Source organism: Bradyrhizobium sp. HKCCYLR20261 (genome assembly GCF_051168435.1).
In the GTDB taxonomy this organism is placed as follows: domain Bacteria; phylum Pseudomonadota; class Alphaproteobacteria; order Rhizobiales; family Xanthobacteraceae; genus Bradyrhizobium.
The window spans coordinates 1-114,602 of record NZ_JBNPUZ010000013.1; the positions used below are offsets into that span (position 1 = coordinate 1).

Consider the following 114,602-nt stretch of genomic DNA (forward strand, 5'->3'; position numbering starts at 1 on the left):
ACGCCCTCGATCTCGATCAGCATCTTCGGATCCGGCAGCGCCACCACCACGCACGTCGTCCGCGCCGGATACGGCGCCGGCCCGAACGCCGCGGCATAGAGCCGGTTCATGACAGCTACATCGGCCGCGCGCGTCAGCAGCACGTTGACCTTGACGACATCGCGAAGAGAGGCGCCGCCCTCGGTCAGCACGCGCGTGAAGTTGGTCACGACGTTGGCGAATTGCGCCTCGAACTCATCGGGCAGGTTGCCGTCGGCGTCGAAGCCGGGAGTGCCGGAGATGAAGAGGAGGTCGCCGACGCGGGTGCCGAAGGAGAGCGGCGGGGCTTTGATGTGCGGTGGGGCGGGGATGTGGTGGATGGGCATTGAACCTCCATCGAGAGGGGGAGCTGAGATGATGAAGACCAGTCGTTTTGATATGTCTTTGGAGCGTAGGCTCTCGGGTCGATCATACAAAAAAACCGGGCTTTCGCCCGGCTTTGATGGATGGCCGGGTCAAGCCCGGCCATGACAATGGTGAGAGCGGAGCGGGCGTCAGGACAACGCCTTGTTGCTCTCCTTCACCTTCGCCGCGTCGAGATACACGCTGCCGCCCATTTCCTTGAACTTGGCGCTCATCTGGGCCATGCCGTCCTCGATGGTGCCGCTGATGGTCATGCCGACCGTGGCCGGATCGTTCAAGGTCGCGGCGTAGTCGCGGACGTCCTGGGTGATCTTCATCGAGCAGAATTTCGGGCCGCACATCGAGCAGAAATGCGCGACCTTGTGGGCTTCCTTCGGCAGCGTCTCGTCGTGGAAGCTCTTGGCGGTGTCCGGGTCGAGGCCGAGGTTGAACTGGTCGGTCCAGCGGAACTCGAAGCGGGCGCGGGAGAGGGCGTCGTCGCGCAGTTGGGCTGCGGGGTGGCCCTTGGCAAGATCGGCGGCGTGGGCGGCGATCTTGTAGGTGATGACGCCGGTCTTGACGTCGTTGCGGTCGGGCAGGCCGAGATGCTCCTTCGGTGTCACGTAGCACAGCATCGCGCAGCCGAACCAGCCGATCATGGCCGCGCCGATCCCCGAGGTGATGTGGTCGTAGCCCGGCGCGATGTCGGTGGTCAGCGGCCCCAAGGTGTAGAACGGCGCCTCGCCGCACTCCTTGAGCTGCTTGTCCATGTTGATCTTGATCTTGTGCATCGGCACGTGGCCGGGGCCCTCGATCATGACCTGGCAGCCCTTGTCCCAGGCGATCTTCGTGAGCTCGCCCAACGTCTCCAGCTCGGCGAACTGGGCGCGGTCGTTGGCATCGGCAATCGAGCCGGGGCGCAGGCCGTCGCCGAGCGAGAACGAGACGTCATACTTGCGCATGATGTCGCAGATCTCGTCGAAATGGGTGTAGAGGAAGCTCTCCTTGTGATGCGCGAGGCACCACTTGGCCATGATCGAGCCGCCGCGGCTGACGATGCCGGTGACGCGCGACGCGGTGAGGTGGATGTATTGCAGCCGCACGCCGGCGTGGATGGTGAAGTAGTCGACGCCCTGCTCGCACTGCTCGATCAGCGTGTCCTTGTAGAGCTCCCAGGTCAGCGCGACCGGATCGCCGTTGCACTTTTCCAGCGCCTGGTAGATCGGCACGGTGCCGATCGGCACTGGCGAGTTGCGCAGGATCCATTCCCGGGTGGTGTGGATGTTGCGGCCGGTGGAGAGGTCCATCACGGTGTCGGCGCCCCAGCGGATCGCCCACACCATCTTGTCCACTTCCTCTTCCACCGAGGAGGTCACCGCCGAGTTGCCGATATTGGCGTTGATCTTGGTGAGGAAGTTGCGGCCGATGATCATCGGCTCCAGCTCGGCATGGTTGATGTTGCAGGGAATGATGGCGCGGCCGCGCGCGATCTCGTCGCGGACGAACTCCGGCGTGATGAAGGCAGGGACGGCGGCGCCGAAGCTCTCGCCGTCGGCGAGCGCGGCTTCGGCGCGCTCGAGCTGCTGCTTGCGGCCGAGATTCTCGCGCTCGGCGACGTAGATCATCTCCTTGGTGACGATCCCGGCGCGGGCGAATTCGAGCTGGGTGATCTTGTGGCCGTCGAGGCCGCGGAGCGGCTTGTGATGCGCGGTGAACGCCTTCGCCGCCTTGTCGGCGCCGACATTGCCATTGTCCTCCGGCTTGATGTCGCGGCCGACATATTCCTCGACGCCGCCGCGCTCCTTGACCCAGGCGGTGCGGTTGCGCGGCAGGCCGGCGTTGACGTCGATCGTCACAGTGGGATCGGTGTAGGGGCCGGAGGTGTCGTAGACCGGCAGGTTCGGCTCGGAGGCGGCTTCCGACAGGATGATCTCGCGCAGGGGTACGCGGAGGTCGGGCGCGGAGGCAGGCGTCGCGTAGATCTTGCGCGAGGACGGCAGCGGGCCGGTGGTGACGGCGGGCAGGGTGGTGTCGGGATTGGAGCGGATGTTCATGGGATCCTCCTGGTCAATTGTTGTCGGCCGGGCCGAACGCTGGCGCGGAGTTCAGAGGGGATGCGTGGGAGTAGGGCGTGTTGGAGCGATATGTCGCGGCATGCGCAGTGCGCTCCCCTCCCCCTTGCGGGGAGGGGTCGGGGGTGGGGGTGCACGGAGTTCGGTGCTGATAAGTGAGCGCGTGGTTGAAACCGCGGAGTGGATGTGACCTCACGCTGAGAGCAGAGCGCGTGGACCCCCACCCCCAACCCCTCCCCGCAAGGGGGAGGGGGGCGCACCGCGTTCCTGGCTGTGCGCTCGTGCGACAACAGGCAGGTGTGATCGCAAAGTCGGCAAGCATGTCTGTTCGAGGCTCATTTCGAAAGAGAGCTCGAGGCCGTGAGGGACGCACCCTGTTCAGGCTCCCTCCCCCCTTGTGGGGGAGGGTTGGGGAGGGGGGTAAGCCACACCCACCGACCCCGGAGCCACCCCCCTCCCTGGCCCTCCCCCACAAGGGGGGAGGGAACGACCTCTCTCGGGGAGGAAGCGGGGCCCACTCGCTGTCAGACGCATTCGCAAATGCTGGGCGCATCACGCCGGCTCCTTCGCCGCATCGAGCCACGCGCGCACTCTTGCGTCCGGATCGGCATTCTGCGTGACGTCGCTGACGACCGCGATCGAGTCTGCGCCGGCAGCAAAAATCTCCGCCGCCTGCTCCAGCTTAATGCCGCCGATCGCGACCAGTGGAATATCGCCGACGCGCTGCTTCCACATGCTGATCTTCGGGATGCCTTGCGGTGCGAAGCGCATCGCCTTGAGCGTGGTCGGGAAGATCGGGCCGAGCGCGACGTAGTCGGGCTTGGCGGCGAGCGCGGTCTCCAGCTCGGCATCGTCATGGGTCGACAGGCCGAGCGTCAGGCCGGCCTCCTTGATCGCCTTCACATCCGCTTCCGCCAGATCCTCCTGGCCGAGATGGACGTGCGCGGCTCCCGCGACGATGGCGGCGCGCCAGTAGTCGTTGACGATCAGCTTGGTCGCGGTGCCCCTGGTGATGGCGAGCGCGTCGGTGACGATCTGCAGCGCCTGGCCGTCGTCGAGATTCTTCGCGCGCAATTGCACGGTGCCGACGCCCAGCTTTGTCAGGCGCTCGACCCAGGCGAGGCTGTCGACGACGGGATAGAAGCGATCAGGATACGGCATGCCAGAACGGGGTCCCAACGACAGGGGTGGAGGGCGAGGCGAAATCGCGGGCGTCCATCAGCCCGGCCTCGTAGGCGGTGCGGCCGGACTCGACGCCGAGCTTGAAGGCACGCGCCATCGCCACCGGGTCGGCGGCCTTGGCGATCGCGGTGTTGAGCAACACGGCGTCATAGCCGAGCTCCAGCGCCTCCGCCGCATGCGAGGGCGCGCCGAGGCCGGCGTCGACGACGAGCGTGATGTCGGGCAGGCGGTCACGCAGCAGCTTGAGCGCGTCGCGATTTATGATTCCTTTGGCGCTGCCGATCGGCGCGGCCCAGGGCATCACCACCTTGCAGCCGGCATCGACCAGGCGCGTCGCGACGGTCAGATCCTCGGTGCAATAGGGGAAGACATCAAAGCCGTCCTTGATCAGGGTGGTGGCGGCCTCGACCAGGCCGACCACGTCGGGCTGCAAGGTGTCGTTGTCGCCGATGACCTCGAGCTTGATCCAGGACGTGCCGAACAATTCGCGCGCGAGCTTGGCCGTGGTGACCGCCTCGCGCACGCTGCGGCAGCCGGCGGTGTTCGGCAGCACCGTGACGTTCAGCTCATTGATCAGCTTCCAGAACGCATCGCCCGTCTTGCCGCCGGCGGCTTCACGCCGCAGCGACACGGTGACGATCTCCGCGCCGGAGGCGCGGATCGCATCCTGCATGATCGCGGGCGAGGGATACAGCGCGGTGCCGATCAGCAGGCGGGAGGTGACAGTCTTGTCGTAGAATTTCAGCATGGGAATGGTCTCTCCCCGAATGACACTGTCATCCCCGCGAAAGCGGGGATCCAGTATTCCAGAGGCGGTCGTGATGAGCCGAGGGGCCGCGGCGTACTGGATCGCCCGGTCAAGCCGGGCGACGACGGCTGTGGGTGGTGCGCATACGGTCTCCCCACGTCGTCCCGGCGAACGCCGGGACCCATACCGCGTGATGTCGCATGGGGGCACGCTTGAAGAGATCGAGTACCACCACGGCCGACGGTGGCTATGGGTCCCGCCGTCCGCCGGGACGACGGCGGAGTGTGAGGCGCGAGCGATTGCTCCATCAGCATCATCACCCTCCCTGCCGGGGCGTGATGATCTCGATCTCGTCGCCGGCCTTCAGCGCCGTCTCCGACCAGCGGCTCCTCGGCACGACATCGTAGTTCAGCGCGATCGCGAAATGCGTGCCCTCGTAGTCGAGCTCCGACAGCAGCGCCGCGACGTCGGTGGAATTGATGTCGCGGGCCTCGCCATTGACCATCACGCGCATCGCATCACCTCGTTGTCGATCTGGCCGCGCTCCACATAATTCAACGTCGCTTGCGCCAGGCTCGGTGCGATCAGGAAGCCGTGGCGATAGAGCCCGTTGACGCGGATCTCGCGCTCGCTCTTGACCGTGATGCGCGGCAGATTGTCGGGATAGGCCGGCCGCAGGCCCGAGCCAAATTCGAGGATGCGCGCCTCGCCGAACGCCGGATGCACGGAGTAGGCGGCACCCAGCAATTCCAGCGCCGAGCGCAAGCTGACGCCGGTATCCTCGGCCTCGAGCGAGGTTGCCCCCAGCATGAACAGATTGTCCTCGCGTGGAATGAGATACAGCGGGAAGCGCGGATGCATCAGCCGCACCGGGCGCGCGAGCTGCACCTCGGCGGTCTCGATCAGGATCATCTCGCCCTTGACGCCGCGCAGCTCCGGCTCGGCGTCGCGCGCCTCCAGCCCGCGGCAGTCGATCACGAGGCCATCGAGGTCATCGGCGCTGACATTGCTGTTGAACAGCACGCGGCCGCCGGCCTCGACGATCCGCTGGTGCAGCTTCGGCAGCACGCGGCGCGGCTCGACATGGCCCTCGGTCGGATAGAACAGACCCTCGCGAAAGCGACCCTCCAGCGACGGCTCCAGCTCCGCGAGCGCGGCCGCATCGAGCCGCTGATAGCCCGAGGTGCGGCGGGCGAAGCGGTCGTAATCGGCGCGGTCGCGGGCATGCGCGATCACCAGCGAGCCGTTGAACGGCGTCTCCGGCATCTCGCGCCGCCAGATGTCGAGCGAGGCGAGGCCGAGGCGGCTGATGATGGGCTCCGAGACTTCGCTCTCGCAATAGGGCGCCAGCATGCCGCCGGCCCAATGGCTGGTGGAGAGCATCAGCGCGGCGTCGCTGCGCTCGTGCAAGGTGACGGCGTGGCCGGCGCGTGCGAACAGCAGTGCCTGCCAGGCACCCGCAATACCGGCGCCGATGATGGATACGGGACGATCCCCGCGGGTCGTTGTCTGCTGCATCCCTGTCCCTTCGCCGGCATGACCCGGATCAGGTTCAAAGGGTCACCGCATCACGTGCGGTATCTCAGCTCCCCCTCGGAGCTCCCCTCGGAACGCGTTTAAAATAGACCGATACGCCCCGGTGTCAACGGAGTGTCACGGAAAGACTGTGGTGGGTGGATAGGAACGAAACGCCGTCAGTGCGCGCGGGCGTGCCGGCGGCTCTCGATCTTCGGCGTGATGTCGAGCGGTGCGCTGACGCGCTCCGGCCGGCCGGCGGGGCGGGCATCGGCGAGGCGCTGCCGCTTGGCCTCCTCGTAGTAGCCCTTGGCGAAAAACGCCACGGCGCGGTCGTGGTCGCCGCGGGCGGCGCGGTAGGCGCCGGCGAGGTAGCGCACGCCATAGGTGAGGTTGGTGTTGGGATCGTGCAGGCCCGCGGCATCGCCGGTATAGCCGAGCCCGCGCGCGGTCCCGAGCTTGATCTGCATCAGGCCAATGCAGCCGCAGCGGCCGACCAGATTCGGCTGATATTTGCTCTCGCGCACGATCACGCGGTGGATCAGCGTTTCCGGAATGTTGTTGGCGGCGGCGTGCACGGCAACCAGCGCGTCGATATGCGGATGGCCGGTATTCATGTGCTTCGGCTTGGCCTCGGCCGCCTTGCGGTCGGCCTCGCGCTCGGGGGCGGGCGCGTCCGGCGCGGCCTCGACCTCGGCCGGCTGTGCCGAAGCGTTGGCATCGACCGGATTCGTCGTGTCGGCGCCGCTGACGGCCTCGATCGCCTCGACCTCGCGCGCGGTCCGGGTGACCGCGCCGCGCGCGGCCAGATCCTTGATGCTGTCGGCGCGGACATGGGCCAGCTTGATCTTGCCCGCTTTTGCCTTGCTGGCGCTGTCCGTCTCCTCGGCGGCCGTTGCAAGCGGCGCGTGACCGAGCATCGCGAAGCCTGCGAGGCAGGCCGTCAGCACAAGACGTTTCATGACTCAGGATCCCCCGGGAACCGTGCGCGTGCCGAAGCAGCCCCCTCGGCACACGTTTAACCCTTTGCACACCGTAATTGGCGCAAACGCCGGGCAATATTGTGGCGAAAATCGGGCGCTGCGCCCGGGTGCGCCGGAAGCATGGCGGCTCCGGTTTACCCCGAATTATGCCGGGGCATGGTTGGGTGGAGCCGTCTCCAGCCAGGACCCACCGCGATGACGCTGTCCGTCACCCATACAGATGCGAGCGCCGGACGCGCGCAGGCGCAGCTTGCGCTGTGGGTCGGCGCCGCCGTCTATGCGCTGCTGCTGATCTCCGGCAACCGGCTGCTCAACGATCCCGACACGCTGTGGCAGATCACGGTGGGGCAGTGGATCATCGATCAGCGCGCGGTGCCCGAGGTCGACGTCTATTCCTTCACCATGCGCGGCGCGCCCTGGATGTCGACGCAATGGCTGGCGCAGGTCGCCTTTGCCGCGGCCTGTCGGATCGCCGGCTGGACCGGGCCGGTGGTGCTGGCGGCGGCGGCCATCGCGCTGGCGTTCGCGCTGTTCGCGCGCATGCTGAGCCGCCATCTGCGCGACAGCACGACGCTCGTCTTCGTCGTCGCGGCGTTCCTGCTCTGCCTGCCGCATCTGCTGGCGCGGCCGCATGTGCTGGCGTTTCCGATTCTGGTGGCCTGGATCGGCGGACTGATCGACGCGGCCGACCGCAAGCAGGCGCCGCCATTCGCGCTGGTGCTGCTGATTGCGCTGTGGGCCAATCTCCACGGCGGCTTCGTGTTCGGCCTGTTCTTCATTGCGCCCGCCGCGCTCGATGCGCTCGTCAACGCGGACGCCTCGGCCAGACGCCGCCTCGCCTTGCGCTGGGCGCTGTTCGCGGCGCTGGCGCTGGTCGCGAGCTGGTGCACGCCCTACGGCTGGAACGCGCTGCTGGCCTCGCAAAAGATCCTGTCGCTGGGGCAGGCGCTGCCCTTGATCGTCGAATGGAAGGCGGCGGATTTCCAGGGCCTCGGCCCGTTCGAGATCTGCCTGCTGATCGCGATCGGCTTCGCGCTGCTCCACGGCTTCACGCTGCCGCCGGTGCGCATCCTGATGCTGCTCGGCCTGTTGCACATGGCGCTGGCACAGGCGCGGGCGGCGGAAATCCTCGCCCTCGTCGGTCCGCTGGTGATCGCGGCGCCGCTGGCGCGCTTTTCGGGGACAGCGCCCGTTCCGCCCGTGGCGGGAAGTCCGCGCGCGCTCGCCGCCGCCGTCGTGCTGGCGCTGGGCGCCGGCACCATTGCGTCGATGTCGATGCTCAGCTACGCGCCGAACATGCGCGGCACGCCGGTTGCGGCGGTGACCGAACTGAAGAAGCTCAATCTGACCAGGGTTCTCAACGACTACGATTTCGGCGGCTATCTGATTTCAACCGGGGTGGCGCCGTTCATCGACGGCCGCACCGAGCTCTATGGCGAAAAGTTCTTCGTCGATCACAATGCGGCGTCGGGCCTGATGGAGCCGGACAATCTGTTCCGCCTGCTCAAGGACTACGACATCGAGGCGACCCTGCTGCGGACGCAGAGCGCGGCGACCAAGCTGCTGGATCACGTCGACGGCTGGCAGAAGGTCTATGCCGACGACATCGCCACCATCCACCTGCGCAAGCCGGGCGCCAGGCACGTCGTGGAACCGGCGGTCCAGAGTCGCGGGAATTGAAGCAGACAATTTGATCGAATTTGCGTGAGGTCGGATGTCGCGCGGCATCCGGGCACGTGCAAATCAACAGCCGTGCGGCTATTCTCTCTCGGTCAGTTCGACAGCAAGCCTGACTCATTCAAAACAGAACAGAGAGGGAGCGCGTCATGGCCGTGAAGGCAGCCGACATCCAATTCCGTGACATTGTTGACAGCCGGTCGCCGATGCGCGTGCTCGACCTGCCGCGCAACAATCCCTGCGCCCAATGCGCCGAGCCGATCGCGCTTCCGACCTGGGTCGAGAAGGATGGCCGGCGGACTGCGTTTCTGTGGCACTGCCGGTTGTGTGATTATCGCTACGAGACGATCGCGTTCTATGCCGAGGCGGTCGACGAGGACGGCGCGCTGGCGGCGTAGTTAGCTGGATGCGCCGCGATCTGGCTGAATGCTTGAATCCTCTCTGAGATGCGCAAGCTGCCACAGCAACGGCGGTGCGCTCCCTCTCCCCGTCCTTCACGGGGAGAGGGGCGGGGTGAGGGGCAGCGGCACGGGCAGACTGAGTGAGTGGAGCAGAGTCTGCGCGATGAGATCGCATCTCAAGATGCGATCTTCCCAGCTTCATCGCCAGCAGTCTTTGCTCGGAGATTGCACCACCCGTGCCGCTGCCCCTCACCCCGACCCTCTCCCCGTGAAGGACGGGGAGAGGGAGCCCACCGTCCGTGCAGTGAGCGGCGGTTTCCATGATTGCGCTTCGTAGTTTCTTTCCCTCAGCCTCATCCTCCCCATCTCAGAACCGTCACTCCGTAACACTCCCCCGCCCGCGATGGGACCGCTTGTCGCGATCGTGACGAAATCGCGGTTCCCTGGGAACGCGGACTGTCCGTTGCCGTTCTCTCGTCACCATTCACACTGAGAGGAGACACCACATGGTGATGAAGACTGTTGCGGCCGGCCTCGCCGGTTCCCTGCTGCTCGCGACCGCGGCGTTTGCTGCCGAGAGCACCACGACCACCACCAGCACCACGATCAAGAGCGACACCACCGCTGCCTCCTATGCGGGTGACTGGCGCGGCTCGAAGCTGATCGGCGTGAAGGTCTACAACAACAACAACGAGAACGTCGGCTCGATCGACGACATGCTCGTCGACAAGAGCGGCGCGGTGAAGGGCGTCGTGATCGGCGTCGGCGGCTTCCTCGGCATGGGCGAGCACCTCGTCGCCGTCTCGTTCGATCAGATCAAGTTCTCGGATCAGCCGGTGCAGGCGAGCACGGCTTCCAACGCTCCGGCTACGGGCACGACGGCGACCACGCCGCCGGCCTCGACCACCACGACCGGCGCCGCCACCGGCACCTCGTCGTCGTCCTCGATGAGCTCGTCGAAGAGCCGCTGGTATCCCGACCACGCGATGATCAACGCCACCAAGGACCAGCTGAAGTCGATGCCCGAGTTCAAGTACTCGGAGTAATCTCGGCGTTCGGGTCTATCAGTTGATGTGCAGCGCGCCCGGTTCGTCCGGGCGCGTTCGCATATGATCAGGCGGCGCGAAGCGTCGTCTCGCCTTGCGGCAGCTTGATGCGCGCGATCAGGCCGCACGGTTTGCGATCATGCAGCGACAGCTCGCCGCCATGCGCCTGAACGATCGCCTTGGCGATCGACAATCCCAATCCGAAGCCGGTGGCCTCGTCCATGTTGCGGGCATGATCGCCGCGCACGAAAGGCTCGAGCATGTCCGCCTTCAGCGCGTCCGCGATTCCCGGTCCGTCATCCTCGACATCGATGGTGAGATGCTTGCCCGAGACCGTGAGCCGCACGACCGTCTGCTGGCCATACCTCACGGCATTCTCCACCAGGTTGGTGATCGAGCGCATCAGGTCGTCGGGACGCACCGTCGCCATGGCATGCGGGGGTCCGGCATAGCTGACGTTCTGCCCGACATCGGCGAATTGATCGGCGACCAGCTGCAGGATGCTGGCGACATCCACCAGGGTCATCGGCTCAAGCTTGCGCCCGTTGCGCAGGAACGACAGCACGGAGCCCAGCATCGAATGCATCTGATCGAGATCGGCGAGCATGCGGCTGCGCTGCAGCTCGTCCTCGACGAACTCGCAGCGCAGCCGCATGCGCGTGAGCGGCGTGCGCAGATCGTGGCTGATCGCAGCCAGCATCTTGGTGCGGTCGTTCATCAGCGCGGTGATGCGCTGGCGCATCCGGTTGAGCGCGCGGGCAAGCGAGCGGATCTCCTCCGGTCCGCGCTCGGGCAGGGCCGGTGCATCGCCGTCGAGGCTGAACGTCTCGGCCGCCCTGGCGAACACGGACAGCGGCGATGTCAGCGCGCGTGCGGCCCACACTCCGAGCAGCGTGATGCTGATGAAGGCGAACAGGATCGTCGTCAGCCACGGCGCCCCCCAGAACGGCGGCCGGCGCGGCCGCTCAGGCATCTTCGCCGAGATCATGCCGCCATCGGGCAGGGCGAACACCACCTGTCGCCCGGGCGATCCCGGCGGTGGCATGTAGATGCGATAGCCCGGGCCTAACCCACGAAAGCCGCCGAATCCCGGTCCGCCCTCGCGCCCTCCGCGTGCCTCGGGCCCGCGCTCGTCAGGGCGCGGTCCGAAGTCCGGCGGCGGGCCGGCATAAGGCTTGAGATCGAACTCAGGGTAGGCCCGGGTGATGTCGCTGATCAGATGCGCGCGGTCGGACGCTTCGGCGCGCCCGAGCACATGAACCACGGTCGCAAGCTGAAACGGTCCGGCCTCGTTCTCGTTCTCCGGCTGGTCGGCGCGATAGATCAGGAACGAGGCGGTGATGATCGCATGCAGCGTGACGATCGAGATCGCCACCAGCGCCGTGATCTGGCCGCGGATGCCCTTCAGGTTGAGAAAGCCGAACGACATCATCACGACAGCTACCCGATACGTACCATCAATGGCTTTGCGGGCCGGTCACCACCTCGACCACGGGCGTGAACATGTAGCCGCCGGAGCGCACGGTCTTAATCATCGTGGCCTCCTGGGGATCCGGCTCGATCTTGCGGCGAATGCGGCTGACCAGCACGTCGATCGAGCGCTCGAAAGAGCCGGCATTGCGGCCCTGCGTCAGGTCGAGCAGGCTGTCGCGCGACAGCACGCGGCCGGGCCGTTCGCAGAAGGTGCGCAGCAGGTCGAACTCGGCGCTGGTCATCGCGACGCGCGCGCCCTCGGGATTGCGCAGCTCGCGCAGCCGGAAGTCGATGCGCCAGCCGAGAAAGCTCAGGGCGGTGGCGCCTTCGGTCGCGCTCGCGGTCATCGCCGCGGCCTGCCGGCGCAGCACCGCATTGATGCGGGCGAGCAGCTCGCGCGGGTTGAACGGTTTCGGCAGATAGTCGTCTGCGCCCATTTCGAGACCGAGAATGCGGTCGACGTCCTCGCCGCGCGCGGTCAGCATGATGATCGGCACCTGCGATTCCGCGCGCAGCTTGCGGCACAGCGTGAGGCCGTCCTCGCCGGGCAGCATCACGTCGAGGATCAGCAGGTCGACGCGATGGTCGCCCATGATGCGGGTCATCTCGCGGCCGTCGGTCGCGGTGGTGACGTTGCAGGCATTGTTGCGCAGATATTTCGCGATCAGCGTCCGCGTCTCGCGGTCGTCCTCGACGACCAGGATGTGGGGTTGTGTCTGGGCCATGCCGATCAAGTGACCTAGAATCGCGGCGATTTGCGATTTTTTTTGTTACGTAATGTTTCCTGGCAACGCGCCGTCGAGCAGGGCGCGACTACCGTTGGGCACGCTGTCGCGCTTTGATGCCGAGGCGTCAAGCCCCTGAGCAGACGGAGAGGTGCCACGGTGGGGCTGACGACACCGGACTACCGGCTCGTGGTGTAAAGCTGAACCGCCGCTCCGAGCCACGCTGCGCTCCCTCTCCCCGTTCTTCACGGGGAGAGGGCTGGGGTGAGGGGCAGCGGCACGGGAAGTGGATCAGTATACGGGAATCGTCACGAACGAGCTTTGAGTAGCTATGGCGTCGAACACTCGCGTTGACGACCATGGAGAAGTGCTACCAACTTCACTCTGCCCGTGTGGCTGCCCCTCACCCCGACCCTCTCCCCGTGAAGGACGGGGAGAGGGAGCAGACCGCCGTTGCCGCGTCGTATCAGTTCGACTTCACCAGCGGGCAGCCGCCCTTGTCGAGCGGACGGAAGGCCTCGTCGCCCGGGACGGTGGCGATCAGCTTGTAGAGGTCCCAGTCGCCCTTCGATTCCTCCGGCTTCTTGACCTCGAACAGATACATGTCGTGCACCATGCGGCCGTCGATGCGGATCTTGCCGTTCTTGGCGAAGAAGTCGTTCACCGGCATCGCGCGCATCTGCGCCATCACCTTGGGCGCCTCGTCGGTCCCGATCGCCTCGATGGCCTTTAGATAATGCGTCGTGGCCGAATACAGCCCCGCCTGGATCATCGTCGGCATGTGGCCGACCTTCTCGTTGAAGCGCTTGGAGAAGGCGCGGGTCTCGTCGTTCATGTCCCAGTAGAACGCGTCGGTGACGATCAGGCCCGATGTCGACTTGATGCCGAGCGAATGCACGTCGGTGATCTCCATCAGCAGCGCGATCATCTTCTGGCCGCTCTGCGCCAGGCCGAACTCGGCGGCCTGCTTCAGCGCGTTCTGCGTGTCGCCGCCGGCGTTCGCGAGGCCCACCACCTTGGCCTTGGACGCCTGGGCCTGCAGCACGAAGGAGGAGAAGTCGGACGAGTTCAGGGGATGGCGCACGTCGCCGAGCACCTTGCCGCCGGCCTCCTTCACGACATTGGCCGCGTCGCGCTCCAGGGCCTGGCCGAAGGCGTAGTCGGCGGTGATGAAGAACCAGGTGTCCTCGCCGCGCTTGACCATCGCCTTGCCGGCGACGTTGGACAGGGCATAAGTGTCGTAGGTCCAGTGCACCGTGTTGGGCGAGCACTGCGCGCCGGTGATGTCGGAGGAGCCGCCACCGGAGTTGATGTGGATCTTGTTCTTCTCGCGCGTCAGCGCCGAGACCGGCAGCGCCACCGAGGAGGTCGGCACGTCAAAGATGGCATCCACCTTCTCATTGTCGTACCAGTTGCGGGCAATGTTGACGCCGACGTCGGGCTTGTTCTGGTGATCGGCCGAGACCACCTCGACCTTCTTGCCCTTGACCTTGCCGCCGTAGTCCTCGACCGCCATCTGCACCGCGACCAGCGAGCCCTTGCCGGTGGCGTCCGCATAGAGGCTCGACATGTCCGTGAGCACGCCGATCTTGACGACGTCGTCCGAGATCGTCTGGGCAGATGCGGTTCCGCAGAGGGCTGCGAGCGCGATGGCTGCAGCGGCGGCTTGCGCCGAAGGTCTCATGTCTCTCTCCCGAGATTATTGTTTGTTGGTGCGGGAGTTCTATCCGCCCTGATATGGCCGCGCAAAGCGGGGCTGCGCATGGGACGGTTGCGCGGAGGGCGCGAGCTCGCATCGGGGTGCGCCAATCGGGAACCCGGCGCGGCCACTCGTGATTCGCTGGGAATCTGCGGGCTACGCCATATGACGGAATGTTCAGCCGTGTGAACGGCTACAGACCCGGCAATGAATTGACGCGCACCGCCAGCGTGCCCTCGGCGGTGGCGATCACGCGCAGCACGTTGCTGTCGAAGGCGATGTCGGTGAGGGCGAGATTGTTGATGTCGGTGTCGACGCGGATGCCGTTCTCGTTCTTCTGCAGCTCGGCAATGGCGGCGGCGATCTTCTCCCGGACATTGTCGGAGAACGGCTTGAGATCGACCACCGATCGTTCCAGCAAAGCGCGCTGCAGATGCGGCACGGCGGCGCGCGCGGCGGCGCCGAGCAGGCCGAAGGCCGCGTCGGATTCGACGGCAAGCTGCAGATCGGCGAGGCGCAGGATCTGCTGCGCCTGATCGACCATCGGGCGGCCCCAGATGTGCACCGTCGCGTCGGCGCCGAAGCCGAAGAAGCTTTCCTTTTCCGTGCCCTTCACCTGCAGCGAGATCAGCAGCCGGTTGCCGGAGGGAATCACAGTCGCATGCTTGACGGTGACCGCGACCGGGCCGGAGCCGTCCTCTGGGAAGGTTCGCCCGGTAAGCTGCGAATCCACGAGCTTGCTGAGCTCGGTAAAGGGCACGTCGATCGGGACCGCGACGTTGATGCCGCCGGTGGTCGGCGGAATGATCGTGATCTTCTCGGGGAAGGGGCATTCCGGCTTCGTTTCGGCCGGCGTGACCCGCGTCTCCGCCTCGATCCCCATCGTCACCGTGACGGCATTGACGTCGATCGTCGGCTGCGCGGCCAGCGCGCGTGTCGGCTTGACCTCGAGCCACACCGGCGGCAGTCCCGGCGCGGAGCCCTGCAAGGGCACCGAGCGGCAGGCGCGCGCCCATTGCGCCTGCGCGACCCGGCGCATCGTCGGATCCTTGCGCAGCCGCTCGCTCAGCGCGGCGAGCTGCTCGTTCACGGTCTTGTCGATGATCGGCTTCATCTGGGCGGGCACGTTCACCCGGGCGCCGGCGACCGTCAGCGCGGTATCGCCGAGATTGACCTGCGCGGTGAAGTTCGGCTCGACGGCCCAGGCCGCCGCGAGCCGCGGCCGCATCCCGATCAAGACGTTGCCCTTGATGTCGGCGGTGGCGTTCAGGTTCTTGATGTTGATGCCGCCGATCTGCTTGGCCGCGTCCGATCCGAGCAGGCCGCCGAGCGCGTCACCAAGTGCGCCGGTGGCCTTCGCCGAGAGCGAGCCGGTGACGTTGAGCCGGCCCGACAGCGGCGCGGCCAGCGACAGCGTGTCCTGCGTCCCGGTGGCCGCGATCGTCCCGCGCGAGACGGTCCAGCCGATATCGGCATTCTGCAGCAGCTGCGACACGGGGTTCTCGGACTTGCCGGCGTAATTGCGCGGCGTGGCCTTCTCGGCCGCGTCGCGGATGGCGCCGAGCGAGATCGACACCGGGGTCATGATGATGGAATTGCGCGTCGCGGCCGGCAGCGGTGGCAACGCGGCGACGGGCGGAGCCGGCGTCTTGCCGGAGTACAGGAACACTTCCACCACGATGATGCCGATCAGGACGAGCGCGGCGAGCCCGGCGGCCGCGATCAGCACCATGCGCAGCCGCGGCGGCGACCACCGTGGCGGCCGCTGCAACGGCCGCTGCGGTGTCTGCAACGGTCTCTGCAGCGGTCTTGGGGCGAGCGGATGAGGCTTGCCCTGCCAATCGGTGCGCGGGGGCGGAAGGTTCATGTCGAGTCCAGGGGGCTCCGGCGGCTGCACGGCCGGGCACGGTCCGGTCGTGGCGGGATCGCGGTTAATACAGAATTATCGAGTTTACAGGGCTGGACGGAGGCGCGCCAGAGCACCCGTTGAAGTCCGGCATCATCAATCGGCCGTGAAGGTGAATGGCCGGATCAGCGCGAAGACGTGACGCGCGCAAAGAAATGACCGCCGTGGCTGTCGGCCGCGGCGGTCCAGTCAGGGAGGATCGTGGGGAGGAAAAGGGGAGGCAGGTTGCGATCAGCGGAACGCGCGGCCGAGATCGGCGCGGCGTTCCATCGGCAGCACGATCACCTTGGCGCCGACATTGACCCGGGAATACAGGTCGATCACGTCCTGGTTGGTCAGGCGGATGCAGCCCGACGACACATGCGTGCCGATCGTCTCCGGCGCATTGGTGCCGTGGATGCGGTAGACGGTGCCGCCGAGATACATCGCGCGGGCGCCGAGCGGATTGCCGGGACCGCCGGCCATGTGGCGCGGCAGATAGGGCTGGCGCGCGATCATTTCCGGCGGCGGCGTCCAGTCCGGCCACTCGGCCTTCTTGGTCACCGACTGCACGCCCGACCAGGTGAAGCCGTCGCGGCCGACGCCGATGCCGTAGCGCATCGCCTGGCCGTTGCCGAGCACATAGTACAAATACTTGTTAGGCGTATCGATCACGATCGTGCCGGCCGCCTCGCGGGTGGCGTAGCTCACGACCTGACGGCGCAGCCGTGCCGGCAACTCTGAGGGCGTCGCCTCGTCATCGCCGGGTGTCGTCATTTGCGGCGCAGAGGCGGGCGGCTCATAGGCGGACACCGGCGGCGGCAGCAGGAAGGGGAACGGCAGCGGGGCCGGGGAGGCGGCCTGTGTCGGCGCGGCGGCGACGATGCTGCCCGCGATCAGCGCGCCGAACAGAATACGAGATGGAGAAAGGAATTTTCCTGACGTGAACATCGACGTCCCCTTGTTTGAACGCTTGCCATGCGCCGCCGTCATGTTCGGCCGGCGTCGTTGAAATCAGCTGCCTGTCATCATTTCTTGTGGCGCATTGATCCGCGCCTGATGCTGCAACTGATAGGGGAGAAAAGTTTCGGTGCGTTTGCGCGCTCTCAGTAAAACGGTTTCGTCGGCTTAACCGTTTGTTTCATGACGGTTTCACGACAGGCTGGCGTTGAGATCGCGGCGGAGATGGTGGACGGCGGCAAAAAGAGCCTTCGACAGTTCGATGACGTCACACGCCTGAAATAACAATGTCGGAATTTGCGGCCGTTCAGAATCGCTGCAACTTTCCGGATCGCCTTATGCGGATCTTAATCGCAACCGACGCCTGGCACCCCCAGGTCAATGGCGTGGTACGCACGCTGACGTCCTTGTCGCGCGCCGCGGCGGGGCTGGGTGCCGACATCACCTTCCTCACGCCGGAAGGCTTTCCATCGTTCGGCGTGCCGACCTATCCGGGCCTGCGGCTTGCGATCACCAGAGCGAGCGAGATCGCCCGCCGCATCGAGGCGGCCGCGCCGGACGCGATCCACATCGCGACCGAAGGTACGATCGGCTGGGCGGTGCGGCGCTACTGCCTGCGCCACGGCCTGCCGTTCACGACGTCCTACACGACGCGCTTCCCGGAATATGTTTCTGTGCGCACCGGCATTCCCGATGCTGTCGGCTACTGGGTGATGCGCCGCTTCCATGACGCGGCCGCGATGACCATGGTCGCCACCAACTCGCTGCGGCAGGAGCTCGCGGGACGCGGCTTCAAGAAGCTCGGCTTCTGGACGCGCGGCGTCGATACCAAGCTGTTCAATCCCGATGAGCCGGCAACGCTCGATCTGCCACGGCCGATCTTCCTGTCCGTGGGCCGTGTCGCGGTCGAGAAGAACCTCGAGGCATTCCTGTCGCTGGATCTGCCGGGCTCGAAGGTCGTCGTCGGCGACGGTCCGGCGAAGGCCGAACTGGAGCGCCGCTTCCCGAATGCGCACTTCCTCGGCGAGAAGAAGGGCAAGGACCTGACGGCGCACATGGCGGCCGCCGATGTCTTCGTGTTCCCCAGCCTGACCGACACCTTCGGCGTGGTGCAGCTGGAATCGCTCGCCTGCGGCACGCCGGTCGCGGCGTTTCCGGTCACCGGCCCGCTCGACGTCATCGCCGATCATCCGATCGGCGCGATCGACTGGGATTTGCGCGCCGCCAGCCTGAAGGCGCTGACGATGTCGCGCGAGGATTGCCGCTCGTTTGCTCTCGACCGTTCCTGGGAGAACAGCGCGCGTCAGTTCATCGGTAATCTGGCCGTGCTGCAGCCCTCGCGCGTCGTTCGTCCGGCGCCGGTGCTGGCCGGTCAGAGCGCCGTGCGCGGCTGACGGCTGATCTTGCGTCACTCCATTCATTCCAAACCGTAGTGAGATGTTACGATGGCAGAAACCATGAAGCTCGACGGCGCGCGGGAGCTCGATTTCGACCGCGAGCAGGTCGAGCAGGCCTATGACCGCTGGGCGCCGATCTACGACCTCGTGTTCGGCGGCGTGTTCGAGAAGGGCCGCAAGGCGGCGATCTCGGCCACCAACAAGATGGGCGGCCGCGTGCTCGAGGTCGGCGTCGGCACCGGCATTTCGCTGCCGCTCTATGCCCCGCATGTCCGCGTGTTCGGCACCGACATCTCCGAGGCGATGCTCGGCAAGGCGATGCGCCGCGTCGCCGACCAGCGGCTGAAGAATGTCGAGGGGCTGGCGGTGATGGATGCCGAGAACCTGGACTTCCCCGACGATTCCTTCGACGTCGTGATGGCGCAATATGTCGTGACCGCCGTGCCGAACCCCGAGGTCGCGCTCGACGAGTTCGCCCGCGTGCTGCGTCCCGGCGGCGAGCTGATCATCCTGACCCGCGTCAGCGCCGATGACGGCCTGCGCCGCGTCATCGAACAGGCGCTGCAGCCGGTGGTGCGCCGGCTCGGCTTCCGCACCGCCGAGTTCGGCTGGTCGCGCTACATGCGCTGGCTCGCCGGCGCACAGCGCATGGAGCTGGTCGAGCGCCGCCTGATTCCGCCGCTCGGACACTTCTCGCTGGTCCGCTTCCGCAAGATGGACCTCGCTGCCGCCGCCTGAGGGCGCGGCAGCTTCCCATCCGTGAGTCTCCCGTAGTCTGCGGGGCCCACTGCGTCCGATGCTGTGACATCTTGATGATGTCACAGGATCTACATCGAATCCCTGTACACGACCTGCAACTCATTCTTCGGAGCAACCATGATCAAGCACTTCCTGGAGCAGCTGCGGATCCAGCGTTGGGACGACCATCGCTACTATCACCACAGCCGCATCAATCAGAGCCTGCACTTCGTCAGCGCGCTCAGCTTCCTGATCGCCTATGTCATGATGGTGTTCGATCCCCTGATCTCGGCGCTGATCGGCTGGCTGGTCTCGATGACCTCGCGCCAGGCTGGGCACTTCTTCTTCGAGCCCAGGGGCTACGACCACGTCAACCAGGCGACCCACGAGCACAAGGAAGAGATCAAGGTCGGCTACAATCTGCAGCGCAAGGTCGTGCTGATGTCGATCTGGGCCGCCGCTCCGGTGGTGCTCTATCTGCAGCCGACGTTCTTCGGCCTGCTGTCGCCCTGGACCACGGCGATGGAATTCGCCCGCGAGACCGCCAAGCTGTGGCTGGTGATCGGCGTCGGCGGGTTGATGTTCCGCACCATCCAGCTGTTCTTCATCCGCGACGTCGAGACCGGCCTCGTCTGGATGACCAAGATCCTCACCGACCCCTTCAACGACTTCATGCAGTACCGCTCCGCTCCGCTGGCGCTGCTGCGCGGCGAGCTGATCGATCCGGGCCTTCACCTGATGAACGAAGGCCTCGAAGAGCAGCACGCCTGAGCTGATCTCGAAGTCCGAACGATCGCGATGCCCGGGCCAGTCCCGGGCATCGGTGTTTGTGGGGAAAAGTTGATGTTGAACGGAGACGGATGCGGCGCGGGCAGTGCGCTCCCTCTCCCGCTCGCGGGGGAGGGCTGGGGAGGGGGCGAGCTTGTTCCGCTCCCAAGGGCAGCGCGTCGTGAGGCGGCCCCCACCCGTCGGGCTCTGCGAGCCCGCCGACCTCCCCCGCAAGCGGGGAAGGCGCAGCCCTCAGCGCCCGATGACCGCCCCGATCATCTCTTTCAGGATCTGGCGCTTGATCGCCTTGTTGGTGAGGCTACCGTCATTCCACCACCAGCCGTCCTGCTTCATCTTCTCCGCCGCCGCGACGACGCGCTTCGTCACCTCCGCGAAATCGGCGTCGGTGTAGTTCAGGCTGAAGATGAAGCGGCCGGTGCCGACCCAGCTCAGCGCCAGGCCCTCGGCGCGCAGATAGTATTGCAGCATCCAATTGTAGCGCGACGGCACGGTGTACTCGACCAGCCAGATCGACTGTATGTTGGAGACGCGCACCGGCAGGTCCTTGGCGGCGAGCTCCGCATTGAGCTTGGAGGCGCGGCCATTCCAGGTGTCGTCGAGCCCGTCATAGATGGCGCGGAAGTTAGGGCTGTCGAGCCGGCTCAGGAACTCGTCCATCGCCGTCATGACGTAAGGATGCGAGTTGAAGGTGCCGCGGGCGAAGCAGATGTCGGCCGGACGGTCGTCGCGGAAGCGGCGCATATACTCCTTCTTGCCGCAGACCACGCCGATCGGCAGGCCGCCGCCGAGGCTCTTGCCGTAGGTTACCATGTCCGCGGAGACGCCAAAGTACTCCTGGGCGCCGCCGGGCGCGAGGCGGAAGCCGAGGAACACCTCGTCGAACAGCAGCACAATGCCGCGCTCGGTGCAGACGTCGCGCAGCTGCTTCAGCCAGGCCGTGTAGGCCGCGCGGTCGTAGCGGCCCTTGCGCGAGGAATCCACCAGCGCGGAATCGCCGGGCGCGTTGCCGTTCGGATGCAGCGCCTGCAGCGGGTTGACCAGCACGCAGGCAATGTCGCGCCGCGTGCGCAGCACGTGGAGTGTCCGCTCGGACATCTCGGCGAGCGTGTAGGTCTCGTGCGGTGCGATCGGATTGCCGACGCCGGGCTGCACGTCGCCCCACCAGCCGTGATAGGCGCCGGCGAAGCGCACCAGATGGCTGCGGCCGGTATGGTAGCGGGCGAGCCGCACGGCCTGCATGACTGCCTCGGTGCCGGACATGTGGAACGACACCTCGTCCATGCCGGACAGCTCGGTCAGCCGCTTCACATTGTCGGCGACGACCGGATGATACAGGCCGAGCACGGGGCCGAGCGCCTGCGCGCGCCGCTCGGCGGCGGCGATGCACTCCTTGTAGAAGTCGTAGCCGAAGATGTTGACGCCGTAGGAGCCGGTGAGATCGTAGAACGCGTTGCCGTCGAGATCGGTGATGGTGACGCCGGACGACGACTGCATGAACGAGCCGGCGCCGAGCTGCTCCTTGACCAGTCGGCTGTACTGGAACGGCACCCGGTAGGCCTGGGTGAACTGCAGATCGGAGATGCGGCTCGCGGCCTCTGCCGTCAGCGCGCGGCTCTTGGCGAACTTCTCCTGGAACAGCGCGCCGAGCCGGAAGAAGCCGTCCTGGCGCTGCGTGGCGATTGCCTGCGGCGCGCCGTCGGAGCGGAAGAAATCGTCGATGTCGAACTCATAGCGCGGGATCAGCTTGGAGATCCGGCGGGACATCTTGGAATGGCCGGCCAGCGAGCGGTGCTTGGCGCGCGACAGTTCGATGCGGGCCTTGACCTTCGGGGCGACGGCCGCCGTCACGGCAGCGCCAACGGCGAGCGATACATAAGGAATCGAGGTTTCCATCATGTCCAAAAGCGCTAACCCCACCTGCTGACAGATTCATGACAGTCAAAAGCCTGATCGCCTCCTTCACCCAACAGGAAGACCTCAACTTCCTGCTCACCAACCGCGTGCCGCGCGCCGCGCTGACCCGCTTCATGGGCTGGTTCTCCAAGATCGAGAACCCGCTGGTGAAGGATACGTCCATCGCGCTGTGGAAGCTGTTCTCTGACCTCGACCTCTCCGAGGCCAAAGAGAGCGAGTTCAAGAGCCTGCACGCCTGCTTCACCCGCGAGCTGAAGCCCGGCCTGCGTCCGTTCGATCCCGATCCGGCCACCGTGACCACGCCCTCGGACGGTATCATCGGCGCGCACGGCCAGATCCGTGACGGCGAGATGTATCAGATCAAGGGCGCGCCCTATTCGTTGAAGGAGCTCGTCGCTGATCCCGCCGTCGTCGAGACCCACCGCAACGGCAGCTTCGTCACCATCCGTTTGACGTCGAGCATGTATCACCGCTTCCACGCGCCGGCGGACATGACGCTCGAGCATGTCAGCCTGATCCATGGCGACGTCTGGAACGTCAATCCGATTGCGCTGAAGCGTGTCGAGCGGCTGTTCTGCAAGAACGAGCGCGCCGTGATCCGCGCGCATCTTGCGACAGGCGAGCCGTTCACCATCGTGCCGGTCGCCGCGATCCTGGTCGCGAGCATCCGCCTGCATGCGCTGGGTCGCGTGTTGAATGCGCAGACCGAACGGCCGCTCTCTTATGTCTGTAACAACGAGGTGAAGAAGGGCGACGAGCTCGGCTGGTTCGAGCACGGCTCGACCATCATCCTGCTCGCGCCCGGCGACTTCACCTTCGCTGCAGGCATCACCGAGGGCGCGCGTGTCAGAGCAGGGCAGCCACTGTGGCGCAGGCGCGTCGCCGCCGGCTGAATGTGACATGTGCACGACGGCAATCTCGATTTCGCCGTTGCACGTCGCCATATCCTGGCGTTGAACTGGCGAATCGGCGGGTTGCAACCCGCAAGGCGTGGGAGAGGCGATGGCGAGAGCGCCGATCATGGCGGCAGGCGGCATTGTGCTGCGGCGGGAGCAACCGCCGCGGATCGCGGTCGTGCGCCTGCGCAAGCGCGACGAATGGGTGCTGCCGAAAGGCAAGCTCGACGACGGCGAGACGCCGCGCGAGGCTGCCAAGCGCGAGGTGCTGGAGGAGACCGGTCACAAGGTGACCGTGCATGAATTCCTCGGCACGCTCGTGCATGACACCGGCACGCGCTCCAAGGTCGTGCACTATTGGCGGATGGAAGCGACGGGCACGCAGACGCAGCCGCTGATGGATGACGTCCGCGCCGTCGACTGGCTGCCGCTCGACGCCGCGGTGGAGCGCCTGTCGCGCGATCACGAGAAGACGTTCCTGGAAACGGTCGGCCCCTATGCGCTAGCCGGCCTGATCCGCAAGGTGAAGGCGAAGCCGGCGGCGGAGCCCAAAGCCGCTGTTGAAAAGGCTGCGGTTGAAAAGTCGGCTGAGGAGAAGCCGGCCACGGCCAAGAAGCGCCGCAGCCGCGCGACACCGCAGCCGGAGCCGTCCGAACTGCCTGCCGCCTTGCCAGTCGCGGTCGAGCCGGTCCCGCAGGCTGTTGAGATGGTGGAGGCAATTCCGGAGATCGCAAGCGAACCGGCGCTCGATGCAAGCCGCGAGTTGGATCGTCCCGAGCCGGTTGTGGCCGGAGTGCCGCCGCAAACGGAGGCGGTGGCCGCGCCTGAGGCTGCGATGCCCGAGCGAGTGCCTGAGGATCTCGAACGCGTCGAGGCCGTCGCGGCGGCGATCAAATCGCTCGTGCCGGCGCCCGCCGAGAACAGCCGACCGACTGCGGATGCGCCAATGTCCGACGCGGAGTCTGAGTCGCAGGACAGTGCCCGCGGCGAAGCCGATGCTCCGGACGGCCGCGGCAGGCGCAGCCTGGCGCAGAAGATGCGGGCCTGGCTCGGCCGGGCGGCCTGAGCCTCGGCGCGCGGCGCGCAGCTGTTCCTGCTGTCCGCCACGCGAAAATTGCCGAGAACCATTCGCGCCATTGCGGGTTGATGCGGGTCCGTCAACGGAGACCCCGCATGAGCCCGTCGCGCGAGAGTGCCGCATCTCTCACCAAGCCTGCCCCGCTGTCCGTCACCTTGCGGATCAATGGCGAAAGCCGCACGCTGTCGGTGGCGCCCTGGACCACGCTGCTCGATCTCCTGCGCAATCATCTCGATCTCACCGGGACCAAGAAGGGCTGCGATCACGGCCAGTGCGGCGCCTGCACCGTGCTGATCGACGGCCGCCGTTCGCTGTCCTGCCTGACGCTCGCGGTGATGAAGGACGGCGCCGAGATCACCACGATCGAAGGGCTCGCCAAGGGCGACGAGCTGCATCCGCTGCAGCAGGCCTTCATCGATCACGACGCCTTCCAATGCGGCTATTGCACGCCGGGCCAGATCTGCTCGGCTGCCGGCCTGATCGCCGAGGGCAAAGCGAAGACCAAGGATGAGATCCGCGAGCTGATGAGCGGCAACATCTGCCGCTGCGGCGCCTATCCGAACATCGTCGGCGCAATCGAGCAGGCCATGACCAAGCAGGCCACGGGAGGTCGCCGATGAACAATTTCGACTACGCGCGCGCCAGCGACGTCGCGGAAGCCGTCAGGCTGAAGGCCGATACGCCCGATGCAAAATTCATCGCCGGCGGCACCAATCTGATCGACCTGATGAAGTACCACGTCGAGCAGCCGCGCCGGCTGATCGACATCAGCCGCCTGCCGCTGAATGCGGTGGAGGAGACCGCCGCCGGCGGCGTCAAGATCGGCGCGCTGGTGCCAAACAGCACGCTGGCCTATCACCCGGTCATAGAGAGCCGCTATCCGCTGCTGGCGAGCGCGATCCTCGCCGGCGCCTCGGCACAATTGCGCAACATGGCCTCGACCGGCGGCAATCTGCTGCAACGGACCCGCTGCGCCTATTTCTACGACGTCGCTACGCCCTGCAACAAGCGCACACCCGGTGATGGCTGCTCGGCGGTCGAGGGTCTCAACCGCAACCATGCGATCCTCGGCGCCAGCGCCTCCTGCATCGCGACGCATCCGTCCGACATGTGCGTGGCGCTGGCCGCGCTCGAAGCGACGGTTCACGTCGCTGGTGCCCAAGGCGAGCGCAGAATCGCGTTTGCCGATTTCCACCGGCTGCCCGGCGACCGGCCCGATTTCGACAACAATCTGCGCGCCGACGAGATCATCACCGCGATCGAACTGCCGGCGCAGGGCTTTGCCGCGAACCACAGCTATCTCAAGATCCGCGACCGGCTCTCCTACGCCTTCGCGCTGGTCTCCGTCGCCGCAGCGCTCGACATCGACAATGGCCGCATCCGCGAGGCGCGGTTTGCGCTCGGCGGCGTAGCCCACAAGCCATGGCGCAACGACGCAGCCGAGGCCGCGCTGCGCGGCCAGGCGCCTGACCGCGCGGCGTTCGAGCGCGCGGCGGACATGCTGCTCCAGGGCGCCAAGCCGCATCGGTACAACGCCTTCAAGCTCCCGCTCGCCCGCCGCGCCATCGTCAGAACCCTGACGCAGGCCGCGAGCGGCACGCCGCAGATCCAATCCATCAAGACCATCCGGTGATCTCATGACCGCTCACATCGGCACCGCCACCTCACGCGTCGACGGCCGCGCCAAGGTCACGGGTTCAGCCAAATACGCTGCCGAGTTTTCCGCGCCCGACCTTGCCTTCGGCGTCGTGGTCAGCTCCACGATTCCCAAAGGGCGCATCGTCAGCATCGACACCAGCCGTGCCCGTGCGGTCGACGGCGTGATCGATGTCCTGACCCATACCAACCGCGTCAAGATGGCTGACAAGGACGACGGCTACCGCGACGAGGTCGCGCCCGAGGACGGCTCGCCGTATCGCCCGCTTTACGACGATCGCGTGCATTTCAACTTCCAGCCGGTCGCGCTGGTCGTCGCCGAGGACGAGGATACCGCACGCTTCGCGGCGACGCTGGTCGACGTTCGCTACCACACGGAAGACTTTGCCACCGATCTGCATGCCAAGCGTGAGCAGGCGTTCAAGGTCGACAAGCCGGTGAAGCCGCGCGGCGACGCGACCAAGGCGCTTGCGGGAGCGCCCGTGCGCCACGATGCGGAGTATGGCGTGCCGATCGAGTATCACAATCCGATGGAGCTGTTCGGCTCGACGGTGTTGTGGAAGGACGGCGGCAAGCTCGTGGTCTACGACAAGACCCAGGGCGTGCAGAACGTGCAGCGCTATGTCTGCAGCGTGTTCGACCTCAAGGAGCACGACGTCCAGGTGATGTCGCCGTTCGTCGGTGGCGCGTTCGGCTCCGGCCTGCGGCCGCAATATCAGGTGGCGCTCGCGGCGATGGCCGCGCTGAAGCTGAGGCGCGCCGTGCGCGTGGTCCTGAGCCGCGCCCAGATGTACGCTCTGTGCTACCGCCCCGCGACGATCGAGCGGCTGGCGCTCGGCGCCAGTCAGGACGGTGCGCTCACGGCACTGACCCATGAGGCGATCGCGATGACCTCGCAGCACGAGTCGTTCTCGCGCAACGACATCGGCTGGGGCGAGGTGCTCTACACGTCCGAGACGTCGCGCGCCACGCACCGGCTCGCCAAGCTCGACGTGCCGACACCCGGCGACATGCGCGGGCCCGGCGCGGCCAGCGGCGTCTATGGCCTGGAATGCGCGATGGACGAGCTCGCCGTCGCGCTGAAGATGGATCCGCTGGAGCTGCGGCTGCGTTGCTACTCCGATCGCGACCAGGACAAGGACCTGCCGTTCTCCAGCAAGCGGCTGAAGGAGTGCTATCAGCAGGGCGCCGAGGCCTTCGGCTGGGCGAAGCGCAGCGCCGAGCCGCGCTCGATGCGCGACGGTCGCGAGCTGGTCGGCTGGGGCATGGCGAGCGCCGCCTGGGAGGCGATGCAGATGCCCTTCGCCTCGCGCATCGTGATGACCGCCAACGGCCATGTCGAGGTCGCCAGCGCCACCTCGGATATCGGCACGGGCACCTACACGATCATGGCGCAGGTCGCCGCCGACATGCTCGGCGTGCCGCTCGACAGCATCACGGTGAAGCTCGGCGATTCCACCCTGCCGAAGGCGCCGGTCGAAGGCGGCTCATGGACCGCCGCCTCGATCTCGCACGCCATCGTCAATGCCGCCGACGACATCCGTGCCGAGCTGCTGACCATGGCGCAGGCCATGCCGAACTCGCCGCTGCAGCGGCTGACGGCCGACGAGGTGACCTTGGCCGACGGCGCCATCGTCGCGATCGCGGATCGCAGCCGCTCGGTGGCGATGTCGGACGTCATGCGCCACGGCGGCAAGGACCGCATCGAGAAGGAGCGCGGCGGGGATTTCGAAGAGGACGACAAGCACGCCCACAACACCCATTCGGCTGTCTTTGCCGAGGTGAAGATCGACGAGGAATTGGGTGTCATCCGCGTGACGCGCATCGTCAACGCGGTCGCCGCCGGCCGCATCCTCAACACCAAGACCGCGGCGAGCCAGATCATGGGCGGCGTGGTCATGGGCATCGGCATGGCGCTGCACGAGGAGGCCATGATCGATCATCGCTTCGGCCGCATCATGAACGCCAACGTCGCCGAGTATCACATGCCGGTGAACGCGGATGTCCACGACATCAAGGTGATCTTCGTCGAGGAGGAGGACCGCATCATCAACAAGATGGGCATCAAGGGCGTCGGCGAGATCGGCATCGTCGGCGTTCCCGCCGCGATCGCCAACGCGGTCTATCATGCGACAGGCAAGCGCGTGCGCGACCTGCCGATCACCTTGGACAAGCTGCTGGTGGAATGAGGACGGCGGGCGCCGTCGACTGTTCTGGTCGAAAAGCGCCCGCTGTGCCGAAGCGATCTCCGCGCAAGCCGAATGAGCCCGGCGACCGCGGTGCTCTGCCTGTGGGTTTGTTCGTCGTGGTCGTCCCGCATCGCTCCATGCGATGCCGCCCCGGTCGCGAAGAGCCTTCATCGCCGTGCTGCCGCCTGGCTGCGCGGAAATGACGCCTTGTCTCTCGACGTGGTGGAGCGCAAGGTTCGCACGGCGATCCGCCGACATGGCTGGCCGCTTTCGTTAATGCCGCCGCCGTTCTTCGACGTCCCCATCGAATTCGAGCCTGCCGCAATGGCGCCAGAGCGTAAGCATGCCTGCCGCACTGTTTCCCTGGTTGGCGCCGTTCACCGATCATTTCTCCACGCTTCCGCCCTCAGCTCTCCGAATTCCCGGACCACAAGCAGGCGTCGCCAGCGGCGGGCGATGGTGAGCGAGCGCAGGACGGTCCCGGCATGGTCGATGGCAAGGTCAGGACTTTCGTCGGATCGTCTCGTCCCATGATTGGCCTCCGTCTCGGCGTGCTGTGCGCGTCCCTTGGCCTCGCCGGCTGCGCGACGGCGCCGATCACCCAGAGCGGGTCGCTGGCTTCCTATCAGGCGATGGCGGAATCCAACGGCATCCTCGCCAAGTCGCAACTCAACGTCGACAAGGACAAGGTGCTGGCGGCCTCGACCGTGCGCATCATGCCGACGTCGTTCTCGGGAGAGGCGGGCGCGGTCCTGAGCGAGGAGCAGCGGCGGCTGGTCGCCAATGCCGTCGATCGCGCGCTCTGCCTTAACTTGAGCGAACGCTTCACCGTCGTGCCGGCGAACGAGCGGGCGGATTTGACGACCCGCACCTTCATCACCCAGGCCACGGCGACCGATCCGGTGGCGGCCGGCGCATCCAAGGTCGTCTCCGCTGTTCCCGGCGCACTCGGCGTGCCCGTGCCGGTGCCGCGACTGCCGATCGGCCTCGGCAGTCTGACGATCGAAGCGGAAGCGCTCGACCGCAAGGGACGGCAGCAGGCCGCGATGGTGTGGGCGCGCGGCGCCAACTCCTTCACCAATTCGCCGGTGCTGTCGCAGGCCGGCGACGCCTATGATCTCGCGGGATCGTTCAGCGCCGATTTCGGCCAGATGCTGCTGACCGGCGAGACGCCGTTCGGCAAACCGCCGAAGCTGCCGTCGATCGAGCGGATCGGCGCGGCACTCGGCGCCAAACCCAAGAATGCTGCGTGCGAAGCGTTCGGCAGGGACCCCGGACTCATCGGCATGGTCGCCAATCGCCTCGGCGCCCCGCCCGAATGGGTCGACAAGGGCGCAGTGCCGCAAGACGGCCAACCGGGCACGCAGGTCGCCAGGCGATAGAGGCCGAGCGGCCCGACCGGTGCGCCCCCCTCCCCCTTGCGGGGAGGGGTCGGGGGTGGGGGTCCACGAATCCTGCTCTATCGTTGGGCGCTTACGATCTGGCTCTCACGACGATCTCTGTGGCAAGCGAGTTGGCCGCCACACATTTCATCGCCCGGGGACCCCCACCCCCGACCCCTCCCCGCAAGGGGGAGGGGAGCGCGCTGCCGTCGTGGCGGGCAGCTCGGCCTCGTCGTCGAGGATGAGTGCAACGGAGTTGGTACAGCGCCGATCCGGAACTCATAACGACTGACTGCGGTGAGGCGCGCAACGATCAGCTTCGTTCCTCGATGGCGTCCGCGGTATGCGTCCCGTGCGCAATTGCGCACCAGGCCGGGACGACAGTTTTGGATGCTGTGGGCAATCGGGCATAGGCACGCAGAGCGGTCCGGAGCTTGAGTGTGACCCGCCGCACGGAAGCGGGCGTGGGCGCCGTCTATCCTTCAACCATCGAACGGCAATGACGCCGGATCGAACGCTCAAAAGGATACGACCATGCTCCGCTCCATTCTCATCGCTTCCGCTGCCGTCCTGACGCTCGCTTCCTCGGGCGCCTATGCCGGCAACTCGTCCTCGATCGTGCAGAACGGCAACGGCAACGGCGCCGAGACCTTCCAGAAGGGCCGCAACAACGACAGCCAGATCATCCAGTACGGCAACGGCAACGGCGCCGGCGTGCATCAGATCGGCCGCAACAACAACGCCGGCATCGGCCAGAACGGCGACGGCAACTACGCCGGCGTGTGGCAGCGCCGCCGCTGATCGAGAAAGCGGAGCGGGAGGAAGCGAGCGGATCTCGCTTCCTGTCCGCTGAGCCAGACCTCGAACGCCCAGCCCACGACCTCAGTCCCGAACGACAGCCCCGACAAACCCAGCCCCCAAGGATGCGCCCCATGAGCAAGCTTCTGTTGATCGCAAGCGCCGCACTGGCGCTGATCTCCGCCCCGGCCTACGCCGGCGGCATCACTGCCTGCGTGCACGCCAAGACCCAGATCGGCAACGGCCTGAGCGACCACGTCACGCAGAACTGCCAGTACAACATGAACGGACAGGTGCAGGCCGGCAACGGCAACACCGCGAGTGCGCGCCAGACCGGCATGAACAACAGCTCGAATTCGACGCAGCTCGGCAACAACAACGCGACGCGCCTCGACCAGCGCGGCCGTGACAACAGCGCCGGCGCCATGCAGGTTGGCAACGCCAATCGCGTCCGGGTCAATCAGTGGTAACGGGCTTTTGCCCGCAGGCTCGAAACCGGACGGCGTTGGACGAGCTCTCGTCCAACGCTCGAATCCGTCAGGAGGGACAGATGAAGCTGAACCAGCGAAAAGCGTTGCTCGTGGCCGGTGCTCTGCTCGCCGGTCTCGTCGCCTTGTCGGTGCAGGCCGAGACGACGTCGATCAGGAACGGCAGCAATTCGGCGAGCGTGACCCAAAGCGGCGGCGCGGCGACGACCGACAAGAAGGTCGAGACACGCTCCGGCTATACAAGGATCGAACAGCACAGCGGCGGCAACTCGGCCACGATCGTGCAGCGATCGGGACCGGTCACACCGCCGACGACAGAGGCCGACCCCGGACAGAACTCCGCGGTGCCATCCACGCCGGTCGATCCCGATGCGATGGACGACGATGATGATCGCAAGTCCGCGTCGACGGAGCCGAACGTCTATCGCGAGGTCCGCAAGGGCGCCTCGCCGCAATCGCAGAAGACGCTCGACAAGCTGATGACGTCGATGGGCCTGCAGAAGAAGATGTGAGGCCGCGGCGGGGCCGGGCCGATCCGCCAGGCTCCATCGCGCTTGTTCGACATCGCTCCTCCGGCAGCGACAGCCGTCACCGGCTGTCGCTGCGTTGTGGTGTCTACAGGCTATCGCATACTGAGGTCCGCAGCTGTGCCGGCGAACGATCCTGCCAATGAGTGTCACCGTCATGCCCGGGCTTGTCCCGGGCATCCACGTGGTTCTCAGCATGCCGAACGACGTGGATGGCCGGGACAAGCCCGGCCATGACGTTGTGGAGACAGATGAGCGCAAATCTCCGATCGTCATGTGCAATTGCCCCGTACTCCCAGCGAGGTGTTTGAGGCGCGCTGGCAATTGGCTTTTTGCCTCACACGACCGCCGCGGATTATGGGTCCCGGATCGGCGCCTCGCCGCGCTGGCGCGCGTCGTGGCTTGTCCGGGACGACGGTGGTGGGCGAGGCGCGCATCTGTATCAACACCCTCGCCGTCGTCCCGGACGAGCTGCGCTAGCGCGCCAGCGTTGGTGCAGCGCCGATCCGGGACCCATACCCCCAGGGAGCGGTTTGAGGCGCGCTGGCAATTGGCTTTTTGCCCGACACGACCGCCGCGGCGTATGGGTCCCGGATCGGCGCCTCGCCGCGCTGGCGCGCGTCGTGGCTGGTCCGGAACGACAGTGGTGGGCGAGGCGGGTGGTCACGCGAAAGGGTCATGGAGAGCGCGAGTAGCAGAGTGTGACCTGCGGCACGGAAGCAGGCGTGGGCGCCGCGTAGTCTCCAACCATCGAACGGCAATGACGCGGTTCGAAACCGATCACAGGGAAAACGCCATGCTCCGCTCCATCCTTCTCGTCTCCGCCGCCGTCCTGACGCTCGCCTCCTCGGGCGCCTATGCCGGCAACTCGTCCTCGATCGTGCAGAACGGCAACGGCAACGGTGCCGAGACCTTCCAGAAGGGCCGCAACAACGACAGCCAGATCATCCAGTACGGCAACGGCAACGGCGCCGGCGTGCATCAGATCGGCCGCAACAACAACGCCGGCATCGGCCAGAACGGCGACGGCAACTACGCCGGTGTGTGGCAGCGCCGCCGTTGATCGGTGAGCGCGCGGCGGAAGGAAGCAGAACCGGTCCCCCGCTTCCTTCACGCCGACGCCGCAATCGAACGAGCAGGTGCCGTCATCGTTGACGGCATCTGCCGGGTCGCGAGGGCGGGAGCCGGGAGCTCACACCCGCTGCGATGTGACGAAAACCTACTCTCGCGCCAATGCCGTCGCCGGATCGAGCCGGGAGGCGCTGCGCGCCGGCATGTAGCCGAAGCCGATGCCGATCGCCATCGAGATGACGGCAGCGCCGGCCATCGTCAGTGGCGAATAGATCAGCTGGAAGCCGACATCGAGCGCGTTGAAGACGGTGCCGAAGCCGATGGCCACGGTCAGGCCGAGCGCCCCGCCGAGCAGGCAGACCAGCACCGCTTCGATCAGGAACTGCATCAGGATGTCGCTGCGCCGCGCGCCGACCGCCATGCGCACGCCGATCTCGCCGACGCGTTCCGACACTGACACCAGCATGATGTTCATCACGCCGATGCCGCCGACCAGCAGCGAGATCACCGCAATCGCGGCGACCAGCAAGGTCAGCACCTGCGTGGTGCTCTCGACCGTCTTGCGGATGTCGTCGGTGTTGAGCACGAAGAAGTCCTTGGCGTTGTGCCGCGCCGTCAACAGCGCGGTGGCGGCGCGCTCGGCCTCCGCCATCGGCGTCGCTTCGTCGACGCGCAGGCTGATGCTGCGCAGGACCTGGTTGCCGAGGAAGCGGGCTTGTACCGTGGTGTATGGCAAATAGACGATCGGCGTGGAGCTCGAGCCGAAGCCCGCCTGCTGCTGCTTGGTGATGCCGACCACGCGGCAGGGCACCTTGCCGATCAGGATCACCCTGCCGAGCGGGCTGACATCGGCATCGGGAAACAGCGCCTTGCGTGCATTGTCGTCGATCACGGCATCCTGGGCATAGGACCGCACGGTGTCGGCATCGAGATAGCCGCCTTCGGCGAGCTCGGTGTTCTTGACGCGGAAATACTGCTCGCCGACGCCGGAGATCTGCGCGCTGACCTCGATCGCGCCGAACCGCAAGGTGCTGGTGGTCGAGACCGTCGGCGAGATCGCATCGACATAGGGCTGCTGCGCCATCACCTTGGCGTCGGCGACCACCAGCGTCCGGATCTTGCCCGAGCGCGTGTCGCCGAAATCCTTGCCCGGAAAGAATTCGAGCGTGTTGGTGCCGAGGCGGTTGATGTTCTCCAGCACGCGTGCCTGCGAGCCGCGGCCGAGCGCGAGCACCAGCACGACGGAGGCGACGCCGATGATGATGCCGAGCATGGTCAGGAAGGCGCGCAACCGGTGTGCGTTCATTGCGAGCAGCGCCATGCGGGCGGCCTCGCGCAGCCGATCGAGATGGCTGCGCCACCATGACCATGGCGGCAACGCGTGATCGTCCGGCACGACAGCAGAGGCCGGAGCGGAGGAGCGCGGATTGAGCCGGTCGGAGATGACGCAGCCGTCCTGGATCTCGATGATGCGCCGCGCGCGCTGGGCGACGGTCGTATCATGGGTGACGATGATGACCGTCCGGCCGGACGCGCTGATCTCGTCGAGGATGCGCAGTACCTCCTCGCCGCTGGCGCGGTCGAGCGCGCCGGTCGGCTCGTCCGCGAGGATCACGTCGGGATCGTTGACCAGGGCACGCGCGATCGACACTCTTTGCTGCTGGCCGCCGGACAACTGCCCCGGCTTGTGTCCGACGCGGCTGCCCATGCCGAGCCGTTGTAGCAGCGCCTCGGCCTTGCGGCGCCGGGTCGCGGACGACAGTCCCGAATACACCGCGGGCACCTCGGCATTCTCCGCGGCGGTCAGCTCGCCCAGCAGGTGATAACGCTGGAAGATGAAGCCGAAATGCTCGCGGCGCAGCGCCGCGAGTTCGTCCGGGTCGAGCGAGTTCATCTCGCGTCCGGCGATCCGGTAGCTGCCGGAGGTCGGGCGATCGAGGCAGCCGAGAATGTTCATCAGCGTCGATTTTCCGGAGCCGGACTGGCCGACGATGGCGACCATCTCGCCGCGCGCGATTCTGATGTCGACGCCCCGCAGCGCGTGCACGGTGCTGTCGCCCGACGCGTAGCGCCGGCCGACATCGTGCAGATCGATCAGCGGCGCCGCCATCACATGCCTCCGCCCGGCGGTGGCGGCATCATTGTCTGTTTCGGCGCTTCATCCGGGGTGGAGATCACGACGCGTTCGCCCTCGCGCAGGCCGGACGTCACCTCGGCCCTGATCTTGTTGTTGAGCCCGATGCGTACCGCGCGCTTCTGCAGGCTCCCGGCCTCGTCGAGGACGCGCACGGCGTAGCTGCCGTCGGCGTTGGCGCTCCCGAGCGCGGAGGACGGGATCGTCGGCACCTTGCGGGCTTCGCCGAGCAGGATGTGGACCTCGGCGGTCATATAGGTCATCAGCCGCCCGTCGGGATTGGCGATATCGAACACGCCGTTGTAGTAGATCGCTGACGACGTGGAGGACGAGGACGAACTGCTGCTGCTCGATGTCGTGGTCGTGCTGGACGAGAAGCTCGAATCGCTCTTGATGGACTCCGGCGCCGGCTCGATGCTCCGCAACGTCGCCTCGTAGCGCCGGTCGGGATCGCCGAGGATCGTGAAATAGACGTTCTGTCCGGGCTGCACCCGGACGACGTCGGCCTCGGAGATTTCGACGCGCACCGTCATCGTCTCGACCTGGCCGAGGACGACGATGGTCGGCGCCGACTGCACCGCATTGACGGTCTGGCCCTGCTGGGTGACGATCGAGAGCACGGTGCCGTCGATCGGCGCGGTGATCCTGGTGTAGCCGAGATTGACGCGCGCGGTCTCGATCGCGACCTCGGCCTCGACGATCTGCGCGTCGAGCTGCGCGATCTGCGCCTGGGTCTGCTTCACCGTCGCTTCGGCGTTGTCGTAGTCCGCACGCGACGACGCCTTCTGCGCCAGTGTCGCCTGCTGGCGCGCGAGGTTCGCCTCGGCGAGCGTCAGCGTCGCCAGTTTCTCGTCGCGCTGGGCGCGCACATTGCGCAACGCAGCCTCGTTGGTGCGCAGCGTGTATTGCTGGGTCAGCGAGTCGATCTCGGCGATGAGATCGCCGGCCTTGACCCGCTCGCCGAGCTTGACATTGAGCGCGACCAGCCGCCCCGAGGCCTGGGCGCCGACCGCCACCAGCTTGACCGGCTTCAGCGTGCCAGTGGCCAGCACGGTCTGCTCGATGTCGCCGATCGTCACCGGCGCGGTCACCAGCTTGGTGTTGGAATTGGCCGTGTAGCGGGAGGCGAGCAGGGCGGCTGATGCGGCGGCAGCGATCAGGCTGAGGATCAGCCATTTCCGCCCGCGTGCGCGTTTCGGCGGCGACGTGGGCGAGCCGCTGTCGTCGATCGCGACGGTGCGGGGCATCTGGGGCAAGGGTGCGTTCATCGGCTTACTTCGCAGTCACTGGGACATCACGGCGCAACTCAGCGGGGTTCGACGGCTTGAACGAGATGCGGACCTGTGCCGGCGTCGACGATTTCAGGCTTGGAGCTGTCGAGCACGCCACCCCAGCCGCCGCCCAGCGCCTTGGCGAGCGCGACGTAGTCCTTCGCCAGGGTGGCCCGGCTGGCGAGCAGACTGTCCTCGGCCGTGAACTGCGAGCGCTCGGCGTCGAGCACGTCGAGGAACGTGCTGGAGCCGGTCTGGTAGAGCGCGCGCGACAGCCGCGCGGCCTCGCCATAGCGTCGCGCCGATTCCCCGAGGCTGCGGATGCGAAGCCGTTCCTGGGCCAGGTTGACGATGGCGTTCTCGACGTCCTCCAGCGCGCTGAGCACGGCGCTGCGCCAGGCGACATGGTATTCGTCGCGCTGCGCCTCGGCGATCTCGACCGCCGCCTGCAGCTTGCCGCCGTTGAAGATCGGGACCGAGACGCTCGGTCCGATCGACCAGCCGATCGTCGAGTTCTTGCCGAGATCGCCGAGCTTCAGCGCGGTCGTCGACACGGTGCCGCTGAGGCTGACGTCCGGATACAGCGCGGCGGTCGCCTGGCCGATCTTCGCGGTGGACTGCGCGAGCTGCCGCTCCGCCTTGCGGACATCCGGACGCATCACCAGCACGTCGGCCGGGATGCCTTTCGGCAGCGGCAGGCGCGGCGCGGGGATCGGCGTGGAGCGGGACAGAAGCTGGCTGAGCGCGGTCGGATCGCGTCCGAGCAGCACGCCGAGCCGGTGCACGGCCTGCTGATAGCTGGCCTCATAGGTCGGGATCGTCGCCTCCGTGCTCGCGGCGAGCGCGCTCGCCTTGGCGGTGTCGACGGCCGAGGCCGAGCCGGCCGCCTGCTTGCGCTCCGTCAGCGCCGCGGTCTCGCGCTGCGAGGCCGCCGTGCGCCGCGCCAAGGCCGCGCGCGCCTGATAGGCGCGGGCATCGATGTAGTTGGAGCCGACGTCGCCGATCAAGGTCAGCAGGGTCGCGCGCAGATCGTCCTCGGCCGCATCAACGCCGTAACTGGCCGCCTCGAGCGCGCGACGGTTGGCGCCGAACAGGTCGAGCTCCCAGCTCGCATCGAAGCCCGCCTGGTATTGGCTGTACGTCGCCGGTGCGATGGCGATGCCGCTCGTCGACGACCCGCTGCTGCGGGTCTCAGTCGCCGCGCCGCTGCCGCTCACGCTCGGAAACAGCGCGCCGACGGCCTGGCGCTGCGTCGCCCGGGCCTCGCGGATGCGCGCCTTGGCGGCGGCGACGTCGAGATTGCCGGCGACGGCCTCGCCGATCAGTTGATCGAGCAGCGGATCGCCGAGATTGCGCCACCATTGCGCGAGCTTCAACGCCTGCGCCGGCCGATTGGTCTCGCTGCTCCAGCGCGCTGGCGTGCCGAAATCCGGTGTGATGTAGTCGGGGCCGACGGCGCAGCCGGCGAGCAGCGGATGCAGGAGGCAGAGTGCGAGCAGGGCGGGCTTCACGGGGCTTTGGCATCGCGGTTCGGAAGAGACCCCGCCGGCCGCGTCAGCCTTGTCGCAGGACTTTCCTGGTGATGTTTGTCTGGTGCCGAAAGGTCTTAGGCGGGCCGCCGGTTGCGCAGGGTTAAGTCGCGTGAAGAAATGTTTCCGCCTTAACAATACAGCTTGATTTCGCCACGATCGGGAGGCGCTTCGGGCTGTTCTTTCCGGCCAAAATCGACCATGTTCTGCGCATGATGTCGTCACACAATACCGCCGTGGCCGCCGACGCCAACCTCGCGGCGCCGGCGCGCATCCTCTGCGTCGAGGACGATCGCGAGATCGCAGCGCTGCTGACCGAGCTGTTGCAGGAGCACGGCTTCGCGCCGCGCTTCGTCGCCTCCGCAGCCGCCATGCACGACGTCCTGCAGCGCGAGCAGGTCGATCTCATCATGCTCGACGTGATGCTGCCCGACGAGGACGGCCTGAGCATCTGCCGCAAGCTGCGCCAGATCTCGACCGTGCCGATCATCATGGTCACCGCGAAAGGCGAGGACATTGACCGCATCCTCGGCCTCGAGCTCGGCGCCGACGACTACGTCGTCAAGCCGTTCAATCCGCGCGAGCTGGTCGCGCGTATCCGCGCGCTGCTGCGCCGCTCGCAATTGCATCCCGCAGTCATCGCCGCGCGCCAGGCGCCGATGATCTTCGACGGCTGGCGCATTGAGCCTGCGACCCGCACGCTGTTCGATCCCGATCGGGTCAAGATCACGCTCACCAGCGCCGAGTTCGACATCCTGCTGGCGTTCTGCCGCAACGCCGGGCGCGTGCTGTCGCGCGAGCAACTGATCGAGCAGGCGCATGGCGGCCAGGCCGGTCCGGTCGAGCGCAGCATCGACGTTCACATCAGCCGCATCCGCCAGAAGATCGAGCCCGGCGCCAGGAGCTGGTCGCTGATCAAGACCGTCCGGCTCGGCGGCTACGTGTTCACGCCAAAGGTCGAGACGCTCGATGAAGCCTGATCACAAGACCTGCAGCAACACGTTCCCGCGGCTCGGCCTCACCACGCAGATCGTGACCCTGGCGTCGTTGTCGGTGCTGTTCGGCATGGTGCTGATGATCGCCGCGGCGCTGTTGTTCCTCGATCCCCCCGACGAGCAGGAATCGCCGGCCTATGGCGTCGCGCGCGTCGCCGAGGCCGTGCATTTCGTCCGCGCCGCCAACGATCCCGTCGCGATCGAGAGCAGCCTCTCGAGTCTGCGCAACTCCGGCATCCCCGTCGAACTGGTGCCGCTGACCTCGCTCACGCTGCTGGCGAAGCCGGCGCGCCATGTGCCGTTGACCACGAAGCTCGCCCGCCGCCAGCTCGGCGTGCTGCGCGACGTCACCTTGCTGCACGGTGTCGGCTATGGCGCGGCGCCGCCGACCCAGATCATCGTCCAGGTCGACGGCGAGCGCGCGCTGGTGTTCGACGACGTGCCGCGGCTCGACTTCTGGCCGATGGTGGTCAAGCCGACCATGGTGTTCCTGTTCCTCATCCTGATCCTCGGCGTGCTGCTGTCGATCTACGCGGCGCGGGCGATCATCCGGCCGCTGTCGGAGATGGCGCGCGCGGCGACTGCGTTCGGCCGCTCGCCGGGCGCCCAGGAGCCGCTCGGCCGGCGCGGGCCGAAGGAGATCGTACAGGTCGCCGACGCCTTGAACGAGATGCAGGCGCGGATCCGCGCGCTGCTCGACGACCGCACGCGGATGCTGGCGGCGATCAGCCACGATCTGCGCACGCCGCTGACGCGGCTGCGGCTGCGCTCGGATCGGATCGGGCAGGTCGAGATGCGCGCGGCGATGCAGCGCGACATCGACCAGGTCAGCCGCATGCTCGACGAGACGCTCGATTACTTGCGCGACGACACCAAGGCCGAGCAGCCGGCGCGCATCGAGCTCGCGAGCCTGTTGGAGACGATCTGCTGCGACTTCGCCGATGTCGGCCATGCCGTCAGCTTCGAGGGACCGCCGCGGCTGGTGTGCGAAGGGCGACCGCGGGCGCTGTCGCGCGCGGTGACAAACGTCGTCGAGAACGCGGTCAAGCACGGCACGCAGGTCGTGGTCAGCCTGGATACGACGATCGAGGGCGTGATCGCGATCGAGGTCGCCGATGACGGCCCGGGCATTCCGCAGGCGCTGCAGGCGCGTGCGCTGGAGCCGTTCGTCAAGCTCGACCAGGCGCGATCGGCCGGCGGCTTCGGCCTCGGCCTGTCGATCGCGCAGGAGATCATGAAGAAGCACGAGGGCGGCATCGCCCTGATGCCGAACACGCCGCGCGGCCTGCGCGTGCGGCTGTCACTGCCGTCGCAAAGCGCGGTGCCGGCTGTGATGCCCGCCAAGGTCGCCTGAGCGCAACAAACAAAAAGGCCTCGCCGGCGACCGGCGAGGCCTTGCGCGTGGGCTGAACGAGGGACCGGCGTCAGCTCACGCGTTTCCAGGTCTGGCCGCCGCAGAACAGGCCGCCGAAGGCGCAGCCCTGGACGCGCAGGGTGGTCGGGTTCTTGAGCACGATGGTCGAGTCGTAGTTGCCGCCGCCGTCGGGATCGTGGATGCGGCCGACCCATTTGCTGTCCTTCGGCTTCATGTTGATCAGGATCTTCTCCCGCGTCTTCTCGGCGAAGCCGCAGATGTTGGGTCCGCACGGCTCGATCACGACATTGCCCTTGCCGGCCTCGGTGGCCCACACGCCGAGCGGTGAGTTCGGGTCCGCGGCCGGCGCCGGCGCGGGCTGAACAGCCGCGGGTGCGGCAGCCACGGTGGTCGGTACGGGAGCAGGGGCGGCGGGCTGCGGCTGGACCACGGGAGCAGCCGCGGTCGCAGTGACCGGGGCGGGTGCCACTGGCATCTGTACGGTCGGTGCCGGAGCGGGAGCGGCCGCAACGGGCGCAGGCGGCGTCACGACCGGCGCGGCGGCGGCAGGCGCAGCAACCGGCGCAGGGGCGGTGACCGCGGGTGCTGTCGCGACGGGGGCCGGCGTTGGCGCCGCCGGAGCGGTTGCGGCCGGCGCCGTGCTCGTGGCGGGCGTGTCATCATCGTCGAGCTTGGATTTCAGCCCGCTGAGATCGATGCCGGAGACCTGCAGGCACGACAGCGACTGGCAGTTGCGCGGGACGGTGACGCGGATCTTGCGGCCGTCGAAATCGAACGCGATCGAGCTGCCGGCCTGCGCGGCGCTGCTCGCGATCAGAACGGCGGCTGCGGCCAGAACGATGGTCTTCATGATGAGCTCCCTCGGGGCGGCGTCGTGAACCTGAGGGAACTTTTAAGGGGCTGAGACCCGCCGATCTGTGACGCAGGTCACCGTCGCGTCCGCCGAGCGGGCGACGCCGGCCGGACGCGCGCGCGTCACGCGCTGCGGCTCCTAGACCAGCCCGATCACGATTGCGCCAACGAAGGCAAACGCAGCATACGCGACCATCGTGCTCCACCGACCGGCAGGGGTCATGACACGGCTCCCGTTCTCAGCGTTTTCGGACTGCGGCGGAGATTAACCTGTCTGCAGCGGCAGAAAAGACAGCGGCGCTGCCGCTTGCGCAGGTTTCGATCAGCTCGCGCGCCACGATGGTTTCCGCGCCGTGAACAGACGACGTTGACAGCTCCTTAAGCAAATTGCCGCAAACCTCTGCACATGACGCGCGGAGTTCGTTTGTATCTCGTCGGCTCCATCGTCCTTGTTTCGCTTGCGGGTTGCGGCCGTGGATTCTTCCAGGAGCGCGAGCCGTGGCGGGCCGAGGCCGAGATCGCCTGCCTGAAATCAGGAGCGGTGAAGGAGAGCGCGGACATCGTCCGCATCGATCCGATCTCCGGCCCCGGCATGTGCGGCGCCGACTATCCGTTGAAGGTGGCGGCGCTCGGCGAAGCGACCGCGAGCTATGGCTTCGCCGACGAGAGCCTGCGTCCGCCGGGATCGATCGGCGGCCAGCCGCGCTGGCCGATCAACAAGCAGCCGCAAAACTATCCGTCGTCGACCTATCAGCCGCCGCCGGTCTATCCGCCGTCGAATGCTGGCTATCCCGCGGCACCGGCCCAGCCGGGCTATGGCGCAGCGCCCGGCGCGCCGCTGCAGCTCGAGCCGCCCGCCGGCGAGGATGACGTCAACCTGCCGGCCGACAGGTCGTATCCCGCCGCGCCGTATCGAGGCCAGCCGGCGCCGCGCACCGCGTATCCGCAGCAGGAGCCCCCGCCGCGGCTCGGGCCCTCGCGCGATCCGGTCGGCACCACCGGCCCGGTGGCGGTGAAGCCGACCGCGACGCTGGCCTGTCCGATCGTCTCGGCGCTCGATCGCTGGCTCGCGGAATCGGTGCAGCCGGCGGCGCAGCGCTGGTTCGGCCAGCGCGTGGTCGAGATCAAGCAGATCTCGGCCTATTCCTGCCGCGGCATGAACGGCAATCCGAGCGCGCACATCTCCGAGCACGCCTTCGGCAACGCGCTCGACATCTCGGCCTTCATCCTCTCTGACGGCCGCCGCATCACCGTCAAGGACGGCTGGATCGGTCTGCCGGAAGAGCAGGGCTTTCTGCGCGACATCCAGGGCGGGGCCTGCCAGCAGTTCACCACCGTGCTCGCGCCGGGCTCGAACGTCTATCACTACGACCACATCCATGTGGACCTGATGCGCCGCGCCAGCCGCCGGCTGATCTGCCAGCCTGCCGCGCAATCCGGCGAGACGGTCGCCGCCCGCGCCCAGCAGCGCCGCTACGGCTACGGCCAGCGCGATCCCGACGTGACCAGCTCGATCGCCTCGCGCAAGCAGCCCAAGTCGATCGGGCAGTTGATCAACGAGGAAGACGAGTACCGGGATTACTGAGAGGCGAGTGGCGAATAGGGATCTCCCGTCTTCGCTCCTTGCCCTATTCGCTACTCGCCATTCCCCTTCCTGTGCGCCGCTGTGGATTTCTCGCGCCTCGGTCAGGCGCAAAGCCGTGCATGTCCCGCTCCGGCACGTCATCGTCACCAGCGCGAGATCAGGGTTAACGGTCCGTTCACCATCCCATTCGTCCGCCATTGGCCGACACTAGACCTGCCACACTCGCCAGGAACAAGGCGCGCGGGGTTCTGGTTTGCTGCCGGAGTGGGAGTGGTGGAGATGGCATCGTATCGCATCAGGGCGATTGGCGCGGGCTTCGAGGTCAGCACCGAGGAGCATCCCGTGCTGGTGTGCCGCTCGCTCAAGACCGCCCGCCGCGCCGTGGCCGATGCCGAGCGACTGGCGCTGCTGCCGCCGAAGCCGATCCCGTGGCGGGTGCAGCCGGAGAGGGAGGCCTGCGACGACTTCAGCGGGGACGATCTCGAGTTCGAGATCGCTATCGTCGCGGACGGCCCGCCGTTGTGCGGGTGACGAGCTGCGGGCTTGTATGGTCTCGCCTGGTTAGCTGCCCTCTAGCAGCGAGCGCGATGCGCTCCCTCTCCCCGTTCTTTACGGGGAGAGGGCTGGGGTGAGGGGCAGCCACACGGACGGAGCAAGTAATGAGTTCAATTCCCCGCCATCCTAAGTCTTCGGTGATGCAGTTGTCTTGCTTCGGCTTGGCAAGGACTGTTGGAGACCGCCATTCACACCACCCGTGCCGCTGCCCCTCACCCCGACCCTCTCCCCGTGAAGAACGGGGAGAGGGAGCGCACCGTCGCTGCCACGTGGACATCGATCTTCATCAGCATCGCTTCGAGCTGCCTAAGTCGACTCCTTATCAGTCAGAGCTCTTCTCCTCACGAAGCCGAGCTCTTCGCCAAGGCGACGGTGAGCTCCCCTCCCCCTTGCGGGGAGGGGTTGGGGGTGGGGGTCTCCGGGCGCCGAACTTAGTGAGTGGCACCCTTGTGATGCTGTCACCTGTAAGCGCGGCGATAGCGCGACGTGCATGTGAATAGGGCCGGGGCTCATCATCGGCAGCGGAGTTCGTGGACCCCCACCCCCGACCCCTCCCCGCAAGGGGGAGGGGAGCGCACCGTTCGTGCGGCGAGCGTGTGCCTCGATCGAAGATCGGAGCAACGACATGCGGCCGAGGGAACGATCCGCGGCTATGACGAACGCGTTCTAGAACGTCCCAGCCACCGTCACCCTGAACGTCAGCGGCTCGATCGGGTGGAGGATGCGGTCCATGATTCCGGTCTGGCAGATTTGCGCCGGCACGCCCGTGGGCGTGCTGCCGTAGCATGCCTGGTAGAGCTGGTCGGTCCGCAGCAGCGAGCCGTAGCCGTAGGAGATCTGGTTGGCCTTGGTGTTGAGCAGGTTCAGAACGTCGAGCTGGATGCGCCAGCCATTGGCGTCGCGGAAGCCGATGCGGCCGTTGAAAACGCTGGTGGCGGTCGAGCGGAAGAAGTTGTCCTCGGTGAGCGGCGTGGATCCGAGATAACGCCAGCGCAAGCCGCCGAACCAGCCGGTCTGTTCCCCCAGCGTGATTCCGGCGGAGGCGATCATCGCGGGCGCGTTGGGGATGTAGTTGCCGGGCGCATTGCCGCGCAGCACCTCGGCCGGCGCGCCGGCGGCGACGAGCTGCGCGTAGGCGTCGGCCTGGTCGGTGTTGTCGCCGACGAAGCGCGCATGCGTCATCGCAAGATCGGCGTCGATGTCGATCCAGGAGGCCGGCCGATAGCGGTTGGTCAGTTCGAAGCCGTAGCGGCGGCTCGGCCGGCTCGCCTCGGTGTTGCCGGCATCGCCAGAAAACAGGATTTCCGAGTCCTGGTTGAGCATGAATACGCTGAGCGACGAGTCGAGCCCCGGAATGATCCGCGTGCGCACGCCGACCTCGGCGCCTTTGGTGCGCACCAGCAGCGGCGACGATTCGATCCGGCTGCCCGGCGCCGTCGGATCGTCCGTGGTGGTGGCGCCGCGGGCGTCGTTGCTGTGCATGCCATAGCCGGCGCCGAGGAAGAACTCGGTCTTCTCGAACGGCCCGATCACCATGCGAAACTTCGGGCTGCCGAGGTTCGCCGCCGCATCGCCGGTGTTGTTGCCGTTATACAGCGAGAAAACGTGGGTCTGGTAGGTGTCGCCGCGATAGCCGACGGTGGTGCGCAGCCAGTCGGTCCAGCGCACGGTGTTCTCGGCATAGAGCCCGATGCTGCCTTCGCCGACCTTGTCGCTGCGCACGGGGCTCAGATAGTTGCGTTGCGCCGTGTAGCTGAGCGCCAGCGCGATGTCGTCATAGCGCGTCTGGACACCGAAGGTGGTCTCCATCGGCCGCCCGGCGAAACTGCCGTTGAACGTCCGGGACGCATTGGCGCCGATCATCAGCCGATCGTCATGCTGGTGGAACTGATCGCCATTGACGGGATCGCGCAGCGCGTAGGTGAAGTTGTTGTAGAGATCGAGCTGGCTCTTCACGACATAGGCGTTGGCCTTCCACGAGCCGGATTCATCGGTCCCCGCGATCCGGCCGGATAGCGCGAAGCGGTTGGTCTTGCCGCCGTCGCTGGGATCGATCGCATCGTAGCGGCCGAGCAGGCCGGAGGTGAGAGCGCGCTCCGGCACCTGGTCGGTCGACGTCCAGCGGTTCGCATAGGCCATGCCGGTGATCGAGATGCCGTCGGTCGCTGTGCCCTGCGAGTAGCGCATCAGGCCGTTGAGCTTCTTGGCGTCGTCGGGCGTCGTCCACGGCCCGTCATAGCGGCCGGCTTCGCCCGCGATCAGCAAATGGCCGTCGCCGACATGCACGGAGTCCATGCCGAAGAAGCGGCGATAGCCGAAGCTGCCCGCGGTCATCTGCGCAATCGCCTTCGGCACGGTGTCGACCAGCCCGATATGCACGCTGCCCACCGAGGCGAAGTCGCCTTCGTCGGCGAAGTAGGGCCCCTTGCGGACGTCGACGCGGCCGATCGTCTCCGGCATCAGCCAGTTGAGGTCGGCATAGCCCTGGCCATGCGCATGGGTGCGCATGTTGACCGGCACGTCGTCCACGAACAGCGCCAGATCGGTGCCGTGGTCGAGATTGTAGCCGCGCAGAAAATACTGGTTGGCTTTGCCTTCGCCGGAATGCTGCGTGACGATCAGGCCGGGCACGGCTTCCAGCACCTCGCCGGGCCGCGTCGCCGGCCGGGCGTTGATGTCGCCGCCGGTGATGACGGTCTCGCTCGCCATGCTCTGCGGGCGCCCCGGGCCGGAGCCGACATTGGGCGCGCCCGAGGGCGGAGCCGCCGCCGCGGCAGGGACGAGGCCTGCGGCGGGACGGACGGTGCCGGGCTTCGGCCGCTGCGCTTCGCGCCTCGCCTGCGGTTTCGGCTTGGCGGGGTGCTTCGGCGCATCGACGGCGACGGTGGGCAACTCGGCCGGAGCGCGCTCGGGATGTGCCTCCGCCTGCTGCAGCAAGGCCGCCATCAGCACCCAAACACTCGCTCCACGCCACCGCATCGTCGCCACGCGCCTCGATCTCATCATCGGGGCACGCGACGTCGTTCGCCGCCAGCCCTCATTGGCCGCCGGCACGCTCGCTTGGATCGCCCCACTGTCGAGTGTTAAAGAACGCTACGGTGACACCAGTATGATGTCAACGAGCAAACATCATACTCAACATCAAGCTCATGAAACAGTGTTGCCGCCGGGAGACGATGCATGCAGCGCCTGACGATCACCATCGACGACGATCTGCTCGCGGAGGTCGATGCCTTCATGGAACGGCGCGGCTACGACAACCGCTCCGAGGCGTTTCGCGACCTCCTGCGCAGCGGCCTGGAGAGCGCCGACACCGGCGCCAGCGACACCCGCCCCTGCATCGCGACACTGAGCTACGTTTACGACCACGCCGCGCGCGAACTGCCGAAGCGCCTGACGCAGGAGGCGCACGACCATTCCGGGCTGGCGCAGGCGACGCTCCACGTCCACATCGACCAGGAGAGCTGCCTCGAGGTCACCGTGCTCAAGGGCGAGCGCCGTGAGGTCAAGGCCTTCGCCGACCACGTCATCGCCGAACGCGGCGTCCGCCACGGTCACGTCGCGCTGATGCCGATCGAGCCGGCGGCGGGGCATGGGCACAGCCATTCGCACAGCCATAGCAGCAGCCACAGCCACTCGCATTCCCACACGACGAAGAGCGGGAAGAAGTAGGAGGGTGGGCAAAGGCGCGCCCCGATGCTGCTGATAGAATTTGGTCCCTCGCGCGCCGTGCCCACCGCGGTGTCTCGGTTGCTTACGGTGCACTCCGCCGTCATGCCCGCGCTGCCAACTCAGTCCTCCCCTGTCGTCCCGGACAAGCGCGCGGTCACGCGCGCGCCGATCCGGGATCCATAACCACAGGGCGTGGGTTGAGGCACGCTGGCCGCTACATGGTGCCCAGCCACGACCGGCACGGGCGTATGGATCCCGGGTCGGCGACCACCAACGCTGTCGCGTTGGCGGCCTTGCCCGGGATGACACTGGATTTGGGGCGTGCGGCTCGCCCCACACTCCGCCGTCACACCAGCGAAAGCGGGTATCCAGTACGCCGCGGCTTCTCGGCGCTATCACAGCCGTCTCGGAGTACTGGATCGCCCGGTCAAGTGTTTAGCCCGGGGAGATAGCCGACACCTGTTCGGGGACATCACCGACACTTTTGCCATTCGTCAAGTTGATCGTCGCGACTTGATGGGCAGCGAAGAAGACTCCGTATTGGCCATCGACGGAGAGGGGCCTGATGGCCAGACGTTCGCCTCCAAAGGCTTGTGGGACCTTCCACAGACGGCCTTTGAAGTGGACATAGGACTTTGTGGTGGACACGGAACGAACAGTCTCGGTGCTGTCGTATTCTGGCGAAGGCAGGCGATCCGGCATCATTCGCGGGCTCGGCCGGTAGCGGCTCGCCGGTACCTGCTGATTGAGTGCCTCATGGGGGCGCTCGAAGTTGTAGACCTCCCGCCAGGCATCGAAGGCGTCTTGTGCTGCTGTCAGATTGCGGAAGCAGCGCAAGGCAAACACTTCTGCATTGAGCGTGCGATGGAAGCGTTCGTCCTTGCCCCGGCTCTGTGGATGGTAGGGACGGCTGCGGATCACCGAGACACCGAGCTTGAGCAGCCAGACAGAGAATCTCGTCCAATGTTCGCCGGACGAATCCGACCACGGCGAGCCGTTGTCGACGAAGACGGCGTCCGGCAAGCCATAATGACGGAACGTCGTCCGCAGCCTGTCGCGCACGGTCTCATCGCGTTGATCGGCGCAGGCCTGCAGGCACAGATCGAAGCGCGAGTAGTCGTCCAGCACGGTCAAGGGATGGCATTGCACGTTGTTGCCGACCCGAACCCAACCTTTGAAATCCATCTGCCACAGCAGGTTTGGAGCCGACATCTCGAAGCGCTCCGTGGCCGGCGGGCCACCTGGCGCGGGCACGATCCGACCGGTCCGGCGCAGGATTTCGTGAATGGTCGACAGCGCTGGCGAACTGTGACCGGCCCGTTCCAGACAGCTCGCGATCTTGCGTGCCCCCCACGCAGGATGAGCATCCCTGACGGCAAGGATGCGCTCCTCGAGCTCGGCAGCAGTGCGCGCCGGGCTCGTACGCGGCCGGCGCGATCGTTCGATCAGCTCCTGACTGGCCTGCTTACGCTGGATCCACTTGTAACCCGTGGAGGGATGAATGCCGAAGCGCCGGCACAGATCGCGCCGGTTGGCCCCTTCCTGCAGTGCAAGCCGCACGAACTCCCGCCTCTGTTCCATTACCGACACCTCGCGCCAGGGCATGGACTTGGCCTCCCAAACCGCCAAATCCTTGCATTATGACGTGTCGGCTATGTCTCCGAACACCTGTCGGTGATGTATCCGGGCTGAACATCAAGCCGGGCGATGACGGTTGAGGGGGGAGGGCGCAGCATGCCCCAATCGTCATTGCGAGGAGCGCAAGCGACGACTTGTCCGCCAGAGCCCGCAGGGCGACGGCGGAAGCAATCCAGAGTCGCGGGTGACGCCCCTGGATTGCTTCGCTTCGCGTAACTACCCAGGTCGCCGCTCTGTCAAGCAAGGCGGATTGTATGGATGAGCTGTGTTGGGCATAGGGTCAATGTTTCGAGCATGTTCCATCCGCGCTTTCGTGCGGTGCCGATCAGGGTTCGGAGCGTTGCGAAATTGTCGGCACCTTGTGAGGTGCGAAAGCCGCCGGAGATCTTCTGCCGCAACTTCATCATGCGAGCATCGCGCTCGGCCTCGTTGTTGGTAAATGGTACGGCTGGGTTGCGCAGGAACAGCAGCACGGCGGCTTTATGCAGCTCGAGGCGCAACAGGAGATTATGGCCGGTGCGCCGTCTGATCCGCCCGCGTTTGACGTTGCGAGACAACTCGGGAAGCGCCTTGTGCCAAGCGATGCCGTCGCGGATGATGCGGTCATACTGCCGTTCGGCGGCACGGATTTTGTCGGGAGGCAGCGCACCTGTCTGGCCGGCTGGACGCTCGAGCGCCAGATTGACCTCGTGGCACAGCTTGCGAAGCAGGGTGCGCATGCGCCGGGCCCAGGCCTCGCCATCGATGTCGACCAGCGCCGTCAACTCGCGCAGATGATGCGCATTGCACAGCGCATGGGTGACGCCCGGCATCTGGAAGTAGGATGTCCAGTGATCGTGCATCACGATATGCGCCGCTTGCGTCAGCACCTCACCTCGCCTGCGGGAGACGCGATAGTGCACCAGCCCATTGCTCCCGGCGGTGCCTGCGACATGCAGCCATTGCGGCGTGGCACCCACCCAAAACCCGGTCTCATCCAGGTGCTTGACCGGTGCCCGGCGGATCTCTTCGCAGACCGCCGCGGCGAAGGCCTGCGTCCGGCTGGCGGCACGGGCGATCATCTGCCCAATCGTGCCGGCCGAAACGGTCACGCCAAACAGATCGGTAAGGACTTGCCCCAAACGATCTTCCGGCAGGAACTGTCCGGCCGACAGATACGTCACGACGGCGGACAATCGTGCGCCATATTGCACCGGCGCCCTGACCTCCGGAGGAAACGATCCCGTCGTGACCGCGCCACAGCCGCTGCATCTGCAGCGATAACGCTGATGCTCCGTGACGAGCAGCGGTCTCGGCGCCGGCAGATCGAACACCTGACGGCGGTCGACAAGGTCCAGCGGCTCCTCGCCCAGCGCGGCTTGGCAGTGTCCGCACGTGGCAGGCCGGTGGATGATCGTATGATCGACCTGTTCCGACCGCTTCAGGTGTTTGCCGGGATGACCAGGCTGGCCGCCGGGCTTCCTCACCCCTCGCTCACGAAGGCTGCGCGTCCGGCGAGGACCCTGGCCCGGCCCATCGCTCGAAGGCGGCTTGCTGCTGTTGGAGCTATCCAGGCCAAGTCGGCGCTCCAGATCGGCCACACGGGTCAACAGCAACGCGTTCTGCTGTTCCAGCAGCGCGTTGCGCGCCTGCAGCTCCCCGATCAGGACCAGCAGCGAATCAACGGACAAAGCGTACGGCAGCTTCATCCATACCTTGACTCACAAACACATGTGGCCAGTCAAGCGATACAGACGGACACCTGGGCAGTTACCGCTTCGCTCGCAATGACGGCGGAGGGACATTTGCGAGCCACCGAAAAGGCGTGCGCGCAGAAACTCATTTCCGCAGTCCCATCAAGCTGATTTGCCCTGTCCAGTCCCCCGCGTAAAAATAATCACCTTCCATTTTTCCGAATTCCATGTTTTTCTCTCCCCATCCCGCCTCGATCGAAGAGGGACGTTTCGCGGTCGTCACGAGCGTTGGAGGTGGGGAGCGGTGGCCTGTCGGCGCGCAGCGCGCTGGAATCGCGAGCGGACGAACGCGACCGGCAGGACGGTGAAGTCGTAGGGTCCTGGCGCCCCGATGCTGGCGTCAAGTTCGTAGGCGACGTTGAAAGCGTCGCGCGGATGACGGTGGCTAACAAGCCCGGACACCGGGGAGACTGCGTATAATCCGTCAACCCATCGCGCAGGGAAGGCCGGGTGTTCTCGGCCAGACCTGTGGTACCTGCCGCCTGCATTTTTTTCCGCAGGCGGGCCACGGGCGCGGCCAGCGCCCGGCCTTCCCTGCGCCCTCCGATCACAACGAGGGTCATTGGTGAGGGGGATCTGATGGCAAAGCTCGGGCGTCACCTGCCGCGAGAAGGAGAATGCATGTCTTTGACAGACGTGATGGTGACCGACACAGCTGCGTGCTTCAGCGCCGCCGGCAATGGCTCAGTTCTTGATGCCGTAAGTGGCGATGAACATCCGCACGGCGCTCGAGACCACGCGGTGGACATCCTCCGGCGCCGGCGCCGGCGCGCCCTGGAAGATGAAGGGCAGGAACAGGGTGGCCTGGCACATCAACTGGAATTGCGAGGCGGCGAGATGGCAGTCGTCGATGGCGAGCTCCTTCGCCTCGACGCGGGCCTGCAGATAGGCCGCCAGCCGGTTGATAGTGCCCTCGAGCACGCAATCATAATAGCGCCGCCCGACCTCCGGCATCCGCTCGGCGATCGCCATCACGGTCCGAATGGCCGAACCGCCGCCCGGCCGGCACACCACCGCGATCCAGGCCGAGCCGAACTCGTACAGCACGGTGGCGGCATCCCGCGCCGGGTCGAAGCTGAAGTTCGAGGCGCCGCGATGAACCGTCTCCTCCTCGACGATCGCCTCGAACAGTCGGAATTTGTCGGCGAAATAGACGTAGAGCGTGCCCTTGGAGACGCCGGCCGCGCGCGCGATCTCGCCCATGCTGGCGCCGTCGAAGCCGAGGTCCATGAAGACCTTGCGGGCGCCGTCGAGGATCTGGCGCCGCTTCGAGGAATCCTCGTCCTGCGTCACCGGGGGTGTGGTGTGGTCGCCCTCAATCATTGGTTCAGGCTGTTCCCGAAAAAGCCCGTCGAGGCAACGTCGCGACAGGACGTGAGCGAGTATGTTGCGGTCGCGAAGATATAGATTGACCGAACGGTTCGGTCAATGATAGAGATCAAATTGACCGAACGGTTCGGTCGGTTTCTTTGGGGCGAAGCGGCCCCGTTGCCTTGGGTGGGAGTCTGTGATGGCTGCAGCGAGGGAACAGGCTGTGCGGACACGCCGGCCCGAGGCGGAGAGTACGCCAAGCCAGGCCAAGCCTGAGGCGGCCCGTCCGCAGTCCAGCGAAGCGGCGTCGCGCAAACTCGACACGTCAGCCGAGGTCACCATCGAAGCGCCGGCCGAACGGCCCGCGGCGCCGGCGGGTGCTCCCGGGGGACAGAAGCCCGAGGCCTCGACAGTCGCGCCGCCGAAATCCGGTAAGCGCAAGCGCGTCCTCGCCGGCATCGGCCTGCTGCTGGCGCTCGCCGCAGCCGGCTACGCCACGCATTATTTCCTGGTCGGCCGCTTCATGGTCTCGACCGACGATTCCTATGTCCGCGCCAACAACACCATGCTCGGCGCGCGCGTCTCCGGCCACATCCATGAGATCGTGCCGCGCGACAATTCGGTGGTGCGCAAGGGCGACGTGATCTTCCGCATCGACGACGGTGACTACAAGATCGCGGTCGATGCCGCGCGCGCCAAGATCGCGACCCAGGAAGCGACCATCGCCCGGATCGGCCGCCAGGTCGCCGCGCAGCAGAGCGCGGTGGAGCAGGCGCAGGCCAATCTGACCTCGTCGGAAGCCGCGATGAAGCGCGCCGGGCTCGACTATGAGCGCCAGCAGGCGCTGAGCACCAAGGGTTTTGCCTCGCATGCGACCTTCGAGCAGTCGGAGGCCGCGCGCGACCAGGGCCTGGCCGCCGTGCGCGCCGCCCGCGCCGCGTTCGATGCCGCGCGCGACAATGTCGAGGTCACCAAGGCGCAGCAGACGGAGGCAGAGGCGCAGCTCGCCGAGCTGAAGACTTCGCTCGCCAAGGCCGAGCGCGATCTCGAATTCGCAACCGTGCGCGCGCCGGTCGACGGCACTTTCGCCAACCGCCTCGTCAACACCGGCGATTTCGTCGCGGTCGGCCAGCGGCTCGGCAACGTCGTGCCGCTGGATGATGTCTTCATCGACGCGAACTTCAAGGAAACCCAGCTCAAGCGCATCCGTGCCGGCCAGCCGGTGACGATCAAGGTCGATGCCTATGGCGCGCGCGGCTTCAAGGGCGCGGTCGACAGCATCTCGCCGGCCGCGGGCTCGGTGTTCACCTTGCTGCCGCCGGACAACGCGACGGGCAACTTCACCAAGATCGTGCAGCGCCTGCCGGTCCGCATCCGCGTGCCGAAGGACGTCGCGCGCCAGAACCTGCTGCGTGCCGGCATGTCGGTCTACGTCACGGTGGATACGACCGACGGCGCCAAGGATGCGGACAATGATGGCGACCTCGACGCACCGGCGACGGTGCAGGGGAAGTAGTTAGTACGGCGAATGACTGAGGGCTGCAGATAGATCGATTCTGCAGTTGATGTTGAACGAAGCTGCTTCGGCATCGGCAGTGAGCTCCCTCCCCCCTTGCGGGGGAGGGTCGGGGTGGGGGGCTCCGGGCGACACCGCCGTTGGGGACCCCCACCCCCTACCCCTCCCCGCAAGGGGGAGGGGAGCGCACCATTTGCCCGGCGCGGTCATCGACTCCAGCGGACTGATTAGACCATGGCCACCGCCACCACAGCCAACCCCACCATGAGCGCGCCCGCGGCGCCGTCGGACCGCATCGCGCCGCGCAGGCTGATCGCGTTCCTGATCATGGTGTTCGGCATGTTCATGTCGATCCTGGACATCCAGATCGTGTCGGCGTCGCTGACCGAGATTCAGGCCGGCCTGTCGGCGAGCTCCAGCGAAGTGTCGTGGGTGCAGACCGCCTATCTGATCGCCGAAGTGATCGCGATTCCGCTGTCCGGTTTTCTGTCGCGCGCGCTCGGCACGCGGCTGTTGTTCGCGATCTCGGCCGCCGGCTTCACCATCTCCAGCTTCCTGTGCGGCTTCGCCTCGTCGATCGAGCAGATGATCCTGTGGCGCGCGCTGCAGGGTTTCCTCGGCGCCGGCATGATCCCGACCGTGTTCGCCTCGGCCTACACGGTGTTTCCGCGCTCCAAGTTCCACATCGTCGGCCCGATCATCGGCCTGGTCGCGACCTTGGCGCCGACCGTCGGCCCGACCGTCGGCGGCTACATCACCGACGCGATGTCGTGGCACTGGCTGTTCTTCGTCAACATCCCGCCGGGCATCCTGATCACCATCGGCGTGCTGGCGCTGGTCGATTTCGACGAGCCGCATTTCGAGCTGCTGGAGCGCTTCGACTGGTGGGGCCTCCTGTTCATGGCCGGCTTCCTCGGCTCGCTCGAATATGTGCTGGAGGAGGGGCCGCAATATGAGTGGCTGCAGGACACGTCGGTGGCGATCTTCGCCGCAGTGTGCGCGGTGTCCGCGATCGGCTTCTTCTGGCGGGTGCTGACGGCGGAGGAGCCGATCGTCGACCTCTACGCCTTCGGCAACCGTAATTTCGCCGTCGGCTGCCTCCTGCAATTCTGCATCGGCATCGGCCTCTACGGCCTGACCTACATCTATCCGCGCTACCTTGCCGAGGTCCGCGGCTATAGTGCGCTGATGATCGGCGAGACGATGTTCGTCTCCGGCGTGGTGATGTTCCTGATGGCGCCGGTGGTCGGCCGACTGATGGTGAAGATCGACATGCGGCTGATCATCGCCTTCGGCCTCGTCATCTTCGCGATCGGCTCCTACCAGATGACCGGCATCACCCGCGACTACGACTTCTGGGAGCTGTTCGTGCCGCAGGTGATGCGTGGCGTCGGCATGATGTGCGCGATGGTGCCGACCAACAACATCGCACTCGGCACCTTGGCGCCGGACCGCGTCAAGAACGCCTCCGGCCTATTCAATTTGATGCGCAATCTTGGCGGCGCCGTCGGGCTTGCGATCATCAACCAGGTGCTGAACGACCGCACCGACCTGCACATCTCGCGCCTGCACGAGCGCGTGAACTGGGGCAACGCCACCGCGGTCGAGACGCTCAACATGCTGCAGCAGAAGCTGCAGGGCATGGGCGATTCCGCTGTCATGGCGATGAAGCAACTCTCGCAGATCGTGCATCGCCAAGCCGTGGTGATGGGTTATGGCGACGCGTTCTTCATGCTGACCTGCTTCTACATCGCGCTCAGCTTCATGGTGCTGCTGCTCAACAAGCCGAGCTCGCCGATGGCCGGCGGCGGCGACGCACATTGACGTGAGCGGCCCGCGCGACGACCGCGGGTTGCCAAATCGTACCATCGATGGTATGGACCACGAATTGTCGCTCGAACCGGGGAGATCTGCATGACTACATCGCATCTGCAGACCGTTTGCACCCGGTCGATGCTCGCGCTTTCGACCCTCGTGCTCTCTACGCCCGCACGGTCGATGCCGGTCCTGGTGTTCCGCCGCTCGCATTGAGCGCCGCCGTACTTCCCACAATCTGATTCATCATTCGCAGACCGCGCGTCGCCTCGCGTCTGCTTCATTTGGAGCCGGCCTGGCGCCCGCGCGCGCGGCCGGATGATGCCATGACCCTCAACGTCTCCGGCCTGAAGGCCGACAAGCGTCCCGCCGCCATCCGCGTCGTGATCCCGTTCGTGACCCGCCACTGGCTGAAGCAGCCGCGCATGACCCTCGGCATCGCCGTGTGCCTGCTCGGCGCCACCGCCGCCGACCTGTTCATGCCGCTATTCTCCGGCAAACTCGTCGACGCGCTGACGCTCGGCCCATCGAATGCCGATGCGCGGCACGCGGCGGTGGTGGCGTTCGCGGCCATCGTCGCGCTCGGCTTCGCCTCGATCGTGCTGCGATTGTCCGGCCTGCAACTGATCGTGCCGTTCACGCTCCGCATCATGTCCGATGTGGCGCGGGAGGCGTTCGTGCGCGTGCAGCGCTTCTCCACCGACTGGCACGCCAACAGCTTCGCAGGCTCGACGGTGCGCAAGATCACCCGCGGCATGTGGGCGCTCGACCTCTACAACGACACCATCCTGCTGGCGCTGCTGCCCTCGCTCTCGGTGCTGCTCGGCTCGATGGTGCTGCTCGGCCTGCACTGGGGCGCGCTCGGCGCGGTGATCGCCGTCGGCGCGGTGCTGTACGTGGCGATGACGGTCGTGTTCTCGACCCGCTACATCGCCCCCGCCGCGCGGATCTCCAATGCCTGGGACACCAAGGTCGGCGGGACGCTCGCGGATGCGCTCAGCTGCAACGCGGTGGTGAAGTCGTTCGGGGCGGAGGCCCGCGAGGACGGCCGGCTGATGCGCGTCGTCAACCGCTGGTCCCGGCGCGTCAGCCGCACCTGGCTGCGCTACAACACGACCGCAGCCGTGCAGCTCGGCGTGCTGCTGTGCCTGCGCTCGTCGGTAATCGGCGGCGCCGTGCTGCTGTGGATGGCAGGCCGGGCTTCGCCGGGCGACGTCACCTATGTGCTGACCAGCTACTACGTGATCCATGCCTACCTGCGTGACGTCGGCATGCACATCAACAACCTGCAGCGCGCGGTCAACGACATGGACGAGCTGGTGGCGATCCATGGCGAGCCGATCGGCATCGTCGATGCCGCGGGAGCCAAGGCGATGACGGTGACCGGCGGGCACATCGTGTTCGATGCGGTGACGTTCCACTATGGCGGCCACCGCGTCCCGCTGTACGACCGGCTGTCCGTGGACATCCGGCCGGGCGAGCGGATCGGGCTGGTCGGGCGCTCCGGCTCCGGCAAGACGACCTTCGTCAAGCTGGTGCAGCGGCTGTACGACGTCAGCGGCGGCCGGATCCTGATCGACGGGCAGGACATTGCGCACGCGAAACAGGATTCGCTGCGCAGCCAGATCGCCATCGTGCAGCAGGAGCCGATCCTGTTCCACCGCTCGCTCGCCGAGAACATCGCCTATGGCCGCCCCGGCGCCAGCCAGGCCGAGATCGAGCAGGCGGCGCGACTTGCGAACGCGCACGAGTTCATCATGCGCCTGCCCAAGGGCTACGGCACCCTGGTCGGTGAGCGCGGCGTCAAGCTGTCGGGCGGCGAGCGGCAGCGGGTGGCGCTGGCGCGGGCGTTCCTGGCGGATGCGCGCGTGCTGATCCTGGACGAGGCGACGTCGAGCCTCGACTCGGAGTCGGAGGCGCTGATCCAGGAGGCGATGGAGCGGCTGATGAAGGGCCGGACGGCGATCGTGATCGCGCATCGGCTGGCGACCGTGCGCAGCCTCGACCGCATCCTGGTGTTCGACCGCGGCCGCATCGTCGAGCAGGGCAATCACGCCACGCTGGTCGGCCGGCCCGGTGGTCTCTACCGCAGCCTGTTCGAGCGCCAGGCCACCGAGTTCGGCCAGCTCTCCGCCGCGGGCTAGAAATGGCGAGGGGCCCGGCGCTTGTGCGCCGAGCCCCTCATGAACATATCAGCCGGCCTGTAAGCCGGGTTCTGTAGGGCACCGCCAGGCTTGCGCATGACGATACGTGACGGCCATTCCTCTGGGATCGCGCTTGCGCGAGACCTCGGGCAACCTACCCGGACGGCGAGCCTGACATCGCTCCCGCGGACGTCATCGTCGAAACGATTGTCTCCGCGTGGCCGTCCCTATTCGGTTTTGCTCCCGGTGGGGTTTACCATGCCGGTTCCGTTGCCGGCCCCGCGGTGCGCTCTTACCGCACCTTTTCACCCTTACTGCCTCCCTTGCGGGAAGAAGCGGTTCGTTCTCTGTGGCACTGTCCCTGGGGTCGCCCCCGCCGGACGTTATCCGGCACCGCATGTCGATGGAGCCCGGACTTTCCTCCCCGGCGGCCTTTCGGCACCTGCCGGAGCGGCCGTCCGGCCGACTGACGCGGCTTGAATGGGACTTCTCGACGGGTACGTCAAGCCGTCGCCATGCCGGCGGAAAATATTATGCTCGGCGTGTCGTTTCGCGTCGCTGCCGTTCGACTGGATGTCGGCGATCCAGCCGAAGAGAGGAGCAAGTCCGATGCAGTACCTGTTGATGATCTATCTGAACGAGGTCGAATACGCCAAGATGGAGAAGGAGGCCGAAGGCAAGATGCTCGCCGAATATCAGAGCTTCACCCAATCGATCATATCGAGCGGAAACTACAAGGGCGGTGACCGGCTGCAGCCGACCTCGACGTCGACGACGGTGCGCGTGCGCGACGGCAAGATCCTGACCACCGACGGTCCGTTCGCCGAGACCCGCGAGCAGCTCGGCGGCTACTACATGATCGAGGCCAAGAACATCGACGAGGCGATCGGCATCGCCGCGCGGATTCCCGGCGCCCGCCTCGGCTCGATCGAGGTCAGGCCGGTCTGGCAGTACAATCATTGAAGCCACCGCTGCGGCCGACGAGATGACGCCCGGTGCCATCGAAAAAGTGTTCCGCGACGAGTCCGGCCGGGCGCTCGCGACCCTGATCAGGCTCGTCGGCGATTTCGATCTGGCCGAAGATGCGCTGCAGGAGGCGTTCGCGACGGCGCTTCTCGCTTGGCGGGGACCCGAAGTCCCCGCCAATCCGCGGGCGTGGCTGGTCAACGTTGCGCGCAACAAGGCGATCGATCGCATCCGGCGGCAGCGCAACTTCCGCGACAAGGAAGCCGAGATCGTGCATGCGATCGAGCGCGACGCCGTCGGCGAGGACGACGGCGGCCCCGTCGATCTCGACGACGACATGCTGCGGCTGATCTTCACCTGCTGCCATCCGTCCTTCGCGCCGGAGGTGCAGGTGGCGCTGACCTTGCGCACGGTCTGTGGCCTGACAACAGCCGAGGTTGCTCGTGCCTTTCTCGCCAGCGAGGACGCCATGGCGCAGCGCCTGGTGCGGGCCAAGCAGAAGATCCGCCTCGCCGGCATTCCCTACGAGGTACCCGGACGCGATGCGCTGGACGAGCGCCTTCGCGGCGTGCTGACCGTGATCTATCTCGTGTTCACCGAAGGCTATCTGGCGACCTCCGGTCCCGAATTGATCCGCCATGATCTCGCGCATGAGGCGATCCGGCTGGGACGGCTGGTGCTTGCCCTGATGCCGGACGCGCGCGACGTCAAGGGTCTGCTCGCCTTGATGCTGCTGCATGATGCGCGCCGCGCCGGTCGCACCGACTCGTCCGGCGACATCGTGCTGCTGGAAGAGCAGGATCGCGCGCTCTGGAATCGTGCCCAGATCGCCGAAGGACTCGCGCTCGTCGAAGAGGCACTCATCGCCGGAGGGCGGCCGCAGCCCTACACGGTCCAGGCGGCGATCGCCGCGCTCCATGCGCAGGCGCCAAGCTACGAGCACACCGACTGGCGCCAGATCGTCGGCCTCTACGAGGTGCTGCTGCGGATTGCGCCGTCGCCCGTCATCGAGCTCAATCATGCGGCCGCCGTCTCGATGGTCGACGGCCCGGCGCGCGCGCTCTCGCTGGTTGATTCGCTCGCCGCGCGCGGCGGCCTGAAACAATACGATTTGCTGCCGGCCGTGCGCGCGGACCTGTTGCGGCGTCTCGATCGCCGCGACGAGGCGCGCGATGCCTATCTCGAGGCGAGCGCAGCGACGCAATTGGCGCCGCTCAAGCGCCTCTACGCGCGCCGGCTCGGTGAGCTCGACGCGGGGGCTGCATGACGAATCAGGCGCGCGGCGCGGCCTCTTCCGGCAGGCTGGTCAGCAGCGCGTGCAGCGTCCACAGCGTCGAACGGTCGGCGATGCCGTCGATCTTTTCAGGACGAAAGTGCCGCTGGAACGCCGTGACCACATCCATCGTGATGCCGTCGAACTTGCCGGTGATCGGCACGCCGTAGCCATATTTGGCCAGCGCCTTCTGCAGGCCTTTCACGTCATCGCCGATGCTGCCGAGCTTCAAGGTCTCGCCCTTGCTGATCGCCGCCGGCTGCACCCAATGGCCGACTCCGGAATTGGCAAGGGAGTGCCACGGAAATTTCTCGCCGGGATCCTTCTTGCGCGACGGCGCAACGTCGGAATGGCCGAGCACGCGATGCGCCGGAACGTTGCGGCGGAGCATGATGCCGCGGCACAGGGCGATGACGGCCGCGATCTGGCGCGGCGGGAAGTCCGGATAGCCCCAATCGTGACCGCGATTGACGATCTCGACGCCGATGGAACACGAATTGATGTCCTCGTCCCCGCCCCAGGACGAAAGGCCGGCGTGCCAGGCCCGCATCGCTTCCGGCACGCATTGGACGATGCGTCCGTCCTCGAGCACGACGTAATGCGCCGACACCTCGCTGCCGGCGGTGCACAGCTTGGTGATCGCGCCCTCCACGTCGGGCATGCCCGTGTAATGCAGGATGATCATGTCCGGCTGGCGGCCGCCCTTGCGCTCACCGAAATTCGCCGACGGGATCACGTCCGACGCGATCGAGGAGTCTGGCGTGAAAACAGGCAGGTCCGAGACGCCCTTAGGGATCGGCAGCGCACGAGGGCGCTTCGATTCGGGCTTGTCTGTTGAGTTCGGCATGAAGCACTCGAAGCAGGCGGCGAGGCAAATAGCTCAAATCGAATATGGGCAGGCACTACTCTTTTGCATGTCCCAGTCGCAATCGAAATCGCATGCGAGCCCCTCATATTGATCAGAGCGCCGCGCGCGCGGCTCGAGGCCCCAAACAGAGGCGTGAACCGCTGCCTAACATCCGCCACAGACCGTCAACGGTTTGTTAACGCTAAAGGCCGTTACTAAGTGGTGAAGAGCCAAGCCGGCTTTCGGGACGGCAAGCCGCCATATGCAAGGTCCTGCACGGGATATCACGGGTTCGAGCGCTGTCGGGGGCATCCGGCAGCGTGCGAGCGTTGATGAACCGAGGATCGCCCCGGCCCGCAATCCGTGGGCCGGGGTGCAGGCTTTTGCAGGGCTGGCCGTCGACCGTGCGGGGCGACGGCTTGGCACAGTGACGGGGTGCGAGGATCGAAGGCGCGATGGGCTCGCAGCCGACCACAGCCAATCTGGAACCGCGGCAGCCGTGCGGAGCTGTCGCGTGAGTTCGGCCGACCTGCGGCATGTTCCCGTGCTCGGCCCCGAGGCGGTCGAGCTGCTCGCGGCCCGCGAGGGCGGGACCTATGTCGACGCGACCTTCGGCGCGGGCGGCTACACAAGGCTGATCCTGGCTGTGCCGGGAACGCGGGTGATCGGAATCGATCGCGACAGGACGGCCGTCGAAGCGGGCGCCGATCTGGTCGCGGAAGCGGGCGGCCGCCTGACCCTGATCGAGAATCGCTTTTCCCAGATCGCCGAGATCTGCGCAGAGCAGGGCCTCACCCACGTGGACGGCATCGTGATGGATGTCGGCGTCTCGTCGATGCAGCTCGATACTGCGGCCCGCGGCTTTTCGTTCCGGTTCGATGGGCCGCTCGACATGCGGATGGCCGGTGCGGGACCAACCGCCGCCGATGTCATCGCGCATGCCTCCGAGCGCGCTCTGGCCGATGTCATCTATATCTTTGGCGAGGAACGGCACTCGCGTGCGGTCGCGCGGGCGATCGTCGCCGCCCGCAAGGAGCAGCAGATCGCCACGACCCGGCAACTGGCCGACATCGTCGCGCGCGTGGTGAGATCGAAGCCGGGCGACATCCATCCGGCGACCCGGACGTTCCAGGCGTTGCGTATCCTCGTCAACGAGGAACTCGACGAGCTCGAACAGGCGCTGTCGGCAGCCGAGCGCCTGTTGCCGCCAGGCGGCCGGCTGGCCGTTGTCTCGTTCCATTCGCTGGAAGATCGTATCGTCAAATTGTTCCTTGCGGAGCGCAGCAAGACTGGCGGCGGCTCGCGCCATTTGCCCGAGGTCATGCAGGAGAAGCCGAGCTTCCAGCTGCTTCACCGCAAGCCGATCGTGGCCACGGATGCGGAGATCGAAGCCAATCCCCGCGCGCGATCCGCCAAGCTGCGCGGAGCGCAGCGGACGGCAGCGCCGCCGCATGTCGCCTCGACGTCGTCGCCTTGGCCTCGCCTGGCTGACGTCCTGCGGGGAGGCTGACCGATGCGCCTCCTGCACCTCGTCGTCATCTGCTCGCTCATCTTCGCGGCCGCCTATGTCTATCGGATCAAGATGGAGTCCACGGCGCGGGTCGAGCGCGTGCTGCAATTGCGCGCGGAGATCCGCGAGCAGCGCGAAGCGATCGCGATCCTGCGCGCGGAATGGGCCAAGCTCGATGCGCCGCTTCGGCTCCAGGGGCTGGTGGAGCGGCATCTGCCGCTGAAGCCGCTCAACGCCACGCAATACGACAGCTTGAAGAACCTGCCGGAGCGGCCGCCGCGCTTCACGCGGCCGGACAATCCGGATCCGATCGGATCGATGATCGATGCGATCGACGCGATCAATGAAGAGCCCCCCGTGACCGGATCGGTGCGTCGCCCGGAGGATCAACAATGACCGATCAGCTTCGGCCCGGAGTGAAGCCGCAGGAGCCCTGGCGGCAACGGCTGGTGCGCACGCTGCTCTATGGGCGCGATGTCGACCGCACGGCCAAGGCGAGGGCGCGTATCGGCCTTGCGATCATCGCCTTTGCCGCGGTCTATGCCGTCATCGGCGGCCGGCTTGTGATGTTCGCCGTCGGCTCCGACGGTCCGAGCTCCCGCCGTGCCGCGCAGCAGGACGCCATCGCGACCGCGCGACCGGACATCGTCGATCGCAACGGCACCGTGCTCGCCACCGACGTCAAGACGCCCAGCCTGTTCGCCGAGCCGCGCCGGCTGATCGACAAGGACGAAGCGATCGAGCTGCTGACCGGGACCTTGCCCGACCTCGATACGAGCGAGGTGCGCGAGCGCCTGATGTCGCGCAAGGGCTTCGTCTGGCTCAAGCGCGAGATGACGCCCAAGCAGCAGCAGGACATCCATCGGCTGGGTCTGCCGGGCATCGGCTTCCTGCGCGAGAACAAGCGCGTCTACCCGACCGGCAACGAGGTGGCGCATCTGATCGGCCTGGTGAACATCGACAACCAGGGCATCGCGGGCATGGAGAAGTGGCTCGACAATCAGGGCCTCGCCGACCTGCATCGCGCCGGCTTCGCCACCGACCGCCTGCAGAAGCCCATCGAACTCTCGGTCGACCTGCGCGTCGAGCATGCGCTGCGCGACGAACTGCTCAAGGCCAAGGAGAAGTTCAAGACCAAGGCCGCCTCCGGTCTCGTCGTCAACGTCAGGACCGGCGAGATCATCGCGATGGTGTCGTTGCCGGACTTCGATCCGAACAACCCGAAGGAGGCGCATGATCCGGATCGGATCAACCGCCTGACGACGGGCGTGTACGAGATGGGCTCGACCTTCAAGGCGTTCACGCTGGCGATGGCGCTCGACACCGGCAAATATGATCTCAACTCGCTGTGGGATGCGCGCGGGCCGCTGCATTACGGCAAGTTCGCGATCCATGACGACGAGCCGAAGGGCCGCTTCCTCAACATGAAGGAGGTGTTCTACTTCTCGTCCAACGTCGGCGCGGCCAGGATCGCGCTGACGCAGGGCGTGGAAGGCCACAAGGCGTTCCTGCGCAAGATGGGCCAGTTCGACCGGCTGCGCACCGAGCTGCCGGAGAGCGCCTCGCCGATCCTGCCCAAGCGCTGGGCCGAGCTGAACACGGTCACGATCGCGTTCGGTCACGGCATGGCCGTGGCGCCGCTGCAGGGCGTGATGGGCGTGAGCGCGCTGGTCAATGGCGGCTATCTGATCCCGCCGACCTTCATGAAGCGGACCGAGGCCGAGGCGATGGCGATCGCCAAGCGCGTGATCAAGCCGGAAACCTCGGAGAAGATGCGCTATCTCATGCGTCTCAACGCCGAGGTCGGCACCGCGCGCAAGGCCGACGTGAAGGGCTATTACATCGGCGGCAAGACCGGCACCGCCGAGAAGGTGATCAACGGCCGCTATGCCAAGAAGAAGGTGCTGACCCTCTTCACCGCAGTGATCCCGGCCGACAAGCCGAAATACCAGCTCCTGATCATGCTGGACGAGCCGCAGCCGCTGAAGGAAACCTACGGCTTCATCACCTCCGGCTGGAACGCGGTGCCGACGGCCGGCAATGTGATCTCCCGGATCGGGCCGCTGCTGGGGATCGAGCCCCGTTTCGACCTGCCGCCGTCCGACCGCCAAATTCTTGCGGCATCGCGGCTGACGCAGTAAGCCGTCGCCGAATCGCACGGCTCAGAAGGCGCCGCCACCCGGGCGGGGCCAGCACCGGTACGGGACCAGGATGAAAATTCACGACCTCCTGGGGGATCAGGCGACCCTCGACGCCCGCATCGGCGCAGTCGAGGTCTCCGGCCTTGCCGTCGACAGCCGCGCGGTGCGCCCCGGCGACCTGTTCTTCGCGCTGTCGGGAACCAAGACCGACGGGGCCCGGTTTATCGCAGCCGCCATCGCCGCTGGAGCCGTCGCCGTCGCCGGTGCCTCGGCACCGCAGGGCGATCTTTCGGTTCCGTTCGTGGTGCTGCCGAATCCGCGGCGGGCCCTGGCGCTCGCCGCCTCCCGCTTCTTCCCGCGTCAGCCTGCGACCATCGCAGCCGTCACCGGCACGAGCGGCAAGACCTCCGTCGCAGCCTTCACGCGGCAGATCTGGCAGCAGCTCGGCCACAGCTCGGCCAGCATCGGCACGGTCGGCCTGGTGTCGGACAAGCGCACGGTCTACGGCTCGCTGACCACGCCCGATCCGATCGCGCTGCATCGGCAGATCGACGAGATCACCGGGGAGGGCGTCACGCATCTGGCGTTCGAGGCGTCGTCGCACGGGCTCGATCAGTTCAGGCTGGATGGCGTCCGGGTTTCGGCTGGCGGGTTCACGAACCTGTCGCGCGACCACATGGATTATCATCCCGATCTCGCCCACTATCTCAACGCCAAGCTGCGGCTGTTCCGCGATCTGGTCCCGCCGGGCGGTGCTGCGGTGGTCTCGGCAGATCATGAGAGTTCTGCCGAGGTCATTGCTGCGGCGGAGGCGCGCGGGCTGCGGCTGATGACGGTGGGCACGAACGGCGACGGCGCGGGGCCGGGCATCCGGCTTGTGGCTGCCGCGGTCGATGGCTTCACGCAGCAGCTTGAGATCCAGCATTGCGGCCGGATGTATTCGATCCGGCTGCCGCTGGTGGGCCGCTTCCAGATCGAGAATGCGCTGGTCGCGGCGGGGCTTGCGATCGGCACCGGCAGTGATCCGCAGGCGGTGTTCGAAGCGCTCGCGACGCTCGAGGGCGCCAAGGGCCGGCTCGAACTGGTCGGCGAGCATAATGGCGCGCCCATCTTCATCGACTACGCGCACAAGCCGGACGCGCTGGCCAAGGCGCTGCAGGCGCTGCGGCCTTACGCGGCGCGCAAGCTCGTGGTCGTGTTCGGCTGCGGCGGCGACCGTGACACCGGCAAGCGGCCGCTGATGGGCGCGATCGCCACCGCCGAGGCGGATGGCGTCATCATCACCGACGACAATCCGCGCAGCGAGGATCCGGCCGCGATCCGCGCGGCAATCCTTGCGTCCGCGCCAGGAGCGCGGGAGATCGGCGACCGCGCCGCAGCGATCCGGGTTGCGATCAGCGAGCTGCAGCCCGGCGATGCGCTGGTGATCGCGGGCAAGGGCCACGAGACCGGACAGATCATCGGCAGCACGGTGCTGCATTTCAGCGATCATGAAGCGGTCGCGGACGCATTGGCAGCGAGGGCATCATGACAAAGGCGCTGTGGACGGTGGCTGAGGCGGCGCGCGCGCTCGGCCTCGCCGGCGAGTATCCGGAGACGCCGATCGACTTCGTCACGCAGGACAGCCGCGCCGTGAAGCCGGGCAGCCTGTTTGTCGCGCTGAGCGGCACGCCGAGCGGCGGCTTCGTGTCGAGCTTTGCGTCCAGCCGCGACGGCTGGGAGTTTGCCGCCAATGCCGAGGCGGCCGGTGCCGTGGCGATGATTGTGCCGCATCGGATCGAGGGCATCACGGTGCCGCAGCTCGTAGTGGCGGACACGCTGATCGATGGTCTCTGGGCGCTCGCGCGCGCCGCTCGGGCGCGCTTTCATGGGCCGGTGATCGGGCTCACCGGCAGCGCGGGCAAGACCTCGACCAAGGAGTTCATCGCCGCCTACCCGGGCGCATCCGCCAGCCCTTCCAGCTTCAACAATTTCTGGGGCGTGCCGCTGACGCTGTGCAATGCCGATCCCTCCGCCTCGGTCTGGGTGGTCGAGATGGGCATGAACCAGAAGGGCGAGATCGCGCGGCTGACGGAGCTGTCGCAGCCGACGGTGGCGCTGGTCGTGAACGTGCAGCCGGTGCATCTGGAGAAGCTCGGCAGTCTCGAAGCGATCCGGCAGGAGAAGGTCTCGATCGCCCGCGGCCTGCCGGCCGACGGCGTCCTCGTGCTTCCCGCCGATCTTTCGGCGCCGGAATGGACCGGCAAGACAATCCGCTTCGGCGGTGACGCCGAAGTCCGCGAGCTGTCGCATAGCTCGTGCGGCGAAAGCTGGGATGTGACGGCCGACATCGCCGGCCGCCGCGTCGCCTTCGCGCTGACCCCCGGCGCGCCGCACCGCCTGCACAACGCGCTGGCGGCGTTGGCCTCGGTCGCCGCGGCCGGGCTCGACCCGTTGCTGCTGGCGCCAGCGCTCGGCCAAGTCGGCATCATGACAGGTCGTGGCGTCGAGCAGATGATCGGCGACATCGTGCTGATCGACGACAGCTTCAATGGCAATCCGGCCAGCATGGCTGCGGCGCTCGACAGCCTGCAGGCGCGTCCCGTCCGCGGGCGGCGGATCGCCGTCATCGGCGACATGCTGGAGCTCGGCGACGAGGCGCCGGTCTATCACGCCGAGATGGTCGGCCATCTCGCCGGTATCGACGGTGTCTATTGTGTCGGACCGCTGATGCGGCATCTGTTCGACAAGGTGCCCGACGCGAAGCGGCTCGGCTGGCACGAGGATCCGGTGACGCTGGATCCCGGGACAATCGCGGCGCTGCTGGCGCCCGGCGACGTCGTCGTCATCAAGGGCAGCAAGAAGATCTTCTGGGTCAACAAGTTCGTCTCGAAGCTCGCCGCCGCTTTGCAGGGGGCCGCCTGACAATCGGGCGATATCGCGGCGCGAGAGAAGGATGTTCTTCCACTGGCGGTCGACGCGGTCGTGCCGGACGGATCATTCCGCCGCGCTACGATTCGCACCCGGCCCCGATCATGGTTAAAAGAGGCTGGACTGGATTCGTGCACGGGACGCCCGTGCCGCGCGCTCGGTCCCGGTGAGACGGCATAGGCGGGTTGGATGTTCTACTGGTTGATCGAGCTGACGAATACGTTTCCGAGCCTGTCGATGTTTCGCGGCCTGCTGAACGTGTTCCGGTACATCACGTTCCGCACCGGCGGCGCCGTGGTCACGGGCGCGCTGTTCGTGTTCCTGTTCGGCCCATGGATCATCGATCATCTGCGGCTGCGCCAGGGCAAGGGCCAGCCGATCCGCACCGACGGCCCGCAGTCGCATATCATCAGCAAGAAGGGCACGCCGACGATGGGCGGCCTGATGATTCTGTCCGGCCTCGTCGTCTCCACGGTGCTGTGGGCCAATCCGCTCAACCCCTATGTCTGGATCGTGCTCGCGGTGACGCTCGGCTTCGGCTTCGTCGGCTTCTATGACGACTACCTGAAGGTCACCAAGCAGTCGCACTCCGGCTTTGCCGGCCGCCTGCGCCTTTTGATCGAGGCGGCGATCGCTCTGGTGGCCTGCTACGCGCTGGTCCGGCTGGGACGCGATGCGTCCTCGACGGGGCTGGCGATTCCGTTCTTCAAGGACCTCATCTTCAAGTTCGGCTGGATGTATGTGATCTTCGGCGCCTTCGTCATCGTCGGTGCCGGCAATGCCGTGAACCTGACCGATGGACTCGATGGCCTCGCCATCGTGCCTGTCATGATCGCATCCGCAAGCTTCGGCTTGATCGCCTATCTCGCCGGCAATGCCGTGTTCGCGGATTATCTGCAGATCCATTATGTGGCGGGCACCGGCGAGCTCGCGGTGCTCTGCGGGGCCGTGCTCGGCGCCGGCCTCGGCTTTCTCTGGTTCAACGCGCCGCCGGCCTCGATCTTCATGGGCGACACCGGTTCGCTGGCGCTCGGCGGCATGCTCGGCTCGATCGCCGTGGCGGTGAAGCACGAGATCGTGCTGGCCGTCATCGGCGGCCTGTTCGTGCTGGAAGCCGTGTCGGTGATCGTGCAGGTCGCCTCGTTCAAGCTGACGGGAAAGCGCATCTTCAAGATGGCGCCGATCCACCATCATTTCGAGCAACTCGGCTGGACCGAGCCGCAGATCGTGATCCGGTTCTGGATCATCTCGGTGATGCTGGCGCTGGTCGGCCTCTCGACGCTGAAGCTGCGCTGATGAAATCCTTCCAAGCTGATCGTCATTCCGGGGCGCGCGGCACGCGCGAACCCGGAATCTCGAGATTCCGGATCACCGCTCCGCGGTGTCCGGAATGACGGAGTTCTTCTCATGATCCCCGTCACCTCATTCGCCGGCAAGACCGTTGCCGTGTTCGGGCTCGGCGGCTCCGGGCTCGCGTCGTGCCACGCGTTGCGCGCCGGCGGCGCCGAAGTGATCGCGGCCGATGACGGCGTTGACCGGATGACGGAAGCCGCAAAGGCGGGTTTCATCACCGCCGATCTGCGCACCGTCTCCTGGGCAAACTTCGCGGCGTTGGTGCTGGCGCCGGGCGTGCCGCTGACCCATCCAGTGCCGCATTGGAGCGTGCTCAGGGCGCGCGAGGCCGGTGTCGAGGTGATCGGCGACATCGAGCTGTTTTGCCGCGAACGCCGGCGCCACGCACCGGACGCGCCGTTCATCGCGATCACCGGCACCAACGGCAAGTCGACGACCACGGCGCTGATCGCGCATCTGATGCGGGTCGCCGGCTACGATACCCAGATGGGCGGCAATATCGGCACTGCGATCCTGTCGCTGGAGCCCCCGCGCATGGGCCGCGTCCATGTGATCGAGATGTCATCCTACCAGATCGATCTGACGCCCTCGCTTGATCCGAGCGTCGGCATCCTGATCAATGTCAGCGAGGACCATATCGACCGTCACGGCACGATCGAGAACTACGCGGCGGTGAAGGAGCGACTGGTGGCGGGCGTGCAGCCACAGGGCACGGCGATCGTCGGCGTCGACGACGGCTTTTGCCGCGCGATCGCCGACCGGCTCGACCAGGCCGGCAAGCGCGTCGTGCGCATTTCGGTGAAGAACCCGCTGGCCGATGGGCTCTACACCGAGCATGAGACCATCGTGCGGAGCGCCGGCGGCGCGCGCAGCGAAGTCGCGCGGCTCGGCGGCATCGGCTCGCTGCGTGGCCAGCACAATGCGCAGAACGCCGCCTGTGCCGCCGCGGCCGCGCTCGCGATCGGCGTCAAGGAGGAGGTGCTGCAGCAGGGCCTGCGCAGCTTCCCCGGTCTTGCGCATCGCATGGAGCAGGTCGGCCGGCGCGGCAACGTGTTGTTCGTCAACGATTCCAAGGGCACCAATGCGGACGCGACCGCGCACGCGTTGTCGTCCTTCGCCGACATTTTCTGGATCGCCGGCGGCAAGCCGAAGGCCGGCGGCATCACCAGCCTGTCCGGCTTCTTCCCCCGCATCCGCAAGGCCTATCTGATCGGCGAGGCGGCGGCAGAGTTCGCCGGCACGCTCGGCGACAAGGTCCCGCACGCGATGTCCGGCACGCTCGAGGTCGCGGTGGAGCAGGCGGCCGCCGACGCCGAGGCGTCAGGTTTGCGGGAGGCGGTCGTCCTGCTGTCACCAGCCTGCGCCTCCTTCGACCAGTTCCGCAATTTCGAAATCCGCGGGACGCGCTTCCGCGACCTGGTGCAGGCGTTGCCGGGCGTGGAGCCGGTGGTGTAAAGGCCCGCCGCTGGTTCTGAATCCGTGATAATGGTAGGGTGGCGGCATGAACACTCAGGCGGAGCTGCTCATTCCCATAGACATGCTCTCCGATCTCGAACGGCGGTTCTTCTGGTGGGAGCCCGTGGGATCGGAGCCGCGCTCGCCTGAGCGAATCATCGCACAGGCGATGAGCTTTGCCGGCTTCGAAGAGATCCGCACACTCGAGCAGGAGCTGGGTCCAGATCTACTGGTGGATATCATGCTCAATGCCCAACCGGGCTGGATCGATGCACGATCCTGGGAGTTCTGGCGCGGCCGCCTCGCGCGCGCGACGGGACGGACGATTCCTATGGAGGCGCCGACGAGGTCGTTCAATGACGGACTCGTTTGAGCCACGCCTCGATATCCTGCCGCCAGCTCAATTGAACCTTTGGACCGAGCTCTCTCCGGCTCGGGACCTTGGTTTTGTCCTCTACGGCGGAACGGCGGTTGCGCTGCATCTTGGTCACAGAACGTCCGTCGACTTCGATTTCTTCAATGCGTCACCGCTCGACAAGGCAAGGATCTCGTCAGCTTTCTTATTCATGCGGTATGCGCGACCAATCCAGGAAGACATCAATTCTCTCGTCTTGAACGTGGGCACTTCGGAAGGCCAAGTGAAAGTCTCTTTCTTTGGCGGCCTTGCGTTGGGACGGCTCAATGATCCGTTGCCGACCAGGGATGGGGTCCTACTGGTTGCGTCTCTGGAAGATCTCCTTGCAACCAAGTTGAAGGCGATTCTCGATCGCGCCGAGGCGAAGGACTATCGTGACATTGCTGCGATGCTGCTTGCAGGCGTATCCCTGGAACGTGCGCTCGCCGGCTTCGCGAAGATGTTCAGGAGCGATGCTGCCCTGCCATTGAAGGCTCTCGGTTTTTTCAAGGATGGCGACTTGCCGACTCTGGCTCAGAGCGACCGCGATGTCCTGTGTCGGGCCCGAGACGGAGTGCGCGATATCGGTCAGGTCGAATTGCGAGCCGGTCTGTTTCCTGGCTCAAACGCGTAAGGGGCCCTTAACCCTTCGATAACCATCCTGAGCGCCAATGGGCCGATCCCTCGGCTCAGGTGGTGGCCCGATGCTCTCCCGTGAAGAACGCAATCCGCTGTCGGACTGGTGGTGGACGGTCGACAAGCCGCTGCTGGGGTCGATCCTCGCGCTGATGCTGTGCGGCGTGATCCTGTCGCTGGCGGCCAGTCCGCCGGTGGCGACCCGGATCGGGCTTGATCCGTTCCACTTCTTCAACCGACACGTCCTGTTCCTGCTGCCGTCCTTCTGTGTGCTGATCGGGGTCAGCTTTCTGTCGCCGCGGCAGATCCGGCGCAGCGCGCTGGCGGTGTTCGCGATCGCCATCGTGCTGATCGTGCTGACGCTGGCGATCGGCCCTGAGGTGAAGGGCTCGCGACGCTGGATCACGCTGGTCGGTGTCAACATTCAGGCCTCGGAAGCGGCCAAGCCGGCCTTCGTCGTCGTCTCTGCCTGGCTGTTCTCGGAGTCCGCGCGGCGGCCCGACATGCCGGCGACCACGATGGCGCTGGTGATGCTGCTGATGCTGGTGTCGCTCCTGGTGATGGAGCCGGATTTCGGCCAGACCATGCTGATCCTGATGGTGTGGGGCTCGCTGTTCTTCATCGCCGGCATGCGCATGATCTGGGTCGCGGGCCTTGCCGGTGCCGCCGCCGCGGGTCTCTTCGGCGCCTATCTGCTGGTTCCGCACGTCGCGGGGCGCATCAAGCGCTTCATGAACCCGGCCTCCGGCGACACCTTCCAGGTCGACACCGCGATGGAGGCGTTTTCCAACGGCGGCTGGTTCGGCCTCGGGCCGGGCGAGGGCATCGCCAAGCGCAGCCTGCCGGACAGCCACACCGACTTCGTGTTCGCGGTCGCGGCCGAGGAGTTCGGCATCATCCTGTGTCTCGCGCTGGTCGCGCTGTTCGGCTTCATCGTCATCCGCACGCTGTCGCGGGCCTATGCCAGCGAGGACGGCTTCTCGCGGTTTGCAGCGTCAGGGCTCGCGATCCTGTTCGGCGTTCAGGCCGCCATCAACATCTCGGTCAATCTGCAGCTGATCCCGGCCAAGGGCATGACCCTGCCGTTCATCTCCTATGGCGGCTCCTCGATCGTGTCGCTCGCCTATGGCGTCGGCATGATGCTGGCTCTGACGCGGCAGCGGCCGCGGATCGAGGCCGAGGTCACCGATGCGGCCGGGACGCTGCGCAATTACGCGTGAGGCGGCCGGCTCGCAATGACGACACATTGCCTGTAAACAAGCCCGCATGACATCATCTGCGCCTCTCATTCTGCTGGCCGCCGGCGGCACCGGCGGCCATCTGTTTCCGGCCGAAGCGCTCGGCGTCGAGCTGATCAAGCGCGGCTATCGCGTCCGCCTCGTCACCGATGCGCGGGCGCTGAAGTATAGCGGCCTGTTCACCAACGACATGATCGACGTGGTGCCGAGCGAAACGGTGCGCAGCCGCTCGCCGGCGGCGCTGGCGCGCACGGCGCTGCTGCTCGGCACGGGGACACTTGCCGCGTACAATCTGATGCGGCGGCTGAAGCCGGCGGCCGTGATCGGCTTTGGCGGCTATCCGACGGTGCCGCCGCTGCTCGCAGCAAGGCTCGCCGGCGTGCCCAGCCTCATTCACGACGCCAATGCCGTGCTCGGCCGCGCCAACCGATTTCTCTCCGCGCATGTGAGAGCGATCGCGACGTCGCTTCCGGGGGTCCTCGATCGCGATCCCGCGCTGGCGGGAAAGACGACCACGGTCGGCACGCCGATGCGTCCTGCCATTCTCGAAGCCGCGGCGGTGCCCTATGCCGCGCCGGAGCCGGGAGGGCCTTTGCGGCTGCTCGTGGTCGGCGGCAGCCAGGGGGCTCGCGTCATGAGCGACATCGTGCCCGGCGCGATCGAGCGGCTCGAGCCGGCGCTGTGGGGCCGCCTCGTGCTGACCCAGCAGGTCCGCCAGGAGGACATGGCGCGGGTACGCGCGGTCTATGACCGGCTCAAGATCAATGCCGAGCTGCAGCCGTTCTTCACCGACCTGCCGTCGCGGCTCGCCGCCAATCATCTCGTGATCTCGCGGTCCGGCGCCGGCACCGTGGCCGAGCTCGCCGCCATCGGCCGGCCGTCGATCCTTGTGCCGCTGCCCGGCGCCATCGACCAGGACCAGTTCGCCAATGCGGGCGTGCTGTCGAACGCGAACGCCGCGATCCGGATCGTGCAGACCGACTTCACGTCCGACCGCCTGGCCTCGGAGATCTCGTCTCTCGCCGCCGAGCCGTCGCGCCTCGCCGCCATGGCCCAGGCCGCGCGCACCGCAGGCCGGCTCGATGCCGCGGAGCGGCTGGCCGATCTCGTCATCAAGACCGCCACGCCTTGAGCGGAGCGCGCGCAGGCCTGGCATGACCGGATTGAAGGAGTCGCAGCACGATCCGATGCGCCTGCGGGATCATCCGTCCTTCGTTCTGGTCTTTGTCAGCTTCTGCGACCAACTGGTCGCGCCGCTGAGGGGCCAGAGGCTGATGATCAAGCTGTTCGGGCAGCGCGCCCCGACCGAGATCGCCGCGCATATCGTCATGATGCACATGTCGGCCCGCGACGCCACCGAGCGTCCGACCCTGACGCGGTTGCAGGCGCGGCTGCCGGGGTCGCGGCAGACGGCGGTGTTCATCACGATGCTGCGCGGTCTGTCGCTGGTCAGGGTGGAGCGCGATCCCGACGATGCCCGCATCCGCTATTTGATTCCCGGGCCCGTTATCCTCGATGGCCTTCGTGGCTGGCTCGCTCTTCACCTCGACTGCCATGCCCAGCTAACGCGGGGCGAACGGTTGAGCCGGCGGCTGCACAGCGACGACACTTTCTTCGCCGAAATGATTCGGCAATGCGCGACATGGCTGTGCCGCGCCAATCGGCCACTGACGAGCTTTCCGGATCTCGCCTGGACCGACGAGCATGACAGCGGCATCCACCTGGCACTGACGCTCGTCGCCCGCTCGGCCGCTGGCCAAGCCGCCGTCGACGTGTCGACCGCCGAGCTTGCGGCCTCGCTCGGTGTATCGCGCTCGCATATCCGCAACCTGCTCACGGCGATGGAAGGGCGCGGCCTGCTGAGCTTCGACGAGCGGCGCCAGCGATTGTCGCTGACGCCGGGGTTTGTGGCGTCCGTCGAGGCCTGGTTCTGCCACCAGATCTGCTGGCTGGCGGCGGCCGGCGAGCGTGCCGATCGCGCGCTGCTGCTTTCCGGCGTCAGAGCGTGACGACGCGGCCGGACGCGATGTCGTAGACGCCGCCGATGACCTTCACCTTGCCGTCGGCAACCATGCCGCTGACGATCGGCTTGGCCTTCGACAAACGCTGCACGTTGTGGCGGACGTTCTCCTTCGTCGCCTCTGCCAGCAGATCCTGCGGCTTCTTCGCGATCGCGGCCTCGACGCCCGGCTTCAGCGCGTTCACCAGCTCCGGCAGGTGGCCCGGCAGCTTGGTGCCGTCCTTAAGCACCTTGATCGTGGCGTCGACGGCGCCGCAGCCGCTATGGCCGAGCACCAGCACGAGCGGAATGCCGAGGAACTTCACGCCATATTCGAGGCTGGCGAGACCATCGTCATTGACGAAATTGCCGGCGACGCGGACCACGAACAGCTCGCCTGGAGCCTGATCGAACACCAGCTCGGGCGCGACGCGGGAATCCGCGCAGCTCACGATCGCCGCAATCGGATACTGCGCGGTGGCGCGCGCGGCGCGCCCGGCCGAGAAATCCTTGTTGTCCAGATTGCCGGCGGCGTAGCGCGCGTTGCCGTCCATGATCCGCTTCAACGCCTCGTCGGGGGAGATGGCATTGGGGGCGGGCTCCTTCGTATCTTTGGCCCATGCCGGACCGGCGCCCAGCGCCGCCGCGGCGAGCAGGCCGGCGCCGCTGCCGAGCAGCCGGCGGCGGGACAAGGCGGGAGATTGGGTTTCACACAGCGCGCACATCGTCGGGTCACTCCATCGGCATTGCACGCGGCGCGTGTGGCCGCGGCTGGACAAGCGCCATGCCACGGCCGTGCGCGGAGTGAACGCGCAAAAACTGCAGGTATCGGGCTGTGCCTGTCTGGCCTGATCTTGCACTTAACGAAGGGTGAAAGATCGCGAAGCGGTCGCGCCCCGCATCTTGAGGGAGCGGAGCTGGAAAATCGGCCAAAATCAGGCGGCTACCCCTCGATTTGGCGAGTTTTGCGGTCGAAGCGGGCTTGTCCCGGTCGGCCATGTCTTGCAAGAAGGGCCGGTGATTCGCGGCCGCTTGCCTCCGGGCGGGCGCGGCGGAGCCCCCTTTGAGACGAGACGCCCCATGAGACTGCCGCGCGAAATCGGACCCATCCACTTCGTCGGGATCGGCGGCATCGGCATGAGCGGCATCGCCGAGGTGCTGTGCAATCTCGGCTATACGGTGCAGGGCTCGGACGCCTCGGACAATGCCAATGTCGCGCGCCTGCGCGAGAAGGGCATCACCGTCAGCGTCGGCCACAAGGCCGAGAACGTGGCGGGCGCCGACGTCGTCGTGGTCTCGACCGCGATCAAGCGCGACAATCCCGAGCTGATGGCGGCGCGCGCCCAGCGCATCCCCGTGGTGCGGCGGGCCGAGATGCTGGCCGAGCTGATGCGGCTGAAGAGCTGCGTCGCGATCGCCGGTACCCATGGCAAGACCACGACGACGTCGATGGTCGCGGCACTGCTCGACGCCGGCGGGCTCGATCCGACCGTCATCAATGGCGGCATCATCAATGCCTATGGCACCAATGCGCGGCTTGGCGGCGGCGAATGGATGGTCGTGGAAGCCGACGAGAGCGACGGCACCTTCCTGAAGCTGCCGGCCGATGTCGCGATCGTCACCAATGTCGATCCCGAGCATCTCGATCATTTCAAGACTTTCGATGCCGTGCAGGACGCGTTCCGCGCCTTCGTCGAGAACGTCCCGTTCTACGGCTTCGCCGTGATGTGCATCGATCATCCGGTGGTGCAGGCCTTGGTCGGCAAGATCGAGGACCGCCGCATCATCACCTACGGCGTGAACCCACAGGCCGACGTCCGCCTGGTCGATCTGGCGCCGACGGGCGGCAGCTCGTCGTTCAAGGTCGTGTTCCGCGATCGCAAGAGCGGCGCGACGCACGAGATTTCAGACATCGTGCTGCCGATGCCGGGCCGGCACAACGCCTCGAACGCGACGGCGGCGATCGCGGTGGCGCGCGAGCTCGGCCTGTCCGATGACGCGATCCGCAAGGCGATCGCCGGCTTCGGCGGCGTGAAGCGGCGCTTCACCCGCACCGGCGAATGGAACGGCGTCACTGTCATCGACGACTACGGCCATCACCCCGTCGAGATCGCTGCCGTCCTGAAGGCCGCGCGCGAATCCACCAACGGCAAGGTCGTCGCCGTGGTGCAGCCGCATCGCTACACAAGGCTGCAATCGCTGTTCGAGGAGTTCTGCACCTGCTTCAACGATGCGGATGCCGTGATCGTCGCCGACGTCTATCCGGCCGGTGAAGCGCCGATCGAGGGCATCGACCGCGATCACTTCGTGCTCGGCCTGCGCGCCCACGGTCATCGCGACGTGCTGCCGCTGCCCAAGGCCGCCGACCTCGCCGGCATCGTCAAGGACCTCGCCAAGCCGGGCGATCTCGTCGTCTGCCTCGGCGCCGGCAACATCACGCAATGGGCCTACGCGCTGCCGAACGAGCTGAAGGCGCTGGGCTAGTGTTGGTACGCGAGCTGGCAACGGCACGGCGCTCTCGGCTCTCTTCCCCCTTGTGGGGGAGAGGTGGAGAGGGGGGTACCACGAACGCCGGCGTATGCGGTTCACCCCCCTCCCTGACCCTCCCCCACAAGGGGGGAGGGAACGGAAAAAGCGGAGCGTCCCTGACGATCTCGGGGCGCGAACTGAAAGGCGCGCAGTGACCTTCCCCGACATCACGCCCGACCTGAAGGCCGCCATGCCCGAATTGCGCGGGCGTCTGCTCGCCAATGAGAGCCTCGCGCCGCTCACCTGGTTTCGCGTCGGCGGACCGGCGCAGGTGCTGTTCACGCCAGCCGATGCTGACGACCTCGCCTACTTTCTGAAGCATCTCGCCGCTGATCTGCCGGTCTACGTCATCGGCGTCGGCTCCAACATGATCGTCCGCGACGGCGGCGTGCCGGGCGTGGTGATCCGGCTGGCGCCGCGTGCGTTCGGCGAGGTCAAGGCCGAGGGCGACATCGTCACCGCCGGCACCGCCGCGCTCGACAAGCGCGTCGCCGAGGTCGCAGCCTTAGCCAATCTCGCGGGCCTCGAATTCCTGTTCGGCATTCCCGGCACCATCGGTGGCGCGTTGCGCATGAATGCCGGCGCAAATGGCGGCGAGACCAAGGATATCCTGGTCGAGGCGACCGCGATCGACCGCCAGGGCGAGACGCATCGCTTCACCAATGCCGACATGAAGTTCACCTATCGCGCGAGCGGCACAGATCCCTCGCTGATCTTCACGGCAGCGCGCTTCCGCGGCACGCCGTCCACGCCGGACGCGATCCGCGCGCGCATGGCCGAGGTGCAGGCGCATCGCGAGACGGCGCAGCCGATCCGCGAGAAGACCGGTGGCTCGACCTTCAAGAATCCGCCGGGCCATTCGGCCTGGAAACTCGTCGATGCTGCCGGCTGCCGCGGCCTCAAGGTCGGCGGGGCGCAAGTGTCCGAGATGCACTGCAACTTCCTGATCAACACCGGCAGCGCCGCCGCCGAAGATATCGAGACGCTCGGCGAGACCGTGCGCGAGCGGGTCAAGGCCAACTCCGGCATCGAGCTGCAGTGGGAAATCAAGCGGATCGGACTCAAGGCGAGCTGAAGCTCTGCGTGTTCAAGTGAAGTCCTGGAGTCCGCGACCACGTTTTGAGATCAACCGAGAAGCCATTGATGCGCACCACGATTCTGTTCGGCGGCACCAACAAGGAACGCCTCGTCTCGGTCGCCAGCGCCAAGGCGCTGCACGCCGCGTTGCCGGAAGCGGACCTCTGGTTCTGGGACGCCGACGACAGCGTGCATCAGGCGAGCGGCGCAGCGCTGGTCGCGCATGCCAAGCCGTTCGAAGAGCCGTTCACGGCCGACGGCGCCAGGATCGGGATGCTCGTCGAGGCGCTCGATCGCGCCCGCGCGGACGAGCGACTGCTGGTGCTCGGACTTCATGGCGGTCGCGCCGAGAATGGCGAGCTTCAACTGATGTGCGAGCTGCGCGGGGTGCCGTTCACCGGCTCGAGCTCGGCGTCCTCCCATCTCGCGTTCGACAAGGTTGCCGCGAAGCGCTTCGCCGTGCTCGGCGGCGTCACCGCGGCCGAGGGTGTCGCGCTGGAGGATGCCGAAGCCGCGCTTGCGCGCTACGGCCGCCTGATCGCCAAACCGGTGAAGGACGGCTCCAGCTTCGGGCTGATCTTCGTCAACGCCAGGCAGGACCTCGTCGCCGTCAAGGCGGCGGCCGCAACCGAGGAGTATCTGATCGAGCCGTTCGTCACCGGGACCGAGGCGACCTGCGGCGTGCTCGAGCAGAGCGACGGCTCGCTGATCGCGCTGCCGCCGATCGAGATCCTGCCCGCCGATGGCGCCTTCAACTACTTCGCGAAGTACCTCGCCGCTGCCACGAAGGAGATCTGTCCGGGACGCTTCAGTCCGGAGGTTACGGCGGCGCTGCAGACCGAGGCGATCAAGGCGCATCGTGCCTTGTCATGCGGTGGCTACTCGCGGACCGACTTCATCGTCTCGGCCCACGGCCCGGTCTATCTCGAGACCAACACGCTGCCGGGCCTGACCGCCGCGTCGCTCTATCCCAAGGCCCTGGCCGCGCAGGGCATCGCCTTTCGCGACTTCCTCGACCAGCAGGTCGCCTTGGCCGAGCGTCGCCTCCACCGGTGAGACGTTCGATAGGCGCCCGCAGGAACCCGGCCCGGCGTGCTCTCCGGTGGTTCCCGTGACCTGTAAAATGCTTAAGAATTCCGGGCAAGGTCCTCAGAAATCGGAGAAAAAAATCGTCTCTCCGGGCCTATTTTACTTTTTGTTTACCAGGACGTCCGAAGGTTAACGCTGGCGCTCCAGTGGTGCCCGGCTGCCGGAATGAGTGCTGTCGTGACGAAACGCATCGCCGTGGTCACCAGCGTCAGGGCGGAGTCGGGACCGAGGCGCGCGGGTCCGCGACGTATTTGCGGGCGCAACAGTTGATGAGCTCGTGCAATGGATGGTGCAGGACGCCTCGCTCGATCGCAGAGGCCTCAAGCTGACCTGAAAGCCGCTGCCCTTGGCGCGGCAATCCTGCTGCGCGAGTATGTCTCAGCCCGTCTTCCCCGCCTCAAGCTGCCGCGAGGACGTAAGAAGGACACGCGCCGAGATCGTGCGCCGATGCCGGTTGCCATGGCGCCGCTGGTCGAGCGCGAGGCGCCGCCGCGCATCGTCGACTTCGTCGAGCGCTATGTGCCGCGCCGGCTCGGCACCGTCGCCACGGTGGCGCTGCTGTTCGGCAGCGTCTGGCTCGGCATCGTCAAGGGCGGCCACGCGCAGGATGTCAGCGCGGCGCTGTCCGACACCCGCAATTCCCTGGCCAATGCTGCCGGCTTCCGCATCACCGCCGTCGCGATCAACGGGCGCAAGCAGCTCACCCAGGACGAGATCCTCGCGATCGGCGGCGTCACCGGCCGCTCCTCGCTGCTGTTCCTCGATGCCGCCGCCGTCCGCGACCGGTTGAAGGCCAATCCCTGGATCGCTGAAGCGACCGTACAGAAGTTCTTCCCCAACCAGCTGCAGATCGACATCGTCGAGCGCAAGGCGTTCGCGCTGTGGCAGCAGGACGGTCGTCTGTCGGTCATCGCCGAGGACGGCGCCGTGCTCGAACAATATGTGTCGCGCCGCTTCCTGACCTTGCCGCTCGTGGTCGGCAAGGGCGCCGAGAGCCGCGCGCGTGATTTCCTGGCGCTGCTCGCGCGCTATCCGCAGGTGCGCGCGGTGACCAAGGCCGCGGTGTTCGTCGGTGAGCGCCGCTGGAACCTGCGCACCAAGGACGGCCTCGACATCCGCCTGCCGGAGAACGACGTCGGCAACGCGCTGGCGACGCTCAGCCAGCTCGACCAGGAGGACAAGCTGTTCTCGCGCGACATCGTAGCGATCGACATGCGCCTGTCCGACCGGCTGACCGTGCAGCTCTCCGAGGACGCCGGCAAGGCGCGCGACGAGCTGTTCAAGGACAAGAAATCCAAGAAGAAAGCCGGTGACGCATGACCGGCTTCGATCGCCAGACTCCGAAGACGCGTCCGATGGGCCAGAAGCGCACCGCGCTGGTGGCCTCGCTCGACGTCGGCACCAGCAAGATCGCCTGCATGATCGCGCGGCTGAAGCCGGCGCCGCCGAGCGATGCGCTGCGCGGCCGGACCCATGCGGTCGAACTGATCGGCTACAGCCAGATTCAGTCGCGCGGCGTCAAGGCGGGCGCCGTGGTCGATCCCGTCGCCTGCGAGCAGGCGGTACGGCAGGCGGTCGCGCTGGCCGAGCGCATGGCCAAGGTGCGGGTCGAATCCGTGCTGCTGCCGGTCGCGGGCGGCCGCGTCATGGGACACCTGATCGAGGCGACCTCCGACATCCGCGGCGGCGCCGTGACGCAGGCCGATGTCAGCCGCGTGACATCCACCGGCATGCATCATGCGACCGGCGAGGGACGGGCGGTGCTGCATGCCCTCCCGGTCGGCTACACGCTGGACGGGGTGAAGGGCATCCGTGATCCCCGCGGCATGCTGGCCCGGCAGTTCGGCGTCGACATGAATGTCGTGACGACGGATGCCACCGTCGCCAAGAACCTGATGCTGGTGGTCGAGCGCTGCCATCTCAATGTCGAGGCGATGGCGGCGAGTCCGTATGTCGCAGGACTCTCCGTCTTGACCGACGACGAGGCCGATCTCGGCGCGGCCGTGGTCGAGATGGGCGCGGGCACGACGACGATCGCGATCTATTCCGGCGGCCGCTTCGTCCATGCCTCCGGATTTGCGCTCGGCGGGCATCACGTGACCATGGATCTTGCGCGCGGACTATCAGCGTGCATTGCAGATGCCGAGCGAATCAAGACGTTATATGGCACGGTGCTGACTGGCGGGTCCGACGCGCGTGAGTTGATGTCTGTTCCGACGGCCGGTGACAACGAGCGGGATGTTCCGCAGATCGTGTCCCGCGCCACCATCGCGAACATCGTCAGGCACCGCGCAGAGGAGATTTTTGAAATGGTCCGCGACCGGCTGAAGGATTCGCCCTTTGCGGCAGAACCCAAGGCGCGCGTCGTCCTCAGCGGAGGCGCCTCCCAGCTGACGGGTCTGGTCGAATTGGCGACGCGGATCCTCGACCGCCCGGTGCGCGTCGGCCGTCCGCTCGGCTTCGGCCGCCTTCCCAACGAGGCCAAGAACGCCGCCTTTGCGGTGCCCACCGGGCTCCTGGTCTATCCGCAATACGCGCATCTCGAACATGTCGAACCGCGGCATACGCGGCAGGTCGGGACAGGAACCGACGGCTACTTCGGAAAGGTCGGGCGATGGCTACGCGAGGGCTTCTGATGACCGCTGTCCGTCCCCACAGATTTTCACCAACACCACCCACGGCCGGCGGCCGGGGCGAACCCACGCGCGCGTGATCGAGAGGCAATCATGGCACTCACTATTACCCCTCCTGATATCCACGAGCTGAAGCCCCGGATCACCGTGTTCGGCGTCGGCGGCGCGGGCGGCAACGCCGTCAACAACATGATTACGGCCGGCCTGCAGGGGGTCGACTTCGTCGTCGCCAACACCGACGCGCAGGCGCTGACGATGTCGAAGGCGCAGCGCATCATCCAGATGGGCACGCAGGTGACGCAAGGCCTCGGCGCCGGCTCGCAGCCGGACGTCGGCGCGGCCGCCGCGCAGGAGGTGATCGACGAGATCCGCGATCATCTCTCGGGCGCCAACATGGTGTTCGTGACCGCCGGCATGGGCGGCGGCACGGGCACGGGCGCTGCGCCCGTCATCGCCAAGACCGCGCGCGAGATGAACATCCTCACCGTGGGTGTCGTCACCAAGCCGTTCCACTTCGAGGGCGCGCGCCGCATGCGCACCGCGGAGTCCGGCATCTCCGAGCTGCACAAGGTGGTCGACACCTTGCTGATCATCCCGAACCAGAACCTGTTCCGGGTGGCCAACGAGAAGACGACGTTTGCCGACGCGTTCGCGATGGCTGACCAGGTGCTGTATTCGGGCGTCGCCTGCATCACCGACCTGATGGTCAAGGAAGGCCTGATCAACCTCGACTTCGCCGACGTTCGCGCCGTCATGCGCGAGATGGGCAAGGCGATGATGGGCACCGGCGAGGCGTCGGGCGAGAAGCGCGCGCTGACCGCGGCCGAAGCCGCGATCGCCAACCCGCTGATCGACGACTCTTCGATGAAGGGCGCCCGCGGCCTGTTGATCTCGATCACCGGCGGCAAGGACCTGACGCTGTTCGAGGTCGACGAAGCCGCGACCCGCATCCGCGAGGAGGTCGACCAGGACGCCAACATCATCGTCGGCGCCACCTTCGACGAATCGCTCGACGGCCTGATCCGCGTCTCCGTCGTTGCCACCGGCATCGAGCAGGCGCAGTTCAACCGTGGCGTCACGACGACTGCACAGCCGGCGGCGGCTGTCGCTCCGATTGCCGCCGCCCCGACCGCTCACGCGGGTCTTCCTGAAAGCCGTCTCGCCGATCTGACGGCGCGCCTCCGCGCCGACAACCAGCGGCTGGCGGAACGCGCGGCCAAGCTCGAGCAGCAGGCCTCGCAGGCTCCGGCCGTCGCCCAACCGGCGCCCGCGCCGGTCGCCCCCGCGCCGCGCCCGGCTCCGAACCTCGAGCGCGACACGCTCGCGGCCGTGGCTGCCGCCATGGCGAGCGAGCCCGCGCCCGCTCCCGCTCCGGTTCCGACCGCGGCCTCCTATGGCGATGTGACCGTGCGTCCGATCGCTCAGAAGCCGTCGCTATTCCCCGAGCCGGAAGCCCAGCGCGCCGCGCCGATCGAACCGGCCGCGCCGCCGGAGACCTTCATCCCGCAGGCCGCCGAGCGGGTTCCGTCCCGCGCGCCGCGCATGCCGAAGTTCGAGGACTTGCCGATGCCGGCCCAGGCCGAGATCCGGCAGGCGCGGGGTGACGAGGGCGAGGAGCATCCGCAGAAGACGCGGATGTCGCTGCTGCAGCGTCTCGCCAATGTCGGCCTCGGCCGACGTGACGAGGAGAGCGAGCCGCCGATGACGGGCCGAAACGCTGCTCCGGCGATGCCGCAGATGCCGCCGCTGCCGGAACGCAAGCCGCAGCGGAGCGTTAGCCAGCAGGTTGCGAGCCACGAATCGCCTGTCTCTGAATATGCCCGCCGTCCCGCTCCGCAGGGTCTGGACGTCCATGGCCGTCCCGCGCCTGTGGCCCCCGCGCCACAGGGCGACGACCATTTGGATATCCCGGCCTTCCTGCGCCGGCAGGCAAACTGAGAATTGTTACAGCCCCGATGGCGCTGAACAGGCCCGGCTCGCGAGAGCCGGGCCTTTTTATTAGGCACAAAGGGACTCGAGTTGGTCGCTCAACTAACTGATTTTAAATGATTAATTATTCTTTCGGTGTTTGGATGGGGAACGGGGAGGGTTAAGGCCACGTTCCAGTTTGGTTAAGCCTTGGCGCGAATACGGCAGAGATGGGGTAACAATCCGTAAAGAAGCGTGAGTTGGCGCTCTTTGGGGCCCTCGTTAAGTTCTGCCGTGACTTGGGGATGCCTGAAAGTGAGTCGGTTCGCGAGGGGCGGCCGATAGGGGTTCAGGCGGGGTCTTGGGCGATCGTCGATGAAATTCAGCCGGCAAACAACGCTTCGTTCGCAAGCCACCGTCACGGGTGTGGGCGTCCATTCAGGTGCGCCCGTCAGCCTGACCATCGGGCCTGCGCCGATCGATGCGGGCATCGTGTTCCTTCGTAGCGGTCTTGAAGGTCCCGACCGCGAGGTTCAGGCCTCGTTCGGTTCGGTGATCGCCACGGAACTCGCGACGGTCCTCGGTGATCGCAACGGCCCGCTGGTCTCGACCGCCGAGCATGTTCTCGCCGCACTGCGCGGCATGGGTGTCGACAATGCCCTGATCGAAGTCGACGGTCCCGAAGTTCCGATCATGGACGGCAGCGCTGCGCCGTTCGTCGCCGCCATCGACCAGGCCGGCATCATGACCCAGTCGGCGCCGCGCCGGTACATCCAGGTGCTCAAGCCGGTTCAGGTGACGATGGGCGCCTCTTCGGGCGAACTTCGTCCCAACACCTCCGGCTTCCGCGTCGAGGTCGAAATCGATTTCAGCAATCCCGTCATCGGCCGCCAAGCCTATCATTTTGAGCTGAGCCCCGAGCGTTTCCGCCGCGACATCGCCCGCGCCCGCACCTTTGGCTGCATGAGCGACGTATCGCGTCTCTGGAGCGCTGGTTTCGCGCTCGGCTCGTCGTTCGACAACACGCTGGTGTTCGACGAGGAGCGCCTGCTCAATCCGGAAGGCCTTCGCTACGCCGACGAATGCGCCCGCCACAAGGTGCTGGACGCGATCGGCGATCTCGCGCTGGCTGGTCTGCCGATGCTCGGCACCTACCGCTCCGTCCGCGGCGGTCACAAGCTCAACCACGCCGTTCTGACCGCCCTGATGGCCGATCGGACCGCGTGGCGTCTGGTCGAGGGTGAGACGGTGCGCCGTCCCCGCGTGGCTGCCGAAGTCGTCGGCGGCATGGTCGGTGGCATGGTCGCCCCGGCCTACGGTCCGGACGTGTCCTGAGCGACCTCAGCCTGCGTCTGCGTGGAACGACTCAGGACGAAGCAAGCGCCGGATCGGCTGGCGCTCAGCGATCGACGCTGTTGCCTGCGGCGTTTTGACTCCCTCGTTTTCTCGTAAATGTTTGTTGCCGGTCACATCCTTCGTCAGGAGGATGGGCCTGCATATTGATGTTTTCCAACGGCTTCTCGGGCAGTAACCACGATCCGAGGCGGCAGCCTCGGTGTCGCCTTAATCCGGGCGGATTGGCTTCCTATGCGGTTGGTTGACGAAGTGTTTTCGGCTAGAGAGGCCGGGCCGGCGTGATGCGGGCAACCGGCAGAACTCTTCCTTCGCGGTCATGAGACGATGGTCATGATGCGCGGCGTAGATCAGATCACAGGCATCGGGTTCCAAAGAAGCATGTCGAACCAGCGTCTCACGCGCGAAATCCGTCAGCCCGCAGCCCGCATCGGCCAGTTGAGGCTTGCGGCATCCTTGATCCTGCTGGCGCTGCCGCTGAGCGGCTGCGGAACCGGCGGTCTCTGGGACAAGTTCCTGGCCAAGGACGACACCTTCGTCGATGAACCCGCGGACAAGCTCTACAATGAGGGCTTGTACATGCTGAACGAGAAGAAGGACGTCAAAGGCGCGAACAAGAAGTTCGAGGAAGTCGACCGGCAGCATCCTTATTCCGACTGGGCGCGCAAATCCCTGCTGATGTCGGCCTATGCGTCCTACCAGGCCGGCGACTATGACGGCTGCATCGGCGCCGCCAGCCGTTACGTGACCTTGCATCCCGGCAGCCCTGACGCCGCCTACGCGCAGTACCTGATCGCGGCCTCGCATTACGACCAGATCCCCGACATCAGCCGTGACCAGGGCCGGACCGAGAAGGCGATCGCCGCCCTCGAAGAGGTCGTGCGCAAATATCCGACCTCCGAATACGCCACCAACGCCAAGGCGAAGATGGAAGGCGCCCGCGACCAGCTCGCAGGCAAGGAGATGGATGTCGGCCGCTACTACATGCAGAAGCGCGACTACACCGCCGCCATCAACCGCTTCAAGACGGTGGTGACGCAGTACCAGACCACCCGCCACGTCGAGGAAGCGCTGTACCGGCTGACCGAGGCCTACATGACCATCGGCATCGTCGGCGAGGCGCAGACCGCGGCAGCGGTGCTCGGGCACAATTTCCCGGACAGCAAGTGGTACAAGGACGCCTACAATCTCGTGAAGTCGGGCGGCGTCGAGCCCGAGGAGAACAAGGGCTCCTATATCTCGCGGGCGTTCAAGAAGCTCGGGCTGGGGTAATCGGCGGGTTAGCCGGCCAGAGGGATCATCTGATCGATCCCCCTTTGTTCTCAATTCTTGTTTTGTTCTCTTTTTGCTGCTAGCATCGAGTCGTTCGCTCAGGGGCATCCTGCCCCGTTACGAAGGACTTCGGTTCCATGCTGGCGCGACTGTCGATCCGTGACATCGTCCTGATCGAACGACTCGATCTCGAGTTCTCCGATGGGCTTGCAGTGCTGACCGGCGAGACCGGCGCCGGCAAGTCCATCCTCCTCGACGCATTCGCCCTGGCGCTCGGCGGCCGCGGCGATGCCAGCCTGGTGCGGCATGGCGCCGACCAGGGGCAGGTCACGGCCGTGTTCGAGATCGGCAAGGACCATCCGGCCGCCCGGATCCTCGCCGCCAACGGGCTGGATGCCGACGGCGAGATGATCCTGCGCCGCGTCCAGTATGGCGACGGCCGCACCCGGGCCTTCATCAACGACCAGTCGGTCAGCGTGCAGACCTTGAAGGCGATCGGCGCCACCCTGGTCGAGATCCATGGCCAGCATGACGAGCGCGCCCTGGTCGATGCCGCCACCCACCGCCGTCTGCTGGATGCCTTCGCCGGGCTGGAAAAGGATGTCGCGGGTGTCGAGACGCTGTGGGCCGCGCGCCGGACCGCCGTCACGGCGCTCGACCAGCACCGCGCCGGCATGGAGCGCGCGGCGCGCGAGGCCGACTATCTGCGGCATGCCTCGGACGAGCTGAAGAAGCTGGCGCCCAAGGAGGGCGAGGAGACGCAGCTTGCTGCCCGTCGCACGGCGATGATGCAGGGCGAGAAGATCGCGGGCGATTTGCGTGACGCCCAGGACGCCGTCAGCGGCAACCAGTCGCCGATCGCAGCGCTGGCGGCCGCTGTGCGGCGCCTGGAGCGACGTGCGGTGAGCTCGCCGGCGCTGGTGGAGCCGGCGGTGAAGGCCATGGATGCCGCCATCAACGCGCTGGAGGAGGCCGACCAGCATCTGACCGCGGCACTGGCGGCGACCGATTTCGATCCGCTGGAGCTGGAGCGCATTGAGGAGCGACTGTTCGCGCTGCGCGCCGCCGCGCGCAAATACTCCACGCCCGTGGATGGGCTCGCGGCGCTGGCCGCCAAATATGCCGCCGACGTCGTGCTGATCGATGCCGGTGCCGAGCAGTTGAAGAAGCTCGAGGCCGCGGCGGCTGCGGCAGACGGGCGCTATGCGGCGGCTGCCGCCAAGCTCTCGGCAGCCCGCACCAAGTCAGCGGAGAAGCTGAACCGGGCGGTTCATGCCGAGCTCGGTCCGCTCAAGCTCGAACGCGCCAAGTTCATGACCCAGGTCGACAGCGACGCCGATGCGCCGGGGCCGGAGGGTATCGACCGCGTCGAGTTCTGGGTCCAGACCAACCCGGGAACACGGCCGGGCCCGATGATGAAGGTCGCCTCGGGCGGCGAGCTGTCGCGGTTCCTGTTGGCGCTCAAGGTGGTGCTCTCCGACCGCGGCTCGGCGCCGACCCTGGTGTTCGACGAGATCGACACCGGCGTGGGCGGCGCGGTGGCGGACGCCATCGGCGCCCGTCTGGCGCGGCTCGCGCACGGCGTCCAGGTCATGGCCGTCACCCATGCCCCGCAGGTCGCGGCGCGAGCCGACCAGCATCTCCTGATCTCCAAGGACGCGCTCGACCGCGGCAAGCGCGTCGTCACCCGCGTCAATACGCTTGCCACCCTGCACCGCCGTGAGGAAATCGCCCGCATGCTGGCCGGCGCCGAGGTCACCGCCGAAGCCCGCGCCGCCGCTGACCGGCTGCTGGAAGCCGCGGCGGCGTAGGTATCGAGGAACGAGCCGATCGCTTTTGGCTCCGGCGCGCGCATTGTGTAAACCGTCATCGCGGACGGCCTTCGGGCCGTCCTGAATTTGACGAGCAGACAGCGCACAGCATGCCCAAGACAGCCAAACCCAAGACGCCCATCGACGTCGCCGATCTCACCAAGGCGCAGGCCAAGGTGGAATGGAAGCGGCTGGCGCTGGAGCTCGAAACCCACGACAGGCTCTACTACCAGGACGACGCGCCGAAGATTTCGGACGCGGCCTATGACGAGCTGCGCCGCCGCTTCAACGCCATCGAGACGCGCTTTCCCGAGTTGGTCAGCACCGAATCGCCGTCGCAGAAGGTGGGCGCAGCACCCTCGGGCCGCTTCAAGAAGGTCCGGCATGCGGTCCCGATGCTGTCGCTCGACAATGCCTTCGCGGAAGAGGACGTGCGCGACTTCGTTGGCCGCATCGCGCGGTTCCTCAAGCTCGCCGATGATGACCGCATCGATTTCTCCGCCGAGCCGAAGATCGACGGGCTGTCGATGTCGCTGCGCTACGAAGGCGGCGAGCTTGTCACTGCGGCGACCCGCGGCGACGGTGCGGAGGGCGAGGACGTCACCGCCAATATCCGCACCCTGAAGGACGTGCCGCAGAAGCTGCACGGCCGCAATCTGCCTGACATCTGCGAGGTGCGCGGCGAGGTCTACATGACCAAGCAGGCGTTCCTCGCGCTCAACGAGCGGCAGAAGGAGGCCGGCGACACCATCTTCGCCAATCCGCGCAACTCCGCCGCCGGCTCGCTGCGCCAGAAGGATCCGACGATCACCGCGTCGCGCCCCCTCGGCTTCTTCGCCTATGCCTGGGGCGAGATGAGCGCGATGCCGGCGGAGACGCAGAGCGGCATGATCAAATGGTTCGAGCATTGCGGCTTCACGACCAACCCGCTGACCAGGCTCTGTCACTCCCTCGAGGAGCTGATCGCGTTTCATCGCTCCATCGAGGAGAAGCGCGCCGAACTCGACTACGACATCGATGGCGTCGTCTACAAGGTGGATCGCATCGACTGGCAGGAGCGGCTCGGCTTCGTCTCGCGCACGCCGCGCTGGGGCATCGCGCACAAATTCCCGGCCGAGCGGGCCATGACCGTGCTCAAGGACATCGAGATCCAGGTCGGCCGCACCGGCTCGTTCACGCCGGTCGGCAAGCTGGAGCCGATCGGCGTCGGCGGCGTCATCGTGCAGAACGTCACCCTGCATAATGAAGATTACATCAAGGGCATCGGCAACAAGGGCGAGGTGCTGCGCGAAGGTCGCGACATTCGTATCGGCGACACCGTCGTGATCCAGCGCGCCGGCGACGTGATCCCGCAGGTGGTCGACGTCCTCATCGACAAGCGACCCGCGGACGCCGAGGAATTCCACTTCCCCAAAAAATGCCCGTGTCCGCTGCACACCGACGTCGTGCGCGAGGAGACCGCGGCCGGCGAGGAGGGCTCGCGCGCGCGCTGCACCGGCGAGTTCGCCTGTCCCTATCAGAAGATCGAGCACCTCAAGCTGTTCGCCTCGCGCCGCGCCTTCGACATCGACGGCCTCGGCGAAAAGCAGATCCAGTTCTTCTTCGATGAAGGGTGGGTCAAGGAGCCTGCTGACATTTTCACGCTGCAGAAGCGGAACGCGAAGCTCAAGCTGGAGGAGGTCGAGGGTTACGGCGAGACCTCGGTGCGCAATCTCTTCAACGCCATCGACGCGCGCCGCGAGATCGCGCTGGAGCGCTTCATCTATGCGTTGGGCATGCGCCATGTCGGCGAGACCACCGCGCTGGCGCTCGCGCGCGGCTATGGCTCGTGGGAGTCGTTCCACGAGGCGTGCCTGAAGGTCGCCGCTGCCGACGAGGAGGCGATCGCCGAGATGGATGCGCTCGACCAGATCGGCGACACCGTGATCAAGAGCGTCGCCGCCTATTTCGGCGAGGACCACAATCGCGGCATCGTCGAGCGGCTGACGCGCGAGGTGAAGATCCTCGATGCCGAAAAGCCCAAGCGCAATTCGCCGATCGCGACCAAGACGGTGGTGTTCACCGGCACCTTGGAAAAGATGACCCGCGACGAGGCCAAGGCCACGGCCGAGCGGCTCGGTGCGAAAGTGTCGGGCTCGGTCTCGAAGAAGACGGACTATGTCGTCGCCGGTCCCGGGGCGGGCTCCAAGCTCAAGGATGCGCAGAAGCACGGCGTGCAGGTGCTGACCGAGGACGAGTGGCTGCAGCTGATCGGGGAGTAGCTGCTTCGCGCTGCCAGTCGTCGCGCAAGATGTCCGCGACACCCACAACTGTCATCATCCGCGAAGGCGGATGATCCAGTATTCCAGAGGCAGCAGTCGTCTGACCGAGGCGCCTCGGAGTACTGGATGCCCGCCTTCGCGGGCATGACACCGCTTGTTTGTTATGTACTGGCTCCGTCACCGGCTCGGGTATGACCTCACGGCGCGTGGGGGAGGACGCTCACATCGCGATGTCGCCACCGAACTCACATCACCCCGGCCTCATCCTCTTCCGCAGCTTCGATCAGCTCCTTGGTCACCGTCACGGACGTGCGCGGGACCAGGAAGATCATGCTGGCGGTGCAGGCGAGCGAGAGCATCAGGATCGCCGACGTCAGCGGCAGCGTGCTCGCGTAATGGCCGCCGAGATAGGCGCCGAGCTGCGACGTCAGCGCGCCGACGCCCATCTGCAGGAAGCCCATGGCGCCTGACGCCGTTCCAGCCGCGCCCGGCCGCACGCTGATCGCGCCGGCCGCGGAGTTGGCCATGACGGCGGCATTGGCGAACATGATCAGCATCTGCGTGCCGAACAGCACCGACGGCACCTGATTGAAGCCGAAGATGCTCCAGGTGAAGTTGAGCGCCGCGCCCGTGAGCTGCAATCCCAGTCCGAACCAGATCAGCCGGTCGAGGGAGTGGCGCGGCGCATAGCGCACGCAGAACAGATTCCCGACGAAATAGGCGAAGCCCGTTGTTGCGAACCACGCGCCATATTCCGCCGAGGAACGGCCCATCTGCACCTCGACGATGTAGGGTCCGCCGCCGGCGAAGGCGAAGATGATCTGCGAGGCCAGCACCTGGCACAGCATGTAGCCGAGGAAGGCGCGGCTCCTGACGAGATCAGCGACGTCGCGGCGGAAGCTCGCGCCTTGAACCCGGGCAGGGCGGGTCTCGGGCAGGGCGAGCGTCACCGCCGCTGCGATCGCGATCGACAATGCGGCCACGACGTAGAAGATCGCATGCCAGCCGAGCGCGGTCTCGATCAGTCCGCCGGTCAAGGGCGACAGCATCTGCGCGATCATCATGACCGCGACGACGAGGCTGATCATCGCGCCGATGCGCTCGCGTGGATAGAGATCGCGAATGATGGCGCGGCTGATCACCATGCCGCTGGCGCCGCCGAGCGCCTGGAAGAAGCGCGCCGCGATCAGTTGCGGCAAGGTGTCGGCAAAGATGCAGCCGAAGCTCGCGACGATCGAGAGCGCGAGGCCCGCGAGCATCACGGGGCGTCGCCCAAAACGGTCGGACAGCGGTCCAAGCAGCAGCTGCGAGATCGCGATGCCGATCATGTAGAACGACACCGTCATCTGCACGACCGAGGCGTCGCATCCGAATGTGGTCGCCAGCAGCGGCAGCGCCGGCACCAGCAGATACAGCGAGATCGGCGCCAGCCCGGTCATCACGACGAGCAGGATCAGCAGCGTGCGCGACGGAGCAGCGCGCGGTGGCGCGGCCACAGGCTGCCTGCTGATCATTCCATGCATCGGGAGTGTCGCTCAGATCGTTTCGAACACGATCGAATGTAGCGACCTTCCGCGCCGCGGAAATGCCTGTTTCCGCATGCGGCCATGCCCGCAGCGGCGGCTGTTCCGCGCTCCGCCGTCTGATGATGCAGATGCTGCCGCCCCCGGCGGCAGACCGTCCGCCGGTTGTGCAGGCCTTGCTGAGCCGACGCTAGAGCGGGGCGGTCGCTTGGTCGAGCCAGAGCTGATCAGCCTCGTCGAGCGCCGCGCGGATCGTCTCGCGCACCCTCGCGTGGTAGGCGTCGAGCCAAGCGCGTTCTTCGGCGCTCAGCATCGCGACATCGATCAGTCGCCGGTCGATCGGCGCCAATGTCAGCGCCTCGAACCCGTTCATCGGCTTCTCGGCCCCGGCCACCTCCTTCGCCACGACAAGCTCAAGGTTTTCGATGCGGATGCCGAACGCGTCGGTCTTGTAGTAGCCGGGCTCGTTGGACAGGATCATGCCGCGCTTCAGCGGCGTGGTGCCGAGTTTCGAAATCCGCGCCGGGCCCTCATGCACCGACAGATAGCTGCCGACGCCATGGCCGGTGCCGTGCTCGAAATCGATGCCGGCCTGCCACAGGAATTGCCGCGCCAGGGTGTCGAGCTGGGCGCCGGTGGTGCCGTCAGGGAAGATCGCGCGCGCGATCGCCAGGTGCCCGCGCAGCACCCGCGTGAAGCGGTCGCGCATCTCGTTGGTGGGCGTGCCCACGGCGATGGTGCGCGTGACGTCGGTGGTGCCGTCCTGATACTGCGCGCCGGAATCGATCAGCAGCAGGTCGCCGGGCATGATGCGGCGGTTGCTCTTGCGGGTGACGCGATAGTGTACGATCGCGCCATTGGGACCCGTGCCGGAGATGGTCGGGAACGACACGTCCTTCAGCGCGCCGGTGTCGCGGCGAAAACTCTCCAGCGCCTCGACGGCGTCGATCTCCGTCAGCGTGCCGTGGGGCGCCTCGCGATCGATGAAGGCGAGAAAGCGCGCCAGCGCCACGGCATCGCGCTGATGCGCCCGCCGCGTGCCGTCGATCTCCACCGTGTTCTTGGCGGCCTTGAGCAGGCTGACCGGATCGGCGCCGCGCACCGGCTTGCCGCCCGCGCCCTGGATCAGCCGCGTCAGCGCGTCGGCCGCCGTGGCGCTGTCGAGCGCGATCGTCGCACCTGTTTGCGCGAGCTCGCTCAGGCGCGGCGTCAGCCCATCGGGCTCGGCCACATCGGCGTTCTGCTCGAGATGATCGCGGGTGAGGTTCGACAGCTTGCGGGAATCGATGAAGATCGTCGGGCGCCCGGTCTTCGGTACCAGCGCATAGGAGATCGGCAGCGGCGTGTGCGAGACATCCGCGCCGCGGATGTTGAAGGTCCAGGCGACGTTATGTGAGTCCGAGAGCACCAGCGCCTCGACGCCGAGCCGCTCGATCTCCTTGCGGATGCGGTCGAGCTTCTCGGCTTCGGTCTCGCCGGATAATTCCGTGCCGTGGATGGACACTGCGCCGAGCGGCGGCAGCGGGCGCTCGGTCCAGACGCTGTCGATCGGATTGCTCTCGACCGCCACCAGCTCGGCGCCGGCCTTCGTGCAGGCGGATGCGAAGCGCTCGGCGGCGGCGGTGGTGTGCAGCCAGGGATCGAAGCCGATGCGGTCGCCAGTCTTCAGGTGCGCGCTCAGCCAGCTTTCCGGCGGCGGTTCGATCAGCGATTCCACGCGCCATGCCTTGCCGTCGACCTGCTTGCCGGCCTGCAAGGTGTAACGACCATCGACGAAGATCGCGGCCTCCTGCGGCAGCACGATCGCAAGGCCCGCCGAGCCGGTGAAGCCGGTCAGCCACGCCAGCCGCTCCTCGGAGGGCGGCACATATTCGTTCTGCTGCTGGTCGGCGCGCGGCACGATGAAGCCGGTGAGCTTGCGCTGCGCCAGCTCCTCGCGGAGCGCGGCCAGTCGCGCCGTCAGCGCCACGCCGGTTTCGGGTTCTTCGAACGTCTGGAACAGAGCTTCGAACATCGGTCTCATACTTTAGGCGTGAATCTCGACTGCGGCGGATACTCCACCACGCAGCGGTGCAGTGCACGAAGAATCTCCTTGCATTCGCCTGTGCAAAAAGATTTGCTGTCTTATGCCGGTCATCCGAAAGAGATGCGGCGAGGAAACGTGCGGATCAGACGACCAAGATCGTAATGATCATCCACGGTCGCGCAATCCGGGGAGTGCCTCAACTCAACGGCGAGGGGATGCACAATGCCTGCTTTTACCTTCGAAAAACTTTCGGCGCCGACGCCTCCGGCTGCGGCCACCGTACCCGTCCAGAAGCCGCGCAGCGCGCTGGCTGAACTCGTCAACCGTCTGGTCGAACCTCGCATCCGACGCGGGGCGCGCGCCGCATCAGACCAGCGCCCGCAGCCGGGCGGTCAACCGAAGACGTAATTGCGCTCGTCTTCCGATGATCAGCCCGCCGGCTGGTCGCGACGTGATCTCATCCCTTCAGTGCTGCTGCTTCCTGAGCAGCAGGCTGCTCCAGCCTTCGATCTTCAAGTGCCGCATCGGAACCAGTCCGCGCGCGCGATACGCGGCGGCGACCGCGCGCGCCTGCGGGGTCAGCAGGCCGGAGAGGATGACGAAGGCGCCGGGCGCCAGATGGCGCTGCATGGGGGAGGCCAGCTGCCGCAGCGGATTGGCCAGGATGTTGGCGAGCACGAGATCGAACGGACCCTGATGGGCAAAATCCGCCGCGGCAAAGCCGGTGGCGCGGATCACGCGTACCAGCGGACCTGCGCCATTGAGGCGGGCGTTTTCGCGCGCCACGACGACGGAGGGCGCGTCGATGTCGCTTGCCAGGATAGGGCGATGCGTGGCCTTGGCCGCGGCGATCGCCAGCACGCCGGTTCCCGTGCCGAGGTCCAGCACCCGCCGCGGAGCGTGTGCCTTCAGCACGTGATCGAGCAGCAGCAGGCAGCCGCGCGTCGTGCCATGATGCCCGGTGCCGAACGCCAGCGCCGCCTCGATCTCGATTCCGAGCTTGTTGGCCGGAACGCGCGCCCGGTCATGGCTGCCATGGACCAGGAAGCGGCCGGCTGGCACTGGAACCAGGTCGTCCAGGCTGGCTTTCACCCAGTCCTTGGCCTCGACCACTTCGAAGCTGAGACTTTGCGCCGCCTCGGCGCCGGCGGCCCCGCCGACGAGCTCTCGGACCAAGTCCTGGTCGGGCGGGTCGGCGAAGTGCACCGTGACGTCCCAGCGGCCGTCCGGCCGTTCGAAGGCGGCAACGGCCGCGTCGCCCTCGAAGAACACCTCCGTCAGCACGTCCACCGCCGGACGCGCGGTCGCTTCATCCGGCACGGTGAAGCTGGCCTTGTGGGTCGCGGGCGTCAGGGCTGAGGTCATGAAGCGGGTTCCGGCTGATTTCACGGCGTGGTTAAGCAATCTCACCGCGAGCGCAAGCCCTTATGCCCCAAAATGCCTCCGGCAGGCGCAGCCAACGGTTGTATTTTGGCTTCGGAATAACTCGGCTAAAAGTCGCGCCGCAATTGGCGCAAATAACGCCGCAACTTGCCTGCGGCAAATTATACCAACTTTAGGTTTTGAGCGCTTAGGGTTCCCGCGTTGGGAACCGGCTGTCCTCGGTTCCCGGGTTGGGAAACGAGGTTCAGATGAAGATGCTTTTCTTGAAGTTCTTGCGCGATGACTCCGGCGCCACCGCCATCGAGTACGGCCTGATCGCGGCGGGCATTTCCCTGGCGATCATCGCCGCCGTCAACGGGCTGGGCTCCTCGCTGAGCAGCAAGTTCGAATCGATCAATACCTCGCTGAAGTAATTTTTCGGCCGAGCGCGGCGTTCTCGAAAACCGGGCCCTTGGCCCGGTTTTCTGTTGTTGGCACCTTGTCGACAGCGAATACCCAAATTCTTCACAGGGATATCCACCGGTTTGCGAACAAGGCGCCCGCAGGATTGGCCGTCGCCCGTTCACCGCGTTTCCGCAGCTCTGTGCACAGCCTATCCACCGGTTGTCCTCAGCCGAACAGCCCGCGATGGTCGGCCAGAAGCGCCTGCGCCGCATTGTGCCCCGGCGCACCGGTGACGCCGCCACCGGGATGGCTGCCCGAGCCGCAGTGGTAGAGTCCCTTCAGCGGCGAGCGATAATCGGCGTGTCCGAGCATCGGCCGGGCCGAGAACAGCTGGTTCAGCGTCAGCGCACCGTGGAAGATGTCGCCGCCGAGGAGGCCGAACTGCCGCTCCAGGTCCAGCGGCGACAGCGCCTGCCGGCCGATGACGCTGGCGGCAAATCCCGGGGCGTAACGATCGACGGTTGCGATCATGAGGTCGGCGACCTCGTCGCGGTGATCGTCCCAGGAGCGGCCATCCGGCAGCTCCGGCGCGACATGCTGGCAGAACAGGCTGGCGACGTGCTGGCCGGCAGGGGCCAGCGTTGGATCGAGCGTCGAGGGGATCAGCAACTCGACCACGGGATCCCGGCTCCAGCCGTGGGCGCGCGCGTCGAGATAGGCTTTGTCCATGTAGCCGAGGCCAGGCGCCAGGATGATGCCGGCGGAGAGATGGTCGCCGTCGCCCGGGAGGGCGCTGAACGAGGGCAGGCGGCTCAGCGCCACGTTCATGCGGAAGGTGCCTGAGCCGTTGCGCCAGTTGCGGATGCGGCTCAGAAAAGCCTCGGGCAGGGCGCCTGTCGGCACCAGCCGCGTATAGAGCAGCTTGGGATTGACGTTGGCGGCGACATAGCGGGCGCGAAGCGAGCGGCCGTCATCCAGCACGACGCCGACAGCGCGGTCGCGTTCGACGATCACCTCGCGCACGCCGCAGTCGACCTCGACGAGCGTTCCGAGCTCCTTGAGGCTGCGCGCCATGGCCTGGGTGATCGCGCCCATGCCGCCGATGGCGTGACCCCAGACGCCCTTCTTGCCGTTCACCTCGCCAAAGGCGTGATGCAGCATCACATAGGCCGAACCGGCGGCGTAGGGGCTGGCATAATTGCCGACGATGGCGTCGAAGCCGAACAGCGCCTTCACCAGGTCGGTCTCGAAGATCTCGTCCAGCATCTCGCCGGCCGAGCGCGTGAACAGGTCGAGCAGGTCGCGCTGCTGCTCCAGCGACAAGGCGCGCAGCGTGTTGGCGGTGCCGAGCGCGTTGAAGGCCTCGCGGATCGCGGGCAGGCCGAATTGACCGACGAGATTGGGCGGCGCGCGCAGCACGAGGCTGCGCAGCACGTCCGCGATCGCCTCGAGCCGCGCCGAGAACGGGCCGATCATCTCCGCATCGCGAGGATTGAGGCGGGCGACGGAGGCCTGCGTGCGGCCTTCGCCGGTCAGGAGATAGCGGCCGTCGGGAGAGGGCAGGAAGTTCTGCGCGCGCCGCTCGACGATCTCGAGCCCGTGCTGATGCAGCTTGAGATCGGCGATGACGCGCGGGTTGAGCAGGCTCACCGTGTAGGAGGCGACGGAGTTGCGGAAGCCCGGATGAAACTCCTCGGTGACGGCGGCGCCGCCGACCACCTTGCGGCGTTCGACCACATGCACGCGCAGGCCGGCCATCGCCAGATAGGCCGCACAGGTCAGGCCATTATGGCCCGCGCCGATGATGATCACGTCGGTTTCGTTCATGTCAGCTTCAAACAGCCCTGATTAATGACCGGCGGGAGCCGCCTGCCAGGAACCTCGACGGGTGCTGTCGCCCCGGATCGCCGCCGCGTCAAGGGGAACTCGGTTTTGCCGCAGCGCCTCGCCATACCGCCCCCCGATCCGCTATGTGTCGTCTGCACGCGGCGGTCCGGCTCCTCGTCTCCGATGCCGGGCGCGCCGCTGCTGGAGTTGTCATGACCTCAATCGCCTCGTCCGCCGCCGTCGCCCAGCCGTCCGCCGCCCGCAACCGGCTGGTGCTCGTGGTCTATACCGCCGCTATCTTCGTCAGCGCGCTGCTGCTGTTCTCGGTGCAGCCGCTGTTCACCAAGATGGTGCTGCCGCGGCTCGGCGGCTCGCCGGCGGTGTGGTCGGTGGCGATGGTGTTCTTCCAGGCGCTGCTGCTGGCGGGCTACGCCTATGCCCACTTCCTGACGCAGTTGCGCAGCCGTGTGATCCCCGTGGCGATCCATCTGCTGCTGCTCGGCTTCGCGCTGCTCAGCCTGCCGCTGTCGATCGCCGGCCACTGGGGCGATCCGCCGACCTCGGGCTACGCGGTCTGGCTGCTCGGCCTGTTCGCGGCCTCGATCGGCCTGCCGTTCTTCGCGCTCGCCGCCAACAATCCGCTGCTGCAAGCCTGGTTCGTGCGCACGGGGCATCCTTCAGGGCCAGATCCCTATTTTCTCTATGCCTCCTCGAACATCGGCAGCTTCCTGGCGCTGTTGTCCTATCCGCTGCTGGTCGAGCCGATCTTCAGCCTGCGCACGCAGAACCTGATCTGGGCCGGCGGCTACGGTCTGCTGATCGCGCTGATCGCCGGCTGCGGCGTGCTGCTGCTGCGCTCGCCGGTGACGGTCGCGAGCCTGCTGCAGAACGACGTCAGTGACGCGCCTGCGCCGCGCTGGCTGCTTCGGCTGCGCTGGATCTTCCTGGCCGCGGTGCCGTCGGGCCTGCTGATCGCCGTGACCGCGCATATCTCCACCGACGTCGCCGCGGCACCCTTGCTGTGGGTGCTGCCGCTGTCGCTGTACCTGCTCACCTGGGTGCTGGTGTTCCAGTCTCGGCCGCTGCTGCCGCACAAATGGATGCTGGCGCTGCAGCCGCTGGCGATCGCCGGCGTCGTCGTGCTGCTCGCCTTCGGCGGCGAGCAGAACCTGGCGCTGACGCTCGGCGGCCACCAGCTCTGCTTCTTCATCATCGCGATGGCCTGCCATGGCGAACTCGCACGCACGCGGCCGCCGGCGAGATATCTGACCGGCTTCTATGTCGCGCTGTCGTTCGGCGGCATGATCGGCGGCCTGTTCGCAGGCCTGATCGCGCCCTTCACCTTCTCCTGGGTCGCCGAATATCCGATCCTGCTCGCGCTGGCGGCGTTGTGCCGCCCCACGGCCAAAGAGCGCCTGCCCAAGATCACGCGCTGGTACTGGATCCTGCTGGCGGTGATCGCGATTGCGCTGCTGGCGCCGGCCGGTATGACCGGCAAGGTCACGACCTATCTTGAGGATCATCGCGTCTGGGTCGCGGGGGCCGTCGGCGTGCTCGCGGCGCTGCTCGCGCTACTCTTGAACGGCGGCCGCTGGAAGCTGTTCGCCACCGCCGCGCTCGCGCTGGTGCTGATCCGCGCCTATCCGGCCGATGACGGCCGCGTCGAGACGGTGCGCAGCTTCTTCGGCGTGCACAAGATCGTGGTCACCTCCGACGGCCACTATCACGTGCTGATGCACGGCACCACGATCCACGGCGCGCAGAAATATCTCAACGCCGACGGCTCCAAGGTGACCGGCCGTCCCGAGCCGATCACCTACTACCACAAGGACGGCGGCATCGGCCGTGCCATCACCGCCATCCGCGAGCGCAAGGGCGGGCCGATCAAGGTTGCCGTGATCGGCGTCGGCGCGGGCACGCTGACCTGCGCCGCCGAGCCGGGCGAGGACTGGAAGTATTTCGAGATCGACCAGACCATGGTCGATACCGCCAGCGATCCGAAATATTTCAGCTACATCAGGAACTGCGCGCCCGACTTCAAGCCCGTGATCGGCGATGCCCGTCTGACCTTCGCCAAGGAGCCGGATGGCGTCTACGACCTCATCATCGTCGACGCCTATTCCTCGGATGCGATCCCGATCCATCTCGCCACCGAAGAGGCGATGGCGATCTACAAGGCCAAGCTGGCGCCGCAGGGCGCCGTGGCGATGCATGTCTCCAATCGCCACCTCGAACTCGAGAGCGTCGTCGTCGGCATCGCCGATGCCAACGATCTGAAGAGCTGGGTGTACAACGAGGACTCCGGCCGCGACGACGAGTACATCTTCTCGACCGACGTCGTCGTCAGCGCCCGCGAGGACGCCGATGTCGGCAAGCTGGCCTCGTCTCCCAAATGGACCGAGACCGAGCCGACCGACGGCGAGCGGGTCTGGACCGACGACTACTCCAACATTCTCGGTGCGGTGTACCGCCGGCTGCGCGACGGGGAATAGCGGCGCTTCCGCCACACATCCCGGCCTCCTTGTGAACGGGACCCGTCTCGCGGTTGCAGCATGCCGCGGAGCGTGTACTCTGCCGTGCATTGTTTGATTTATCTTTCGGATGGCCATGCGCGACAATCGAGTGCTCAGGGGCCGACATCTGCACCGGCTGCAGCGACGCCACTTCATCCTGTTCGACGTTCTGCCCTTCGTAGGTACCCTGGTGGCACTTGCGCTGCTGCTCGTGCGGCCGATCGGGGCGATGGAGCTCGGCCTGTTCGCGGTGATGTGGCTGATCACAGGCCTCGGCCTGACCGTCGGCTATCACCGCCTGTTCACGCACGGCGCGTTTGCGACGGCGGGCTGGGTGAGCAATCTCCTGATCATCATGGGCTCGATGGCGGGCAGGGGACCGATGATCTCCTGGGCGGCCATGCATCGCCGGCATCACGAACTGTCTGATCACGATGGCGACCTGCATTCACCGAACCTGCACGGCGATGGCTGGCGCGGGCGCTTGCGCGGGCTCGTTCATGCCCAGCTGACCTGGATGGTCGAGCACGACTATCCCAACGTCGCGCATTACGTGCCCGATCTGATCGCGCAGCGCAGCTGGGTCAAAGTCAACGGGTACTACTATGCGTGGGTGCTGCTCGGGCTCGCGCTTCCCGCACTTGCGGGCGGGCTGATCTCGCAGAGCTTGTGGGGCGTGCTCACCGGCTTCCTGTGGGGCGGCGTCGTCCGGATGTTCGTGGTCGAGCAGACGATGTCGGCGATCAATTCGCTCAATCACATGCTCGGCAGCCGGCCCTTCCAGACCCGCGGCGACAACAGCCGCAATCTCGGGCTGATGGCGTGGCTTGCCTGGGGTGAAGGCTGGCACAACAATCATCACGCCTTTCCCTATTCGGCGGCGTTCGGCCTGCGCTGGTCCGAATTCGACCTCGGCTTCCTGTTCATCAGGGCACTCGAGGCCGCAGGTCTCGCCTGGAACGTCAAGGTCCCCGCGCCGGAGAAGATCGCCGCGCGGATGACGATGCCGGCGTCCGAGGCCGCCGCCGATTACGGGCATGGCTGACCGTCATCGATTGGGTCCGAGGCGGGACAGGCGGAGCCGCGCCGGCTGATGCTGTTCAACAGCTATGCGTTTCTCCTGGTGTTCCTGCCGGTTGCGATCGTGCTGGCGCGCATGGCCGATCCGTATCCGGCCTTGCGCATGCCGGTCCTGATCGGCCTGTCGCTCGCGTTCTACGGCTATGGCGATCCGCCGTTCCTACTGCTGCTGATTGCCTCCATCACCGGCAATTGGCTCGCCGCGCGGCTGTTCGCCCGTTTCAAGGTGAAGGGCATTCTCACCTGCGCGATCATCGCCAATCTCGCGCTGCTCGGCCTGTTCAAATACGCCGATTTCGCCGTCGCCAATCTCGACCTGTTGATCGGTCACGGCTTCCAGCCGCTACAGCTGGCGCTGCCGCTCGGGATCTCGTTCTTCACCTTTCATCACATCATGTATCTCACCGATCTGCGCGCCGGAAAGGCGCCGCTGACCGCGCTCGATCGCTATGCGCTCTACATCGCCTTCTTCCCGCAGGCGATCGCCGGACCGCTCGCGCGCTGGTCGGAGGTGATGGAGCAGTTCGGCCAGCGTATCTATGCGCCCGGCTGGCAGCAGCGCTTTTTTCTCGGGATCGTCTTCATCGTCGGTGGGCTGATCGAGAAGATCATGTTCGGCGACCGGATCGCTCGTTTGCTCGATCCGATCTACGCGCAGGCGGCGACCGGTCCGTTGCCGGCCGGTGATGCCTGGCTCGCGGCCTTCGTCTCGGTGCAGATCTTCTACGATTTCGCCGGCTATTCCGACATCGCCATCGGGCTCGGCCTGCTGTTCGGCGTCCGACTGCCGTTCAACTTCGACGCGCCGCTGCGCGCCACCAACATGCAGGACTTCTGGCAGCGCTGGCACATGACGCTGATGGCCTTCCTGCGCGATTACGTGTTCCGCCCGATGGTCAATGCGCGCGTGCTGCCGCGGCGGTTGTTCGCCGTGCAGTATTTCGCCGCCATGCTGATCACGATGGTCCTGTGCGGCCTGTGGCATGGCGCGAGCTGGAGCTTCGTACTGTGGGGCACGCTGCACGGCGTGGCCGTGGTCGTCTGCGCACTGTGGCGCCGGTTCGGCCCGCGCCTGCCGGCCGTGCTCGGCTGGCTGCTCACCTTCCTCGTCGTGCTCGGCACCGGCGTCATCTTCCGCGCCGGATCGGTCGAGGCGGCGTGGCACGTGTTCCAGGGATTGGCCTCGCTGCCGCCGGTCGAGCGCGGCGTGCGGCTGCTACCGATCGTGATTCCCACCCTGGCCGCGGTGCTGCTGCCGGCCAGCCAGGACGTCGCCGCGCGCCTGACGCGCCGCCCGAATGTGGGCCTGGCGGTGCTGCTGGGTGTCGCCGTCCTGGCGTTGTTGATCGAACTTGGAGAACGCGACGTTCATGAGTTCATCTACTTCAAGTTCTGACGCCGTCGCGTCGGCGATCTGGGAACGCTGCATCGCCGCGTTTCTCGCCGCGCTCGGCGGCGGCGCACTGCTGGTGCTGGCGCTGATGGTCGCAATCGATCCCTATGACAGCGGCCGGTTCGGCCTGCTCGGCATCAAGGGCACCGGCGACAGCTGGACGCCGACGGGGCAGGTGAGCCGCGCTCGCGATCCCGATTTCGATTCCGCTGTTATCGGTAACTCCACCGCGCAACTCATCAGGCCGGACACATTGTCGGCCGCGACCGGATCGCGCTTCGTGCAGCTGTTCGTGTCCGGAGCGCCGCCGCAGGCACAGCTCGCCGTGCTCGGCTTCTTCCTTCGCCATCATGCCAAGCCGCGCGCGCTGGTCGTCGTCATCGATGATCCCTGGTGCGCGCATCAGGACGCGATCGCTGCCAACGACACGTTCCCCTATTGGCTGTATGACGGCAGCGCGCTGCGCTACACCGCGCATCTGTTCAACTGGCGGGCCATCGACCTTGCCATCCGCCGCATCAAGATATGGCGCGGATTGCGCGCGCCTGAGCGGCCCGATGGCTACAGCGACTACGAGATCGACTATCCGCCGGGCACGCAGGCGCCCGCCGACGTGCCGCAGCCTCCCGCGCCGCGCGACGATGAAGCGATCAGCACGTCCTTCCCGCTTGCCGAGCGCCTAAACCGGCTCATTCGCGGCGTGCCGGCCGAAACGTCCGTGGTCCTGGTGGTCCCGCCGAACTTCCATACGATCCTGCCCACGCCGGGGAGCCGTGCGGCGCGCGAGCGCGAGGCCTGCAACGCCGCCTTCCGGCAGCTGGTTTCGGGGCGCGCGCACAGCAATCTGATCGATTTTCGCGTCGACAACGCGCTGACGCGCAATCCAGCGAATTTCCTCGACCACATCCACTACCGCTCCGCCATCGCGCGCCGCGTCAATGACGGGATCATCGCGAGCATCAGGGACGGCGCGGCGGCGCGGATCGATTTCTGAACGCCGTCACGAATCGAGCGGCTGCAGCTCACCATCGAGCCACAGCTGCCGCGCGCGCCGCCGCTGGATCTTGCCGCTGGTGGTCTTCGGCAATTGCCCGGGGTGGATCAGCACGACATGCCGCGCGAACACCTCGTGCGCCTCGGTGACGCGCTCGCGGATCAAGCCCGCAAGTTCCTCGATGTCGATGCGCTTGCGCTCGGTGCGCTCGACCTCCTGAACGACAACGAGCGTTTCGCTGCCGTCCTCATCCGGCACCGAAAACGCCGCGCCGCAGTTCGGCCGCAGCGCCGGGGCGGTGGCCTGAACGGTGGCCTCGATGTCCTGGGGGTAGTGATTAACGCCCCTGATGATCAGGAGATCCTTGATGCGGCCGGTGATGAACAGCTCGCCCTCGGCATCGAGAAAGCCGAGATCGCCGGTCCGCAGCCACAGCGCGCGGTCTTGATCACCGTCGATGGTCGCGCGGAGATCCGCTTTCGTCGCCGCCGCATTGCGCCAGTAGGAGCGGGCGACGTTCGGGCCGTTCACCCAGATTTCGCCGACTTGGTCAGGTGCGAGCTTCGCGCGGGTTTCCGGATCGACGATTGCGATCCGCTCGCCTGATAGGGCGCGGCCGCAGCCGACGATCGTCCTGACGTCGTCGGGCGCGGCCGGTGTTGTCGCATGGTGTGCCTGCAGCGCGCGATGGCTGACGTCGCGGAGCACCGCCCCTGCGCCTCTGCGTCCACCAGAGATGAGCAGCGTCGCCTCGGCCATGCCATAGGCCGGGTAAAGGGTGCCCGGCGCGAAGCCATGCGCAGCGAAGGTCTCGGCGAAGCGACGCAGCGTCTCGGCGCGCACCGGCTCGGCGCCGTTCAGCGCCACCTTCCAGCCCGAGAGATCCACGTCCTGCATCTGCTCGGCGCGGTAGCGCGCGACACAGAGGTCGTAGCCGAAATTGGGACCGCAGGCGACCTCCGCGCCGTAACGCCCGATCGCGCGCAGCCAGTTCAACGGCCGCTGGGTGAACGCGTTCGGCGCCATCAGCACGCACTGCGCGCCGACATAGAGCGTCTGCAGCGCGTTCAGGATCAGCCCCATGTCGTGATAGAGCGGCACCCAATTGACGTAGGTCGATTGGCTGGTGTTGCCGAGCGCGAGCCGGATCATCTCGGAATTGGCCAGCAAATTGGCGTGGCTCACCGCGACGCCCTTCGGTTCCGACGTCGAGCCGGAGGTGTATTGCAGGAAGGCGATGTCCTCGGTCTCGATGCGATGCGCCGGCACGGCGACGGTATCATCCGGCGACGCGAGATCGACGGCCAGCCAGCGCAGGCCGTCGCGGGCGAAGCGGTCCTGCAGATCGCCGCGTAGCGCGAAGGCGGCACTGCTCAGGGCCAGCGTCGGCGCACAATCGGCGATGATCGCGCCGCTCGCATCGCGCGCGCCCAACCGCCGCGGCATCATCATGGGAACGGCGATCAGTCCCGCGATCAGGCAGCCGAAGAACGCCACGAAGAATTCGAGGCCCGGCGGAAACACCAAGAGCGCGCGGTCGCCGGGCTGCGCCTGGTCGGCGAGCCGCGCCGCCAGCCTGCGGGCCTTGGCGTGGAGTTCACCGAAGGTGAGGCTTGCTTCCTCGGCGCCGCGGTCGTTGAGGAAAAGATACGCCCGGTCGTCGGGTTGCGCATGAGCGCGGGCCTCTAGCAGCGCGACCAGCGAACTGAAAGCGTCCATCGCTCGTGCCGTGCCGGCGCCTATGCGGCGGGCCGGGCCGCGGTGCGTCCCGCCAGCTGGCGCGACAGCTCGTCGATGGTCGGATAGTCGTAGAAGTCGTCCATCGACAATTCGATGCCCAGCTTCTCTTCAAGCTCCATCATGACGTAGACGACCATCGCCGAATCCAGCCCGAGCCGGCTGAACTTGCTCATCGTGTCGATGCGATCGGGGGGAAGCCGGAGGGTCTTGGCGAGCGAAGCGACGCAAAATTCCGAAATCTGTTCACGCGTCATCCAAGAGGCCTTTGTGTGAAAAATCGGGACATATGCGGCCACAATACGAAGCCGATGCGGCGAGTCAATTTGGCCAGCCCGGCACGGTCTCCAACCTCCGCAAGGTGCGGCCGAAAGGTCACGGCATCGCAAGCCTTTGTCGTGAGTTGTTCGAACAGCCGGAAACGCCGCAAAGCAACTCGATCTCAGAGGCGGTTGGGCTCCGATAGCACGTGCGCAGCTGCGCGTTGCGCGCTTGAACCGGTCTCCCGTCCATCGCGACGACGAAAAGAGGTGCGCGCCTCGACCGAGCGGACCGAAGCATTGTGCTGCTGCAGGCCTTTTTGCCGATGCTATCCTCGCTCCTCAATTTTGCAGCGCAGAACATGGAATTCCCTGATTGACTCTGACATCTGTTGCGTGCCGGTCATCACCATGCTACCTGAGGTGCGCCCCTCATTGAGGCCTATCGTCGGCCTTTTGATGCGGGCAGCGTCCGAACGGCAAATTGCCGTCCTGTCCGAGCCGGCATCGTCTTGGGCAAGCGATAGACTCGTAAGTACCAAAACACCGGCCGCACCAAGCAGGCTGGCTTACATGGGAGGGGTTCGATGAAGCGTCTTTGGATGGCCGGTGCGTCTGCTCTGTTGGCAATGGCGCTCGGTGTGGGCTCGGCCGGGGCGGCCGACAAGAAGGCGCTGGCCTTCGTGGTCAACGGCGCGTCCGACTTCTGGAAGATTGCGGAAGCCGGCTTGAAGAAGGCGCAGGGCGAACTGCCCGATTACACCCTGCAGCTCAAATATCCGGAACAGGCGGCGGCTGCCGTGCAGCAGCGGATGCTCGATGACCTCGTCGCGGCCGGCGCCGCCGGGATCATGGTGAGCGCCGTCGATCCGAAGAACCAGACCGAGCATCTCAACAAGATCGCCGGGCAGACGGTGCTGTTCACCACCGACAGCGACGCGCCGCAATCGAAGCGCATCGCCTATATCGGCTCCTCCAACACCGAACTCGGCAAGGACGCCGGCAAGATGATGCTGAAGGCGCTGCCGAATGGCGGCAAATGCGTCGGCTTCGTCGGCCTGCTGGGCGCCGACAATGCGCGCGAGCGCATCGAGGGCGTCAAGGAAACGATCAAGGGCTCGAAGGTCGAGCTGGTCGACGTGCGCGGCGACGAGATCGACCAGACCCGCGCCAAGCGCAATGTCGAAGACATCCTGGCGGCGATGCCGGACGTCAGCTGCCTGGTCGGCTTCTACTCCTACAACACCCCGCGCATCTACGAGGTGCTGAAGGAGGCCGGCAAGCTCGGCAAGATCAAGATCATCGGCTTCGACGAGGATCCGATCACGCTCGGCGGCGTGAAAGACGGCGCCATCGAGGGCACCGTCGTGCAGCAGCCCTATGAGTGGGGCTATCAGGGCATGAAGCTGATGGCGAAGGTCGTCCAGGGCGACAAGTCCGGCGTTCCCGCGAACGGCATCATCATCGTGCCCGGCAAGGTCATCGACAAGTCCAACGTCGACGACTTCATGGCGCAGATGAAGCAGATGCTGAAAAAGTAGCGCGGCGGCCGGCGTGTCCGGGCCCTTCCTCGAACTGATCGACATCGGCAAGACCTATCCTGGCGTGGTCGCCCTCGACCACGTCAGCCTCTCGGTCGCCCCCGGTGAGGTGATCGCTTTGCTCGGCGAGAACGGCGCCGGCAAGTCCACACTGATGCGCGTGCTCGGCGGCGTGGTCACGCCGAGCAGCGGCACGATTCGCATCGATGGCGTCGACCGGACCAGCTACACCGTGACGGATGCGATCGCGGCCGGCATCGCCTTCGTGCACCAGGAACTGAACCTGTTCGACAATCTCGATGTCGCCGGCAACGTGTTCATCGGCCGCGAGCCGGTCTTTGGCGGCCCGTTGCGGCTGATCGACCGCGCCACGCTGCGCGCCAAGGTGCGGCCGCTCATCGATCGGCTCGGGGCCGATTTCGCGCCGGACACGCCGCTCGCTGAGCTGTCGCTGGCGCAGCGCCAACTGGTCGAGATCATCAAGGCGCTGTCGCTCAACGCGCGCTGCGTCATCATGGACGAACCGACCTCGAGCCTCACTTTGTCGGAGACCGAGCGGCTGATGCAGGTCATCGCCGGCCTGAAGGCCGACGGCGTCAGCGTCATCTTCATCACCCATCGCCTGAACGAGGTGGTGCAATGCGCCGACCGGGCCGTCGTGTTGCGCGACGGCCGCACGGTCGGCACGCTGACGCGTGGCGAGCTCAATCCGGCCGCGATGATCCGGCTGATGATCGGTCGCGATCTGCGGTCGCTCTACGTGCCGCCGGCCGCGCCGCCCGGCGCCACCGTGCTCGACGTCGTCAACGCCGTCACGTCTACCTATCCGCGAAAGGCCGTGAGCCTGCAGTTGCGGCGCGGGGAGATTCTCGGTCTCGCCGGGCTTGTCGGTTCCGGACGCACGGAGCTCGCGCGCGCGATCTTCGGTGTCGAACCCTTGCTGGCCGGCGGCATCAGTCTCGACGGCGAGGCCGTCCGCATCTCGACTCCGCGTGCGGCGATCGACCGCGGCATCTATCTCATTCCGGAGGATCGCAAGGGCTGCGGCCTGCTGCTCGACTTTCCGATCGCCGAGAACATCTCGCTGCCGGATCTCGCCTCCTACGCCAGCCTGGGGCTGGTGGACAGGTCGCGCGAGACCGACAATGCCGACCGCCAGCGCGAGCGCCTCAAGATCCGCGCCCCCGACGTCAAGATGCAGGTCGGCACCTTGTCCGGCGGCAACCAGCAGAAGGTCGTGCTCGCCAAATGGCTGTCGATGCGGCCGAAGGTCCTGATCTTCGACGAGCCGACGCGCGGCATCGATGTCGGCGCCAAGCAGGAGATCTACGACATGCTGCGGCGGCTCGCCGATGCGGGCGTCGCGATCCTGATGATCTCGAGCGACATGGAAGAGGTGGTCGGCGTCAGCGACCGCATCGCCGTCATGCATGAAGGCAGAATTTCCGGCTTCCTGGCGCGCAGCGAGTTCAGCGAGCACAATGTGCTGCAGCTCGCCGTCGGCCACACCATCTGAGCGAGGCGTCCGTGCAGAAGAAAGATCTCAGCCTGCTGGTCCTGATCTTGGTGGTCGGCGCCGTCGTGGCCTTCATCAATCCCCGCTTCCTGCTGGTCGGCAATCTCTCCAACACCGCCAACCAGGTCGGCATGTTCGGCATTTTCTCGATCGCGGAGGCCTTCGTCATCATCGTCGGCGGCATCGAGCTCGCGGTGGGATCGGTGATCGCGCTGCTCGGCGTGCTGTTCATCGACCTGATCGTCAACCGCGACATCGACTGGATCGCCGCGCTGCTGATCATCCTCGCCGGCGGCCTGGCGATCGGCATGATCCACGGCACGCTGGTCACCAAGATGCGGATCCAGCCCTTCGTCGTGACCCTGTGCGGGCTGCTGATCTACCGTGGCGCCGCGCGCTATTACACCGAGGACGCCACTGCCGGCTTCGGCTATGGCGCGAGCTTTCCGACCCTGGAATGGCTGGCCGCCGGCCGCACCAACGTGCTCGGCTTCCCGCTGCCGCATAGCGTCGTGGCGCTGGTGATCGTCGCCGGCATCGCCTGGGTGGTTCTGCACCGCTCGGTCTATGGCCGCTACTTCTACGCGGTCGGCAAGAACGAGGAGGCGGCGCGCTATTCCGGCATCCGCTCGGACCGCGTCACCATCGCAGCCTATGTGATCTGCGGTGGCCTGACCGCGCTCGCCGCGGTGCTGATCGCAATGTACACCCGCTCGATCTCTCCGGCGGTGCACGGCTCGTTCTACGAGCTCTATGCCATCGCCGCGGCCGTGCTCGGCGGCTGCTCGCTGCGCGGCGGCGAGGGCTCGATCATCGGCGTCGTGCTCGGCACCATCCTGCTGCAGGTGCTGCAGAACCTGGTCAACCTGCTGGGCATTCCGAGCTCGCTGAACTTCGCCGTGATGGGCACGGTGATCCTGATCGGCGTGCTCGCCGACCAATATCTGGTGCAGCGTCGCAAGCGGGCACCGGCCGCGCGCGGGCAGGCGAGTGCTGATGCCGCGCCGGCCACGCTCGAGCGCGCCAGCGCCGAGTGAGCAGGCCTCAAACAGACTGCAGCCGGAGGCGACGGTGTCGCATCCGGCTGCAGGGATCAGGTCGAGAACCGAACAGGGTCAGTCCTGATAGGTGTAGTAGCCACGCGGCTGATAGTACTGACGCGGCTGGTAGTAGCGCGGCTGCGCGTAGCTCGGATTGCCGTTGTCGTAGTAATACTGCGGCTGCTGCTGCGGATAGGTCTGCGCGCCATAGACCTGCGCGCCATAGACTTGGCGGCTGGTGCCGCGCGGCGCCGGATAGCGTACGCCATTGTCGCTGCCGTCGGCCGGATAGATGTAGCCATCATCCGGGCGCGGCTGCGGCGCGGCGGCCTGCTGCCGTCCTGGCAACAGCTGCGGTTGCGGCGTCAGCACCACCGGCTCGCCATTGTCGTCATATTGCTGCGGCTGGACGTCGCGCCGGGCGACGGCGGTGCCGCGGCGCGGATTGCGCGCCATCGCGACTTCGGCCGACCCGGTCAGGGTCACCGTCGTGTTGAGGACGCCGTCCTTCTGTACAAGCGCATAGAGCGTTGCGGCGTTGGCCTTCGACAGCCGGACGCAGCCATGCGAGGCGGGCGTGCCGAGCCGGCCTTCGGAGTCGGTGCCGTGAATGGCGTGGCCGGCCTTGGTGAAGAAGATCGAGTTCGGCATCGGCGCGTCGTCGAATTCCTTCGAATAATGGTCGGCTTCCATGCGGAACGCCCGGAAGGTGCCGTTCGGGGTCTCGCGCGAGGGAATGCCGCTCGACACCGGCCAGCGGTAGCGTTCGACGCCGTCGACCGCGACGGTCATGATCTGGTTGTTCTTGTCGACGGTGATGTCGATCTTCGCCAGTGCCGGTGTGCCGGACAGCAGCATCAGGCCGGCAAGTGCAAGTAAAGTGGTACGCATCTAACCCTCTGGCCTCCGGGCCTCTGGACGTTCGACTGGACGTCTCCTGAATCTCGACATCGCCGCGGTTCATTTCGCCAGCGCACACTATGTCGGAAAACCCAGCATTGTTCCAGCCGCGGGCCGCCTCAACCTTAATGGCGGACGCCGACGAGGCATAGGCTCGGCGCCGTTCATCGGAGCTGACATTTTCGCGACCGGTCAGCGAACCGGCAGCCCCTGTTTAGTAGTCCTCTAATCGCGGCGGTTCACCACGGGCGCGCAACTTTTTGGCCGCATCCGCGTTTCATGGATTCCCTTATGCGGTTCCCAGGATTGAAAATGCTGACGATGAAAGCCAAGACCGCGGTGCTCGACGACCGCGCGCCGCAACGGCTGACCTATCTGCTTGCCGCCCTCGCTCTGCTCGTCCTGGCGCTCGCCTGGCTGGCGCTGCCGCAATTTGCTCACGCCCAGGGCATCATTCGCGGTGCCCATGAAGGCGCCTACGAAGGCAACCGCATCGCCGGACCGGTCGGGGGCGTGGTGGGAGGCGCCGTGGGCGCCGGCGTCGGCGGGGCCGTCGGCGCCGTGGAGGGCGTGCTCGGCATCCCGCATCGGCCTTATTATCACCGGCATTATCGCTGCCGCGGCTATCGCGACGGCATGGGCCACTTCCACTGCTATCGCGGATCCCTGCGTAGCATTCCCTGCGGCCGGCTCAGCGCTTGAGCCGGTAGCCGGTCTTGAAGATCCACATGACGACGGCCAGGCAGATCGCGAGAAACACCAGCGTCATGGCGACGCTGATCTCGACCCGGACGTCGGCGATCTCGTAGAAGCTCCAGCGGAAGCCCGAGATCAGATAGACGACGGGGTTCAACAGCGCGACCGCGTGCCAGGCGGGCGGCAGCATGTCGACGGAGTAGAAGCTGCCGCCGAGAAACGTCAGCGGCGTCACCACCAGCATCGGAATCATCTGCAGCTTCTCGAAGCCGTCGGCCCAGATGCCGATGATGAAGCCGAACAGGCTGAAAGTGACGGCAGTGAGAACGAGGAACGACAGCATCCAGATCGGATGCTGAATGTGCAGCGGCACGAACAGCGCCGCCGTGGCGAGGATGATCAGGCCGAGAAGGATCGATTTGGTCGCGGCCGCCCCGACATAGCCCAGCACGATTTCGAAATGCGAGATCGGTGCCGACAGGATCTCGTAGATCGTGCCGATGAATTTGGGAAAGTAGATCCCGAACGAGGCGTTCGAGATGCTCTGCGTCAGCACCGACAGCATGATCAGACCGGGCACGATGAAGGTGCCGTAGCTGACGCCCTCGACCTGGCTGATGCGCGAGCCGATCGCCGCGCCAAACACGACGAAATACAGCGACGTCGAGACCACCGGCGAGACGATGCTCTGAAAGATCGTGCGCCAGGTGCGCGCCATTTCGAACTGGTAGATTGCCGCGACGGCTCGGAAGTTCATTGCTGCACCAGGCTCACGAAGATGTCCTCCAGGGACGATTGCTTGGTCTCAAGATCGACGAAGCGGATGCCGGCGGTGCGGAGATCGCCGAGCAGGCTGGTGATGCCGGTGCGTTCGCCCTTGGTGTCGTAGTCGTAGGAGAGGCGCCAGCCGTCATCCGACAGCGCGAGGTGATAGGGCGCGAGCGTCTCCGGGACAGCCTCGATCCGCTGCTGCAGATGCAGGCTCAGCCGCTTGCGGCCGAGCTTGGCCATCAGCTTGGCCTTGTCCTCGACCAGGATGATCTCGCCCTTGTTGATGACGCCGACCCGGTCGGCCATCTCCTCGGCCTCTTCGATGTAGTGCGTGGTCAGGATGATGGTGACGCCTGCCGCTTTGAGTTCACGCACGACGTCCCACATGCCCTTGCGCAGCTCGACGTCGACGCCTGCGGTCGGCTCGTCCAGGAACAGCACCTGCGGCTCGTGCGACAGCGCCTTCGCGATCATCACGCGGCGCTTCATGCCGCCGGACAGGGTGATGATCTTGGCGTCCTTCTTGTCCCACAGCGACAGGTCTTTCAGGATCTTCTCGATCAGGGCCGGGTTCTTCGGCTTGCCGAACAGGCCGCGGCTGAAGCTGACGGTGGCCCAGACGCTCTCGAACGAATCGGTGTGCAGCTCCTGCGGCACCAGACCGATCAGCGACCGTGCGGCGCGATAAGCTCCGTTGATGTCATGCCCGCCCACCGCGACCTTGCCCGTGGAGGCATTGACGATGCCGCAGATGATGCTGATCAGCGTCGTCTTGCCGGCGCCGTTGGGGCCGAGCAGCGCGAAGATCTCGCCGCGTTCGATTGCGAGATTGACGTTGTTCAGCGAGGTGAAGCCGGACGGATAGGTTTTCGACAGGCCGGAAACGGAAATGACGGGGGCCATTGCGGGGAGATTCGTGCCTGGTGAGTCGAGGCGGGGAGGGGCCCGTGCGGAAACGGCCGCGCGGCGAGCGAAGCGCACAGATAGGAACGGGTGGGCAATCCCGCAATCGACAAGGCCCCCGCCGATCGTGTCGCTTGTTGGGCTTTTCCGTGACGATCTCAGCCGAGTGTTGCCGTGCAGCCACGTCCGTGTGAGGAACTCTGCCCGCGATGTCGCACCATGTTGCGTCCGCGAGCATCTTGGGTACGGTTCGCGCCGTCTCGACATTTCCGCCGCGGAGAAGGCCCGATGACGCCACGAGCCAGCACCATTCATTCGATCATCAGCCGCAGCCTCCCGGCGCGCTGGCTGGGCATGGCCGCCCTGGCCGTGGCGCTGGTGCTGCCGCTGGGGATCGGCACGGTCCGCGCGGCGCCAGCCCCGGCAGCCGCGGCTACAGCCAGCACGACCCACGTCTATCTGCTGCGCGGCGTGCTCAACATCTTCTCGCTCGGGCTCGACGACATCGCCGCGAAGCTCGATTCGCAGGGCATCCCGAACACGGTCGCCAATTTCGTGTCGTGGTCGTCGCTGGCCGACGAGGCGGCCGCCGCTTACCGCGCCGGCCGGATCAAGACCATCATCCTGGTCGGCCATTCCTCGGGCGCGACGGCGCTGCCGGACATGATCAACAAGCTCGGCCAGCTCGGCGTCCCCGTGAAGCTCGCGATCGGCCTCGATTCGGTGTTCAAGACCAAGCTCGTCGGCGGCAATGCCGAGCGCTACATCAACTTCTACATCGCCAACGGTAACGGCGAGCCGGTCCGCCGCGACGACGGCTTCCACGGCAAGCTCGAGAATGTCGACGTCGGGACTGCGGTTCCGGGCGTCGGCCACATCACGATCGAGAAGAACCAGATCATGCAGCAGAAGGTGATCGGCGCGATCGATTCGGTGGTGTTCGGCGGCAAGGGGCGGCAGCCGGCCGGCCCGCCGACCCGCATGGCGGCTCCGCAGCGCGCCGCCAGCGCCACCGGATACCGGTAGTCACCCGGTGGGGGCGCATGACGCGCCCCAAAATGCTCCCATTCGGCGACGACAAGCGGTATGGCAGGGGGGACATGGTCCTGCCTGATCCGAGCTTTGAGCTTTCCCGGGAGCGCGAATGACCCGTTTGGCGCGAATCGCGAGAGGTTTCCGCGACACAGCCCAGGCTGTGGCTTGGCGCGGACTCTCCGGACTGCTGGTTGCGGGGCTCGTCGTGACGACTGCGCCGGCGACTGCCAAGGCGGGAGCGGTCACCGCGACCAGCCCCAGCAAGTCCGCCAAGACTGCGACGGCGCCCACCCAAGCCGCTATCCGTCCCGCCGCCGCGCCGGAACGTCCGGCCGAGCCGGTCCAGACGCTACCGCCGCCGCGGGTCTATCTGTTTCGCGGCGCGCTCGGCCCGCTGTTCTCGACCGGCATGGACCGTCTGGCCGAAAAGATCGAGAAGGCCGGCTTCTGGGCCAGCGTCTATGAATTCACGCTGTGCGACCTGATCGCGCTGCAGGTGGCCAAGAAGTACCGCGAGGAGCAGGCGCCGATCGTGCTGATCGGCCATTCGATGGGCGGGCTGTGCGGTGTCCGCATCGCGATCTCGCTGCAGGAGCAGAACATCCCGGTGGCGCTGGTCGTCACGGTCGACCCCGCGCATGCGACCAAGAGCGTGCCGCCGAACGTGCAGCGCTTCATCAACCTGTTCCTGTCCGACAACATTCTCGGCGGCGGCGACGTCAAGCCGGAACCGGGCTTTCGCGGCCATTACGCCAGCTTCGACATGAAGGACCATGACGAGGTCACGCACATCAACATCGACAAGATGGAGGATGTGCATGCCCAGCTGGTGGCGATGATCAGCCAGCTGTCGCAGACGTCGGCCACCGCCGACGCCGACCCGGTGCCGCTGCGCTACTTGGTGCCGCCCAAGACCTCGGTGGAGCTGTGGGACAGCGGCACCGCTGTGGCGGTGCGGCCGGGCGAGACGCTCGATCAGATCGCCGCCAATAATCGCATCCCGCTGTGGGCGCTCCAGCAGTCCAATCGCGGGCTTGCTGCCCAGCCGCTGGTGCCCGGCCAGCGCATCATCCTGCCGCGCCATCTGCTGCCGCAGGCCGCCAACCAGCCGTCACCGCCGGCGGAAGCCGCCGTCCGGCGCTAGTCTTAGTTCATAGTAGGGATAGGCGGTCAGCCCCGCTGTCACCCTCCCCTGGAGGGGGAGGGTCGGCTCACATGGAGCGCAGCGTAATGTGAGCCGGGGTGGGGTGATCTCTCCGCCTGCACCGGTGTCCGCAGCTTCACCCCACCCGCTCGCCCGCTTCGCGCGCGATCGACCCTCCCCCTCCAGAGGAGGGTGTTTGAGATCGCGGCGCCGATCTTGGTGATAGGCACGCTGGCGATGAGATTATGATGCGTTTCCACGAAATCGCATTGATCTCTGGGCCCCGCCGCGAACTCAGCCCGCCGGCAGGAACGGGATGATCATCGGCACGCGACGGCTGTAGGTGACGTAATCCGGTCCCAGCTCCTGGGCCAGGAACACCTCTTCCATCTTGGCCTTCCAGGCCATGCCGAGCGAGATCAGGATGGCGCCGAGCACGGCGGTCACCGTGCCCACCGCGATGCCCGTGGCGATCATGCCGAGGATCAGGCCGGTATAGATCGGGTGGCGCACCATGCCGTAGGGACCGGTGTCGATCACCTTGTGGCCTTCCTTGTGCGTGATCGCGTTCGACCAGAACCGGCCGAGATGGATGCGCGCCCACCAGGTGAAGGCGATGCCGGCCAGGGTCACGACGGTCAGCAGGTACACGCCGGTCTCGCCGGGGCGCCAGAACGGCGTCTCGCCGAGGAGGCGCGAGGTCCACGGCGTGAACAGGATACCGCCGAGCACGATCAGCGCGTGATAGCGGCTGGTCTTGACGACGGAGACGTGCTTGCGGGTCTGCCCGGACCACAACGAGGCCCCGACCCAGCTGGCCAGCCAGATCAGCCAGATGATTGCGAGCAGGGAGGTGGGCCAGGTGGTGGTCCATCCGCTGAACGCAAACGATGAGACGGGGCTGGCATCAGCGGACATGACTCTGGAACCGTTATGAACGAAGGGACGGACCGCTCTTAGCTATTCTGCCGCGGTGCGGAAAGGGTGTTGTTTCTCGTCGAGCCGCTTGCCCTGCTCGGTGCCGAGCAGGAAGTCGATGGTCTCGCGCAGGGTCGGCTCGATCGGGCGGGGCGCATAGCCGAGCTCGCGCTTGGCCTTGTCGATCGACAGATCCGAGGCCGAGCGGGCAATCCGCACGCCTTCCGCGGTGCCCGAGGGGCAGCGCTTGGTCAGGCGGTCGGAGATGAACTCCAGCATGCCCGCGGACAGTTCGGCGAAGCCGCCGGGCACAGCGATCGCCACATGCTTGCGGCCGCTGATCACCGCCATCAGCTCCAGGATCTGGCTGAGGCGCAGGCTCTCGCCGCCGAACACGTAGCGCTCGCCGAGCTTGCCGCGCTCCATCGCCAGGATCAGACCGGCCGCGACGTCGCGCACGTCGACCAGATTGACGATGAAATCGAGATAGAGCTGGACCTTGCTGTCGAGGAAGTGCCGCAGCATCGCCGAGGGCGGTGTCAGGTTGCTGTCATGCGGACCGATCGGC

Annotated in this window: 93 protein-coding genes, 1 other RNA gene and 1 riboswitch (1 of these 95 running past the window's edge); of the genes, 59 read left to right on the plus strand and 35 right to left on the minus strand. The window is 66.5% G+C overall.

The genetic code is table 11. The features are described from left to right. The 7 genes from ACQR1L_RS25095 to ACQR1L_RS25125 all read right to left on the minus strand — a co-directional run. The coding region (locus ACQR1L_RS25095) for a RidA family protein (RefSeq protein WP_434860594.1) at positions 1–365 on the minus strand (365 nt) is incomplete at its 3' end. A gap of 168 nt (positions 366–533) precedes the next feature. Further along, a complete protein-coding gene (gene thiC, locus ACQR1L_RS25100) occupies positions 534–2,435 on the minus strand; it encodes a phosphomethylpyrimidine synthase ThiC (RefSeq protein WP_434860595.1) in 1,902 nt (633 codons plus the stop codon). A gap of 570 nt (positions 2,436–3,005) precedes the next feature. Beyond that, positions 3,006–3,614, minus strand: a complete 609-nt coding sequence (locus tag ACQR1L_RS25105) for a thiamine phosphate synthase (RefSeq protein ID WP_434860596.1) — start codon at positions 3,612–3,614, stop codon at positions 3,006–3,008. Further along, on the minus strand, positions 3,601–4,383 hold the full coding sequence (locus tag ACQR1L_RS25110; protein ID WP_434860597.1) for a thiazole synthase: 783 nt from the start codon (positions 4,381–4,383) through the stop codon (positions 3,601–3,603). The genes ACQR1L_RS25105 and ACQR1L_RS25110 overlap by 14 nt, the downstream gene beginning before the upstream one ends. Positions 4,384–4,699: 316 nt before the next feature. Beyond that, a complete protein-coding gene (gene thiS / locus ACQR1L_RS25115; RefSeq protein ID WP_434860598.1) occupies positions 4,700–4,897 on the minus strand; it encodes a sulfur carrier protein ThiS in 198 nt (65 codons plus the stop codon). Beyond that, positions 4,888–5,901 carry an FAD-dependent oxidoreductase gene (locus tag ACQR1L_RS25120; RefSeq protein WP_434860599.1) on the minus strand — a complete coding sequence of 338 codons (1,014 nt, stop codon included), beginning with the start codon at positions 5,899–5,901 and terminating at the stop codon, positions 4,888–4,890. The genes thiS and ACQR1L_RS25120 overlap by 10 nt, the downstream gene beginning before the upstream one ends. After that, positions 5,889–5,999: riboswitch (TPP riboswitch) on the minus strand. It overlaps the preceding gene by 13 nt. Before the next feature lie 78 nt (positions 6,000–6,077). Continuing rightward, positions 6,078–6,860: a transglycosylase SLT domain-containing protein gene (locus tag ACQR1L_RS25125; RefSeq protein WP_434860600.1), complete on the minus strand. Its 783-nt coding sequence runs from the start codon at positions 6,858–6,860 to the stop codon at positions 6,078–6,080. A gap of 216 nt (positions 6,861–7,076) precedes the next feature. On the opposite strand from ACQR1L_RS25125, the gene ACQR1L_RS25130 reads away from it, so the two are divergent. The 3 genes from ACQR1L_RS25130 to ACQR1L_RS25140 all read left to right on the plus strand — a co-directional run bounded on the left by ACQR1L_RS25130 (position 7,077) and on the right by ACQR1L_RS25140 (position 10,005). Continuing rightward, positions 7,077–8,561 (plus strand): hypothetical protein, encoded by a 1,485-nt coding sequence (locus ACQR1L_RS25130; RefSeq protein ID WP_434860601.1) that lies wholly within the window; start codon positions 7,077–7,079, stop codon positions 8,559–8,561. A gap of 146 nt (positions 8,562–8,707) precedes the next feature. Then, positions 8,708–8,956: a hypothetical protein gene (locus ACQR1L_RS25135; RefSeq protein ID WP_434860602.1), complete on the plus strand. Its 249-nt coding sequence runs from the start codon at positions 8,708–8,710 to the stop codon at positions 8,954–8,956. Positions 8,957–9,465: 509 nt separating this feature from the next. Then, positions 9,466–10,005, plus strand: coding sequence for a PRC-barrel domain-containing protein (locus ACQR1L_RS25140; RefSeq protein ID WP_434860603.1), 540 nt, complete (start codon positions 9,466–9,468; stop codon positions 10,003–10,005). Positions 10,006–10,072: 67 nt separating this feature from the next. Here the strand turns inward: ACQR1L_RS25140 and ACQR1L_RS25145 are convergent, their stop codons facing one another. The 5 genes from ACQR1L_RS25145 to ACQR1L_RS25165 all read right to left on the minus strand — a co-directional run bounded on the left by ACQR1L_RS25145 (position 10,073) and on the right by ACQR1L_RS25165 (position 16,738). Beyond that, positions 10,073–11,437 carry an ATP-binding protein gene (locus tag ACQR1L_RS25145; protein ID WP_434860746.1) on the minus strand — a complete coding sequence of 455 codons (1,365 nt, stop codon included), beginning with the start codon at positions 11,435–11,437 and terminating at the stop codon, positions 10,073–10,075. A 25-nt stretch (positions 11,438–11,462) separates the two neighbouring features. Continuing rightward, positions 11,463–12,203 (minus strand): response regulator, encoded by a 741-nt coding sequence (locus tag ACQR1L_RS25150; RefSeq protein ID WP_434860604.1) that lies wholly within the window; start codon positions 12,201–12,203, stop codon positions 11,463–11,465. Between the two features lie 466 nt (positions 12,204–12,669). After that, entirely contained in the window at positions 12,670–13,887 is a 1,218-nt protein-coding gene (locus tag ACQR1L_RS25155; RefSeq protein ID WP_434860605.1) for an ABC transporter substrate-binding protein, read from the minus strand. 208 nt (positions 13,888–14,095) lie between these two features. Then, a complete protein-coding gene (locus tag ACQR1L_RS25160; protein ID WP_434860606.1) occupies positions 14,096–15,769 on the minus strand; it encodes a DUF4403 family protein in 1,674 nt (557 codons plus the stop codon). 270 nt (positions 15,770–16,039) lie between these two features. After that, complete coding sequence (locus ACQR1L_RS25165) at positions 16,040–16,738, minus strand: L,D-transpeptidase (protein ID WP_434860607.1); 699 nt, start codon at positions 16,736–16,738, stop codon at positions 16,040–16,042. Between the two features lie 347 nt (positions 16,739–17,085). On the opposite strand from ACQR1L_RS25165, the gene ACQR1L_RS25170 reads away from it, so the two are divergent. From ACQR1L_RS25170 to ACQR1L_RS25180, 3 genes are all read left to right on the plus strand, one after another. Further along, the gene (locus tag ACQR1L_RS25170; protein WP_434860747.1) at positions 17,086–18,141 is read left to right on the plus strand and encodes a glycosyltransferase family 4 protein; all 1,056 of its coding nucleotides are present in this window, start codon (positions 17,086–17,088) and stop codon (positions 18,139–18,141) included. A gap of 51 nt (positions 18,142–18,192) precedes the next feature. Then, positions 18,193–18,882 (plus strand): class I SAM-dependent methyltransferase, encoded by a 690-nt coding sequence (locus ACQR1L_RS25175; RefSeq protein WP_085962810.1) that lies wholly within the window; start codon positions 18,193–18,195, stop codon positions 18,880–18,882. A gap of 138 nt (positions 18,883–19,020) precedes the next feature. Beyond that, positions 19,021–19,653: a hypothetical protein gene (locus ACQR1L_RS25180; protein ID WP_434860608.1), complete on the plus strand. Its 633-nt coding sequence runs from the start codon at positions 19,021–19,023 to the stop codon at positions 19,651–19,653. 249 nt (positions 19,654–19,902) lie between these two features. Here ACQR1L_RS25180 and ACQR1L_RS25185 read toward each other — a convergent pair whose 3' ends face one another. Beyond that, positions 19,903–21,564: an aminotransferase class III-fold pyridoxal phosphate-dependent enzyme gene (locus tag ACQR1L_RS25185; RefSeq protein ID WP_434860748.1), complete on the minus strand. Its 1,662-nt coding sequence runs from the start codon at positions 21,562–21,564 to the stop codon at positions 19,903–19,905. Between the two features lie 38 nt (positions 21,565–21,602). On the opposite strand from ACQR1L_RS25185, the gene asd reads away from it, so the two are divergent. The 10 genes from asd to ACQR1L_RS25235 all read left to right on the plus strand — a co-directional run bounded on the left by asd (position 21,603) and on the right by ACQR1L_RS25235 (position 31,662). Next, on the plus strand, positions 21,603–22,478 hold the full coding sequence (gene asd / locus ACQR1L_RS25190) for an archaetidylserine decarboxylase (protein WP_434860609.1): 876 nt from the start codon (positions 21,603–21,605) through the stop codon (positions 22,476–22,478). A gap of 109 nt (positions 22,479–22,587) precedes the next feature. Continuing rightward, on the plus strand, positions 22,588–23,547 hold the full coding sequence (locus ACQR1L_RS25195; RefSeq protein ID WP_434860610.1) for an NUDIX domain-containing protein: 960 nt from the start codon (positions 22,588–22,590) through the stop codon (positions 23,545–23,547). 107 nt (positions 23,548–23,654) lie between these two features. Then, positions 23,655–24,179, plus strand: a complete 525-nt coding sequence (locus tag ACQR1L_RS25200; protein WP_434860611.1) for a (2Fe-2S)-binding protein — start codon at positions 23,655–23,657, stop codon at positions 24,177–24,179. Next, positions 24,176–25,192: an FAD binding domain-containing protein gene (locus ACQR1L_RS25205; RefSeq protein ID WP_434860612.1), complete on the plus strand. Its 1,017-nt coding sequence runs from the start codon at positions 24,176–24,178 to the stop codon at positions 25,190–25,192. Before ACQR1L_RS25200 ends, ACQR1L_RS25205 begins: the two co-directional genes overlap by 4 nt. Positions 25,193–25,196: 4 nt before the next feature. Next, entirely contained in the window at positions 25,197–27,404 is a 2,208-nt protein-coding gene (locus tag ACQR1L_RS25210) for a xanthine dehydrogenase family protein molybdopterin-binding subunit (protein WP_434860613.1), read from the plus strand. A gap of 530 nt (positions 27,405–27,934) precedes the next feature. Then, the gene (locus ACQR1L_RS25215; RefSeq protein WP_434860614.1) at positions 27,935–28,786 is read left to right on the plus strand and encodes a DUF3313 domain-containing protein; all 852 of its coding nucleotides are present in this window, start codon (positions 27,935–27,937) and stop codon (positions 28,784–28,786) included. Positions 28,787–29,320: 534 nt separating this feature from the next. Then, the gene (locus tag ACQR1L_RS25220) at positions 29,321–29,587 is read left to right on the plus strand and encodes a hypothetical protein (protein WP_434860615.1); all 267 of its coding nucleotides are present in this window, start codon (positions 29,321–29,323) and stop codon (positions 29,585–29,587) included. Between the two features lie 131 nt (positions 29,588–29,718). Next, on the plus strand, positions 29,719–30,054 hold the full coding sequence (locus ACQR1L_RS25225) for a hypothetical protein (protein ID WP_434860616.1): 336 nt from the start codon (positions 29,719–29,721) through the stop codon (positions 30,052–30,054). An 80-nt stretch (positions 30,055–30,134) separates the two neighbouring features. Beyond that, the gene (locus ACQR1L_RS25230; RefSeq protein WP_434860617.1) at positions 30,135–30,584 is read left to right on the plus strand and encodes a hypothetical protein; all 450 of its coding nucleotides are present in this window, start codon (positions 30,135–30,137) and stop codon (positions 30,582–30,584) included. Positions 30,585–31,395: 811 nt separating this feature from the next. Continuing rightward, positions 31,396–31,662, plus strand: coding sequence for a hypothetical protein (locus ACQR1L_RS25235; protein ID WP_434860618.1), 267 nt, complete (start codon positions 31,396–31,398; stop codon positions 31,660–31,662). 156 nt (positions 31,663–31,818) lie between these two features. On the opposite strand, the gene ACQR1L_RS25240 is transcribed toward ACQR1L_RS25235, so the two are convergent. The 3 genes from ACQR1L_RS25240 to ACQR1L_RS25250 are packed head-to-tail and all read right to left on the minus strand — an operon-like array spanning position 31,819 to position 36,586. Next, positions 31,819–33,780, minus strand: a complete 1,962-nt coding sequence (locus tag ACQR1L_RS25240; protein WP_434860619.1) for a MacB family efflux pump subunit — start codon at positions 33,778–33,780, stop codon at positions 31,819–31,821. Beyond that, complete coding sequence (locus ACQR1L_RS25245) at positions 33,780–35,072, minus strand: efflux RND transporter periplasmic adaptor subunit (protein WP_434860620.1); 1,293 nt, start codon at positions 35,070–35,072, stop codon at positions 33,780–33,782. Before ACQR1L_RS25245 ends, ACQR1L_RS25240 begins: the two co-directional genes overlap by 1 nt. A 38-nt stretch (positions 35,073–35,110) precedes the next feature. Continuing rightward, positions 35,111–36,586 carry an efflux transporter outer membrane subunit gene (locus tag ACQR1L_RS25250; RefSeq protein ID WP_434860621.1) on the minus strand — a complete coding sequence of 492 codons (1,476 nt, stop codon included), beginning with the start codon at positions 36,584–36,586 and terminating at the stop codon, positions 35,111–35,113. Positions 36,587–36,816: 230 nt separating this feature from the next. On the opposite strand from ACQR1L_RS25250, the gene ACQR1L_RS25255 reads away from it, so the two are divergent. Both ACQR1L_RS25255 and ACQR1L_RS25260 read left to right on the plus strand, forming a co-directional pair. Beyond that, positions 36,817–37,584: a response regulator gene (locus tag ACQR1L_RS25255; RefSeq protein WP_434860622.1), complete on the plus strand. Its 768-nt coding sequence runs from the start codon at positions 36,817–36,819 to the stop codon at positions 37,582–37,584. After that, positions 37,574–38,953 carry an ATP-binding protein gene (locus ACQR1L_RS25260; RefSeq protein ID WP_434860623.1) on the plus strand — a complete coding sequence of 460 codons (1,380 nt, stop codon included), beginning with the start codon at positions 37,574–37,576 and terminating at the stop codon, positions 38,951–38,953. Before ACQR1L_RS25255 ends, ACQR1L_RS25260 begins: the two co-directional genes overlap by 11 nt. Before the next feature lie 70 nt (positions 38,954–39,023). Here the strand turns inward: ACQR1L_RS25260 and ACQR1L_RS25265 are convergent, their stop codons facing one another. Beyond that, a complete protein-coding gene (locus tag ACQR1L_RS25265; protein ID WP_434860624.1) occupies positions 39,024–39,824 on the minus strand; it encodes a DUF2147 domain-containing protein in 801 nt (266 codons plus the stop codon). Positions 39,825–40,232: 408 nt separating this feature from the next. Between ACQR1L_RS25265 and ACQR1L_RS25270 the strand changes: the two genes are divergently transcribed. Together ACQR1L_RS25270 and ACQR1L_RS25275 are read left to right on the plus strand one after the other, a co-directional pair. Further along, the gene (locus tag ACQR1L_RS25270; RefSeq protein WP_434860625.1) at positions 40,233–41,411 is read left to right on the plus strand and encodes an extensin family protein; all 1,179 of its coding nucleotides are present in this window, start codon (positions 40,233–40,235) and stop codon (positions 41,409–41,411) included. A 279-nt stretch (positions 41,412–41,690) separates the two neighbouring features. Beyond that, a complete protein-coding gene (locus ACQR1L_RS25275; protein ID WP_434860626.1) occupies positions 41,691–41,942 on the plus strand; it encodes a hypothetical protein in 252 nt (83 codons plus the stop codon). 690 nt (positions 41,943–42,632) lie between these two features. Here ACQR1L_RS25275 and ACQR1L_RS25280 read toward each other — a convergent pair. Next, positions 42,633–44,945, minus strand: coding sequence for a TonB-dependent receptor (locus ACQR1L_RS25280; RefSeq protein ID WP_434860749.1), 2,313 nt, complete (start codon positions 44,943–44,945; stop codon positions 42,633–42,635). Positions 44,946–45,146: 201 nt separating this feature from the next. On the opposite strand from ACQR1L_RS25280, the gene nikR reads away from it, so the two are divergent. Beyond that, positions 45,147–45,638 carry a nickel-responsive transcriptional regulator NikR gene (gene nikR, locus ACQR1L_RS25285; RefSeq protein ID WP_434860627.1) on the plus strand — a complete coding sequence of 164 codons (492 nt, stop codon included), beginning with the start codon at positions 45,147–45,149 and terminating at the stop codon, positions 45,636–45,638. A 435-nt stretch (positions 45,639–46,073) separates the two neighbouring features. Here the strand turns inward: nikR and ACQR1L_RS25290 are convergent, their stop codons facing one another. The 3 genes from ACQR1L_RS25290 to ACQR1L_RS25300 all read right to left on the minus strand — a co-directional run bounded on the left by ACQR1L_RS25290 (position 46,074) and on the right by ACQR1L_RS25300 (position 50,332). Beyond that, positions 46,074–47,243 carry an IS481 family transposase gene (locus ACQR1L_RS25290; protein ID WP_434859824.1) on the minus strand — a complete coding sequence of 390 codons (1,170 nt, stop codon included), beginning with the start codon at positions 47,241–47,243 and terminating at the stop codon, positions 46,074–46,076. 269 nt (positions 47,244–47,512) lie between these two features. Continuing rightward, positions 47,513–48,964: an IS66 family transposase gene (gene tnpC, locus ACQR1L_RS25295; protein WP_434860628.1), complete on the minus strand. Its 1,452-nt coding sequence runs from the start codon at positions 48,962–48,964 to the stop codon at positions 47,513–47,515. Between the two features lie 729 nt (positions 48,965–49,693). Then, complete coding sequence (locus ACQR1L_RS25300; RefSeq protein ID WP_434860629.1) at positions 49,694–50,332, minus strand: TetR/AcrR family transcriptional regulator; 639 nt, start codon at positions 50,330–50,332, stop codon at positions 49,694–49,696. A gap of 187 nt (positions 50,333–50,519) precedes the next feature. Here ACQR1L_RS25300 and ACQR1L_RS25305 point away from each other — a divergent pair, with 187 nt between their 5' ends. The 3 genes from ACQR1L_RS25305 (at position 50,520) to ACQR1L_RS25315 (ending at position 55,795) form a co-directional block, all read left to right on the plus strand. Next, positions 50,520–51,836, plus strand: a complete 1,317-nt coding sequence (locus ACQR1L_RS25305; protein WP_434860630.1) for an HlyD family efflux transporter periplasmic adaptor subunit — start codon at positions 50,520–50,522, stop codon at positions 51,834–51,836. Positions 51,837–52,070: 234 nt separating this feature from the next. Further along, complete coding sequence (locus tag ACQR1L_RS25310; protein WP_434860631.1) at positions 52,071–53,660, plus strand: DHA2 family efflux MFS transporter permease subunit; 1,590 nt, start codon at positions 52,071–52,073, stop codon at positions 53,658–53,660. A gap of 317 nt (positions 53,661–53,977) precedes the next feature. Then, positions 53,978–55,795 (plus strand): ABC transporter ATP-binding protein, encoded by a 1,818-nt coding sequence (locus tag ACQR1L_RS25315; RefSeq protein WP_434860632.1) that lies wholly within the window; start codon positions 53,978–53,980, stop codon positions 55,793–55,795. A 44-nt stretch (positions 55,796–55,839) separates the two neighbouring features. On the opposite strand, the gene rnpB is transcribed toward ACQR1L_RS25315, so the two are convergent. Next, positions 55,840–56,265, minus strand: an RNA gene (gene rnpB / locus ACQR1L_RS25320) — RNase P RNA component class A. 139 nt (positions 56,266–56,404) lie between these two features. Here rnpB and ACQR1L_RS25325 point away from each other — a divergent pair. Both ACQR1L_RS25325 and ACQR1L_RS25330 read left to right on the plus strand, forming a co-directional pair. Beyond that, on the plus strand, positions 56,405–56,758 hold the full coding sequence (locus tag ACQR1L_RS25325; protein ID WP_434860633.1) for a YciI family protein: 354 nt from the start codon (positions 56,405–56,407) through the stop codon (positions 56,756–56,758). Between the two features lie 22 nt (positions 56,759–56,780). Then, positions 56,781–58,028, plus strand: coding sequence for an RNA polymerase sigma factor (locus ACQR1L_RS25330; protein ID WP_434860634.1), 1,248 nt, complete (start codon positions 56,781–56,783; stop codon positions 58,026–58,028). Between the two features lie 4 nt (positions 58,029–58,032). Here ACQR1L_RS25330 and ACQR1L_RS25335 read toward each other — a convergent pair whose 3' ends face one another. Continuing rightward, complete coding sequence (locus ACQR1L_RS25335; protein ID WP_434860635.1) at positions 58,033–58,881, minus strand: peptidoglycan recognition protein family protein; 849 nt, start codon at positions 58,879–58,881, stop codon at positions 58,033–58,035. A gap of 514 nt (positions 58,882–59,395) precedes the next feature. Here ACQR1L_RS25335 and rsmH point away from each other — a divergent pair. The 12 genes from rsmH to ACQR1L_RS25395 all read left to right on the plus strand — a co-directional run bounded on the left by rsmH (position 59,396) and on the right by ACQR1L_RS25395 (position 72,527). Next, the gene (rsmH, locus tag ACQR1L_RS25340; RefSeq protein ID WP_434860636.1) at positions 59,396–60,391 is read left to right on the plus strand and encodes a 16S rRNA (cytosine(1402)-N(4))-methyltransferase RsmH; all 996 of its coding nucleotides are present in this window, start codon (positions 59,396–59,398) and stop codon (positions 60,389–60,391) included. 3 nt (positions 60,392–60,394) lie between these two features. Further along, positions 60,395–60,787 (plus strand): cell division protein FtsL, encoded by a 393-nt coding sequence (gene ftsL, locus ACQR1L_RS25345; RefSeq protein ID WP_434860637.1) that lies wholly within the window; start codon positions 60,395–60,397, stop codon positions 60,785–60,787. After that, positions 60,784–62,532 (plus strand): peptidoglycan D,D-transpeptidase FtsI family protein, encoded by a 1,749-nt coding sequence (locus tag ACQR1L_RS25350; RefSeq protein ID WP_434860638.1) that lies wholly within the window; start codon positions 60,784–60,786, stop codon positions 62,530–62,532. The genes ftsL and ACQR1L_RS25350 overlap by 4 nt, the downstream gene beginning before the upstream one ends. Before the next feature lie 70 nt (positions 62,533–62,602). Continuing rightward, on the plus strand, positions 62,603–64,063 hold the full coding sequence (locus ACQR1L_RS25355; protein WP_434860639.1) for a UDP-N-acetylmuramoyl-L-alanyl-D-glutamate--2,6-diaminopimelate ligase: 1,461 nt from the start codon (positions 62,603–62,605) through the stop codon (positions 64,061–64,063). Further along, a complete protein-coding gene (locus ACQR1L_RS25360; protein WP_434860640.1) occupies positions 64,060–65,436 on the plus strand; it encodes a UDP-N-acetylmuramoyl-tripeptide--D-alanyl-D-alanine ligase in 1,377 nt (458 codons plus the stop codon). The genes ACQR1L_RS25355 and ACQR1L_RS25360 overlap by 4 nt, the downstream gene beginning before the upstream one ends. 195 nt (positions 65,437–65,631) lie before the next feature. Continuing rightward, positions 65,632–66,738 (plus strand): phospho-N-acetylmuramoyl-pentapeptide-transferase, encoded by a 1,107-nt coding sequence (gene mraY, locus ACQR1L_RS25365; RefSeq protein WP_434860641.1) that lies wholly within the window; start codon positions 65,632–65,634, stop codon positions 66,736–66,738. A gap of 111 nt (positions 66,739–66,849) precedes the next feature. Further along, positions 66,850–68,250, plus strand: a complete 1,401-nt coding sequence (gene murD, locus ACQR1L_RS25370) for a UDP-N-acetylmuramoyl-L-alanine--D-glutamate ligase (protein ID WP_434860642.1) — start codon at positions 66,850–66,852, stop codon at positions 68,248–68,250. 46 nt (positions 68,251–68,296) lie between these two features. Further along, positions 68,297–68,623 carry a hypothetical protein gene (locus ACQR1L_RS25375; RefSeq protein ID WP_434860643.1) on the plus strand — a complete coding sequence of 109 codons (327 nt, stop codon included), beginning with the start codon at positions 68,297–68,299 and terminating at the stop codon, positions 68,621–68,623. Beyond that, on the plus strand, positions 68,607–69,278 hold the full coding sequence (locus ACQR1L_RS25380) for a nucleotidyl transferase AbiEii/AbiGii toxin family protein (RefSeq protein ID WP_434860644.1): 672 nt from the start codon (positions 68,607–68,609) through the stop codon (positions 69,276–69,278). Before ACQR1L_RS25375 ends, ACQR1L_RS25380 begins: the two co-directional genes overlap by 17 nt. A 70-nt stretch (positions 69,279–69,348) precedes the next feature. Next, the gene (ftsW, locus tag ACQR1L_RS25385; protein WP_434860645.1) at positions 69,349–70,500 is read left to right on the plus strand and encodes a putative lipid II flippase FtsW; all 1,152 of its coding nucleotides are present in this window, start codon (positions 69,349–69,351) and stop codon (positions 70,498–70,500) included. A gap of 46 nt (positions 70,501–70,546) precedes the next feature. Further along, positions 70,547–71,650 (plus strand): undecaprenyldiphospho-muramoylpentapeptide beta-N-acetylglucosaminyltransferase, encoded by a 1,104-nt coding sequence (murG, locus tag ACQR1L_RS25390; protein ID WP_434860646.1) that lies wholly within the window; start codon positions 70,547–70,549, stop codon positions 71,648–71,650. Between the two features lie 22 nt (positions 71,651–71,672). Continuing rightward, positions 71,673–72,527 carry a helix-turn-helix domain-containing protein gene (locus tag ACQR1L_RS25395; protein ID WP_434860647.1) on the plus strand — a complete coding sequence of 285 codons (855 nt, stop codon included), beginning with the start codon at positions 71,673–71,675 and terminating at the stop codon, positions 72,525–72,527. Here ACQR1L_RS25395 and ACQR1L_RS25400 read toward each other — a convergent pair. Beyond that, a complete protein-coding gene (locus tag ACQR1L_RS25400) occupies positions 72,517–73,242 on the minus strand; it encodes a carbonic anhydrase (RefSeq protein WP_434860648.1) in 726 nt (241 codons plus the stop codon). The two genes, ACQR1L_RS25395 and ACQR1L_RS25400, sit on opposite strands and share 11 nt — an antisense overlap. Before the next feature lie 355 nt (positions 73,243–73,597). Here ACQR1L_RS25400 and murC point away from each other — a divergent pair, with 355 nt between their 5' ends. The 10 genes from murC (at position 73,598) to ligA (ending at position 88,450) form a co-directional block, all read left to right on the plus strand. Then, a complete protein-coding gene (murC, locus tag ACQR1L_RS25405; protein WP_434860649.1) occupies positions 73,598–75,001 on the plus strand; it encodes a UDP-N-acetylmuramate--L-alanine ligase in 1,404 nt (467 codons plus the stop codon). A 196-nt stretch (positions 75,002–75,197) separates the two neighbouring features. After that, the gene (gene murB, locus ACQR1L_RS25410) at positions 75,198–76,121 is read left to right on the plus strand and encodes a UDP-N-acetylmuramate dehydrogenase (RefSeq protein ID WP_434860650.1); all 924 of its coding nucleotides are present in this window, start codon (positions 75,198–75,200) and stop codon (positions 76,119–76,121) included. A 68-nt stretch (positions 76,122–76,189) separates the two neighbouring features. After that, positions 76,190–77,179: a D-alanine--D-alanine ligase family protein gene (locus ACQR1L_RS25415; protein ID WP_434860651.1), complete on the plus strand. Its 990-nt coding sequence runs from the start codon at positions 76,190–76,192 to the stop codon at positions 77,177–77,179. A 315-nt stretch (positions 77,180–77,494) separates the two neighbouring features. Then, positions 77,495–78,532, plus strand: coding sequence for a cell division protein FtsQ/DivIB (locus ACQR1L_RS25420; protein WP_434860652.1), 1,038 nt, complete (start codon positions 77,495–77,497; stop codon positions 78,530–78,532). Beyond that, the gene (gene ftsA, locus ACQR1L_RS25425; protein ID WP_434860653.1) at positions 78,529–79,848 is read left to right on the plus strand and encodes a cell division protein FtsA; all 1,320 of its coding nucleotides are present in this window, start codon (positions 78,529–78,531) and stop codon (positions 79,846–79,848) included. Before ACQR1L_RS25420 ends, ftsA begins: the two co-directional genes overlap by 4 nt. Before the next feature lie 90 nt (positions 79,849–79,938). Then, positions 79,939–81,783, plus strand: coding sequence for a cell division protein FtsZ (gene ftsZ / locus ACQR1L_RS25430; RefSeq protein ID WP_434860654.1), 1,845 nt, complete (start codon positions 79,939–79,941; stop codon positions 81,781–81,783). 345 nt (positions 81,784–82,128) lie between these two features. Then, positions 82,129–83,088: a UDP-3-O-acyl-N-acetylglucosamine deacetylase gene (lpxC, locus tag ACQR1L_RS25435; RefSeq protein WP_434860655.1), complete on the plus strand. Its 960-nt coding sequence runs from the start codon at positions 82,129–82,131 to the stop codon at positions 83,086–83,088. Between the two features lie 399 nt (positions 83,089–83,487). Beyond that, positions 83,488–84,378, plus strand: a complete 891-nt coding sequence (locus ACQR1L_RS25440) for an outer membrane protein assembly factor BamD (RefSeq protein ID WP_434860656.1) — start codon at positions 83,488–83,490, stop codon at positions 84,376–84,378. A 137-nt stretch (positions 84,379–84,515) separates the two neighbouring features. Beyond that, a complete protein-coding gene (recN, locus tag ACQR1L_RS25445; RefSeq protein WP_434860657.1) occupies positions 84,516–86,189 on the plus strand; it encodes a DNA repair protein RecN in 1,674 nt (557 codons plus the stop codon). A gap of 110 nt (positions 86,190–86,299) precedes the next feature. Further along, entirely contained in the window at positions 86,300–88,450 is a 2,151-nt protein-coding gene (ligA, locus tag ACQR1L_RS25450; protein ID WP_434860658.1) for an NAD-dependent DNA ligase LigA, read from the plus strand. Positions 88,451–88,695: 245 nt separating this feature from the next. On the opposite strand, the gene ACQR1L_RS25455 is transcribed toward ligA, so the two are convergent. The 3 genes from ACQR1L_RS25455 to ACQR1L_RS25465 form a co-directional block, all read right to left on the minus strand. Continuing rightward, positions 88,696–89,973, minus strand: coding sequence for a multidrug effflux MFS transporter (locus tag ACQR1L_RS25455; protein ID WP_434860659.1), 1,278 nt, complete (start codon positions 89,971–89,973; stop codon positions 88,696–88,698). A gap of 190 nt (positions 89,974–90,163) precedes the next feature. Continuing rightward, on the minus strand, positions 90,164–91,987 hold the full coding sequence (locus tag ACQR1L_RS25460; protein WP_434860660.1) for an aminopeptidase P family protein: 1,824 nt from the start codon (positions 91,985–91,987) through the stop codon (positions 90,164–90,166). 477 nt (positions 91,988–92,464) lie between these two features. Then, the gene (locus tag ACQR1L_RS25465; protein WP_434860661.1) at positions 92,465–93,364 is read right to left on the minus strand and encodes a 50S ribosomal protein L11 methyltransferase; all 900 of its coding nucleotides are present in this window, start codon (positions 93,362–93,364) and stop codon (positions 92,465–92,467) included. A gap of 266 nt (positions 93,365–93,630) precedes the next feature. On the opposite strand from ACQR1L_RS25465, the gene ACQR1L_RS25470 reads away from it, so the two are divergent. Then, positions 93,631–93,795, plus strand: coding sequence for a Flp family type IVb pilin (locus tag ACQR1L_RS25470; protein ID WP_434860662.1), 165 nt, complete (start codon positions 93,631–93,633; stop codon positions 93,793–93,795). Positions 93,796–93,991: 196 nt separating this feature from the next. Here ACQR1L_RS25470 and ACQR1L_RS25475 read toward each other — a convergent pair whose 3' ends face one another. Further along, positions 93,992–95,593: a phytoene desaturase family protein gene (locus ACQR1L_RS25475; RefSeq protein ID WP_434860663.1), complete on the minus strand. Its 1,602-nt coding sequence runs from the start codon at positions 95,591–95,593 to the stop codon at positions 93,992–93,994. A 212-nt stretch (positions 95,594–95,805) separates the two neighbouring features. Between ACQR1L_RS25475 and ACQR1L_RS25480 the strand changes: the two genes are divergently transcribed. From ACQR1L_RS25480 to ACQR1L_RS25495, 4 genes are all read left to right on the plus strand, one after another. Next, complete coding sequence (locus ACQR1L_RS25480; RefSeq protein ID WP_434860664.1) at positions 95,806–98,085, plus strand: fused MFS/spermidine synthase; 2,280 nt, start codon at positions 95,806–95,808, stop codon at positions 98,083–98,085. Positions 98,086–98,200: 115 nt separating this feature from the next. After that, positions 98,201–99,151 (plus strand): acyl-CoA desaturase, encoded by a 951-nt coding sequence (locus ACQR1L_RS25485; protein WP_434860665.1) that lies wholly within the window; start codon positions 98,201–98,203, stop codon positions 99,149–99,151. Between the two features lie 48 nt (positions 99,152–99,199). After that, a complete protein-coding gene (locus tag ACQR1L_RS25490; RefSeq protein WP_434860666.1) occupies positions 99,200–100,582 on the plus strand; it encodes an MBOAT family O-acyltransferase in 1,383 nt (460 codons plus the stop codon). Further along, a complete protein-coding gene (locus ACQR1L_RS25495; RefSeq protein WP_434860667.1) occupies positions 100,557–101,573 on the plus strand; it encodes a hypothetical protein in 1,017 nt (338 codons plus the stop codon). Before ACQR1L_RS25490 ends, ACQR1L_RS25495 begins: the two co-directional genes overlap by 26 nt. 6 nt (positions 101,574–101,579) lie before the next feature. Here the strand turns inward: ACQR1L_RS25495 and ACQR1L_RS25500 are convergent, their stop codons facing one another. Then, positions 101,580–103,292, minus strand: coding sequence for a fatty acyl-AMP ligase (locus ACQR1L_RS25500; protein ID WP_434860668.1), 1,713 nt, complete (start codon positions 103,290–103,292; stop codon positions 101,580–101,582). Positions 103,293–103,312: 20 nt separating this feature from the next. Further along, complete coding sequence (locus tag ACQR1L_RS25505) at positions 103,313–103,567, minus strand: acyl carrier protein (protein ID WP_434860669.1); 255 nt, start codon at positions 103,565–103,567, stop codon at positions 103,313–103,315. Between the two features lie 590 nt (positions 103,568–104,157). On the opposite strand from ACQR1L_RS25505, the gene ACQR1L_RS25510 reads away from it, so the two are divergent. Genes ACQR1L_RS25510 through ACQR1L_RS25520 form a run of 3 tightly spaced genes read left to right on the plus strand, consistent with a single transcriptional unit; the run spans position 104,158 to position 107,664 of the window. Further along, the gene (locus ACQR1L_RS25510; protein ID WP_434860670.1) at positions 104,158–105,111 is read left to right on the plus strand and encodes a sugar-binding protein; all 954 of its coding nucleotides are present in this window, start codon (positions 104,158–104,160) and stop codon (positions 105,109–105,111) included. 13 nt (positions 105,112–105,124) lie between these two features. Then, positions 105,125–106,627 (plus strand): sugar ABC transporter ATP-binding protein, encoded by a 1,503-nt coding sequence (locus ACQR1L_RS25515; RefSeq protein ID WP_434860671.1) that lies wholly within the window; start codon positions 105,125–105,127, stop codon positions 106,625–106,627. Between the two features lie 11 nt (positions 106,628–106,638). Beyond that, entirely contained in the window at positions 106,639–107,664 is a 1,026-nt protein-coding gene (locus tag ACQR1L_RS25520) for an ABC transporter permease (RefSeq protein ID WP_434860672.1), read from the plus strand. 78 nt (positions 107,665–107,742) lie between these two features. Here the strand turns inward: ACQR1L_RS25520 and ACQR1L_RS25525 are convergent, their stop codons facing one another. Further along, a complete protein-coding gene (locus ACQR1L_RS25525) occupies positions 107,743–108,558 on the minus strand; it encodes a L,D-transpeptidase (RefSeq protein WP_434860673.1) in 816 nt (271 codons plus the stop codon). 321 nt (positions 108,559–108,879) lie between these two features. On the opposite strand from ACQR1L_RS25525, the gene ACQR1L_RS25530 reads away from it, so the two are divergent. Beyond that, positions 108,880–109,269 carry a hypothetical protein gene (locus tag ACQR1L_RS25530; RefSeq protein ID WP_434860674.1) on the plus strand — a complete coding sequence of 130 codons (390 nt, stop codon included), beginning with the start codon at positions 108,880–108,882 and terminating at the stop codon, positions 109,267–109,269. Here the strand turns inward: ACQR1L_RS25530 and ACQR1L_RS25535 are convergent. Then, positions 109,259–110,020, minus strand: coding sequence for an ABC transporter permease (locus ACQR1L_RS25535; protein WP_434860675.1), 762 nt, complete (start codon positions 110,018–110,020; stop codon positions 109,259–109,261). The two genes, ACQR1L_RS25530 and ACQR1L_RS25535, sit on opposite strands and share 11 nt — an antisense overlap. Further along, complete coding sequence (locus ACQR1L_RS25540; RefSeq protein ID WP_434860676.1) at positions 110,017–110,937, minus strand: ABC transporter ATP-binding protein; 921 nt, start codon at positions 110,935–110,937, stop codon at positions 110,017–110,019. The genes ACQR1L_RS25535 and ACQR1L_RS25540 overlap by 4 nt, the downstream gene beginning before the upstream one ends. A 288-nt stretch (positions 110,938–111,225) precedes the next feature. Between ACQR1L_RS25540 and ACQR1L_RS25545 the strand changes: the two genes are divergently transcribed. Both ACQR1L_RS25545 and ACQR1L_RS25550 read left to right on the plus strand, forming a co-directional pair. Further along, a complete protein-coding gene (locus tag ACQR1L_RS25545) occupies positions 111,226–111,963 on the plus strand; it encodes a hypothetical protein (RefSeq protein WP_434860677.1) in 738 nt (245 codons plus the stop codon). Positions 111,964–112,081: 118 nt separating this feature from the next. Further along, the gene (locus ACQR1L_RS25550; RefSeq protein ID WP_434860678.1) at positions 112,082–113,116 is read left to right on the plus strand and encodes an alpha/beta fold hydrolase; all 1,035 of its coding nucleotides are present in this window, start codon (positions 112,082–112,084) and stop codon (positions 113,114–113,116) included. 294 nt (positions 113,117–113,410) lie between these two features. Here ACQR1L_RS25550 and ACQR1L_RS25555 read toward each other — a convergent pair whose 3' ends face one another. Together ACQR1L_RS25555 and ACQR1L_RS25560 are read right to left on the minus strand one after the other, a co-directional pair. Continuing rightward, positions 113,411–114,034, minus strand: a complete 624-nt coding sequence (locus tag ACQR1L_RS25555; RefSeq protein ID WP_434860679.1) for a methyltransferase family protein — start codon at positions 114,032–114,034, stop codon at positions 113,411–113,413. A 42-nt stretch (positions 114,035–114,076) separates the two neighbouring features. Further along, a protein-coding gene (locus ACQR1L_RS25560) for an NAD-dependent epimerase/dehydratase family protein (protein WP_434860680.1) crosses the window boundary here: on the minus strand, positions 114,077–114,602 show its 3' portion. 500 nt of this gene lie beyond the right edge of the window; 526 of the gene's 1,026 nt are visible here — the last part of the coding sequence; its start codon lies off the right edge, out of view; its stop codon occupies positions 114,077–114,079.

Bases quoted from the DNA above. Each gene is read 5' to 3' on its own strand.
- thiC (WP_434860595.1), bottom strand. From the start codon at position 2,435: ATGAACATCCGCTCCAATCCCGACACCACCCTGCCCGCCGTCACCACC.
- ACQR1L_RS25105 (WP_434860596.1), bottom strand. From the start codon at position 3,614: ATGCCGTATCCTGATCGCTTCTATCCCGTCGTCGACAGCCTCGCCTGG.
- ACQR1L_RS25110 (WP_434860597.1), bottom strand. From the start codon at position 4,383: ATGCTGAAATTCTACGACAAGACTGTCACCTCCCGCCTGCTGATCGGC.
- thiS (WP_434860598.1), bottom strand. From the start codon at position 4,897: ATGCGCGTGATGGTCAATGGCGAGGCCCGCGACATCAATTCCACCGAC.
- ACQR1L_RS25120 (WP_434860599.1), bottom strand. From the start codon at position 5,901: ATGCAGCAGACAACGACCCGCGGGGATCGTCCCGTATCCATCATCGGC.
- ACQR1L_RS25125 (WP_434860600.1), bottom strand. From the start codon at position 6,860: ATGAAACGTCTTGTGCTGACGGCCTGCCTCGCAGGCTTCGCGATGCTC.
- ACQR1L_RS25130 (WP_434860601.1), top strand. From the start codon at position 7,077: ATGACGCTGTCCGTCACCCATACAGATGCGAGCGCCGGACGCGCGCAG.
- ACQR1L_RS25135 (WP_434860602.1), top strand. From the start codon at position 8,708: ATGGCCGTGAAGGCAGCCGACATCCAATTCCGTGACATTGTTGACAGC.
- ACQR1L_RS25140 (WP_434860603.1), top strand. From the start codon at position 9,466: ATGGTGATGAAGACTGTTGCGGCCGGCCTCGCCGGTTCCCTGCTGCTC.
- ACQR1L_RS25145 (WP_434860746.1), bottom strand. From the start codon at position 11,437: ATGATGTCGTTCGGCTTTCTCAACCTGAAGGGCATCCGCGGCCAGATC.
- ACQR1L_RS25150 (WP_434860604.1), bottom strand. From the start codon at position 12,203: ATGGCCCAGACACAACCCCACATCCTGGTCGTCGAGGACGACCGCGAG.
- ACQR1L_RS25155 (WP_434860605.1), bottom strand. From the start codon at position 13,887: ATGAGACCTTCGGCGCAAGCCGCCGCTGCAGCCATCGCGCTCGCAGCC.
- ACQR1L_RS25160 (WP_434860606.1), bottom strand. From the start codon at position 15,769: ATGAACCTTCCGCCCCCGCGCACCGATTGGCAGGGCAAGCCTCATCCG.
- ACQR1L_RS25165 (WP_434860607.1), bottom strand. From the start codon at position 16,738: ATGTTCACGTCAGGAAAATTCCTTTCTCCATCTCGTATTCTGTTCGGC.
- ACQR1L_RS25170 (WP_434860747.1), top strand. From the start codon at position 17,086: ATGCGGATCTTAATCGCAACCGACGCCTGGCACCCCCAGGTCAATGGC.
- ACQR1L_RS25175 (WP_085962810.1), top strand. From the start codon at position 18,193: ATGGCAGAAACCATGAAGCTCGACGGCGCGCGGGAGCTCGATTTCGAC.
- ACQR1L_RS25180 (WP_434860608.1), top strand. From the start codon at position 19,021: ATGATCAAGCACTTCCTGGAGCAGCTGCGGATCCAGCGTTGGGACGAC.
- ACQR1L_RS25185 (WP_434860748.1), bottom strand. From the start codon at position 21,564: ATGGAAACCTCGATTCCTTATGTATCGCTCGCCGTTGGCGCTGCCGTG.
- asd (WP_434860609.1), top strand. From the start codon at position 21,603: ATGACAGTCAAAAGCCTGATCGCCTCCTTCACCCAACAGGAAGACCTC.
- ACQR1L_RS25195 (WP_434860610.1), top strand. From the start codon at position 22,588: ATGGCGAGAGCGCCGATCATGGCGGCAGGCGGCATTGTGCTGCGGCGG.
- ACQR1L_RS25200 (WP_434860611.1), top strand. From the start codon at position 23,655: ATGAGCCCGTCGCGCGAGAGTGCCGCATCTCTCACCAAGCCTGCCCCG.
- ACQR1L_RS25205 (WP_434860612.1), top strand. From the start codon at position 24,176: ATGAACAATTTCGACTACGCGCGCGCCAGCGACGTCGCGGAAGCCGTC.
- ACQR1L_RS25210 (WP_434860613.1), top strand. From the start codon at position 25,197: ATGACCGCTCACATCGGCACCGCCACCTCACGCGTCGACGGCCGCGCC.
- ACQR1L_RS25215 (WP_434860614.1), top strand. From the start codon at position 27,935: ATGATTGGCCTCCGTCTCGGCGTGCTGTGCGCGTCCCTTGGCCTCGCC.
- ACQR1L_RS25220 (WP_434860615.1), top strand. From the start codon at position 29,321: ATGCTCCGCTCCATTCTCATCGCTTCCGCTGCCGTCCTGACGCTCGCT.
- ACQR1L_RS25225 (WP_434860616.1), top strand. From the start codon at position 29,719: ATGAGCAAGCTTCTGTTGATCGCAAGCGCCGCACTGGCGCTGATCTCC.
- ACQR1L_RS25230 (WP_434860617.1), top strand. From the start codon at position 30,135: ATGAAGCTGAACCAGCGAAAAGCGTTGCTCGTGGCCGGTGCTCTGCTC.
- ACQR1L_RS25235 (WP_434860618.1), top strand. From the start codon at position 31,396: ATGCTCCGCTCCATCCTTCTCGTCTCCGCCGCCGTCCTGACGCTCGCC.
- ACQR1L_RS25240 (WP_434860619.1), bottom strand. From the start codon at position 33,780: ATGGCGGCGCCGCTGATCGATCTGCACGATGTCGGCCGGCGCTACGCG.
- ACQR1L_RS25245 (WP_434860620.1), bottom strand. From the start codon at position 35,072: ATGAACGCACCCTTGCCCCAGATGCCCCGCACCGTCGCGATCGACGAC.
- ACQR1L_RS25255 (WP_434860622.1), top strand. From the start codon at position 36,817: ATGATGTCGTCACACAATACCGCCGTGGCCGCCGACGCCAACCTCGCG.
- ACQR1L_RS25260 (WP_434860623.1), top strand. From the start codon at position 37,574: ATGAAGCCTGATCACAAGACCTGCAGCAACACGTTCCCGCGGCTCGGC.
- ACQR1L_RS25265 (WP_434860624.1), bottom strand. From the start codon at position 39,824: ATGAAGACCATCGTTCTGGCCGCAGCCGCCGTTCTGATCGCGAGCAGC.
- ACQR1L_RS25270 (WP_434860625.1), top strand. From the start codon at position 40,233: ATGACGCGCGGAGTTCGTTTGTATCTCGTCGGCTCCATCGTCCTTGTT.
- ACQR1L_RS25275 (WP_434860626.1), top strand. From the start codon at position 41,691: ATGGCATCGTATCGCATCAGGGCGATTGGCGCGGGCTTCGAGGTCAGC.
- ACQR1L_RS25280 (WP_434860749.1), bottom strand. From the start codon at position 44,945: ATGCGGTGGCGTGGAGCGAGTGTTTGGGTGCTGATGGCGGCCTTGCTG.
- nikR (WP_434860627.1), top strand. From the start codon at position 45,147: ATGCAGCGCCTGACGATCACCATCGACGACGATCTGCTCGCGGAGGTC.
- ACQR1L_RS25290 (WP_434859824.1), bottom strand. From the start codon at position 47,243: ATGCCCTGGCGCGAGGTGTCGGTAATGGAACAGAGGCGGGAGTTCGTG.
- tnpC (WP_434860628.1), bottom strand. From the start codon at position 48,964: ATGAAGCTGCCGTACGCTTTGTCCGTTGATTCGCTGCTGGTCCTGATC.
- ACQR1L_RS25300 (WP_434860629.1), bottom strand. From the start codon at position 50,332: ATGATTGAGGGCGACCACACCACACCCCCGGTGACGCAGGACGAGGAT.
- ACQR1L_RS25305 (WP_434860630.1), top strand. From the start codon at position 50,520: ATGGCTGCAGCGAGGGAACAGGCTGTGCGGACACGCCGGCCCGAGGCG.
- ACQR1L_RS25310 (WP_434860631.1), top strand. From the start codon at position 52,071: ATGGCCACCGCCACCACAGCCAACCCCACCATGAGCGCGCCCGCGGCG.
- ACQR1L_RS25315 (WP_434860632.1), top strand. From the start codon at position 53,978: ATGACCCTCAACGTCTCCGGCCTGAAGGCCGACAAGCGTCCCGCCGCC.
- ACQR1L_RS25325 (WP_434860633.1), top strand. From the start codon at position 56,405: ATGCAGTACCTGTTGATGATCTATCTGAACGAGGTCGAATACGCCAAG.
- ACQR1L_RS25330 (WP_434860634.1), top strand. From the start codon at position 56,781: ATGACGCCCGGTGCCATCGAAAAAGTGTTCCGCGACGAGTCCGGCCGG.
- ACQR1L_RS25335 (WP_434860635.1), bottom strand. From the start codon at position 58,881: ATGCCGAACTCAACAGACAAGCCCGAATCGAAGCGCCCTCGTGCGCTG.
- ftsL (WP_434860637.1), top strand. From the start codon at position 60,395: ATGCGCCTCCTGCACCTCGTCGTCATCTGCTCGCTCATCTTCGCGGCC.
- ACQR1L_RS25350 (WP_434860638.1), top strand. From the start codon at position 60,784: ATGACCGATCAGCTTCGGCCCGGAGTGAAGCCGCAGGAGCCCTGGCGG.
- ACQR1L_RS25355 (WP_434860639.1), top strand. From the start codon at position 62,603: ATGAAAATTCACGACCTCCTGGGGGATCAGGCGACCCTCGACGCCCGC.
- ACQR1L_RS25360 (WP_434860640.1), top strand. From the start codon at position 64,060: ATGACAAAGGCGCTGTGGACGGTGGCTGAGGCGGCGCGCGCGCTCGGC.
- mraY (WP_434860641.1), top strand. From the start codon at position 65,632: ATGTTCTACTGGTTGATCGAGCTGACGAATACGTTTCCGAGCCTGTCG.
- murD (WP_434860642.1), top strand. From the start codon at position 66,850: ATGATCCCCGTCACCTCATTCGCCGGCAAGACCGTTGCCGTGTTCGGG.
- ACQR1L_RS25375 (WP_434860643.1), top strand. From the start codon at position 68,297: ATGAACACTCAGGCGGAGCTGCTCATTCCCATAGACATGCTCTCCGAT.
- ACQR1L_RS25380 (WP_434860644.1), top strand. From the start codon at position 68,607: ATGACGGACTCGTTTGAGCCACGCCTCGATATCCTGCCGCCAGCTCAA.
- ftsW (WP_434860645.1), top strand. From the start codon at position 69,349: ATGCTCTCCCGTGAAGAACGCAATCCGCTGTCGGACTGGTGGTGGACG.
- murG (WP_434860646.1), top strand. From the start codon at position 70,547: ATGACATCATCTGCGCCTCTCATTCTGCTGGCCGCCGGCGGCACCGGC.
- ACQR1L_RS25395 (WP_434860647.1), top strand. From the start codon at position 71,673: ATGACCGGATTGAAGGAGTCGCAGCACGATCCGATGCGCCTGCGGGAT.
- ACQR1L_RS25400 (WP_434860648.1), bottom strand. From the start codon at position 73,242: ATGTGCGCGCTGTGTGAAACCCAATCTCCCGCCTTGTCCCGCCGCCGG.
- murC (WP_434860649.1), top strand. From the start codon at position 73,598: ATGAGACTGCCGCGCGAAATCGGACCCATCCACTTCGTCGGGATCGGC.
- ACQR1L_RS25415 (WP_434860651.1), top strand. From the start codon at position 76,190: ATGCGCACCACGATTCTGTTCGGCGGCACCAACAAGGAACGCCTCGTC.
- ACQR1L_RS25420 (WP_434860652.1), top strand. From the start codon at position 77,495: ATGGATGGTGCAGGACGCCTCGCTCGATCGCAGAGGCCTCAAGCTGAC.
- ftsA (WP_434860653.1), top strand. From the start codon at position 78,529: ATGACCGGCTTCGATCGCCAGACTCCGAAGACGCGTCCGATGGGCCAG.
- ftsZ (WP_434860654.1), top strand. From the start codon at position 79,939: ATGGCACTCACTATTACCCCTCCTGATATCCACGAGCTGAAGCCCCGG.
- lpxC (WP_434860655.1), top strand. From the start codon at position 82,129: ATGAAATTCAGCCGGCAAACAACGCTTCGTTCGCAAGCCACCGTCACG.
- ACQR1L_RS25440 (WP_434860656.1), top strand. From the start codon at position 83,488: ATGTCGAACCAGCGTCTCACGCGCGAAATCCGTCAGCCCGCAGCCCGC.
- recN (WP_434860657.1), top strand. From the start codon at position 84,516: ATGCTGGCGCGACTGTCGATCCGTGACATCGTCCTGATCGAACGACTC.
- ligA (WP_434860658.1), top strand. From the start codon at position 86,300: ATGCCCAAGACAGCCAAACCCAAGACGCCCATCGACGTCGCCGATCTC.
- ACQR1L_RS25455 (WP_434860659.1), bottom strand. From the start codon at position 89,973: ATGCATGGAATGATCAGCAGGCAGCCTGTGGCCGCGCCACCGCGCGCT.
- ACQR1L_RS25460 (WP_434860660.1), bottom strand. From the start codon at position 91,987: ATGTTCGAAGCTCTGTTCCAGACGTTCGAAGAACCCGAAACCGGCGTG.
- ACQR1L_RS25465 (WP_434860661.1), bottom strand. From the start codon at position 93,364: ATGACCTCAGCCCTGACGCCCGCGACCCACAAGGCCAGCTTCACCGTG.
- ACQR1L_RS25470 (WP_434860662.1), top strand. From the start codon at position 93,631: ATGAAGATGCTTTTCTTGAAGTTCTTGCGCGATGACTCCGGCGCCACC.
- ACQR1L_RS25475 (WP_434860663.1), bottom strand. From the start codon at position 95,593: ATGAACGAAACCGACGTGATCATCATCGGCGCGGGCCATAATGGCCTG.
- ACQR1L_RS25480 (WP_434860664.1), top strand. From the start codon at position 95,806: ATGACCTCAATCGCCTCGTCCGCCGCCGTCGCCCAGCCGTCCGCCGCC.
- ACQR1L_RS25485 (WP_434860665.1), top strand. From the start codon at position 98,201: ATGCGCGACAATCGAGTGCTCAGGGGCCGACATCTGCACCGGCTGCAG.
- ACQR1L_RS25490 (WP_434860666.1), top strand. From the start codon at position 99,200: ATGCTGTTCAACAGCTATGCGTTTCTCCTGGTGTTCCTGCCGGTTGCG.
- ACQR1L_RS25495 (WP_434860667.1), top strand. From the start codon at position 100,557: ATGAGTTCATCTACTTCAAGTTCTGACGCCGTCGCGTCGGCGATCTGG.
- ACQR1L_RS25500 (WP_434860668.1), bottom strand. From the start codon at position 103,292: ATGGACGCTTTCAGTTCGCTGGTCGCGCTGCTAGAGGCCCGCGCTCAT.
- ACQR1L_RS25505 (WP_434860669.1), bottom strand. From the start codon at position 103,567: ATGACGCGTGAACAGATTTCGGAATTTTGCGTCGCTTCGCTCGCCAAG.
- ACQR1L_RS25510 (WP_434860670.1), top strand. From the start codon at position 104,158: ATGAAGCGTCTTTGGATGGCCGGTGCGTCTGCTCTGTTGGCAATGGCG.
- ACQR1L_RS25525 (WP_434860673.1), bottom strand. From the start codon at position 108,558: ATGCGTACCACTTTACTTGCACTTGCCGGCCTGATGCTGCTGTCCGGC.
- ACQR1L_RS25530 (WP_434860674.1), top strand. From the start codon at position 108,880: ATGCTGACGATGAAAGCCAAGACCGCGGTGCTCGACGACCGCGCGCCG.
- ACQR1L_RS25535 (WP_434860675.1), bottom strand. From the start codon at position 110,020: ATGAACTTCCGAGCCGTCGCGGCAATCTACCAGTTCGAAATGGCGCGC.
- ACQR1L_RS25540 (WP_434860676.1), bottom strand. From the start codon at position 110,937: ATGGCCCCCGTCATTTCCGTTTCCGGCCTGTCGAAAACCTATCCGTCC.
- ACQR1L_RS25545 (WP_434860677.1), top strand. From the start codon at position 111,226: ATGACGCCACGAGCCAGCACCATTCATTCGATCATCAGCCGCAGCCTC.
- ACQR1L_RS25550 (WP_434860678.1), top strand. From the start codon at position 112,082: ATGACCCGTTTGGCGCGAATCGCGAGAGGTTTCCGCGACACAGCCCAG.
- ACQR1L_RS25555 (WP_434860679.1), bottom strand. From the start codon at position 114,034: ATGTCCGCTGATGCCAGCCCCGTCTCATCGTTTGCGTTCAGCGGATGG.